General features: G+C 42.7%; 93 protein-coding genes, 1 other RNA gene and 1 other annotated feature (1 of these 95 running past the window's edge). Of the genes, 83 read left to right on the top strand and 11 right to left on the bottom strand.

What is annotated here, in order from left to right; all coding sequences use genetic code 11:
* A protein-coding gene (locus tag G586_RS0108030) for a nucleoside kinase (RefSeq protein WP_026527347.1) crosses the window boundary here: on the top strand, positions 1-649 show its end. Its footprint begins 1,004 nt before the window's first position; the window shows 649 of its 1,653 coding nt (coding positions 1,005-1,653); the start codon falls outside the window, past its left edge; the stop codon is at positions 647-649.
* On the opposite strand, the gene G586_RS0108025 is transcribed toward G586_RS0108030, so the two are convergent.
* Both G586_RS0108025 and rnpB read right to left on the bottom strand, forming a co-directional pair.
* Positions 605-1,471 (bottom strand): trypsin-like peptidase domain-containing protein, encoded by an 867-nt coding sequence (locus tag G586_RS0108025; protein WP_081674279.1) that lies wholly within the window; start codon positions 1,469-1,471, stop codon positions 605-607. The genes G586_RS0108030 and G586_RS0108025 overlap by 45 nt on opposite strands.
* 33 nt (positions 1,472-1,504) lie before the next feature.
* An RNA gene (gene rnpB / locus G586_RS24810) (RNase P RNA component class A) lies at positions 1,505-1,850 on the bottom strand.
* Positions 1,851-2,017: 167 nt separating this feature from the next.
* On the opposite strand from rnpB, the gene G586_RS24795 reads away from it, so the two are divergent.
* The 11 genes from G586_RS24795 (at position 2,018) to G586_RS0107965 (ending at position 18,170) form a co-directional block, all read left to right on the top strand.
* Entirely contained in the window at positions 2,018-3,106 is a 1,089-nt protein-coding gene (locus G586_RS24795) for a GGDEF domain-containing protein (protein ID WP_051204648.1), read from the top strand.
* Between the two features lie 162 nt (positions 3,107-3,268).
* Positions 3,269-7,126 (top strand): hypothetical protein, encoded by a 3,858-nt coding sequence (locus tag G586_RS26005; RefSeq protein ID WP_155834052.1) that lies wholly within the window; start codon positions 3,269-3,271, stop codon positions 7,124-7,126.
* Positions 7,127-7,265: 139 nt separating this feature from the next.
* Positions 7,266-8,483: a GTP-binding protein gene (locus G586_RS0108005; RefSeq protein WP_026527344.1), complete on the top strand. Its 1,218-nt coding sequence runs from the start codon at positions 7,266-7,268 to the stop codon at positions 8,481-8,483.
* Positions 8,484-8,590: 107 nt separating this feature from the next.
* On the top strand, positions 8,591-9,559 hold the full coding sequence (locus G586_RS0108000; protein ID WP_035772788.1) for a TIGR03943 family putative permease subunit: 969 nt from the start codon (positions 8,591-8,593) through the stop codon (positions 9,557-9,559).
* A 188-nt stretch (positions 9,560-9,747) separates the two neighbouring features.
* Positions 9,748-10,011, top strand: a complete 264-nt coding sequence (gene rpsT, locus G586_RS0107995; protein ID WP_026492600.1) for a 30S ribosomal protein S20 — start codon at positions 9,748-9,750, stop codon at positions 10,009-10,011.
* A gap of 254 nt (positions 10,012-10,265) precedes the next feature.
* Positions 10,266-11,876 (top strand): hypothetical protein, encoded by a 1,611-nt coding sequence (locus tag G586_RS0107990; RefSeq protein WP_026527342.1) that lies wholly within the window; start codon positions 10,266-10,268, stop codon positions 11,874-11,876.
* A gap of 117 nt (positions 11,877-11,993) precedes the next feature.
* Positions 11,994-13,811 carry a translation elongation factor 4 gene (lepA, locus tag G586_RS0107985; protein WP_026527341.1) on the top strand — a complete coding sequence of 606 codons (1,818 nt, stop codon included), beginning with the start codon at positions 11,994-11,996 and terminating at the stop codon, positions 13,809-13,811.
* Between the two features lie 68 nt (positions 13,812-13,879).
* Entirely contained in the window at positions 13,880-15,061 is a 1,182-nt protein-coding gene (gene hemW / locus G586_RS0107980) for a radical SAM family heme chaperone HemW (protein ID WP_026527340.1), read from the top strand.
* A gap of 88 nt (positions 15,062-15,149) precedes the next feature.
* Positions 15,150-15,707: a TetR/AcrR family transcriptional regulator C-terminal domain-containing protein gene (locus G586_RS0107975; protein WP_026527339.1), complete on the top strand. Its 558-nt coding sequence runs from the start codon at positions 15,150-15,152 to the stop codon at positions 15,705-15,707.
* A 217-nt stretch (positions 15,708-15,924) separates the two neighbouring features.
* Positions 15,925-17,073 (top strand): lactaldehyde reductase, encoded by a 1,149-nt coding sequence (fucO, locus tag G586_RS0107970; RefSeq protein WP_026527338.1) that lies wholly within the window; start codon positions 15,925-15,927, stop codon positions 17,071-17,073.
* Positions 17,074-17,273: 200 nt separating this feature from the next.
* Positions 17,274-18,170 (top strand): mechanosensitive ion channel family protein, encoded by an 897-nt coding sequence (locus tag G586_RS0107965; protein WP_026527337.1) that lies wholly within the window; start codon positions 17,274-17,276, stop codon positions 18,168-18,170.
* 205 nt (positions 18,171-18,375) lie between these two features.
* On the opposite strand, the gene dprA is transcribed toward G586_RS0107965, so the two are convergent.
* Both dprA and G586_RS0107955 read right to left on the bottom strand, forming a co-directional pair.
* Positions 18,376-19,509 (bottom strand): DNA-processing protein DprA, encoded by a 1,134-nt coding sequence (gene dprA / locus G586_RS22185; RefSeq protein ID WP_051204647.1) that lies wholly within the window; start codon positions 19,507-19,509, stop codon positions 18,376-18,378.
* Positions 19,506-21,101, bottom strand: coding sequence for a YifB family Mg chelatase-like AAA ATPase (locus G586_RS0107955; protein ID WP_026527336.1), 1,596 nt, complete (start codon positions 21,099-21,101; stop codon positions 19,506-19,508). The genes dprA and G586_RS0107955 overlap by 4 nt, the downstream gene beginning before the upstream one ends.
* 334 nt (positions 21,102-21,435) lie before the next feature.
* On the opposite strand from G586_RS0107955, the gene G586_RS0107950 reads away from it, so the two are divergent.
* The 12 genes from G586_RS0107950 to G586_RS0107895 all read left to right on the top strand — a co-directional run bounded on the left by G586_RS0107950 (position 21,436) and on the right by G586_RS0107895 (position 37,469).
* Positions 21,436-22,497 (top strand): type IV pilus twitching motility protein PilT, encoded by a 1,062-nt coding sequence (locus G586_RS0107950; RefSeq protein ID WP_026527335.1) that lies wholly within the window; start codon positions 21,436-21,438, stop codon positions 22,495-22,497.
* A 401-nt stretch (positions 22,498-22,898) separates the two neighbouring features.
* Complete coding sequence (locus G586_RS0107945; protein WP_026527334.1) at positions 22,899-24,302, top strand: extracellular solute-binding protein; 1,404 nt, start codon at positions 22,899-22,901, stop codon at positions 24,300-24,302.
* Positions 24,303-24,431: 129 nt separating this feature from the next.
* Positions 24,432-25,829, top strand: coding sequence for a carbohydrate ABC transporter permease (locus tag G586_RS0107940; protein ID WP_026527333.1), 1,398 nt, complete (start codon positions 24,432-24,434; stop codon positions 25,827-25,829).
* Positions 25,829-26,689 carry a sugar ABC transporter permease gene (locus G586_RS0107935; protein ID WP_026527332.1) on the top strand — a complete coding sequence of 287 codons (861 nt, stop codon included), beginning with the start codon at positions 25,829-25,831 and terminating at the stop codon, positions 26,687-26,689. Before G586_RS0107940 ends, G586_RS0107935 begins: the two co-directional genes overlap by 1 nt.
* Positions 26,690-26,695: 6 nt before the next feature.
* Positions 26,696-27,691: a LacI family DNA-binding transcriptional regulator gene (locus G586_RS0107930; protein ID WP_026527331.1), complete on the top strand. Its 996-nt coding sequence runs from the start codon at positions 26,696-26,698 to the stop codon at positions 27,689-27,691.
* Between the two features lie 151 nt (positions 27,692-27,842).
* Entirely contained in the window at positions 27,843-30,206 is a 2,364-nt protein-coding gene (locus tag G586_RS0107925; protein ID WP_026527330.1) for a beta-galactosidase, read from the top strand.
* Positions 30,207-30,274: 68 nt separating this feature from the next.
* Complete coding sequence (locus G586_RS0107920) at positions 30,275-31,657, top strand: TldD/PmbA family protein (RefSeq protein ID WP_026527329.1); 1,383 nt, start codon at positions 30,275-30,277, stop codon at positions 31,655-31,657.
* A complete protein-coding gene (locus G586_RS0107915) occupies positions 31,658-32,956 on the top strand; it encodes a TldD/PmbA family protein (protein WP_026527328.1) in 1,299 nt (432 codons plus the stop codon).
* A 118-nt stretch (positions 32,957-33,074) separates the two neighbouring features.
* Positions 33,075-33,773, top strand: a complete 699-nt coding sequence (locus G586_RS0107910; RefSeq protein WP_051204646.1) for a hypothetical protein — start codon at positions 33,075-33,077, stop codon at positions 33,771-33,773.
* Between the two features lie 166 nt (positions 33,774-33,939).
* Positions 33,940-35,313 carry a sodium-dependent transporter gene (locus tag G586_RS0107905; protein ID WP_026527326.1) on the top strand — a complete coding sequence of 458 codons (1,374 nt, stop codon included), beginning with the start codon at positions 33,940-33,942 and terminating at the stop codon, positions 35,311-35,313.
* Positions 35,314-35,437: 124 nt separating this feature from the next.
* The gene (locus G586_RS0107900) at positions 35,438-36,460 is read left to right on the top strand and encodes a DMT family transporter (RefSeq protein ID WP_242831986.1); all 1,023 of its coding nucleotides are present in this window, start codon (positions 35,438-35,440) and stop codon (positions 36,458-36,460) included.
* 199 nt (positions 36,461-36,659) lie between these two features.
* On the top strand, positions 36,660-37,469 hold the full coding sequence (locus tag G586_RS0107895) for a YlmH/Sll1252 family protein (protein ID WP_026527324.1): 810 nt from the start codon (positions 36,660-36,662) through the stop codon (positions 37,467-37,469).
* A gap of 6 nt (positions 37,470-37,475) precedes the next feature.
* Here G586_RS0107895 and G586_RS0107890 read toward each other — a convergent pair whose 3' ends face one another.
* Together G586_RS0107890 and G586_RS0107885 are read right to left on the bottom strand one after the other, a co-directional pair.
* The gene (locus G586_RS0107890) at positions 37,476-38,732 is read right to left on the bottom strand and encodes a DNA polymerase Y family protein (protein ID WP_026527323.1); all 1,257 of its coding nucleotides are present in this window, start codon (positions 38,730-38,732) and stop codon (positions 37,476-37,478) included.
* Positions 38,720-39,367 (bottom strand): YkgJ family cysteine cluster protein, encoded by a 648-nt coding sequence (locus tag G586_RS0107885; protein ID WP_026527322.1) that lies wholly within the window; start codon positions 39,365-39,367, stop codon positions 38,720-38,722. The genes G586_RS0107890 and G586_RS0107885 overlap by 13 nt, the downstream gene beginning before the upstream one ends.
* A gap of 209 nt (positions 39,368-39,576) precedes the next feature.
* On the opposite strand from G586_RS0107885, the gene G586_RS0107880 reads away from it, so the two are divergent.
* Positions 39,577-41,391: a carboxylesterase/lipase family protein gene (locus G586_RS0107880; RefSeq protein WP_242831985.1), complete on the top strand. Its 1,815-nt coding sequence runs from the start codon at positions 39,577-39,579 to the stop codon at positions 41,389-41,391.
* Here G586_RS0107880 and G586_RS22180 read toward each other — a convergent pair whose 3' ends face one another.
* From G586_RS22180 to G586_RS0107865, 3 genes are all read right to left on the bottom strand, one after another.
* Positions 41,392-41,727, bottom strand: a complete 336-nt coding sequence (locus G586_RS22180) for a helix-turn-helix domain-containing protein (RefSeq protein ID WP_051204644.1) — start codon at positions 41,725-41,727, stop codon at positions 41,392-41,394.
* 311 nt (positions 41,728-42,038) lie between these two features.
* Positions 42,039-42,260, bottom strand: a complete 222-nt coding sequence (locus G586_RS0107870; RefSeq protein ID WP_026527320.1) for a hypothetical protein — start codon at positions 42,258-42,260, stop codon at positions 42,039-42,041.
* A 265-nt stretch (positions 42,261-42,525) separates the two neighbouring features.
* Positions 42,526-44,850, bottom strand: a complete 2,325-nt coding sequence (locus G586_RS0107865; protein WP_026527319.1) for a putative bifunctional diguanylate cyclase/phosphodiesterase — start codon at positions 44,848-44,850, stop codon at positions 42,526-42,528.
* A 129-nt stretch (positions 44,851-44,979) separates the two neighbouring features.
* Here G586_RS0107865 and G586_RS0107860 point away from each other — a divergent pair, with 129 nt between their 5' ends.
* From G586_RS0107860 to G586_RS0107660, 40 genes are all read left to right on the top strand, one after another.
* Positions 44,980-46,542 carry a hypothetical protein gene (locus G586_RS0107860; protein ID WP_026527318.1) on the top strand — a complete coding sequence of 521 codons (1,563 nt, stop codon included), beginning with the start codon at positions 44,980-44,982 and terminating at the stop codon, positions 46,540-46,542.
* Positions 46,543-46,671: 129 nt separating this feature from the next.
* Positions 46,672-48,030: a transglutaminase domain-containing protein gene (locus G586_RS0107855; protein ID WP_026527317.1), complete on the top strand. Its 1,359-nt coding sequence runs from the start codon at positions 46,672-46,674 to the stop codon at positions 48,028-48,030.
* Between the two features lie 808 nt (positions 48,031-48,838).
* A complete protein-coding gene (locus G586_RS0107845) occupies positions 48,839-49,474 on the top strand; it encodes an NUDIX hydrolase (protein ID WP_051204643.1) in 636 nt (211 codons plus the stop codon).
* Positions 49,471-50,883: a serpin family protein gene (locus G586_RS0107840; RefSeq protein WP_026527315.1), complete on the top strand. Its 1,413-nt coding sequence runs from the start codon at positions 49,471-49,473 to the stop codon at positions 50,881-50,883. The genes G586_RS0107845 and G586_RS0107840 overlap by 4 nt, the downstream gene beginning before the upstream one ends.
* 194 nt (positions 50,884-51,077) lie before the next feature.
* Positions 51,078-51,314 carry a hypothetical protein gene (locus G586_RS0107835; protein WP_026527314.1) on the top strand — a complete coding sequence of 79 codons (237 nt, stop codon included), beginning with the start codon at positions 51,078-51,080 and terminating at the stop codon, positions 51,312-51,314.
* 396 nt (positions 51,315-51,710) lie between these two features.
* Positions 51,711-52,289: a glycerol-3-phosphate responsive antiterminator gene (locus G586_RS0107830; protein WP_026527313.1), complete on the top strand. Its 579-nt coding sequence runs from the start codon at positions 51,711-51,713 to the stop codon at positions 52,287-52,289.
* Between the two features lie 53 nt (positions 52,290-52,342).
* The gene (gene glpK, locus G586_RS0107825) at positions 52,343-53,842 is read left to right on the top strand and encodes a glycerol kinase GlpK (protein ID WP_026527312.1); all 1,500 of its coding nucleotides are present in this window, start codon (positions 52,343-52,345) and stop codon (positions 53,840-53,842) included.
* Positions 53,843-54,017: 175 nt separating this feature from the next.
* Positions 54,018-54,740 carry an MIP/aquaporin family protein gene (locus G586_RS0107820; RefSeq protein ID WP_026527311.1) on the top strand — a complete coding sequence of 241 codons (723 nt, stop codon included), beginning with the start codon at positions 54,018-54,020 and terminating at the stop codon, positions 54,738-54,740.
* Between the two features lie 408 nt (positions 54,741-55,148).
* A complete protein-coding gene (locus G586_RS22170; RefSeq protein WP_035772808.1) occupies positions 55,149-56,606 on the top strand; it encodes an NAD(P)/FAD-dependent oxidoreductase in 1,458 nt (485 codons plus the stop codon).
* Positions 56,606-57,868, top strand: a complete 1,263-nt coding sequence (locus G586_RS0107810) for an NAD(P)/FAD-dependent oxidoreductase (protein ID WP_026527310.1) — start codon at positions 56,606-56,608, stop codon at positions 57,866-57,868. The genes G586_RS22170 and G586_RS0107810 overlap by 1 nt, the downstream gene beginning before the upstream one ends.
* Positions 57,869-57,994: 126 nt before the next feature.
* Positions 57,995-58,363 carry a DUF1667 domain-containing protein gene (locus G586_RS0107805; protein WP_026527309.1) on the top strand — a complete coding sequence of 123 codons (369 nt, stop codon included), beginning with the start codon at positions 57,995-57,997 and terminating at the stop codon, positions 58,361-58,363.
* 163 nt (positions 58,364-58,526) lie between these two features.
* Positions 58,527-59,642, top strand: a complete 1,116-nt coding sequence (locus G586_RS0107800; RefSeq protein WP_026527308.1) for a phosphate/phosphite/phosphonate ABC transporter substrate-binding protein — start codon at positions 58,527-58,529, stop codon at positions 59,640-59,642.
* An 85-nt stretch (positions 59,643-59,727) separates the two neighbouring features.
* Positions 59,728-60,501: a phosphonate ABC transporter ATP-binding protein gene (phnC, locus tag G586_RS0107795; protein ID WP_026527307.1), complete on the top strand. Its 774-nt coding sequence runs from the start codon at positions 59,728-59,730 to the stop codon at positions 60,499-60,501.
* Positions 60,502-60,506: 5 nt separating this feature from the next.
* Positions 60,507-61,328: a phosphonate ABC transporter, permease protein PhnE gene (gene phnE, locus G586_RS0107790; RefSeq protein ID WP_026527306.1), complete on the top strand. Its 822-nt coding sequence runs from the start codon at positions 60,507-60,509 to the stop codon at positions 61,326-61,328.
* 16 nt (positions 61,329-61,344) lie between these two features.
* Positions 61,345-62,154 (top strand): phosphonate ABC transporter, permease protein PhnE, encoded by an 810-nt coding sequence (gene phnE, locus G586_RS0107785; protein ID WP_026527305.1) that lies wholly within the window; start codon positions 61,345-61,347, stop codon positions 62,152-62,154.
* Positions 62,155-62,544: 390 nt separating this feature from the next.
* Entirely contained in the window at positions 62,545-64,134 is a 1,590-nt protein-coding gene (locus tag G586_RS0107780) for a bifunctional metallophosphatase/5'-nucleotidase (protein WP_051204642.1), read from the top strand.
* A gap of 471 nt (positions 64,135-64,605) precedes the next feature.
* A complete protein-coding gene (gene ltrA, locus G586_RS0107775) occupies positions 64,606-66,012 on the top strand; it encodes a group II intron reverse transcriptase/maturase (RefSeq protein WP_026527303.1) in 1,407 nt (468 codons plus the stop codon).
* A 249-nt stretch (positions 66,013-66,261) separates the two neighbouring features.
* Positions 66,262-67,320, top strand: a complete 1,059-nt coding sequence (locus G586_RS0107770; protein WP_026527302.1) for an FIST signal transduction protein — start codon at positions 66,262-66,264, stop codon at positions 67,318-67,320.
* 13 nt (positions 67,321-67,333) lie between these two features.
* Positions 67,334-68,293: a methyl-accepting chemotaxis protein gene (locus G586_RS0107765; protein WP_051204641.1), complete on the top strand. Its 960-nt coding sequence runs from the start codon at positions 67,334-67,336 to the stop codon at positions 68,291-68,293.
* A 15-nt stretch (positions 68,294-68,308) separates the two neighbouring features.
* A complete protein-coding gene (locus G586_RS22165) occupies positions 68,309-70,876 on the top strand; it encodes a bifunctional diguanylate cyclase/phosphodiesterase (protein ID WP_035772783.1) in 2,568 nt (855 codons plus the stop codon).
* Positions 70,877-71,080: 204 nt separating this feature from the next.
* Entirely contained in the window at positions 71,081-72,010 is a 930-nt protein-coding gene (locus G586_RS0107755; RefSeq protein ID WP_026527300.1) for an ABC transporter permease, read from the top strand.
* Between the two features lie 24 nt (positions 72,011-72,034).
* Entirely contained in the window at positions 72,035-73,093 is a 1,059-nt protein-coding gene (locus tag G586_RS0107750; protein ID WP_026527299.1) for an ABC transporter permease, read from the top strand.
* 16 nt (positions 73,094-73,109) lie between these two features.
* Complete coding sequence (locus tag G586_RS0107745) at positions 73,110-74,105, top strand: ABC transporter ATP-binding protein (RefSeq protein WP_026527298.1); 996 nt, start codon at positions 73,110-73,112, stop codon at positions 74,103-74,105.
* A complete protein-coding gene (locus G586_RS0107740) occupies positions 74,098-75,090 on the top strand; it encodes an ABC transporter ATP-binding protein (RefSeq protein WP_026527297.1) in 993 nt (330 codons plus the stop codon). Before G586_RS0107745 ends, G586_RS0107740 begins: the two co-directional genes overlap by 8 nt.
* A gap of 82 nt (positions 75,091-75,172) precedes the next feature.
* A complete protein-coding gene (locus tag G586_RS0107735) occupies positions 75,173-77,089 on the top strand; it encodes a peptide ABC transporter substrate-binding protein (protein WP_026527296.1) in 1,917 nt (638 codons plus the stop codon).
* A 136-nt stretch (positions 77,090-77,225) separates the two neighbouring features.
* Complete coding sequence (locus G586_RS0107730; protein ID WP_026527295.1) at positions 77,226-79,805, top strand: PEP/pyruvate-binding domain-containing protein; 2,580 nt, start codon at positions 77,226-77,228, stop codon at positions 79,803-79,805.
* A gap of 198 nt (positions 79,806-80,003) precedes the next feature.
* A complete protein-coding gene (locus G586_RS0107725) occupies positions 80,004-80,303 on the top strand; it encodes a hypothetical protein (RefSeq protein ID WP_026527294.1) in 300 nt (99 codons plus the stop codon).
* Between the two features lie 54 nt (positions 80,304-80,357).
* On the top strand, positions 80,358-80,894 hold the full coding sequence (locus G586_RS0107720; protein WP_026527293.1) for a flavodoxin domain-containing protein: 537 nt from the start codon (positions 80,358-80,360) through the stop codon (positions 80,892-80,894).
* A gap of 244 nt (positions 80,895-81,138) precedes the next feature.
* The gene (gene pxpB, locus G586_RS0107715) at positions 81,139-81,891 is read left to right on the top strand and encodes a 5-oxoprolinase subunit PxpB (protein ID WP_051204640.1); all 753 of its coding nucleotides are present in this window, start codon (positions 81,139-81,141) and stop codon (positions 81,889-81,891) included.
* 4 nt (positions 81,892-81,895) lie between these two features.
* Positions 81,896-82,879: a biotin-dependent carboxyltransferase family protein gene (locus G586_RS0107710; RefSeq protein ID WP_026527291.1), complete on the top strand. Its 984-nt coding sequence runs from the start codon at positions 81,896-81,898 to the stop codon at positions 82,877-82,879.
* Between the two features lies 1 nt (position 82,880).
* Positions 82,881-83,684, top strand: a complete 804-nt coding sequence (locus tag G586_RS0107705) for a putative hydro-lyase (RefSeq protein ID WP_051204650.1) — start codon at positions 82,881-82,883, stop codon at positions 83,682-83,684.
* 17 nt (positions 83,685-83,701) lie between these two features.
* Entirely contained in the window at positions 83,702-84,487 is a 786-nt protein-coding gene (locus G586_RS0107700; protein ID WP_035772782.1) for a LamB/YcsF family protein, read from the top strand.
* 24 nt (positions 84,488-84,511) lie between these two features.
* Positions 84,512-85,360, top strand: a complete 849-nt coding sequence (locus tag G586_RS0107695; protein WP_026527288.1) for a DUF4392 domain-containing protein — start codon at positions 84,512-84,514, stop codon at positions 85,358-85,360.
* 37 nt (positions 85,361-85,397) lie between these two features.
* Complete coding sequence (locus G586_RS0107690; protein ID WP_026527287.1) at positions 85,398-86,264, top strand: aminotransferase class IV; 867 nt, start codon at positions 85,398-85,400, stop codon at positions 86,262-86,264.
* A gap of 46 nt (positions 86,265-86,310) precedes the next feature.
* Positions 86,311-86,853 (top strand): FUSC family protein, encoded by a 543-nt coding sequence (locus G586_RS0107685; RefSeq protein ID WP_026527286.1) that lies wholly within the window; start codon positions 86,311-86,313, stop codon positions 86,851-86,853.
* Positions 86,854-86,892: 39 nt separating this feature from the next.
* On the top strand, positions 86,893-88,251 hold the full coding sequence (locus G586_RS0107680; RefSeq protein ID WP_330363251.1) for a circularly permuted type 2 ATP-grasp protein: 1,359 nt from the start codon (positions 86,893-86,895) through the stop codon (positions 88,249-88,251).
* Entirely contained in the window at positions 88,233-88,898 is a 666-nt protein-coding gene (locus G586_RS0107675) for an alpha-E domain-containing protein (protein ID WP_026527284.1), read from the top strand. Before G586_RS0107680 ends, G586_RS0107675 begins: the two co-directional genes overlap by 19 nt.
* A gap of 5 nt (positions 88,899-88,903) precedes the next feature.
* Positions 88,904-89,701, top strand: coding sequence for a transglutaminase-like domain-containing protein (locus G586_RS0107670; RefSeq protein ID WP_026527283.1), 798 nt, complete (start codon positions 88,904-88,906; stop codon positions 89,699-89,701).
* Positions 89,688-90,659 (top strand): M14 family metallopeptidase, encoded by a 972-nt coding sequence (locus tag G586_RS0107665; RefSeq protein ID WP_026527282.1) that lies wholly within the window; start codon positions 89,688-89,690, stop codon positions 90,657-90,659. The genes G586_RS0107670 and G586_RS0107665 overlap by 14 nt, the downstream gene beginning before the upstream one ends.
* A 72-nt stretch (positions 90,660-90,731) precedes the next feature.
* Positions 90,732-91,667, top strand: a complete 936-nt coding sequence (locus tag G586_RS0107660; protein WP_026527281.1) for a M14 family metallopeptidase — start codon at positions 90,732-90,734, stop codon at positions 91,665-91,667.
* 52 nt (positions 91,668-91,719) lie between these two features.
* Here G586_RS0107660 and G586_RS0107655 read toward each other — a convergent pair whose 3' ends face one another.
* A complete protein-coding gene (locus G586_RS0107655; protein WP_081674277.1) occupies positions 91,720-92,520 on the bottom strand; it encodes a 5'-methylthioadenosine/adenosylhomocysteine nucleosidase in 801 nt (266 codons plus the stop codon).
* Between the two features lie 427 nt (positions 92,521-92,947).
* Here G586_RS0107655 and G586_RS0107650 point away from each other — a divergent pair, with 427 nt between their 5' ends.
* The 18 genes from G586_RS0107650 to G586_RS0107565 all read left to right on the top strand — a co-directional run bounded on the left by G586_RS0107650 (position 92,948) and on the right by G586_RS0107565 (position 114,807).
* Positions 92,948-94,285, top strand: a complete 1,338-nt coding sequence (locus G586_RS0107650; RefSeq protein WP_026527279.1) for an MATE family efflux transporter — start codon at positions 92,948-92,950, stop codon at positions 94,283-94,285.
* A 25-nt stretch (positions 94,286-94,310) separates the two neighbouring features.
* Entirely contained in the window at positions 94,311-96,110 is a 1,800-nt protein-coding gene (locus G586_RS0107645) for a sensor histidine kinase (RefSeq protein WP_081674276.1), read from the top strand.
* A 62-nt stretch (positions 96,111-96,172) separates the two neighbouring features.
* A complete protein-coding gene (locus tag G586_RS0107640) occupies positions 96,173-96,895 on the top strand; it encodes a response regulator transcription factor (RefSeq protein WP_035772780.1) in 723 nt (240 codons plus the stop codon).
* Between the two features lie 185 nt (positions 96,896-97,080).
* Complete coding sequence (locus tag G586_RS22160; RefSeq protein ID WP_051204639.1) at positions 97,081-98,412, top strand: ABC transporter substrate-binding protein; 1,332 nt, start codon at positions 97,081-97,083, stop codon at positions 98,410-98,412.
* A gap of 75 nt (positions 98,413-98,487) precedes the next feature.
* On the top strand, positions 98,488-99,381 hold the full coding sequence (locus G586_RS0107630; protein ID WP_026527276.1) for a carbohydrate ABC transporter permease: 894 nt from the start codon (positions 98,488-98,490) through the stop codon (positions 99,379-99,381).
* A gap of 1 nt (position 99,382) precedes the next feature.
* On the top strand, positions 99,383-100,249 hold the full coding sequence (locus G586_RS0107625) for a carbohydrate ABC transporter permease (protein WP_051204638.1): 867 nt from the start codon (positions 99,383-99,385) through the stop codon (positions 100,247-100,249).
* Between the two features lie 19 nt (positions 100,250-100,268).
* On the top strand, positions 100,269-102,263 hold the full coding sequence (locus G586_RS0107620) for a glycoside hydrolase family 31 protein (protein WP_051204637.1): 1,995 nt from the start codon (positions 100,269-100,271) through the stop codon (positions 102,261-102,263).
* A 16-nt stretch (positions 102,264-102,279) separates the two neighbouring features.
* Positions 102,280-104,526 (top strand): alpha-xylosidase, encoded by a 2,247-nt coding sequence (gene yicI / locus G586_RS0107615; protein WP_026527273.1) that lies wholly within the window; start codon positions 102,280-102,282, stop codon positions 104,524-104,526.
* Positions 104,527-105,049: 523 nt separating this feature from the next.
* Positions 105,050-105,991 carry a GNAT family N-acetyltransferase gene (locus G586_RS24790; RefSeq protein WP_026527272.1) on the top strand — a complete coding sequence of 314 codons (942 nt, stop codon included), beginning with the start codon at positions 105,050-105,052 and terminating at the stop codon, positions 105,989-105,991.
* 82 nt (positions 105,992-106,073) lie between these two features.
* Positions 106,074-106,430, top strand: coding sequence for a transglutaminase domain-containing protein (locus G586_RS22155; RefSeq protein ID WP_196811559.1), 357 nt, complete (start codon positions 106,074-106,076; stop codon positions 106,428-106,430).
* 165 nt (positions 106,431-106,595) lie between these two features.
* Positions 106,596-106,849 (top strand) — a binding site (T-box leader).
* A 255-nt stretch (positions 106,850-107,104) separates the two neighbouring features.
* Positions 107,105-108,121, top strand: coding sequence for an anthranilate phosphoribosyltransferase (gene trpD / locus G586_RS0107600; RefSeq protein WP_026527271.1), 1,017 nt, complete (start codon positions 107,105-107,107; stop codon positions 108,119-108,121).
* A gap of 149 nt (positions 108,122-108,270) precedes the next feature.
* Complete coding sequence (gene trpC / locus G586_RS0107595) at positions 108,271-109,047, top strand: indole-3-glycerol phosphate synthase TrpC (RefSeq protein WP_026527270.1); 777 nt, start codon at positions 108,271-108,273, stop codon at positions 109,045-109,047.
* 274 nt (positions 109,048-109,321) lie between these two features.
* Positions 109,322-109,978 carry a phosphoribosylanthranilate isomerase gene (locus tag G586_RS0107590; RefSeq protein ID WP_026527269.1) on the top strand — a complete coding sequence of 219 codons (657 nt, stop codon included), beginning with the start codon at positions 109,322-109,324 and terminating at the stop codon, positions 109,976-109,978.
* A 64-nt stretch (positions 109,979-110,042) separates the two neighbouring features.
* A complete protein-coding gene (trpB, locus tag G586_RS0107585) occupies positions 110,043-111,233 on the top strand; it encodes a tryptophan synthase subunit beta (protein ID WP_026527268.1) in 1,191 nt (396 codons plus the stop codon).
* Positions 111,226-112,002, top strand: coding sequence for a tryptophan synthase subunit alpha (gene trpA / locus G586_RS0107580; RefSeq protein WP_026527267.1), 777 nt, complete (start codon positions 111,226-111,228; stop codon positions 112,000-112,002). Before trpB ends, trpA begins: the two co-directional genes overlap by 8 nt.
* A 266-nt stretch (positions 112,003-112,268) precedes the next feature.
* Positions 112,269-113,741 carry an anthranilate synthase component I gene (gene trpE / locus G586_RS0107575; protein WP_026527266.1) on the top strand — a complete coding sequence of 491 codons (1,473 nt, stop codon included), beginning with the start codon at positions 112,269-112,271 and terminating at the stop codon, positions 113,739-113,741.
* Positions 113,742-113,953: 212 nt separating this feature from the next.
* Positions 113,954-114,520, top strand: coding sequence for an anthranilate synthase component II (locus tag G586_RS0107570; protein ID WP_026527265.1), 567 nt, complete (start codon positions 113,954-113,956; stop codon positions 114,518-114,520).
* Between the two features lie 98 nt (positions 114,521-114,618).
* Complete coding sequence (locus G586_RS0107565; protein WP_196811558.1) at positions 114,619-114,807, top strand: hypothetical protein; 189 nt, start codon at positions 114,619-114,621, stop codon at positions 114,805-114,807.
* Positions 114,808-115,116: 309 nt separating this feature from the next.
* Here the strand turns inward: G586_RS0107565 and G586_RS26545 are convergent, their stop codons facing one another.
* On the bottom strand, positions 115,117-115,278 hold the full coding sequence (locus tag G586_RS26545) for a hypothetical protein (protein WP_196809816.1): 162 nt from the start codon (positions 115,276-115,278) through the stop codon (positions 115,117-115,119).
* Positions 115,279-115,343: the final 65 nt, after the last annotated feature.

The following is a 115,343-nucleotide window of genomic DNA, read 5'->3' as shown; positions in this document are numbered from 1 at the left end:
GGATGGCAGCTATAATTTTGAGTGCCTTGAGGCTCTTGATGTTGAGCGGTTTAACAAGGATATGATGGATCTTCTTGAGGGTAAGAGGATTGAGATGCCTGAGTTCAACTTCGTTACAGGCAAGAGGGAGATGAATGGCAATTTTATTCAGCTAAAACCCGGAGATGTTCTCGTTATCGAGGGAATCCACGGTCTTAATGAGAAGATGAGCTATGCACTTCCCGCAGAGTCCAAGTTCAAGATATACATAAGTGCTCTTACAACACTTAATATTGACGGACACAACAGAATACCTACGACAGACGGCAGACTTCTTAGACGTATTGTCAGAGATGCAAGGACAAGAGGAGCCAGTGCCAAGCATACAATTGCAATGTGGGATTCTGTAAGAAGAGGAGAGCACCTTAATATATTCCCATATCAGGAAGATGCTGACGAGATGTTTAACTCTGCACAGATTTATGAGCTTGCAGTTTTGAAACAGTATGCAGAGCCGCTGCTTTTTGCGATTAAAAAAGACGAGCCGGAATATTTTGAGGCAAAGCGCCTCCTTAAATTCCTGGACTATTTTGTTGCAGTAGATTCACAGACTTTGCCTAAGAATTCACTCTCCAGAGAATTCGTTGGAGGAAGCTGTTTCAAGGTTTGATAACATATGTTGGATATCGGTGAGACGAACTGCAACAGTCTCACCCTTATCTGAACCGCCCACAAGAATTCCGACGTAGTTCCCGAAAATATCGAAGACTCCGCCGCCAGACATTCCGCTGTGGGCATTCATTTTTATATAGATCATTTTGTAGCCGTAATCGGTTACCATAATGTCCGGATTAATAACAGAACCGTAAATATATTTGCCGGCGATTCCGGAGTTAGTTCCGTAGTAGTCATAGCTTTGCAATTCCTTGGCGTTTACTATGTGCTCTGAATCGAGGGCAATTGCGGTCTGTTTTTTTTCTTTTTCAAAAGTATTAAAAGCCTGATAATCTATAGAAATTTCTCTTAAGCTTATAAGATCATACGGATCGATGGAAGAAGTAGCTACACTTATTATAGCTGCGTCAAAATCTGGATCCTTTACTTCAAGTCTGGCATCAAGTGCCACCTTCCCATTAAAGAAAATTACATAATTACTCCCGGTATCATCCCAGTTTTTAACCACATGCTCTGCAGTCAGTATAAGTATTTTGTCACTTTTTATGGAAACAATATTTCCTGCTCCGTACTCTCTGCCAACCTGAATCTGAACGGTGGACGGCCTGACGTTAAATGCAGTGCGGATCACATCATTTTCTGTTTTGGTACCTGTTTCATTTTTGGGAGTTTTAAATGCATCAAGAGAGAGCATGTCTTCCGCAATCTCAGAGGGCATCGGCCCCTGGGCATTACAGCTTAGTGTGCTTAGTGGGGATAATAATGAAAGAAATAAGAAGAGCAGAGCCTTAGCTGCTGTATTCGAACGCTTAATCATATCCAATCTCTGTGCACCAATTAGACTTTTTTACATATGAGCAGGCCTGTAAGCCGGGTTATGTCGAGAATGATCATCTATCTAGGACTGCCGTTACCGACAGCCTCGAGCGACCCACCTGAAAACGGACCGGGCCAGCCCATAGTTTTCTTTTCGGTCTTGCTTCGGATAGGGTTTACATGGCTACAGATGTTACCATCTGCACGGTGGTCTCTTACACCGCCTTTTCACCCTTACTCATAAAGAGCGGTTGTTTTCTGTTGCACTATCCCGGGAGTCACCTCCGCCGGACGTTATCCGGTATCCTGCCCTACGAAGCCCGGACTTTCCTCACCCGCGCCCTTACGGGACTTGCGGCCGCGATCATTTGTCCTGCTCATACATATGCATTTTATCAATCAAAAAAAATATGTCAAGTACAAAAAACTCGCATACTCGAGAGCTACTAAGCCGCGGCTAAGTTCTCTTCCAAATCTTGAAAGTTTAGTATGGTAATGTGTTACATCTTTCATTGTGCGCAGCGATGATTTCTAGTAAAATTATTGTATGATTCAGCGAAAAATACCTAATGATGAACTTAATACTTTTTACCAGTCAAAGTTTGAATATTATAGAAAAGTTGCGGCGCTTGCGGCGATAGCCACAGGACTTTTAGAGGTCTTCTATTTTATCTCGGACTGCATTATCTTTGGAAGGTTTGCTAACGAGACGCTTATACCGCGCATTTCAATCATGGTGCCGATTCTTCTTTTTGTTCTTATTAACCCTAAGGTTAAGGACTATAAGTGCGGAAGCCTTCTGTATTATATGATGCCGCACTGCGCAATGTGGGCGACTATCTGGGCTATCTGGTTTCTTCCAAACAGAGACTTTGCGCGTGAAGGCTTTATTATAATGCACTTTGGATTTTTGTGTGTGGGACTGGCCATGCCTGTAAGGTACCACATAGTAATGCACGCCTTTCTTTTCCTTAATATCATTGTTTCAAACCTATTCATACATTATGAACATTTTGACATGATGATAGCGTTGGCATTTCCACTTTATATTGGCGTTATTCTCATTATGATGATCCTTGAAAATTCGTATGCCGACCATTATCTGATAAAAAAGGAAATTGAAAAGAATTCGGTTACGGACCCTCTGACTGAGGTTTTCAACCGCAATAAGCTTGAGGAGATAGTCTCTGCTGATGGTGAGAAGCTTGAAGTTGGGCATATAAAGGATGCATCGATTTTGATGGTGGATATCGATAAATTCAAAAGAGTTAACGATACCTATGGACATGAGGGCGGCGACAAAATTCTTGTTTTTGTATCTGATCAGATTAAAAAACATATCCGTTCTACCGATCTGATTATCAGATGGGGCGGAGAGGAATTTGTTGTTCTTTTGATGGGAACCGCTTTAGATGTGGGTCTTAACATAGCTGAGCACATCAGAAGTGCAGTGGAAGCTGCGGAAAACGACGTGACCCCTGTCACAATCTCAGTAGGAGTCAGCAAATATGAGGGTGGTAACTACCACGATGCTATAAATAAAGCGGATCAGGCACTTTACTATGCCAAGGAACACGGAAGAAATCTGGTGGTCTGCTATGAAGATATCGAGGATGAAATCTTAAGGAATTCTTAAGGGAGTTTTAAGGCTTTCTTGAATTTGAAAAAACGTCTTGTCATAAAATTTTGGGTGTGATATAGTCTCAACTTGTCGGCAGTCAGCCGGCACAGTTTCCGGAGTTTCTCCGTGACGATTTCCATTTTTTCCTAAAGTTTTATGAAAGGCGGTTTTTTATTTATGAGACCAATTAAACAAAGTAACTCGATGAAAGAGCTGTTAAAGAAGCTCAAGAGACATGACACACTTGTGCTTGCTTCCGGTGTTGTGGCAACATCACTTTTATGCGGTGGATTCGTCTATGTGACGACGCCGGCGATAAGTGCTGATGCTGCTCAGGAGGTAGTTCGAAGAGATTCGCTGGGAGTTCAGAAAAAAGCCAGCGATCAGTTAAATGAGGTAGCTAATTATCTTGAAAAGCTTGATAAGGTAGTGACTGAGAGCCAGGATATTGTGAAGGAGGTTCAGACCGTTCAGAATGAGCAGAAAGAACTTACTGAGCAGACGATTGAAACTCAGAAAACTCTGGAGACTCAGAAAGTTATCGAAAGTGAAAAGACATTAGCTTCTCAAAAAGATATAAATAATAATTCTACGCAGGTAGTTGAAAAAATCAGCGGGCTTGATAAAGAGCTTGATTCTATTCATTCAGAAATCTCTGATACAAATTCCCAGATAAAAAAATTGCAGGAAAGCATGGATAAGGGTGGCGATCTTGATCCTGACAAGGATAAGGCGGATTTTGCCCAGATAACCAATGCACTTAATGATATCAAGAAAAGCTGCGACAAATCAGGAGCCGATGTAACTGAGATTATTGAGCAGATTAAGGATGAAAAGAGCGATAATTCAGGAAATCAGCAGACCGTGATCAGCTCACTTGAGACAATTGTTCACTCTCTCGAGAAGGTTGATACTAAGGAAAGTCTTACCAAGATGGAGAATGATCTTAAGGTAACACAGTCCACATACGTTGCCATGCTTGAGGACGTTGAAAAAAGTGTGAGCAAAACTTCTGATAATATAAAGAAGGTAGGGGATAAGGTCGGTAAGGTAGCTGATAGTGTCAGTGATGTTGAGAAAGAAATCGATGGCATTCGTAGCAGCCAGGAGCATACCGACAATAAGCTCGATACAATCGGCACTGAAGTAGGAACTGTTAAAGGCGGTGTTGAAAGCATAGGAAACACTGTCGGAAATGTACAGGGCCAGGTCGGAGTAGTGCAGGGACAGCTTGAGTCTGTACAGGGACAGGTTGAATCTCTGGATAAGGACATCGAAACTGTCAACGGAAAGGTTGAGTCAGTGCAGGGCCAGGTTGAAATGACAAATGATCGAGTGTCATCTGTAGGTGATAAAGTTGACTCTGTAGAAAACCGGGTGAATTTAGTAGGCGATCAGGTAAATTCAGTAGGCGATCAGGTGGATTCTGTGGAAGGCAAGGTTGCTAACGTAGATGGAAAGGTAGCTACGGTAGATGGCAAGATTGATTCTGTAGACGGCAAGGTCGACTCTGTAACTGGTAAAGTCGATACCGTAGACGGAAAAGTAGACTCCGTAGATGGTAAGGTTGATTCCGTAGATGGAAAAGTAGCTACAGTAGACAGCAAGGTTGACACAGTAGATGGAAAAGTTGACTCTGTAGATGGAAAAGTAGACTCCGTAGATGGAAAGGTTGATTCCGTAGACGGAAAGGTGGCTGCTGTAGATGGAAAGGTTGATTCCGTAGACGGAAAGGTGGCTGCTGTAGATGGAAAGGTTGATTCCGTAGACGGAAAGGTGGCTGCTGTAGATGGAAAGGTTGATTCCGTAGACGGAAAGGTGGCTGCTGTAGATGGAAAGGTTGATACTGTAAACGGAAAGGTGACTGACGTAGACGGCAAAGTAGATTCTGTAGATGGAAAGGTATCCATAGTAAATGGTAAGGTTGAAACAGTAGATGGAAAAGTATCTGCTGTAGATGGCAAGGTAGACTCTGTAGGAGACAGGGTGGAATCCGTAGGTGACCAGGTGGAATCCGTAGGAGATCAGATTGAATCCGTACAGGGGAATGTAGGTACAGTAGATGAGCATGTTGGTTCTGTGAGCGGAAAGGTCGATACTGTAAAAGGTCAGGTTAATTCTGTAAAGGATAAGGTTGATTCGGTAGATGATCATATTGATTCCGTAGAAGATCTGATTGATTCTGTCAAAACTCAGATTGGAACTGTAATCGGACAGATCAAAAATGTTGATGACAAGGTTGGAACAGTCGATAAGAAGGTCGGAAACGTTGATGGAAAGCTGACGAATGTTGATGGAAAAATAGGTACAGTAGACGGTAAGGTCACCGGCGTCGACAAGAAAATCGGAACAGTCGAGGGCAGGATTAGCAACGTTGAAAAGAAAATCGGCACAGTAGACAGCAAGGTTTCTACTGTAGATGGCAAAGTTGCGACAGTAGATAATAAGGTCACAGCCGTAGATGGCAAGGTTGCGACAGTGGATAACAAGGTCACAGCCGTAGATGGCAAGGTTACAACAGTAGACGGCAAAATCGGAACTGTAGATAAAAAGATTGGAACAGTAGACGGCAAAGTCGGTACTGTAGATAAGAAGGTTGGCACAGTAGACAGCAAGGTTGCGACAGTAGATAACAAGGTCGCAACAGTTGATGGTAAGGTTACAACAGTAGATGGCAAGATCGGTAATGTAGACAAAAAAATCGGCACAGTAGATAGCAAGGTTGGAACTGTAGATACCAAGGTTGGCAACGTAGATAAGAAAATCGGAACAGTGGACACTAAGATTGGTAATGTGGACACTAAGATTGGCAGTGTGGACACTAAGATTGGCAGTGTGGATACTAAGATTGGTAGCGTGGACAAGAAGGTTGGAGGCGTGGATACCAGAATCATTTCGGTTGACAAAAAGATCGGAACTGTACAGGGAGAACTTAGCGGAGTCAGAACAAAGCTGAACGAAACGGATGCCAAAATTGATTCAATTTCCGGACAGCTGCAACAGGTTTTTCAATGTTCGGACAGTAATCGTAAAAAGCTGGCATCCATACTGTCCGAACTTTGCGGCTATAAAGCCGATAAGGATGCAACATTTGATGAACTTATTGAGGCTGTAAAGCTTATTCCTGCTCATGTAATTAATTCAGGAAATGTGGTTTACGAACATCATTATCATAAAGATGTAAATGGAAAACAGGTAAAGGATAAGTCAACTCAAAAAGGCGGCTGCTTTACAGAGCCTATCTATCATCAGCATACTAATTCCTGCTATTCACAAAAGGCAATATATACTTATGTACCGGAATTTAGAGAAAGTGTTCATTATTCAAGAACCGGTGAGCAAACTTTTTATTACTTATGTATGGTATGTAAAGAAGGCTTTACTGATAAAAATCATACTCATGAAACAACGGACATAAATGTTGCGGCGGCGAGTAAAAGCTATGTGACAAGAACAGAGCCATATCTTAGCTGTGTAAAAACAGATAAGACCGTAGATGCCTGGGCTCCCGGATGTGGATATTCAGAAGGGGATATTATGACAGCAACAATAACCTATCCAAAGGTGTTCACAAAAAGTAATAAAACCAAGCTGAACTCACTTAATACATCAATGATGTCAAAATCTAAGGGCGTTACAGTTAATGAGGAGCTGTTCAGTTTTGATGTATTCCAGGATGAAACTTATAATGAAGATGACTGGGGTGAAGAGGATTATTATGATGCTGCAGAGGAAAACCAGCCGCAGGAATCTCAGCCTGTAGAAGGTGAGCAGGAAAACGCCGGTCAGGAAACGCCTGCTCCTGCCGCTGAGGAGACGAGCCAGGATCAACCTGAAGAGAATACGCAGGAGAATAACAATACTGAGCAGAGTCAGGAAGATGTGAACCAGACTGAAGAAAAAACACCTGATGTTGATCAGACTGATGCACAATCTAATGATGATCAGAATGCAGAGGAACAGGTACAGGAGGACCAGCCTTTGCAGGAGCAGGTGCCGGAGGATTCTTCTAATGATGTAAATAGCGAAGGCTGATACTGATTAAACCTTACGATGCTCATAGTAACCGGATGCTAACAGTAAAAAGCCCATGCAGCGCTGATTTCTTGACATTCTTTTATGGCTGGCGGTAAAATACGATGTACATATTTATATAGAATGGAGTGTGATTAATATGACAAAAATTGATATTATTTCAGGCTTCCTTGGAGCTGGGAAGACGACACTTATAAAGAAACTCCTTAAGGAGGCGCTTGCTGGCACTAAGACAGTGCTTATTGAAAATGAATTTGGAGAGATCGGTATTGATGGCGGATTCTTAAAGGAATCCGGCATTGATATCAGAGAGATGAATTCAGGATGCATTTGCTGCTCACTGGTAGGAGACTTCGGAACTTCACTCAAGGAAGTTATGGACACATATGCACCTGAGAGAATTCTTATTGAGCCTTCAGGTGTAGGTAAGCTTTCAGATGTTATGAGAGCTATTCAGAACGTGGCTGATGAGAGCTCTGACCTTACAATGAACAGCGCTGTTACAGTAGTTGATGTAAGTAAGGCTAAGGTTTATATCAAGAATTTCGGCGAGTTTTTCACAAATCAGATTGAAAATGCCGGCACTATTCTTCTTACAAGAACAGATAAGGCTGATGCTGCCAAGATTGAGACAGCTGTAGAGCTTATCCGTCAGCACAATCCTAAGGCTACTATCATCACAACACCCCTTGACCAGCTTAGCGGTCAGGAAGTGCTTGATACATTTGAAGGTAATCATGACCTTGAGGCAGAGCTTCTTAAGGAAGTGCTTGCACAGAAGGCTGAGGAGCATCATCATCACCATGACCATGGCTCAGAGAAGTTCACAGATGAGGAAGGTGTAACTGTTTACAGAGCTCACAAGCATGATCACGACCATGATGAGCATGACCACGATCACGACGAGCATGAGCATCATCATCACGACCACGATGAACACGATCATGATCATGAACATGAGCACCATCATGACCACGATGAACACGATCATGATCACGAACATGAGCACCATCATGACCACGATGAGCATGATCACGAGCATGAGCATCATCATGACCATCATCACCATGATGCTGACGATATCTTTGTAAGCTGGGGAATGGAGACTCCTGCTAAGTACAACAAGTCTGAGATTGAGGCTATGCTCGGAAGACTTGAGGAAGAGGAGACCTTCGGTATTGTTCTTCGTGCTAAGGGTATGGTTCCCGATGAGAACGGCGGATGGATCGAGTTCGATTATGTTCCCGGAGAGCCTACAATAAGAGATGGTGCCGCTGATGTTACAGGTAAGTTCTGCGTTATCGGTGCTGAGCTCAATCAGGATAATCTTGAGAAGCTTTTCCGCAGAAAGCTTTGATTTTTAGTAAACGGCAAATACTTTTGACGCCTACTTAAATTATCATCAATTCCCCGCTTTAAGGCTTTTACCTTGGCGGGGTAATTGCGTATGGAGTTACTTTATTTATGTTTGGAAGGAAAAGAGAAAAGAAAATGAAACCGGTTTATGTAATAAATGGATTCCTTGACAGTGGAAAGACAGATTTCTTCAAGTATACGCTTGCACAGCCATACTTTAAGACCAAGGGAGAGACTCTTCTTATTGTTTGCGAAGAGGGCGAGAATGAGTATGACGAAAAACTCTTAAAGGCAACAAATACAATACTTGAGACCATAGAGGATGAGGAGGATTTCACACCTGCAACTCTGATGGCACTTGAGGCTAAGTATGATCCTGAAAGAGTTCTTATCGAGTATAACGGAATGTGGAATTTTAAGAATTTCCGTCTTCCCAAGGCATGGAGACTCGAGCAGCAGATCACTATCATTGATGCTTCAAGCTTCGAGCTTTATTTCACCAACATGAAATCACTTTTATCCGAGCAGCTCAGAAACTCAGAGCTTATTCTGTTCAACAGATGTGACGGAATAGAGGACCTCGCTACTTACAAGAGAAATGTTAAAGCCATCAACCAGAAGGCGGACATCATCTTCGAGGATATGAACGGAGAGGTAGATGTGACTCTTGATGAGGACCTGCCCTTTGACCTTAACCAGGATCCCATTGAGCTCAATAACTTTGGCTATGGAATGTTCTATCTTGATGCTCTCGAGCACGTAGACAGATATGATGGAAAAAAGGTAAGATTTACAGCTATGGTGGCTAAGCCCTTCGATATGGCGGACAATGCATTTGTTCCCGGCAGAATGGCAATGACCTGCTGCGCTGAGGATATGCAGTTCCTTGGATTTAAATGTGAATATGACAAGGCTTCTGAGCTCAAGGAAAAGGATTGGATCAAGGTTACCGCTGAGGTAAGAAAAGCACTTGTTCCCGAGTATCAGGGCGTTGGACCTCTTCTTAATGTTGTGGAGATAGAGCACGTTAAGGAGCCTGAAAATCCTGTTATAGATTTTTCTAATCCGGAGGTTTGATTTAGATTAAGGTTATAGAACTTTGTTTGATGTATGATGGCTGTGATTGAGAAAAGGCTTGACATTGGAATAGGAAATAGCTAAAATATTTGGGTGTATGTGGCATTGACTGTCCGTGTCCGGTTTCAGAGCCATATTACCTATGATAACGTATCAAATTTCAATTAAGTAACAATATGGAGGAAATTATGGCTAATATCAAATCTGCCAAGAAGAGAATTCTTACAAATCAGAAAAAGGCTGCTAGAAATCAGGCTATCAAGTCTGCTGTAAAGACAGAGATCAAGAAGGTTAGAACAGCTATCGAGGCTGGAAACAAGGACGAGGCTGCTAAGGCACTCCTTGCTGCTACATCAGCAATCGACAAGGCTGAGTCTAAGGGCGTATTCAAGAAGAACACAGCTTCTAGAAAAGTTTCTCGTCTTGCTCAGGCTGTTAACAAGATTCAGTAATTTATATATTAAGACTTTTAAAAGAGGTTCAGTTATCTTCTCACCGATAGCTGAGCTTCTTTTTTTATTGTTTTTGAGTCATGGGGACGGTTACGCATCACTGTGAAAATGAATGTTAGAAAAATGTGAACTTTCTGCGAACTGTATAAATCTTTAAATTTTTTTAAGTTCAATTTAGGTTTCCACTTCATAATGCCCATTAAAATAAAGCAAACGGATGCGCTTTAACGGGCATCAAACAAGGAGATTATGAAATGAAAAGAAATGAATTAAAGAGAATTTTACCTATAACAATAATGACAATGATGTGCATAGCAGTAACAGCATGCAGTCAGCCTACTACAGGAACCTCAAATAGTGAAGCTACAACAATTACAGAGGAGGCTGCCCCTGAGGATAGCGAGGCTCCTGCCGAAGAAACAGAAAGTGACGCTTCTACAGACAAGCCTGAGGGAGAACCTACTGATGGAGAGACACCTCCGGAGAAGCCGGACGGCGAAGCGCCTGATGGTGCTCCGGGTGAGAAGCCTGAAGGTGAGGCACCTGATGGTGCACCCGGAGAGAAGCCTGATGGTGCTCCTGGTGAAAAGCCTGATGGAGAGGCTCCTGGGAATCCTCCTGAGGGAGGCGGTGGATTTGGCGGTGGAAGCAGCAGTGCTGATATAGAGTACAAGGGAGCTACAGAGATCACAAGTGCTGATTCTCAGAGCGGAGAAACCTACGAAAGTAGCACAGCAGATGAGAGTGCACTTATTATAAGCACATCAGATGATGTAAACATAACTGATGCCACAGTTACTAAGACCGGTGATTCTGACGGCGGAGACAACTGTAATTTTTACGGCCTTAATGCAGCTGTTTTGGTAAAGGACGGATCCACCACAACGATTACAGGTGGAACAATTACTTCAGATGCAGATGGAGCTAACGGAGTTTTCTCATACGGCGGAAACGGTGGTAAGAACGGTGCAGAGGGTGATGGAACAAAGGTGATCATATCTGATACTACTATAACCACTACAGGCGATGGTTCCGGCGGAATCATGACAACCGGAGGCGGTATTACAGAAGCTTCAAATCTGACTGTTGAGACCAGCGGAAGATCCTCGGCTGCAATCAGAACAGACCGAGGAGGCGGTACAGTAACGGTTGATGGCGGCAGCTATACTACAAATGGACTTGGTTCACCTGCAATTTATTCTACTGCTGACATTACTGTATCCAATGCGACTCTTACATCAAATCTTTCAGAAGGCGTGTGCATTGAGGGAATTAACTCAATTACCTTAAATGACTGCGATATGACCGCCAATAATACTGATACCAACGGCAATGCAACTTTTTATGACACAATTATGATCTATCAGTCCATGTCAGGAGATGCAGACAGTGGTACGTCAGTCTTCACTATGAATGGCGGAGCACTTACCAGCAAAAACGGGCATGTATTCCATGTAACAAATACCAGGGCTATTATCAATTTGAATGGTGTAAGCATAGTCAATAAGGATTCTGACAATATTTTGCTTTCAGTTTGTGCTGATGGTTGGAATGGAGATGTAAACAATGCTACGTTAAATGCCAGTGCCCAGATACTTGAAGGTACAATTCTTGTAGGAAGCGATTCTGAGCTTACTCTTAATCTGACAGATGGCTCAGAGTTTACAGGAACAATTGACGGAAACATTACTAATGCCAAGGGCGAAACAGTTTCTACAGAGGTTGGAACCGTGTCAGTATCTATAGATAAAAGCAGTACATGGACTCTTACAGCTGATACTTATATCACATCCTTTGACGGCGACGCATCAAGTATAAACACTAATGGCTATACACTTTATGTAAATGGTGTGGCACTTTCATAAATAAATTATTTATATACTACGCAGCTGCGGCGAAAGGTTTTCGCCGCAGCTGATTTATGTTATCATTACTTGTTAGACTTTTTAGAGCAAATTATTATTTATAGAATTTGGAGTAATATGGCAGAATTTGATCAGAGTAAAATTAGAAATTTTTGCATAGTTGCGCACATAGATCACGGTAAGTCCACACTGGCTGACCGTATGATCGAGACCACCGGTGTTCTCACAAGTCGTGAGATGCAGAATCAGGTCCTTGATAATATGGACATAGAGCGTGAGAGAGGAATCACCATCAAATCTCAGGCTGTTCGTATGGTCTATAAGGCTAAGGACGGTGAGGAGTACGTTTTCAACATGATAGATACTCCCGGTCACGTGGATTTCGGCTATGAGGTCTCAAGAAGCCTTGCAGCCTGTGACGGAGCAATCCTTGTAGTTGACGCTACTCAGGGCGTTGAGGCTCAGACTCTTGCTAATGTATATCTGGCTCTTGACCATGACCTTGACGTTTTCCCTGTAATAAACAAGATTGACCTTCCCAGTGCAAGACCTGATGAGGTCAAGGAAGAAATTGAGGATGTAATCGGAATTGAAGCGCATGATGCACCTCTTGTTTCAGCTAAGCTTGGAACCGGTATAGAGGATGTCCTTGAGTCCGTTGTGAAAAAGATTCCGGCACCTACAGGTGATCCTACGGCGCCGCTTCAGGCTCTTATTTTTGATTCAGTATATGACTCATACCGCGGAGTTATCGTGTTTGTCCGCGTAAGAGAAGGTGTTTTGAAAAAGGGCATGCTTGCTAAGTGCATGGCATCAGGAGCATCATGGGAAGTTGTTGAAGTAGGATATTTTGGCCCGGGACAGTTTATTCCCTGCGATGAGCTTTCAGCCGGAAGCGTTGGATACTTTACAGCATCAATTAAGAATATTCAGGATGCACGTGTCGGTGATACAGTTACTGATGCGCAGAATCCCTGTACTGAGGCACTTCCGGGCTACAAGAAGGTAATGCCCATGGTTTACTGCGGACTTTACCCTGCAGATACCGCCAGATATCCGGAACTTCGTGATGCACTTGAAAAATTGCAGCTTAATGATGCCTCTCTTTTCTATGAACCCGAGACATCACAGGCTCTTGGATTCGGATTCAGAGCCGGCTTCCTTGGACTTTTGCACCTTGAGGTAATCCAGGAGAGACTTGAGAGAGAGTATAATCTTGACCTTGTAAGTACCGCGCCCGGTGTTGTCTATAAGGTTCATAAAACTGACGGAACAGTATTTGAGCTGACCAATCCGTCAAACCTTCCGGATCCTTCAGAGATTGAATACATGGAGGAGCCCATTGTAAACGGTGAGATCATGGTTACCACAGACTATGTTGGCTCAATCATGCAGCTTTGCCAGGAGAGACGTGGAACCTACATAAGTACTGAGTACATTGAGGCTACAAGAGCGGTTCTTAAGTATGAGCTTCCGCTTAATGAGATCATTTACGACTTCTTTGATGCACTTAAATCAAGATCTAGAGGCTATGCATCCTTTGACTATGAGATAAAGGGATATGAGCGCTCTGAGCTTGTTAAGCTTGATATCCTTATCAATCGTGAGCAGGTTGATGCGCTTTCATTCATCGTTCACAAGGACGGTGCATACGAGCGCGGCCGCAAGATGTGCGAGAAGCTTAAGGGTGAGATTCCGAGACACCTTTTTGAGATTCCGATTCAGGCAGCTGTGGGCGGCAAGATCATTGCCCGTGAGACAGTTAAGGCTATGCGTAAGGACGTCCTTGCCAAGTGCTACGGTGGTGATATCAGCCGTAAGAGAAAGCTTCTTGAGAAACAGAAGGAAGGTAAAAAGAAGATGCGCCAGATTGGTAGCGTAGAGATTCCTCAGCAGGCCTTCCTGAGCGTATTGAAGCTTGACGAAGGTAATTAAGCATATTCATAAAGCCTTCTCCCTTCCAGGGAGAAGGTGTCAGCGAAGCTGACGGATGAGGGTAATAGATGAATTCAATAGGAATTTATATCCACATACCATTTTGTAAACAGAAGTGCCTATACTGCGACTTCCTCTCCTTTCCGGAGGGGATGGAGCAGCAGGCACTTTATTTTGATGCTCTGAAAAAAGAGATTGAGATAAGTGCAGGAGAATGTGAGGATTATGAAGTGACCTCGGTTTTCATAGGAGGCGGCACGCCAACATCTGTGGAACCTTCTTATATTGCTGATATTATGGGCGTTTTAAAGGGGCAGTACAATCTTGCGGAGAATGCTGAGATCACAATCGAGTGTAATCCCGGTACGGCTGATTATAAGGCACTAAGGCTCTATAGAGATGCAGGAATTAACAGAATAAGCATTGGCCTCCAGTCAGCGAAAGACAATGAACTTCTGATACTGGGGCGAATCCACAATAGAAAACAGTTTGAGGAGTGCTATAAAAATGCAAGGCTTGCCGGTTTCGACAATGTAAATGTGGATCTCATGAGTGCTCTTCCGGGGCAGACCCTGCGCGATTGGGAGAGTAATCTTGAGTACGTCTGCTCTCTTGAACCATCACCTGAGCATATTTCAGCTTACAGCCTCATAATTGAGGAGGGGACACCTTTTTATGAGATGTATGGGGAGAATTCTGGAATTAGGAGAGAGCATCTCCTCCCACTCCCTGACGAGGATACAGAGCGGGAGATGTACCATAGAACTAAAGAGATACTGGAAAAGAACGGCTATTACCGCTATGAGATTTCCAATTATTCAAAGTCTGACCGTGAAAGCAGACATAATGTCAGGTACTGGAATGGTGGAGATTATATTGGCTTTGGAATTGGCGCAGCATCTCTTATGAAGGGCATTCGCTACAGGAATATCTCAGAGCTTTCAAACTATGTGGAAGCTATTAATAAGTTAGATATTTTTGATATTTTGAAAGCTATACGCACCGAAGTTCAGCCACTTAGCAAGAATGAGCAAATGGAGGAGTTTATGTTTCTGGGGCTTCGCATGGTTCGTGGTGTTTCCTGTGCGGAGTTTGAGAGGCGCTTTTCTTGTGAAATGGCTGAGGTCTTCGGCGAAGTGATCGCAGAGCTAAGAGGTGAAGAGCTTCTGGAAGTAACTGAGGACGGAATTCATCTAACAGACTATGGTCTGGACCTCAGTAATTACTGCATGGCAAAGTTTTTACTATAGGAGCAAAAATGTTCTGCTGGTATTACTCTCTAAAATAGTACCAATGAATGAAAAAGGCGTTCACAGTAAAAAAAGTTAAGGGCATGTTATGAATAAGCAAAACGACAGTAAATACAAGCTTGCAGAGGCAATAAAAACATGTATGAAGACGACCTCTGTGGAGAATATAACAGTAAAGCAGATAGTGGAAGTGTGCGGCGTATCACGTCAGACCTTCTACCGCAATTTCATAGATAAGTATGACCTCATAAACTGGTATTTTGACAGGCTTCTTGAACAATCCTTTAAGGAACTTGGCAGTACGGAGAGTTTGAGAGAAGGGCTTATCAAGAAATTCAGATACATTAAGGCGGAGAGAGTTTTCTTTGCGGCTGCGTTTAAAGTGGATGAGCAGAATAATCTGAAGGATCACGACTTTTATATGATATTTGAGTTTTATTGCAGGCTCATCAGAGAAAAGACGGGAGAATTGCCTGAAAAGAAAATAAGGAAGCTTCTTGAGATGTATTGTCAGGCTTCGATTTATATGACTGTGCAATGGGTACTTAAGGGTATGAAGGAATCTGAGGAAGAACTGGCAGATATAATGATTGATGCCATGCCACCAAGGCTAAATGAAATATTCACTGAGTTAAAGATACTTTGAGGCCAATGCGATATACCTCTATTTGATCCTTATAGCCAAAACAGAAAAGAGTAGCAAGAATATTCCGGTACCCAAAAACAAAAGAGTGATAAACAAATTTTGGTACAAAAACGGTAAAGTGTAACTTATGTTAAAAGCTGATAAATGCTATCATTATTACTGGTTAAAACAACCTGTGTAACACAGGGGAGAAAAAAAGTTTGGAGGGTATAGCATTATGGCAAACAGAATTTCACTTAACGGTACATCCTATCATGGAGCAGGTGCAGTAAAAGAGGTTGTTGGCGAGATTAACAGCCGCGGTTTTAAGAAAGCATTCGTTGCATCTGATCCTGACCTTATTAAATTTGGTGTAACAGCAAAGGTTACAGATCTTCTTGATGAAGCAAAGATCCCTTATGAAATCTATTCAGATATTAAGCCCAATCCCACAATTGAAAATGTTAAAAATGGTGTTGAAGCTTTCAAAAAGTCCGGTGCTGACTGCATCGTAGCAGTTGGTGGTGGATCTTCAATGGATACTTCCAAGGCTATCGGTATCATCATCACAAATCCTGAGTTTGCTGATGTCCGTTCTCTTGAGGGAGTTGCTCCCACAAAGAATCCTTGTGTTCCGATCATTGCAGTAGCAACTACAGCTGGAACAGCTGCAGAGGTTACAATCAATTACGTTATTACAGACGTTGAAAAAGAGAGAAAGTTCGTTTGTGTAGATACTCATGATATGCCTATCGTGGCTATCGTTGATCCCGAGATGATGTCATCTATGCCTAAGGGACTTACAGCTTCTACAGGTATGGACGCACTTACACACGCTATCGAGGGCTATACAACAAGAGCAGCATGGGAGATGACAGATATGTTCCATCTCGAGGCTATCAAGCTCATTTCCAAGCATCTTCGCGGTGCGGTTGAGAATACCAAGGAAGGTCGTGAAGGAATGGCACTTGGCCAGTACATCGCAGGAATGGGATTCTCAAACGTTGGTCTTGGTATCGACCACGCTATGGCACATACACTTTCTGCTCACTATGACACTCCTCATGGTGTTGCATGCGCTATGTTCCTTCCCATCTCCATGGAGTTCAACCGCGAGTACACAGGCGAGAGACTTCGTGAAGTTGCAAGAGCAATGGGTGTAGAAGGCGTTGATAACATGTCACAGGAAGAGTACAGAGATGCAGCTATTAACGCTGTTAAGAAGCTTTCAGAGGATGTTGGAATTCCGAAGACACTTGATAAGATCAAGGAAGAGGATCTCGATGTACTTGCAACTGATGCTCTTAATGATGCGTGCTATCCCGGCAATCCCAGAGAAGCAACCAAGGAACAGGTTATTGAAATGTTCAGAATGCTGATGGCATAAGTCTTATAACAAAATATTAAAAATACAGAAGCCCCTGACAACGACTCAAAGCCGGTTTGTCAGGGGCTTTTTATATATTTTTAATTAAGTTTTGAAAAGTTTCACACAATCAGAAGCACTTCACGGCTAAAATTGAATTATAAACGATTTATTGATAAGGATTATCTATATTGAGTTTTGTTGAATGTAAGGAGGAAATAATGCTTCTTAACTTTTTTATCGAGCTTTTGCCGGATACCATGGAGACTCAATTTATAGGATTGGATGCGCCACAAAAAGTAGTCGTGTTTTGCGTTATAGTGTTTCTTTTTATTGTTTTTTTGACTTTGTATGTTGGAATTAGCATCATGATCATGAAGATCGTTAACAGGATCTTCAGGCATTTGAAAAAAAGAAAAGGTAACAGTATCACAATCCAGTTTTTACAAAAAACAATAACTCTTGTAGTTATTGTAGTATTTGTAGTACTTCCTTTGGGAGGGCAGAAGCTTGCAGCATCTCTGCTTGGTTCCACTGCTGTGGTCGCGGCTGTCGTTGGTCTTGCGGCAAATGACGTAATAAAGGATATGTTCGCAGGACTTGAAATTAGTATTTATAAGCCATTTGATTTGGGATCAAGAATAATGCTTGAGGATGGAAGATCGGGAATTGTTGAGGATTTGAACCTGCGGCACGTGGTGCTAATGCTCGTTGATACAACCAGACTTGTAGTTCCAAACAGTAAAGCCAATTCTATGCTGATCACGAATTATAGCTATGCAGATGAGGTACCGAGATCCTTTGATGTTAAGTATGCAGTGAGCTACAAGGCGGATATAGAAAAGACGAAGGAACTGATAAGAAAAACCATCTGTGATTGTGAACTTACGCTGAATGAGGATAAATACGATGCTGAAAATCCCTTGAGCAGATCGGTTTACCTGATTGAGATCACAGATTCAGCTCTTGTTATGATGGCTACTGTATATTATGCCCACGGCATAAGAACTGAAGTGGTGAAGGATGAAGTTAATACTAAGGTCTTTGAAGCACTTACTGAAAATGGCATAGAGATGACCTATGACTGTATGAATGTCATCATGAGAGAAGATCTTTGATTTTGTATCGGTATAATTAGTGATATCAGCAAAAAGTGTAGTGCTATAGATTAGCAGGCTTATAAGAGTCATTGAAGCTAAGGGATTCCGCTTGCGAAATCCCTTTATTTATTACACAAGGGCCTGTGATTTACAGCTATTTTTTCATACAAGCGCCTGTGATTTACAGATATCGTTTTCTAATAGCTGTTGCTGTTTTTGACACCTATCCTCTTTTATAAAATCCGGTTCCGTTCTGTGCGGCGATACCCTTTATACACAACTCAACAAGTGAATTCATTACTTCTGCAACGCTCATTTCGATTCCCTTTGTAATAAGCTTATCGAAGATCGCAGTGGTGGTTTGCGGATAGAAATCAAGTAATTCAAAAATGCACTGTTGGGATTTGCTAATTCCAAAGGCACTATAATCCAAAATGGTCCCTGCGCTTTTACTACCCATATCTGACTTTTCAGAAATTTTCTTCCCCAGATTTATTCTAAGATAATCCACGATATCCTCAGGGCATGAGGCAATGTTTGCACCTTGCTTTATCAGGGAATTGCAGCCGTAGCTAAGGCTGTCACAGATTCTTCCCGGAAGTGCAAATACTTCACGCCCCTGTTCTAAGGCCATGTCAACCGTGATCAGTGTGCCGCTTTTTTCTCTTGCCTCAATAACAAGTACAGCATCTGATAATCCGCTTATTATCCTGTTCCGCGGAGGAAAATACTGCGGTTTTGGTTTTGTTCCCGGTAAGTATTCCGACAGGATTCCTCCTGATGTAATGAGCTGATTGTAAAGAGCACTGTTTTCCTCGGGATAGCAAACATCAACTCCGCTTCCAAGAACGGCTATGGACCTGCCACCTGCGTAAACTGCAGCTTGTTGGGAGATGCCGTCAACTCCGCGAGCCATTCCGCTGATTATCTGTATACCCATGGATGAGAGTTTTTCACCAAAGAGCTTGGCGGCATATTTTCCATACTCAGAGCTGTTTCTGGCTCCGATGATGGAGACCGAAGGTAAATTCTCATCAGGAAGACTCCCTATGCAATAGAGCGCAAATGGAGGATCGGGAATATCTCTTAATCTTCTGGGATATGAATCAAGGGAATAAGGATAAAAGTCAATTCCACGGTGGTACAGGTATTCAAATTCACTCTCAAGATTCCACTTTCTCTTGCTAGCGACAAATGACTTGAACTGCTTAACGTTTAAAAGCTTCTTCAGAGAGTCCTCATCAGCTTCGTATATTGTTTTGCAGCTACCGAATTCTTCAAGTAGCTTAAACAGCGTTTTGTTGCCGAAGCCCGGTACGTTATGCAGCATGTACGCATAGGAGGATTCAGTGATCATGATGTCCTCCTTTCTGCTGCGGCTCCTGACTTGCTAAAGTACTTTGAATCCATCATTCTATAGCAGGCAGCTTCCGTAAGATGCCTGGATTCAATATTATCGCTCTGCTCCAGATCGGCTATGGTACGGGCTAACCTAAGAACTTTGTGATAAGCTCTGGCGGATAGGTCCATAGTGCTAAAAATCTGTTCCATCAGACGCTGCTCCTTTATTCCAAGCTTACAGTATTTTTGAATCTGTCTTGGAGACATTTCGGAATTGAAACGGATTCCTTCATGAGCAAATCTCTTATTCTGTATTTCAACCGTTCGCATAACGCGCTTCCTGATCTCGGCACTGGTCTCGTTGCACTGCGCACCGTGATTCAGTTCGCTGACATCTATTTTTGCAGCCTCTATGCAGATATCTATTCTGTCAAGAATCGGTCCGGAAATCCGCCCCAGATATTTTGTTATTTCGGACTCAGAACACTTGCATTTATTGAGATCGGGATAGTAACCGCAGGGGCAGGGATTCATGGCTCCGACCAGCAGAAGATCTGCAGGATATGAAAAGTTGCCACCGCTTCTTGCGATATGAACCTCCCTGTCCTCTAAGGGCTGCCTTAGGAGATTCAAGGTATTTCGCTTAAACTCTGCCATCTCATCCAAAAACATGACACCTCTGTGAGACAGAGAAATAACACCGGGGTGCGGGATGTTTCCGCCGCCTGCAAGAGCGGCTTCGGTAATGGAATGATGCGGACTCATAAAGGGGCGTCTGGTCATAAGAGTTTCGCCCTTTTTTAGCATTCCCGCCACGCTGTAAATGGATGAAACCTCGAGGGCTTCATCACGGGATAAAGGCGGCATGATGGATGGGATACGCTTTGCCACCATGCTTTTTCCTGATCCCGGAGGCCCAATCAGAAGAATATGATGATAACCCGCAGCGGCGATTTCAACAGCTCTTTTAACGGCAGATTGTCCGTTGATTTCTGAAAAATCCATGCCCTTAAGATAACCCTCATGATATTCCGCATTTTTGAAAAGTGAATCAATATCGACTGTAGTGGGACGAATTAGCATATTTTGTTCTGCTTTATCTGTCTTTAGATAGGCCACGACTTCTGAAAGAGAATTCACACCGATTATCTTCATACCCTGGACAACGGCGCCTTCTCTGGCATTGTCTGATGGAAGGATACAGGTTTTATATCCCTTTGCGTAGGCGTGCGTGACCATGGGCAGTATTCCGCTTACTGCTTTGACTTCTCCATCCAGTCCAAGCTCGCCTATGACAATGGTATCCTTTAGTGCATCCGGCGAAATCTCACCTGTAGCTGTGAGTATTCCGACCGCAACCGGGAGATCCACGGCTATCCCTGATTTTCTGATATCTGCGGGAGATAGGTTTACGGTTATTCTCATGGGAGGGAGTGCAAAGCCTGCATTTTTCAAAGCTACTCTGACCCTCTCTGAGGCTTCCCTGACCTCACCGCTCATAAAGCCCACCATATTGAACATGGGGAGTCCGTCTGAGGTATCAACCTCGACCTGCATCAGATACGGCATGATGCCTTTTACCGCACCTGAGACTACTGTGCTGAACATACAAATAACTCCTTTCAAACGCATTAAAAAATGCGAAACAAAGGATTGCCCGGGTAACCAAATTAAGGAAAATACGGAGATACTCCGCGTGAAAATAAACAAGCGCTTTTAAGCGCAAGAACAATTATAATCAATAAAAGTTATTTTGCAAGGGAAAAATACAAGCATCAAAATTTCACCCAAATTTTAGCTTTATTTCATTCTCAGTTCGTTGACTTTTGACTTCGGTATCTACAAGATAAAGATAGGAAAAAATGCGAATATTAAGCGTTTTTGATCTAATTACAGCACATTGATTGATCATTTTTAAACACATAAAAATCAGGAGAATACAATGTCACGAATTGATGAGATTCTAAGAATTGCGAAGGAACAGGGAGCATCCGACGTTCATATCACTGTAGGTATTCCGCCTAAGATGCGTGTGAACGGTAAGCTTATTGCGCTTGAAGGATACCAGAAGATGCTTCCGGCTGATACGGAAGAGGTTGCGGATGCGATCATGAGCCTTAAGCAAAAGGAATTACTTGAAACAAAGGGACAACATGATATGTCATTTTCCATCAAAGGACTTGGCCGCTTCAGGCTTAATGTGTTTAAACAAAGAGGTTCGATAGCTATGGCAATCCGTCTTGTTGAGACGGAGATTCCTGATGCCGAGACACTCGGAATACCGCCTTCTGTCGTGAATCTATATCAGAGACAGAGAGGATTGGTGCTTGTAACAGGCCCTACCGGTTCCGGTAAGTCAACTACACTTGCATCCATAATTGACAAGATAAACAACAACAGAGAAGCTCATATAATCACTCTGGAGGACCCCATTGAGTTTTTGTATCAGCACAATAAATCAATCGTTAACCAGAGAGAAGTGGGCCTTGATAGTGATAACTATGCCAATGCTTTAAGAGCTGCTCTTAGAGAAGATCCTGATGTTATCCTTGTGGGAGAGATGAGAGACCTTGAAACTATAAGCACGGCTATTACTGCAGCAGAGACAGGACATCTGGTGCTATCAACACTTCATACCATAGGTGCCGCAAGCACAGTGGACAGAATAATCGATGTATTTCCGCCGCATCAACAGCAGCAGATAAGAATACAGCTTGCAAATGTTCTGGAGGCGGTTATTTCCCAGCAGCTTATTCCTACAATTGATGAGGAGGCCAGAGTGGCAGCCTTTGAAGTAATGCATGTTAATTCTGCGGTTAGAAATATGATTCGTGAGGGAAAAACGCATCAGCTTATAACTATCATGCAGACCAACAGGAAACTCGGAATGGTTACCATGGATGAGGCGATCATTGATCTATGCAAGAGCGGAAAGATATCAAGGGATAAGGCTATTCAGTATGCCCAGGATCCTGATGTGATGCAGAATAAAATATTAAGATAGCTGTGGTATGTGAAAAGGCATTTGCTCATTATTATAAAAAATAGTTTCTGAAAATACGTCAAAATATATAAACACGGATAAAGAACAAGAAAACGGTTTCTTTATCCGTGCTTTTTTGTGTATCGGTTTATTGAATTGTCAGTTAATTATTTAACCGATTAACACCCGTTAACCACGCATGGTTTAGCGGTTGCGCATGAAAATTGGCTATTTATCGGTAACTAAGTTAAAATTGTGCATTTTGTATAAGGAAAACGTTTTTCATTTGTGAAACAATAACGATTGACTACAAAAGTACCCGGTATTAGAATTACCATCAGAACAACGAATTGCGCAAATGTGTTGCGCATTAGTCAACAAAAAAACAAAGTAATGGCACAAAAAAACGGAGGAAAATTGAAATGAAAAAGAAATTGGTATCAGTTTTACTGACATCAGCAATGGCAGCATCACTGCTTGCTGGTTGTGGTAACAACGCTGCAGATACAGCGGGAGATGTTGCAGATGCTGTAGAAGAGACTGCAAATGATGCTGCAGAGGCAGTTCAGGATGCGGCTGAAGATGTAGCTGAGGATGCAGCAGAGGTTGTTGAGGAGACTGCAGAAGAAGCAACAGAGGAAGCAACAGAGGAAGCTACTGATGCTGGAGACGTTGATTATGGCACAGGCGAGATCAAGGTTTGGGTTGCTGACAACGTAGTTGATTTCACAAATGAGCAGATTACAAAGTTCCAGGGTGATCACCCGGAATTCGCAGGATACACAGTTACTGTAGAGCCCGTAGGTGAAGGCGATGCAGCAGGCAACATGATCACAGACGTTGAGGCAGGTGCTGATATTTATGCATTTGCTCAGGATCAGATTGCAAGACTTGTTACAGCAGGTGCACTTGAAGTTGTTGAGGATTCAAATGCAGAGGCTGTAAAGGCTGAGAACGATGCCGGTGCTGTTTCCGCTGCAACAGTTGGTGGCACACTTTACGCGTATCCTATTACATCTGACAACGGATATTTCCTTTACTATGACAAGAGCGTTGTAAGTGATCCTTCTACACTTGAAGGCATCGTTGCTGATTGCGAAGCAGCAGGCAAGAACTTCTACTTCGAGATCAACTCCGGTTGGTATCAGACAGCATTCTTCTTCGGCGCTGGTGCTGAGCTTACATACGATACAGATGATGAAGGTAACTTCACAAAGTGCAACTCAACATATGCAAGTGATGCAGGTGTTGTAGCTCTTAAGAAGATTGCAGAGCTTGCTTCTTCTAAATCATTCCAGAACGGATCATCAGTTGGTGAGGCTACAAACGTTGGTGCAATCGTTGATGGCACATGGGATGCTCAGGCTGCTAAGGATCTCTTTGGCGACAACTATGCATGCGCTAAGCTTCCTACATTCGAAGGTTCTGATGGCAAGACATATCAGATGAGTGGTTTTGGTGGATTCAAGCTTCTTGGAGTTAAGCCTCAGGAAGATGACAACAAGCTTGCAGTTTGCGATGCACTTGCAGCATTCCTTTCAAGCGAAGAAGTTCAGCTTGCTAGATACGATGCAGTAGGTTGGGGCCCTTCAAACATTGCAGCTCAGCAGTCAGATGCAGTTAAGGCTGACGAAGCTCTTTCAGCTCTTGCAGAGCAGCTTCAGTACACAATTCCTCAGGGACAGTATCCCGGAGATTACTGGTCACTCGCAACATCACTTGGTGATTCTGTAATTTCAAAGGAACTCACAGTAGATTCTTCCGATGATGATTTCAAGAAGGCTCTTGAGGATTTCCAGGCTACATGTGAAGGATACGCACAGTAATTTTTTACAGTTGCAAATTATAGTTATTAACTAACTTCAGGCTCGGATTCATTCTTGTTTCCGGGCCTGTTCTTAAGTAAGGAACTGTTGCCAAATAGATTTACAGTTCTGTAGAGAGGAGTCCGGAATATGGCTAGGGGCGTAGATAAGAAGAAAAAGAATGCGGCGCCTTCATTTTTTGAGGCCATCGGAGATGGCTTTAAAACAATAGGGGTGACTTTTGCAGAGGGCGATATTAAGACAAAGCTCTCATATTTAATCATGGGACTCGGTCCGATTCTTAGAGGACAGATTCTGATAGGAGCTGCGCTTCTTGCATGTGAGGCGTTGTTCTTCTGGTTTATGTTTGGATTTGGATGGAAATATCTGTCCAAGATAACAACTCTTGGAACAGTTGCTACCCAGAAGATTAAGAGAAAAACAGTATATGGAGATAACAGCTTCCTGATACTTCTTTTTGGTGTGCTTGCAGTTTTCGCGCTGATCGCACTGATTGCTCTGTGGTACATCAATATCAAGGAGAATCGCAAGGAAGAGCTGATACTTAAGGAAGGGAAAAAGCTTCCCACAAATAAGGAATCTTTCCTTTCACTTTTGGATAAAAACTTTGATAAGACACTTCTTGCACTTCCTGTAACAGGTGTGTTTATTTTCACAGTGCTGCCGATTGTTTTCATGATACTGGTAGCATTTACGAATTATGATAAAAATCATCAGGCTCCGACGAATCTGTTTACATGGGTCGGACTCGAGAACTTTAAGAACCTGGTTTCATTCTCAAATGGTGGACTTGGTCCCACATTTGTACAGGTTCTTCTTTGGACCCTCGCATGGGCCTTTATTGCGACATTCGTTGACTATTTCCTTGGACTTGCAGTAGCAATTCTTATTAACAAAAAGGGAATCAAATTCAAGAGACTTTGGAGAACAATCCTGGTTGTTACCATTGCGGTACCCCAGTTCGTATCTCTCCTTTATGTCATGAAGATGTTTGCAAATGACGGACTTATAAACGGATACCTGCTCAAGTGGGGAATTATTAAGAACTACATTCCGTTCTGGACGAATCCCTGGCTTGCCCGCTTCACGATCATTGTTGTTAATATCTGGATCGGCATTCCTTACATGATGCTTATTGCAACAGGTCTTTTGATGAACATTCCCGAGGATCTGTATGAGAGTGCTAAGATTGACGGAGCCAACGGATGGCAGATGTTCAGAAGCATCACACTTCCGTACATGCTGTTTGTAACAGGTCCGTTCCTTCTTACACAGTACACAGGAAACCTCAATAACTTTAATGTCATCTACCTTCTTACTCAGGGAAAACCGCAGTCTATGAGTCTTGCTGAGAGAGCAGGTAACACAGATCTTCTGGTTACATGGCTTTATAAGATGACGGTGACTGACACCAACTATAAGATGGCAGCAGTACTTGGAATTGTTGTATTCATTGTAACGGCTATTATTTCGCTTGGAGTTTACAACATGCTTCCGTCTGTAAGAGATGAGGAGGGCTTCCAGTAATGAAATCATATAAGAAAAAAAGAGCGATAGGTAATTTTATAGGACATATAGTGCTTGTACTTATCAGTATAATCTGGCTGTTCCCTTTTGTGGGACTTGTACTTCAAAGCTTCAGATCATATTCAAATGAATATGGCGGAATGGTTGATTACCTGATTCCTAAAAGATTTTCACTAGATAACTACAGATTCCTGTTTTCAGGTGAGACCAACTATGTCAGATGGTACTGTAATACACTGATAATCGCATTCAGTGTTGCTCTGCTTCAGACAATAATCGTTCTCTGTGTCAGCTATGCACTTTCAAGAATGCGTTTCAAGGGCAGAACCTTCCTGATGCGTTTCTGGCTGATACTTGGAATGTTCCCGGGATTCCTTACCATGATCTGTCTGTACTTCCTTTTGAAGCAGTTTGGTCTTACTCAGGCAGGTGCGGTACCTGGACTTATACTGGTCGGAGTCGCGAGCTCAGGTATGGGCTATTACGTATGTAAAGGATATTTTGACACGATTCCCAAGGCTCTTGATGAGGCTGCAAGAATTGACGGTGCTACAAGAGCAAGAATATTCTTCACAATGATCATTCCGATGTCCAAGCCTATCATAATCTACACTGCGCTGGTTGCCTTCATGGGACCCTGGTGTGATTACGTATTTGCATCATATGTTGCCTTTGGACATGATAAGAGCTACAACGTAGCGGTTGCCATGACCAGATGGGTATGGACCAACGATTATCAGGGATACTTTACAAGATTCTGCGCAGGCGGAGTACTCATTGCTATTCCTGTAACATTACTATTTATGTTCCTTCAGAAATATTATGTTGAGGGCGTAACCGGTGGAGCTGTAAAAGGATAATAAACTATGTCTAATCCAATAACCATCGAGGACATAGCGGCGGCCCTTGGGGTCTCAAAAACTACCGTTTCAAGAGCTATATCCGGAAAGGGCAGAATTGGCGAGGCCACAAGAACACGTGTCCTTGAGTACATTGAAAAAAATAATTACAGACCCAATGTTGTCGCAAAAGGACTTGCCCAGAGACGGACCTACAATATTGCTGTTGTATGGCCCGGAGATTACATCATCGAAGATCTTCCGTTTTTTCAGAAATGCCTTGTGGGTATGAGTGAAGTTACCAGTGGGTATGGCTATGACATAATCGTATCCGTAGTGGCGGGAGACGACATTTCAAGCCTTAAACGTATTATTGAGAACCGCAAGGTCGATGGTGTTATTCTTACCAGAACCCTTGTGGATGACAAGCCGGCTGATTACCTGCTAGAGAGCGGAGTGCCGTTTGTGGCGATAGGCGATTCGTTAAATGAGCAGATAATTACGGTTGATAATGACATTTTTGATGCATGCAGGGAGCTGACCTCCATTATTATCGGTAAAGGTCACACGAAGCTAGCGCTCATAGGCGGATCATCAAATCACATGGTAACTCGAAACAGATATGGTGGTTTTGTGGCGGCATTCGAGAAGGCTGGAAAAAAGGTGGATGAATCACTTATTTTCCTAGATCAAGGCAATGAGCAGAAGCTTATCGAAATTGTAAAGCATCTGGTAGCTGAAAAGGTCGACGGTGTGATCTGCATGGATGATAAACTTGCAGGCCATGTCATAGGTATATGCAGGTACAGTAATATAAAGATTCCGAGAGATATTAAGCTTGCGTCTTTCTGTAACAGCAATACTTTGGAAAATGCAGCGGTATCAGTGACATCACTGAATTTTGACGACAGGAATCTTGGCGCTGTTGCCACAAGAATGCTTATGGAACTTATAGATGGAGAATCTGTTAAGAGCAGGAAGCTCAAGAATTACGAAGTAATAATGAAGGAGAGCACGAAATAAACGTGCTCTCTTTCTTATAAGTCAGGGGGACCAGACAGGGGGACGGTTCTTTTGACTGAACGTCCCCCTGTCTGGTCCCCCTGACTTCCCTTAACTTATGATAGAATATAAGGAACTGAAAACAGATTTTTGTAAAAATATAGGAGTATTTATGTTATCAAGCACAAGCAAACTATCATATACACCACAGTCTTTAACACTGGACGAAAAGGGCTTTTACCCTGTTATGGGCGAGATGCATTTTTCAAGATATAGGAACAGATACTGGGAAGAGGAGCTCTGCAAGATGAAAAGCGGCGGAGTTTCAATCGTTTCGCTTTATACTATATGGATTCACCATGAGGAAATACGCGGTGAATTTGATTTTAGCGGCGACAGGAATCTTAGAAAATTCCTTCAGATCGTAAAAAGAGTGGGACTTAACTGTATTTTGAGAATTGGTCCCTGGGCTCACGGCGAGGCAAGAAACGGCGGTTTTCCTGACTGGCTTTTAGAGGATGCTAAGGAAAAGGGCTATGAAGTAAGAAGTAATGCACCTGAATACCTGGCTCATGCAAGGAGCTTTTATGAGCATATCTATGAGCAGGCTAAGGGACTTTTCTTAAAGGATGGCGGCCCGATAATTGGAGTTCAGATTGAGAACGAGTACGGACATTGTGGCGGATTTGGCGGCGAAGAAGGTGAGCAGCACATGAGGACCCTTCATGATATGGCTGTGGAGATTGGCTATGATGTTCCGATTTATACTGCAACCGGATGGGGCGGTGCTGTGACCGGCGGGATGCTTCCTGTTATGGGCGGCTACTGCGAGGCACCCTGGGATCCCAGGACAACCGAGATAGAGCCCAGTGGTAATTATATTTTTACCAGAGAGAGGAACGATCATAACATAGGATCTGACCATGGTCTTGGCATGGGGATCACTTTTGATATGGACAAATTCCCTTACCTTACAGCTGAGCTTGGCGGCGGTCTTCAGGTGACACACCACAGAAGATGCATCGCATCGGGAAAAGACACCGAGGCCATGAGCATGGTTAAGATGGGTAGCGGTGCAAATCTTCTCGGGTATTACATGTATCACGGCGGAACCAATCCCGAGGGGAAACTTACAACCCTTCAGGAGAGCACTGCTACAGGCTATCCTAACGATCTTCCTGTTTTATCCTATGACTTTAATGCTCCTCTTAAGGAGTATGGGCAGATGTCTGAAACCTACAGAAGAGTCAGAAGACTTGCCATGTTCACTAAGGATTTTGGCGTGGCGCTCTGTGAGATGCCTTACATAGAGCAGCCGGGTAACCCCGATAAGCCTGATAATTCCTCGGCTCTCAGAACTGCTGTCAGAGCTGTTAAAAAAGATGTAAATGGCACTGAGCTTATAAGCGGTTTCCTTTTTGTAAACAATTATCAGAGAAGATACGAACTCTCTGACCATGATGAATTTACTCTTAAAGCTTTTGATGAAAACGGTGATGTGATCACAGAGTTTGAGGAGAGGGATATTAAAAACGGAGATTATTTCTTCTATCCCTTCAATATGCCAATCGGTTTTGATGCTGTTCTTAAGAGAGCTAATATGATTCCTCTGTGCATACTTCATGATGAGAGAGGAAGAGAGTCGGCATATGTTTTTTATACGGATGACAGAGATTCGGCAGCAGCAGAGATCGAGGGTGATCTTGGATTTATAAAAATCGTGACATTAAGCAGCTATGAAGCTGAGCATGCAGTGAAGATAACCGATGACAGAGGCGCTGAGCATCTTGTCATCTGCGAATATGATGTTGTGGACAGAATCATCGGAACTAATCAGAAGAGAAGCGGAGTGCTTGAAAATGGCAATCCCAATGGATATGAGATTTATGCTGAGATCCCTTCTGATGGAAAAGAGCATGAAGTATCCTTCAGGGTATGGCCTGACCTTGATGAGACACCCGTTGGCTTTATTCACGCGGATGCTGAAAATGTAAGTGATACTTATATGGTAGACAGCATGGATTTTGCGGATTACAGATATGTTGACCCTCTGATGAATACGGTTAAGACAGAGTGTGCAGAGGATAAAGGAGAGCTTGTTTTAGCAGAAGCGGAGAAGAACTTTGGCGGTTTCACTGGCGAATACGATAAATACGCAAATGGCTACAGGATAAAAGTTTCCGGAATCGACGAAGAGATAGATGAGGTTTATCTACATGTGAAATATGCTGGCGACAGGGCTGAGCTCTTTTCACTGGAAAACAGGGATATTCCCGGCGCAGCTGAGATGATTGCGGATTCCTTCTATACCGGACAAGATTGGGAGATAGGCCTTAAGCGCTTCATTGGCTCCGACGGCAAGACTGAACTTGAAGAGGAATTCGAGATGCTCGCATATATTTATCCGCTTGTTGAAGGTCAGAAGATTTACCTCCAAAAGTGGCCTGAGCTCACAGAGGATGCTGATGGCACAAAATGCGCTTGCAGAATCGAAGGAATCGAGAGTATTGCACAGTACAGAATTAAGCTGTGGTAATACCCAGAAAGATAATGAGCTATTATCGCAGTAAATAATGACTATAAAAAAGTATTGGAGGAGAAGGAATGCCGGAAGATATTTTAACAGGACAAAAGAGCCTCTTTGAGACAGGGGTACAAACTGTTCTAAGGGGACAGGAAAACAGAATCAGAAAGATCTCGATCCAGAACGGCAATCTTGTTACTAATGCAAGATCCGAGGGGAGCGGAATCTGCGCCAGAGTGTATTTAAAAGGAGCCTATGGCTTTGCTTCAACAGCAGAGTATTCTGCAGAGGCTGCGGCAAAGACTATTAAGGCAGCAACAGAGAATGCAAAGTATCTTGATAAGTTCAATTCGGAAAAGAAAAATGCATATCCCATGATAGCAAACTCATATGTGACATCACCCAGAATGATAATTGATTATGAGCAGAAAAAGCTTGTTGATATCTGCAAAGAGGTTGATGCGTACATAGAGAAGAACTACACGGACCTTCTTAGCCGCGCGGTTTCTTATGATGAGGTCACAATGGAGAAAATCATTGTTACTTCAGATGCGGCAGATGGCCATGTTGCATATCCCAGATGCAGAATCATTGTTGATCTTGGTATGAAATCAAGGGACGGACAGCCGGTTGAGCTTTTTAAAATGTTCTTTGGCTGCGGCCATGCCGGTGAGTATTTTGCTGATCTTAATCCCATCTATGAGGGAATAGACGAGCTTTATAAAAATCTGAAGGATAAGGCTAACGGTGTTTACGCTGAGGCGGGTCTTAAGACAGTTATTCTTCATCCCGATGTTGCAGGAATGATCGCCCACGAGGCGGTTGGACATACTGTTGAGGCAGACCTTGTTCAGGGCGGATCAGTTGCGGGAGCCAATCTTGGAAAACAGGTTGCATCTGAGCTTGTCAGCATCGTGGACTTTGCTCATACAGCTCTTGGAAAAGATGCACCATTCCCGGTTTATCTTGATGATGAGGGTGTTGTTGCCAAGGATGCGGTTCTTGTTGAAAACGGTATCCTTAAGGGCTTTATGCATGACAGAGAAAGCGCTCTTTTCTATGGTGCAGAGCCCTGCGGTAATGCAAGAGGATATGAATTCTCAGATGAGCCTCTTATCCGCATGAGAAATACTGCGGTGCTTCCCGGAAAGGATAAGCTTGAGGACATGATAGCTTCTGTCGATGACGGATATTATCTCCTTGGAACAGGCAACGGACAGGCTGATCTTACCGGTGAGTTCATGTTTGGAATTACTTGCGGGTATGAAATCAAGAACGGAAAAATCGGAAGAGCGATCCTTGATACAACAGTTTCCGGCATCGCTTTTGATATGCTTAAAACAGTTGATATGGTATCTGACTCCATGATCTGGTGGGCAGGAATGTGTGGTAAAAAGCAGATGATGCCTGTTTCAACAGGTGGCCCGGCCATCAAGTGCAAAATAACGATCGGAGGTAGATAAATGGCAGACTTACAGAAGGTATCGGAAATCATTTTCGATTATATAAAGACTAAAGGCGATATAAAGGCAGATTTCTCCATCAATGAGACAGAGACCAACGAGATCACTATGAAGGATGGAAAGTTCACACTTTTCAGAACTCTGTTTGATAATGATATTGCGATTAAGGTTATCAAGGATAATAAGAAGGCAGCCACCAGTATAAATAAATTTGATAAGGAGACAATTGAGAAGGCAATTGATGAGGTTATCGCTTCTGCTGAAGCGGGAAGCCCCGATGAGTGCTTTGATATTGCACCCGGACTTGAGCCTAAGGAGTTTTTTGGTAAAGCCCTTACTCCTGATATTGAAAAGCTGATGAATAGAACTCTTGAGCTTTCAGAGGATATTGCTGCAAGACATAAGAAGATACTCCTTATTGAGATGTTTGCTAAATATGTAAGGGGACGTTCAATTTTCATCAATACAAACGGCACAAGAGACGATTCAGAGTATGGCTACTATGAGGTTGCTGTCGAATTTGCGGGAAATGACGGAACAGCTTCAACGGGAATAGCGGGTTCTTTTCTTAGATTCGATAACCTCGATGAGAGGCTCATTGATCTTGGAAGCATTGAGAGGGACCTTCAGGATGCAGAGAACTCCCTGAATCCTATAAAAATCAGCGACAAGTTCGAAGGTGATGTTATACTTACTCCTTCCTGTGCTGCACAGATGATCGGAGGCACACTTATGAATTCTGTCTCTGATTATGTTCTGATAAGTAAGACCAGCCTATGGCTTGATAAGCTTGGAGAGCAGGTTGCTTCGCCCCTTCTTACGGTTCGCAACAAACCCTGGGATGAGAGGATCGTTGTGCATGAGGTTCATACCGCAGACGGCTTCAGGGCAGAGGATTATGATCTGATTGAAAAGGGTGTGCTTAAGAGCTTTGCTGCCAGCCTCTATGCTGCAAATAAGTGCAAGGTTAAGCCCGCTCCCTGCTCAGGATTTTATCTTGTTGTTGATGCAGGTGAAACTCCCTATGATGACATGGTAAAGAGTGTGAAAAGAGGCCTCATAGTTGGCTCTGTTTCAGCAGGAGCACCCGGTGCAAACGGGGAAATCTCCGGTGTTGCCAAGAATGCTTTCTATGTTGAAAATGGTGAGATAAAAGGCGCTGTCATTGAGACTATGATAAGTGGTAATCTTTTCGACATGCTGAAGAATATTAAGGCAATATCCAAGGAACAGACCTGTGATGGCATGATGGTAATGCCAAGTCTCCTTGTTGGAGATGTTACAATTCAGGGTAACTGATGCATAAAAGCCTTCTACCATTAGGGTGGTACAAAAAATATAAGCCTTCCCCCTTTTGGGGGCGCAAATCGTCCGGGGGACGATTGCTCTGCGCCGACCGGAGCGGAGCGAAGACAAGGTGTCAGCGAAGCTGACGGATGAGGGTAATTTGAAGTACAACAACAGATCCATGGATTTTCTTGAGATGATCAAGAACAATCCTGACAAGAAAACTGAAAACGCGAAAAAGCTTACACGGACCATTTCAAAGCGTAAGAGCGAGGGAGTCTTCGCTGTAATAGATACAGAGACCAACTGGTACAACGAGGTGATGTCCATAGGAATCGCCCTGGGAGATGCTGCGACGTTTAAATGCGTTGGGGCAAAGTACTATATAATCGATCCCGAGTACAGGAAAGGCGGTATGTATTCTGAGGTTATGCATGTTGTAAAGAGCATTCCCAGTGAAGTTATGTCCAGGGAGGATGCACTTTTAAGTATGTCCAAGTGGCTTGTTGAAAATGGCGTTTCGCAGCTCTATGCCTACAATGCCAAATTCGATAAAGGCCATCTTGAAGAGCTTAGTGATTTTGAATGGTTTGATATCATGCGACTAGCTGCTTACAAACAGTACAACAAGTGCATTCCTGAGAGTGCTGAGTGCTGCAAGACCGGAAGACTTAAGAGAGGATATGCTGTCGAGGATATTTTGAAAATGCTAAGCGGTGACTATTCTTATAGTGAAGTACACAATGCCGTGATGGATGCGATAGATGAACTTAAAATAATGGAGCTTCTCGGACATTCCCTTGATGTCTATGATTGCGGGAAACTTTGATTAATTTACATCAATTTTTTGAGCATAATGATGTTTTTTGTATTGAAAAAATGGCTTATACAGTGCAGAATAAATAAGTTATGTAATTAAATGATGACATGAGAAAGTAAAAAATTATTTATCCTTTCGATATAAAAAATAATGTGTTGTCATCATAATTTAAAAACTGGAGGTTATTTTGAAAAAAAGAAGTTCATTTTCGGGTAAGTTGGGGTTTGTTCTGTCCGCAGCAGGCGCATCTGTAGGACTTGGTAATATCTGGAGATTTCCTTATCTTTGTGCGCAGTACGGCGGAGGTATTTTCCTTCTTGTATATATCATTCTTGCGATTACCTTTGGTTACACCATGATCATCGCAGAGACAGCGATTGGAAGAGCAACAAAGAAAAGCCCTGTAGGTGCTTTTGAAGCTCTTGGTCACAATAAGATCATGGATCTTGGAGGCTGGATAAATGCTATTATTCCTATCCTCATCGTTCCTTATTATTCTGTTATCGGTGGTTGGGTATGTAAGTACCTTTTTGAATATATCGTGAGCTCACCTGAGAAGATTGCAGGCGATGATTTCTTCGTAGGATTTATCTCAAACGGTGTTGCCGCTGAGATTTGGTTTATGGTTTTTGCAGTGCTTGTTCTTGGCATCATCTTCATGGGTGTTAGAAACGGAATAGAGCGCGTATCCAAATTTATGATGCCTATACTTGTTGTACTTGCGATTATCATCTGTGTATATTCAGTTACAAGACCCGGTGCGATTGAAGGTGTTAAGTATCTGTTTATTCCGAATTTTAAGCACTTTTCAATTATGACTGTAGTTACAGCAATGGGTCAGATGTTCTATTCACTGTCCATAGCAATGGGTATTCTTATCACCTTTGGCTCTTATGTGAAAAAGGATGTCAGCATCGATTCATCAACAAGACAGGTTGAGTTTTTTGACACAGCTATTGCGATACTTGCAAGCCTTATGATCATTCCTGCAGTGTTCGCATTCTCAGGCGGAGACCCGGAGAACCTCAAGGCAGGTCCTTCACTTATGTTCATTACCATGCCTAAGATTTTTGCAAGCATGGGATTTGGACGCGTGATCGGAATTCTCTTCTTTGCACTGGTACTTTTTGCAGCCCTTACAAGTGCTATTGCTCTTACTGAGAGCGCTGTTTCAACTTTCTCGGATGAGTTTAGATGGAGCCGCAGAAGAGGCACAGTCATCATGGGTGTGATTATGCTAATCCTTGGAAGCTTGTCATCACTTGGTAACGGACCTCTTGCAAATGTGAAGATAATCGGAATGGATTTTCTTTCCTTCTTCGATTTCATCACCAACAATATCATGATGCCTGTTGCAGCTTTTGCAACCTGCTTCCTTATTACTAAGTTCGCAGGTATCGATCGCATTGCCAACGAGGTTGAGCAGGACGGACATCCCTTCAGAAGGAAGAAGACTTTCACCTTCATGATTCAGTTCCTGTGTCCTGTTTTTGTAATGATCATTCTTGTAAGTGCTATCCTGAACGCATTCGGAATTATCAGTATGTAATAAACTAAGGAACAGATTGAAATACCACATAAAGGTATGTAAAATGAATATTTGAAAATGTAAACATGAGGTAAGACGCGTGGATATTACATGCGTCTTTCTTGTTATATATCAGGAGGATAAATTGCAGTCACTTAATAAAACTAATAATAACTTCAAATCGAAAATAATAAGCGCTTTCCTTCTCCTTCTGGCTTCAGTGGTTTGGGGAGCGGCTTTTGTTGCGCAGTCTGTAGCAGGCGAGAGTGTCGGAACCTTCTCGTTTAATGGGATTCGCTTTCTTATAGGTGGATTGTGTATGCTGCCCCTTTTACCAAGGAAGAGCAGGCTCTCTGACGAAGACTCCATGAGCTCAGAGAACGTGATCGGAGCTACAAAGAATTCTGGATTTAAGATGGGCCAGATTAAGGGCGGAATACTATGCGGACTTGCCCTTTTCTTTGCATCAACCTGTCAGCAGGCCGGAATAGCAGCAGGAGCAAGCGCAGGTGAAGCCGGTTTTATCACGGCATTTTATATTATTCTTGTTCCTGTACTGGGACTATTCCTTGGGAAAAAGTGCTCGAAGCTTGTAGCACTGGCAGTTGCCATTGCGATTACAGGACTTTACTTTCTGTGTTTTGACAGCTTTGGTGAACTCGTATCATCAGGAATCAAAGTCCTGTCATTTGCTGATATCATGCTTCTTGGATGCGCTTTTCTGTTCTCAATCCAGATACTTGGAGTGGACCATTATGCGCCTAAGATGAACCCTGTTGTATTGTCATGCGCTCAGTTTTTTACTACCGGAATCATTTCTCTTATTTGTGGAATCTTTTTTGAACTGATACCGGATCCTGTCGGCTGGTTCGCTGCACTGTCTTCATTCAAGGCATGGATACCTATTCTTTATACAGGAATTTTTTCAAGCGCCGTAGGTTACACCCTGCAGGTTGTGGGGCAGAGAAACTTAAACCCTGCGGTAGCATCTCTTATAATGAGTATGGAGTCGGTATTCTCCACGATTTTCGGCTGGCTTATCCTAAAGCAGATGATGTCCGGAAGGAAGCTTCTTGGATGTGGTCTTGTGTTTGCCGCAATTTTGCTTGCACAGTTCCCCACTAGGTCCAGAGTAGCAGCCATAAAGAAGAATAAGCAACAAAAGTGAAGATTGTAGTCGAACTTGTGGCAGATTTTTCTACTGGGAGCAATAATATTAAAGAACATAACCATAATTGTGGAAACGACGCTGATAATATACAACAGTATCAGGTAGTAAGATGAGATTTGTTGTTTTCTGACTATAATGGCATGTAAGATTTAGAAGATATAAGATATATAAGATATAGAAGGTTTGAAAAGAATATATGGAAGAAAAATCAAGAGATTACCTGGCAGGCCGTCTTAGGGACCTTGCGGGCAAAGCATATCAGAATAGCTTTTTAACACACACGGATTTTCTGTCGATTTCAGAGCTCTCGTGTGTTTTTCAGATATTTGCCTCCGAAGGAATACCCTCAAATGTGCACGAATACTGCGGATCAAGGTATGTTATTTACGGCGGTTTCGAGGATGCAGAGAGAGCAATGGTCTGCTTCCTTCCTGATTACCTTGATGAAGAGAGCTTTCTTGCTGCTGAAAATGCAGAGCCTTCAGTTTTAAAATGTATTCATGTTACCCCTGTTAATAACAAGTTCTCTGATGACCTTAATCACAGAGATTACCTCGGTGCACTAATGAATCTCGGAATTGAGAGAGATCAGATAGGAGATATTCTGACAGGAGAAAAGGAAGCATATATCTTTGCTACTCCTGAGATAGGAGAGCTTATCTGTAAGGAGCTTATCCGAATCAGACACACATCAGTTAAGTGCACATTCGTCAATCCATCTGAATGTGACATCAGTCCTGCTTTTAAGGAGATTGATGGCAGCGTGGCATCGGAGAGAACAGATGCCATCATCGCTTTCGTGTATCATCTGTCACGCTCAGAGGCTCAGAAGCTCATAGAGAGCGAATCAGTTTTCATAGATGGGCGCACAGCTTATAGCGGTGGCTATGACCTAAAGCCCGGAGCCAGAGTATCCGTAAGAGGCCATGGCAAGTTCATATATCTAGGCCAGAGCGGTACCACAAGAAAAGGCAGGTGCTATGTTAAGGTTAAGCTGTTTGTATAGCTGATTTTATAATCCTTTATGGATAAGTCCATCCCCGAATTTGTCGCGGATGGATTTTTCCATTTGCGAGAGTTTATCTTCCTTTTCCTGCTTTTCTTTTTCGGCGCGAAGTTCTTCCTTTCCAGTGGTCATCCAGTCAAAGAGATTGCCCTGTCTGAACTCGCCGTTATCGAGATGGTCTACGCCGACTCCAACAAGTCTTATTCCGATATTGTCTTCAAAGAGCCCATCATCTCCGGTGAGGAGCTCGCCCAATAGCTTCATGGCATTATCATAGATCACATCGGCATCGTTTGTTGATACCGGGAGCTTTAGCTGTCTTGAAAAACGTTTGAATTCTTCGGTTTTTACCTGAACACTTATAGTTCCGCCAAAGACATTGTCCTTTTTAAGGCGACCTGAGACTTTGTCGGAAAGTCTCCTGACTATGGGCGGCATATCTGTATCAAAATTGGCGGAGGTTATATCGTTCTTTGTGGTTGTCTCATTAGAATAGCTCTTGGGATCATCGCGCTCAGGATGAACAACATCGGACCCGATTCCCCGCGCACTCCTGTGTATGTACTCTCCGGATTTTTCTCCAAGCTGCGATATGAGAAGCTCTTCGGAATAGTTAGCGGCATCACCAATGGTTCTGATACCTATGGAACGGAGTCTTGCCGCGGTTTTCTTGCCGCAACCATAGAGATCCCCAATATCAAGAGGCCACATTTTTTCTTGGACCTCTGAGGGGAAAAGAGTATGAGTCTTGTCGGGCTTTGTAAAATCGCTGGCCATTTTTGCAAGGAGTTTATTGCTTGAAACTCCGACGTTAACAGTAAATCCAAGGTTTTCCCTGATCTCATCGCGAATCATTTTTGCGACGTTAAGAGGGAAGTCCTCGGCGGGATATACGTACTTCAAAGTTGTGACATCAAGGTAGGCTTCATCAATAGATACCTGCTCCAAAAGCTCAGAATAGGAGCGCAGTATAGCTATAAAAGCATTCGAATATTCTCTGTATGTCTGAAAATCTGATGGTACCACCACAAGCTTTGGACACTTTTGAAGCGCACTGTTTATGGGCTCAGCTGTCTGAATGCCATATTTTTTTGCGGGAATCGATTTGGCTGTCACTATGCCGTGTCTTGTTTTTACATCACCGCCGACAACGGAGGGAATCGTTCGAAGATCAACAGCGTTCGGATCTTCTTTAAGTCTTTTAACCGCTGTCCAGGACAGGAAGGCAGAGTTGACATCCACATGAAAAATTATGCGGTCCATACAGCCATCCTTTCCTCAAATTGTGTGTAGAAATCCTGAGTGGTATCGTAATCAGCTATATAAAATCTCTGAAGCAGCATCATATTAACCTGCTTTAACTGTTCCTGTGGCATTTCCTTGGCACAGTCAGTAATGTTCTTTAGTGAATAATGCCATTTATCTATATAGGATTCGTATCTTGCAAAGTCAGGAGTGTCAATCCACTTCTTTATCTTGATCTTTGTCTGGCGCTCCTTGTGGCATTCATGTATCTGAAGAAAATATTTGTGAGTATCATTTTCATAGATTCTTCCGAGAGGGAAAAGTCTGCAGATGCCAGGTCTGTGAGGATGAATGCTGCATCTACCTTCATCATTAAGAAAAGTGCAGGCGTCACCGGCTCCCATTTTAAGACAGGGCAGGATAACACCATCTGCAACTCTCAGCTCGAGATTTTCAGTAAGAAGCTCCTCGAAGGTTTTCCCAAGTCCTTTTTCTAATCTGTAAACATCGTAGGGATCTAAGGTGATGGAGTCACCCATACCGGTGCAGCAGGCGTGGCAGCCGCTACAGTCATCGACTCCCAGCTTTGCCATGTCGTTTGCGTCATATCTTTTTCCATCAGAAATTTGGTCTATATCAACGTTTCTATTCATAATAATTCACCATTCGTTTTATAATAATATAGATAGCCTGTAAACGTACTGCATTGTAGTAACATTTACGACACTATTCATATTATATCGTAATTGACAAAACTATGAAAAATGATTACATTATAAAAATACATTAAACACAATTTAATTAAATAAAATACAAGTAATGATTTTTACGAAGAAAGGTTAAGAAAATGTTGTACGGTGTTTTGATTGTATTACTGACAGCTGTTTATATATTTATTCTCGAACTCTCAAAGAACACTTTTTTAGGGTGGGGAATAGGAATTGCATTAGCGATAGTTTTGCTGTTTGTAAGACATTATTTAAAGAAAAAGGATCTGTGGAATATTAAAATGGCAGCAGGCTTTTTACTGATTCTGCTTGCTTTGTTTGCAATTAATTATGAGTTCACAGCACCGCCTGTTAAGAGGGTTCCGGCAGTGACATATAAAAATCCTATAGTCACAAAGAAAATACATGTGGCACAGGGTGATATTACCGGTGTATATGATGAGGGTAAAGAGGTTGAGATTTTTGCAGGAATCCCCTATGCCAAGGCACCTGTCGGCGATCTTAGATGGGAAGAACCGCTAGAGCCCGATAGCTGGGCAGGTACAAGGGCCTGCGATACATACGGACCGATGTCGATGCAACCGTCATCATCTGTATTGTACTCATCTCTTTCTCAGATTCTTGGTACCCATGATTATCGCTTTTCACTTACTGATCAATATAAAGAGGAGATGAGTGAAGACAGCTTGTATCTGAATGTATACAGACCGGCTGATTACGATGGAGAGCCGCTTCCGGTTGTGTTCTTTATTCATGGAGGTTCACTTACTACAGGGCAGTCATACTACACTGAATATCGAGGCGAGAGCTTTGCGAAAAAAGGAGTTATCTTTGTTAACTTCGCATATCGTCTTGGAATTTTCGGATATATGGCAAATAAAGAGCTTGCTGACGAATGCACAAACGGAACGACAGGTAACTATGGACTTCTTGACCAGATAATGGCACTAAAATGGGTTCATGAAAACATCGGAGCCTTCGGAGGGAATCCTGATAATATCACAATAGCCGGTGAGTCTGCGGGATCATCGTCTGTTAATGCACTCTGTGTATCGCCTCTTACCAAGGGACTTTTTGTCAGAGCTATTGCGGAGAGCAGCGGAATAGGAATGAAAAAGCCATATCACACCTTCAGGGATATGGATGAGGCACTTGCTACCGGTGAAGAGATACTAAAGGAATTCAATGTTAAAAATGTAAGCGAGCTTAGGAAGATAAGTGCGGACAAGCTTGTAAAGACCGCAACTCAAAACAGCAGCATGTGTGTGGATGGATATGCAATAATTGAACAGCCATATCTTACATATGAAAAGGGAGAAAACCACGAGCAGGCACTACTTAACGGATCAAACCTCAAGGAGGCTGATGCATTTTTACTTAGCACAAAGGCTACTTCCGATAACTATGAGGAGATTCTTCAGGAGGTCCTTGGAGATAACGCGAAAAAGGCAGCAGAGCTTATTCCTCCCGGAGCCGTGGAAAGAGATAGCTATTTCATAATCGATCCTAAGGGGGATGCGAAGGGCAGCCTTAACTTTGTTTATAGCGATGCATGGTTTTCCTATAGCCACAATGTGTGGAGTAAATACATGGAAGAGCAGGGAAAGCCTGTGTATCAATACTTTTTCACAAAGACCAATCCGTACCTTAGTAATAACCATGCGGGCGAAATGCCCTATGCGTACGGAAATCTTTCATATCATCCGGGAATGTATGATGACAGCGATTATGCGCTCTCAGAGATCATGCTGACATATTGGACCAATTTTGCCAAGACCGGAGATCCCAATAAGGGAAGCGAAGATTCTGATGTAGAGCTTCCAAAATGGCCACAGTGGAATTACGAAGAAGATAAGTTGTTAGAGTTTAATGATGAGGTCAGACTTATAGACAATCCTTATCATGAATTGAATAAGCTTATAGACGAATATCAGAATAAGGAGGAGTGATCATTTGCCTTTAAGCTTCAGGATATTTTTAATAATCTCGTAGATATTCTTTTGATCATGCATGGGTTCCTGCTCGATGAGAAGATATGTTTTCATCGCATAGGAATCCTCTGCATTATCTACTGTTTCAATGTTTTTGAGAAAATCTGACATGGTGATATCGAGACTCTTGGTGATCTTGTAAATCGTATCAATAGAAGGCGTCTTGACACCACGTTCAAGCTGTCCGATATATGAAGGGTGGAGCTCACTTTGAAGGGCAAGCTCTTCCTGACTGATTTTTCTCTCTTTTCTGTGAAAACGAATGCGATTTCCGATTTCTGTAGTGATATCCATGAAGGTCTCCCTTTGAAAAATGAATTGTTGCAGAGGTTTTGTGCACTTTCGTTCAATGTTTCAATAAATTAAATACTAAAGATTGCGTGGATTATCTCAATTTACGATGGTATACATTTTGCAAATATAGATACTATAGAATCAATAAAATGCAATCAATTAATATTAGCAAAATTTAATAGAGTACAATACTTATATTTTTGATTTGTATTTATTATTTTTTGCTGATAATGAAAATGCATTATCGAGGCTTTTCCTAAAACAATGGGGCACCTGAATTGTTCGTTCAGGTGCCCCATTAAGATATAAGGTTATATATCTTTGTTGTCCAGATATGCTTCAAACATATCCAGGTTTTCTAAAAATCTGTAGACATTTAAAAGCTCGTCTCTTAGAAGATTCCTTGAGCGTTCATAGTAGGCCAGCTCATCCTTAATAAACTTATAGGTGTTGGTGCAGTGCATGGCATAAATCAGGGCTTCTCCCTGCGTGCCGCTTTTGAATAAAACATCCTTTATCGTATTGTAGTTCATTGGTCTGTACCTCCTTTCAACAAAAAGAGTATCGTGTGAAAAAGGTTATAAATGAATAATACATAGGTGAATTTGTAAAGTATAGATTCAATAAAAATGATAAGAAGAAAAGACGTACAATGGTCATGAATTATGGGGAAGATTGAACTGTTAATTCTTTTTTTAAGAAATATTGCGTAATTTTTATTAAATTTATGCAGATAGTTGAGGATTAATAGATTAAAGGGACCGCCGCGATGATAATAATTTTTCCGGCAAGGTCCCTTTAGTTTTTAAGAAAATTCTCTTTGAATTCTGAAGCTGAGCAGGGCTTTCCGTAGAAGTAGCCCTGTGCTATGGTTATTCCGATTTCCTTTAGTTTTATGGCCTGGTCTTCATTTTCGATACCAACAGCGCAGGTTTTTATCTGCAGTGAGTCGGCCAGGGCGTGAATGGAACTTATCAGCTGAAGTGCCTTCTTATCCCTTCCGGCACGGTCCACCAGTGAAGGAGAGAGCTTTATCATAGTGAAGGTGCAATCAAGGAAATTGGATAGTCGCAGTTCGCCGCCACCAAAGTCGTTAAGACAAAGCGGGAAGCCATAACTACCAAGATCCAGCAGGGCCTCCTTTGAGGTTTCCTCAGCACTTAGCATTACATTGGTGCTGATATCAAGTCCCAGTTTGCTTGACGGAAAATCTTTATCCTGGGTAATTTTCTTTAAGTGACCTATGAAAGCTGAATCAAGTAGCTGCAGAGCAGACATATTTATTGATAAGTTAAGCTCTCTGCCGCTTTCGTCGTTCCATTTCTTTATCTGATTAACTGATTCCGTCGAAATCCATTTTCCAAGCTCACCCATAAGACCACATTCTTCAGCGATAGGAATCAGTTCACCGGTGGAGTATTCAAAGTCGATTTTACGCTTGAGCCTTGGGAAGACCTCAGCACCTATCAGCTTTCCGGTTTCGATTTCTACGATAGGCTGATAATTCAGGGTGAAATCAAGGTCAGGATCTGCTTTTTTAAGTATGTTTTCAAGTATCTTGTGGTGCTCAACGGATTCTACAAGAGCTTTGTCAAAGAACTTGTAGTCGTCTCTGATTGAGCTCTTTTTTACAGAGTACATTGCTGCATCGGCATAAGAGACGATGAGGCTGGAATCCGAGGAGTCCTCAGGGTATAAGGAAATGCCGATACTGCCTGACAGATTAAAGCTATAGGTGTCTAGAACAACGGGTGTATCAAACAGCTTTTGAAGCTTTTCTGCAGCTTCAAGTACATCCTTCCTGTTTATAACGTCCTCCATGACGATCATGAATTCATCACCGCCGGTTCTGAATGGGATGAGATTTTTAGGAAGCCTAAGCATTCGCTGTCCAAATTCCGCAAGAACACGGTCACCCATATCATGACCGTAGGCATCATTGATAGGCTTGAAGTGATTTAGGTCTATAGCAAATACAGCATAGCTCTGACCGCTATGTGAATATTCATTTGTCAGGTTGCGAAGGTACATGGCATTGTATCTTCTGTTATAAATGCCAGTGAGAATATCCGTGGATGAAAGCTTTTGTAAATTCTCATATGCAAACTGCAGATCCTTGGTCTTTTCCTCAACCTGCTTTTCAAGAAGCTGGTTTTGTTCTTTCTGCTGTTTTAAGAGGGCTTGATCCATCAGCGTGTTATCGTGGGTGGCTGACATGATCCAATATCCCATGATCGCGATGAGAATGAAGAAAAATTCATTCTCCGAGAGGAAATGGATAAAGTAAAAGAAAATGTCTATAGCTACAAGTACAGCCACGAGAATTTTCAGGAACTTAGAATTACTTTTGGTTCGTTCATAGTTAGTGACATCAAATGTGTGACCATACTCTGATTGTGAAAAGGTTCCATGGGCGATCATAATGATAAAGAGCATGTACAACAGATTCATGTACACATTCTCCGGATCACGGCCCAGGGCTTCTTTATAGGTATAGTCAAAGTCAATAAGAATGTAGAAGAAAATTCCAAGAGGAATAAAGCATGTGCCCTTTCTTAATGTGAGCCCCTTTACCATAGTGATAAAGAAGAATAGGATCATCATAATAAAGAAATTAATGAATATATATAAAAGAGCACGTGCGTACTGTATAGGATCAGGCTGATGACCATTTAGAAGAACATCGAGGAATTTTCTCAGAAGTACAAAACCGATTATTGTAATGGCAAAGGAACTGAAGGCTATTCTGTTAAGTGAGTCTTTGTTGAGCTTTCTGAACAGATAAAGTACAAGCGCAAGACCAAAGAAATAGTTAGGCAACAAAAACAGAACAGAACTGATATTATCAAGAATATCAACTTCGCCAAGCAAAACCGATGAGTTGTAAATAACATCACCGATGGTCCAGGAGAGGACTCCGAGACCGAGCAGTGTCATGTGCTTTTTATATGGCTCGCAAATGGATGCGCTTATATAAATTACAGAAGCTGCAAGAGACGCCGTAAGAGGAGAAAAAGTGCGCATTAAAACTGAGACACCGGAAATGGTGCTCAGAACAAAGAAAAGGTATGAAATCATTAGTGCAACAAGAATTGTCTTATGTAGACGCTTTAATTTTTCCATACTCTGTCTCGTGCTTTGTTGGTTGATATTACGTTTAAATTATACTTCACATAAGCCTTCTATTTATAAATATAAAATGAAAAGATTATTTAAATTATGCTAAAATTGTCGTGACAGGAGCTAATAAAGATGACGACTAAGAAAAGAGATACACTTATTTATATATACCTTGGAATTTCCGTGCTTTGCTGCCTTGTGCTTGCTACAAGGTCTTCATTTCTTTACCCGTTAAACAACTGGGATGATGCGAACAGCTATTTTTCTATGGGTAAGGCACTTTTCAACGGGAAAATGCTCTACAGAGACGTGTTCGACCAAAAGGGCATGTATCTGTATTTTTTATATGGGCTTTCCTATCTTGTCTCACATACCACCTTTACAGGAGTGTTCATCCTGGAGGCAGTTTTGGGTTTTGTAGATATAGCATTTTTCTACCGGATAATCACTATGTTTACCGGGAGTAATACGCATATGAGGAAAATGCTTGCGGGGATTTTAGCTACCTTCACCTTTGCTGCTATCGTATGCTCCAGGAGCTTTTGGTGGGGAGGAGCAGCTGAGGAAATCTGCCTTCCGTTTTATGTGATAGGGCTTTATCTTACTTTGGATTATTTTAAGAATGGCTATCCAAATGGTGTCATGCCCTTTAAGACAGTTTTACTTGGCGGCATAATGGCCGGGTTTATCGCGAACATCAAATTTACAGGACTTGGCTTTTTCTTTGCGTGGATGATGATGGTGTTCTTTTCATATCTTGCACATAAAGAAGTTGCTTTGGGTATAAAGGCATGCTTTGTTTTTCTTTTTGGTATGTTTCTTCCGTTTGTTCCGTGGATCATCTACTTTGGAATTCAGGGCGGACTTTATGAGTGGTACTGGGGATATGTGTATGTGAATGTGTTCGTGTACACGAAGGTCGAGAGTGAAAATCCCGGACTTTTAGGAAAGCTTAAGGACCTGGCCAAGATACTCTACTGGCTTATAAGAGATGACTGGCAGTACTTTGCACCTGTTATAGTCGGAATGTTTGGAAGTGTTTTGGGACTAAAGAAAAAACTGCTTGCAAGACTAAACGTCCCTGTATTGTTTGCGTTTATGTTCCTTGGATTTTTCGGAGGAGGAAGAGAACTTCCATATTATTCACTGCCTCTTTCTGTTTTCGCTGTGCTTGGTTTTTCATACCTTGGATATGTGATAACAACGCTTGCTTTTTCTGAAGAGAATGGTCAAGAGATAAGAGACAAAGCCGGAAATAATAGTGTTTTTGAGGGCATTGCAGCTGCTGTTTGTCTTGCGCTTTCCACGGTATTTATTTTCCTTAATTCCATGAACATACCGTTTATGAAGGTAACAAGAGATAGTTATTTCATGTACAGATTTCGTGATGAGGTGCTCGAAACTGAGAATTCCACGCTTCTTAATGTGGGATGCCTTGACGCAGGACTTTATACCTTGTGCGATATTGTGCCAAGCTGCAGATGGTTTCAGACACAGACGCTAAATATTGATGAGCCGGAGAATAGCCCTTATCTTGAACAGGAGCGATACGTGAGAGAGGGACTTATAGATTATGTGCTTGTCAGAGATCACCTTCCTGATTCGATAAATGATCATTACGATCTTATCGACAAAGAAATATATGGCTGGGATGGTAACGAATTTACGTATTATCTTTATAGAAAAGCGCACTAATTATTTGCATATTTTTTATAATAATTTAATGTTAAAACTAAATAGGATTACATATAATGAAAATGAAAGGGGGCTTATTGCTCCCTTTTTATGTTAACGGATTAACAGTAATTGCACAGGGACGTGACTATGAGAAAAATATTAGAAAACATTGCCTATGGAGTACTGGGCATCATATTCGCCTGTATGGCGTTCATTATAGCGTGCGCAATTAATCCCGACATCGGGGTTTGGGTTGGTGCGCTTCTTCAACCTGCAGATGAGGAAGAGGTCAAGGTAGATACTTCAAACAAGTACTACGTCGAGGTTCCGGATTGGGACTATATCTACGGAAGAACCGAAAAAGAAGAAACTCCGGAAGAGGAAGATGGGTCAAGTCTCGGTGACATGATAACAAATGCTGTCACCGGTATTTCTGATGCCATAGCAGAGCTTGAAGCGACCGAAGTAAGTAATCCTGCTGATAATGACATTACAGTTGAGGATGTGGCAGATGCTGCGGATGCAGTTGTGGATGTTCTTACTGGAAAAGGAATCCAGGTTGTCGTGGAGTCGGATGAAAATATGGCCAAGTCTACAGGCGACAGCTCGGGTACAGTGAGTAAGGAGGATGAAGAAATATCTGAATATGCCCCCGGGGTACCTGTAGGAAAGAACGGCTACGAAGCTTTTGATCCGGAGATAATTGAACTGGAAGATCCGGGACTTGCAAGACAGGCTATCAACAGCGTGGATTATGGTGAACTTGGCGACGGCCTTACTTTTGATTCTGAGTTTTATCCTTATTACAACATGCTGAGCGAAGAGGGAAAAGAACTCTACAGGCAGATATACGCAAACACTATTGCGCTAAATCCTGCCTTCAGACCTATTCAGCAGGTGTCAATGGATACGATGCAGATGATAATAATGAGCGTTGTATTTGATCACCCCGAGCTCTTCTGGCTGGATACCACCTTCTATCAGGAATACGATTATCAGGGTGTGGCTATTAAGCTTCGTCTTCGTTACTATGACAAGATCACGGATATACGTGCCGCCAACACGAAGTTCAAAGCGGCAGCAGATGCCATTTTAGCAGGAGCGAGCGGACTATCCGATAATTATGAAAAAGAGCTGTATATACACAATGTTCTTGCAGACAAGATAACCTACAAGCACAATCCACTTGATCAGAGTGCATACAGTGCAATAGTAGGTGATAACACAGTCTGTGCCGGATATACCAAGGCGTTCCAGTATCTTATGCAAAGACTTGGAGTTCCCACATATTTCTGCGCCGGATATGCCGGTGAGATGCATGCATGGAACATTATTAAGCTCGGTGATAACTATTACAACGTAGATGTGACCTGGGATGATCAGGATCCTACAGTCTATGATTTTTATAATCTCTCTGACAGAGATAACTATAAACACAAGAGAATGTACAATTCAGTTTATCTGCCATCATGCGATGAGGGAACCTTTATCGCTGTGGTGGATTGAGGAATCATCTTGGGCAAGCCCCTGCTGTGAAGCGATTCATGGCAGGGGTATTTCTTGAAGCTCTTTTCTTTTTTCTGCGGCCGCACATACAGTTTTCAGGCAACTGCGGCCGCGTTTTTGGCTTGCTTCATAGTATTCCCAAAAGCTTTTCTGCCCATAACCGCGGCCGCACATACAGTTTTCAGGCAACTGCGGCCGCGTTTTTGGCTTGCTTCATAGTATTCCCAAAAGCTTTTCTGCTTATATCCGCAGCCGCACATACAGTTTTCAGGCAACTGCGGCCGCGCTTTTGGCTTGCTTCATAGTATTTCCAGAAGCTTTTCTGCCCATAACCGCGGCCGCATATACAGTTTTTAGACAGCTGCGGCCGCGCTTTTGGCTTGCTTCATAGTATTTCCAGAAGTTTTCTGCCCATAACCGCGGCCGCACATACAGTCTTCAGGCAACTGCGGCCGCGTTTTTGGCTTGCTTCATAGTATTCCCAGAAGCTTTTCTGCTCCATCCTGCGGCCGCATATACCACATTTGACCTACTGTAGCTGCATTTTACTACCCTGTCTTCTTATCTTCAGAGAAAAATATGACTCAAATGCACATTTTTCACTGATTAAGGCATAAATATTAGTAATTACAGGTTTCTGTATTTCTTACCATGCTCATATAACCAGAAGCAATTATAGATTTCATCTATTTTGACGAGTTGTTAGAAGCTTGCTATCATTTAGAAATACGAAATAAAGAAGATTCTGATGTTTTCACACAATGGAAACAAACGGTATATAAGATAAGGACTAAGGAGATAAACATATATGGCTTCAAAGGATATTGCCTTCCCGTTTGATAAGGAAGATGATAAGAAACTTGAGTGGGAAGTGATAAGATCAAAGCACATAATTCAGGATGAATGGATGGACCTTAGGGAGATGGCATTCAGGTTTCCAGATGGTTCGGAATTTGAGCCCTTTTACAACTACAGCAGAAGAGATTATGTTGTGGTTGTCCCTTTTGATGAGGAAGGAAATCTCATCTGCGTAAGGCAGTATAGACATGGAATCAGACAGGTCACAACAGAATTTCCCGCAGGTGGAATAGAGAGAAGTGACGGCAAAGAGTATAGATCTACTGCAAATAATAGCGACAGTGAGGAGGCAGTAGAAGCGGCAAAGAGGGAGCTTTTAGAGGAGACCGGATATGAAGCCGGTGAACTAAAGCACCTCATAACCATTCCGTCCCATGCGACTCTTGCCGACAATTATGCTTATGTTTATGTCGCAAGAAATTGTAAGAGGGTATCAGGGCAGCAGCTTGATGATACGGAATTTTTAAATGTTTACAGACTAAGCCCCGAGCAGATTGAAGAGTTAATTAGGCGCGGAGAGTTTCAGCAGAGCGTTCATGTGATGGCATGGCTAATGGCAAACAGGGATAACGAGGTGGAAAAATGAATAATGCTTTAAAAGGTCTTATAGTAGTGGTCGCATGTGTTCTCTTTTTCTTTGCGTGCCTGTCTGCTGTAAAAGAAATTGGTAGTAATCGGAAAGCACTTATCGGAGACACTGCTGTAGCCACAATTGAAGATAGGGACGATTCAGTAGAAAAAATAGATGAGGAAACCAGTACTGAAGATATGACCGATCTGGTAGAAGAATTAGATGAGGACAACAGTACTGAAGATATGACCAATACGGTGGAAAAAACAGAAAGCGCTGAGATTAAGGAAAATGAGGATCTTAGCGCTGAAGAAACAAAGGATGAAGATACTTTCCAGGGAGAAAATAACGATATGAAAGAAGTTTCAGGTGATTTTGATGAAGCACTTATAAGCTTTCTTGAGAATTCAGGATTTAAGGATAAGAACTATATGGTGTCACCTGCTTCGTTACGAGCAGTCCTTACACTTGCAGTAGCCGGTGCGGACTCTGACACAAAATCATCTCTTCTTGCAGCCATGGGCTTTAGCGATGAAGAGGAAATGAATACATGGTATGAAAAGGTTGCCGGCATTTCTGAGACTCCGGTTGGGGATATGAACTATAAGCTTCTTAATTCTGTGTGGCATAACACTGATATGCCGGGCAGCATCTCCGAAAACTACAAGGCAATAATAGGAAAGAACTATAATGCAGAGGCTAATGATGTAGCCGGAGACAAGATTACAAGTGCGGTAAACAAGTGGGTTGACGAAGGTACGGAAGGACTTATCCCTAAAATGAGTGATGATCTCTCACAGGTTGATCTTGTGCTTGTAAATACAATGTATCTTAAATGCTCATGGTTTAAAGAATTTGATGAGGAAGCAACTACAGAGGGTGACTTTACTACCTTTGATGGAAGTAAGGTTAAGAAGGATTTCATGGAGAAAACCCAGAACTGCAGTTACTATGAAGAGGACGGCGGAAAGCTTGTCATTTTGCCTATGATGGGTAGCGTCAGAGCTGTATTTACCATTGGTAATATTGATGATGTATGCGAAAAGGTAAACAATGCAGTTGATGGAAGAGTGCATATTAAGCTCCCTAAGTTTGAGACTGATAGTTCCTTTTCAAACAATGAAATGTCTGAGTTTATAAAAAGAAGAGGTGCTGAAATAGCATTTACCCCTGAGGCGGATTTTTCAGTTATGAGTAGTGACAGGGAGCTGTTTATATCGGACATTATCCAGCAAACCAAGATAAAGGTTGACGAAAATGGAATTGAAGCGGCAGCAGCTACCATGATTGCTGTACTTGGCGCTGCGTTCCCCGGTAATATTGAGGAACCGTGGGAATTTATTGCAGATGAGCCGTTCAGATTCTACATAATTACTGAGACTGAAAAACCTGAGATTCTCTTCTGCGGACAGATAGTGGAATGATGGATGCTGTATATACAGCTCGCCGCATAGGCTGCGCCTACCCTGGAATGGCAGATACCTAAAAGGTTAGAAAATGTTATCAATATATTATCGATATTTAATAGATTTTTCAAAATAATTGGATTATAGTTATCATATCAACATGATTTCTTATTACGATAGGTGATTCCTATTAAGAAAGGGGTATCAGTATTATGAGCAGAGTATCTGAAGTAACCGGATTACAGCAACAGAGAATCAGAGAATATGATCAGCTTTTGAAAAAAGGTGATGATGCGCAAATTACAAGAGCTGCATTGGAGAATATGATGATGTCACTCAATGATATTTCACAGACACTCGCAATGATCGCGGACAGAGATTCCGGCAATATGCGTGATACCTATGACTCTATTGCCCGCAGTCTCGCAATGATGGCTGACTCCAAATAATAACATTAAACTGAAATACCATAGTTTATGGAATTTTAATGCCGGCAATACTTGTCAGAATCTGCATCTGACGAGGTGTTGTCGGCATTTTTACGAATATAGCTGCATTTAATGACTGATGGTCATGCAAAACGTAGACAAAAGGCACAAAGAAAATTCTATTTAAAGCACTAAAGTGTAAAAAATACACATAAAAAATAAAATATTTATAAAATATATGTTGAAAATTCCATAAAAGGGCGTTATCATAGATTCATAAGTTAATGAACGCCGGTGAGATAAGAGAATGTGGCTTTTACAATGTACAGGAACGAATCCTGTTTGTTAGACATGTTCTTTTTTTGCGCTCATTTTTAGAAAAAAACACTAGATTTTTTAGATAAGGCTGATTACTTAATGCATAGAGATTTTATAGATAAGATAGAGGAAAATCCGGTAATTGCTGCAGTTAAGGATGACAAAGGATTAGCGGCTGCACTGGGAACGGATGTTGGAATAATTTTTATTCTTTACGGAGATATATGTACCATTGGTGAAATTGTACAAAAGATAAAGAATGCCGGACGCATTGCTATGGTTCATGTGGATCTGATTACAGGTCTTAACAACAGTAAGGATGTGAGTCTTGATTTTATCAAGACAAATACAAAGGCAGATGGCATCATAACCACAAAGAGCAATCTGATCCAGCATGCCAGAGAGCTTGGACTTTATTCAGTCCTTAGATATTTCGTGATCGACAGTATGGCTCTTGTGAATATTGAAAAACAGGCCCAGTACGGATCCTGTCAGCCGGATGTAATAGAAATTCTTCCGGGAGTTGTGGTTTCAAAGATTATCAAACGTGTCAACGGAATCAGCAGAGTACCTGTTATAGCAGGCGGACTGATTTCAGACAGAGATGACGTTATGAATGCTCTATCAAGTGGAGCGATGGCGGTTTCCACCACCAATAAGGATGTGTGGACTATGTAAGTGCCGAAAGCCGCAGAGGCTATAAAGATATAACCAAAAAGGAGGATTGAAAAATGGCAAAATATGTAATGGCTCTGGATGCAGGAACAACAAGTAACAGATGTATCCTTTTTAACGAAAAAGGTGAGATGTGTTCTGTAGCTCAGAAGGAGTTCACACAGTATTTCCCGCAGCCCGGCTGGGTTGAGCATGACGCTAACGAAATCTGGCAGACACAGCTTTCAGTAGCTCGTCAGGCTATGCAGAAAGTTGGGGCAACGGCTGAAGATATCGCTGCAATCGGTATTACTAACCAGCGTGAGACAGTTATCGTTTGGGACAGAGCAACAGGACAGCCTGTATATCATGCAATCGTATGGCAGTGCCGCCGTACTGCAGATTATGCAGAGCAGATGAAGGGCAAGATCCCCGGAATCGTTGAAAAATTCCAGCAGAAGACAGGTCTTAAGTTTGACCCTTACTTCTCAGGAACAAAGATCCGTTGGATCCTTGAGAATGTTGAAGGCGCTCGAGCAAGAGCAGAGAAGGGTGAGCTTTGCTTCGGTACTGTAGATACATGGCTTATCTACAAGCTTACAAAGGGTAAGGTTCATGTAACTGATTACTCAAACGCTTCCAGAACTCTTCTTTATAACATCAACACACTTGAGTGGGATGATGAGCTTTGCCAGATTCTTGAAGTTCCGAAGAGCATGCTTCCTGAAGTTAAGCCTTCAAGCTGCATCTACGGCGAGTCTGATCCTGAGTTCTTTGGTGGCCCTATCCGCATCGCAGGTGCTGCAGGTGACCAGCAGGCAGCTCTGTTCGGACAGACATGCTTCCAGGAAGGCGAAGCAAAGAATACCTATGGTACAGGTTCATTCATTCTTATGAACACAGGCGACAAGCCGATCTTCTCTAAGAATGATCTTCTTACAACAATTGCATGGGGCCTTGACGGAAAGGTTACCTACGCACTTGAGGGTTCTGTATTCGTAGCAGGTGCTGCTATCCAGTGGCTCCGCGATGAGCTGAAGATCGTTGATTCTTCACCGGATTCAGAATACTTCGCAACAAGAGTTAAAGATACAAATGGATGTTATGTAGTTCCCGCATTTACAGGACTCGGCGCTCCCTATTGGGATCCTTACGCTCGTGGAGTTATCACAGGACTTACCCGTGGCGTAAACAAGTATCATGTAATTCGTGCAACTCTTGAATCACTTGCATATCAGAGTTATGACGTGCTTCACTGCATGGAACTTGATTCCGGCAAGCACCTCACCTCCCTTAAGGTTGACGGTGGCGCTTCCATGAACAACTTCCTTATGCAGTTCCAGTCAGACATTATCAACACCAACGTTCTTCGTCCTTGCTGTGTAGAGACAACCGCTATGGGTGCTGCTTATCTTGCAGGTCTTGCAGTTGGATATTGGACAAGCAAAGAAGACGTTATCAAGAACTGGGCAGTTGATAGGGAATTCAAGCCCGAGATGGAAGATGCAGCACGCACAAAGGCTCTTAAGGGCTGGTCACAGGCTGTTGCAGCTACAAGAGGATGGGCTAAAGAGTGAGGCTGAAAATCTTTGATTTTTCTGCCGAACCTTGTTCTGGATTACACGAAGTGTGAGAGCAGAAATTCCTTATGAAAGCTGGGATGATTCAACAGAACCCAGTATGAAAAAAGTGAATATTAATCGGTCCGCCATAGTGGCGGACCGCAATTAAAAGAAATGGGGGTAACCGAATATGTCAGTTTATATTGGCGAATTTATTGGTACTTTACTACTTGTTTTACTTGGTGATGGTGTTTGCTGTAACGTATCACTTGAGAAGTCAGGCTTCAAGGGTGGCGGAGCAGTTCACATCCTTATCGGATGGGGAATGGCAGTTATGGTTCCTGCATTTGCAATGAGCAATTTTACAGGATGCCCTTCAGCATTTAACCCTGCAGTTACAATCGGACTTGCAATCAGAACAGGTGACTGGAGCACAGTAGCAGGACAGATCATTGCTCAGATGCTCGGCGGTTTCTGCGGCGCAGCTATCCTGATCTTCCTCTATGGCGATCACATCAGAGCTACAGCTGATGATGCTACTGTTCGCGGATGCTTCTGCACAGGACCTTCAATTCCGAATCAGTTATTGAACTTCTGCTCAGAGTTCGTTGCTACATTCGTTCTTGTATTCACACTTGCACTTATCCCTGCGGGCTCAGACCGCACAGTATGGGTTCTCGTTTACGGCGTAATCGTTGCTTGTGGTGCTTCCTTCGGAGGACTTACAGGATACGCTATGAACGCAGCAAGAGATACAGCTCCTCGTCTTGCTTATCTTGCACTTGCTCCTAGCTTTGGCAAGAAGGACGGCAACTGGAGTTATGGTTGGATTCCCGCTGTAGCACCTATCTGCGGTGGTATTGTAGCATCTCTTCTTTACAATGCACTTGCTGCAGCTCAGATGTTTGGTTGAGCTGTGAGGACTTAACGAGGTTTTCCGAGTTTAGTCCGAACGTGTTCTGTCGAGCGCTTAGCGCGAGAGCAGAACTTCCTTGTGAAAAAGCTATCGGTATCAAAACCGAAATTTGTTCTTTGGTGCATATTGCATGAGGACATAAATACATCTTATAATAGGATGTAGAAAAACAAAATTTAAGTACACTGAGGGATGGAGTCGGTATGTATACGTATGATGAGATACGTTTATTACTCGACTCCATTTTTTCATAAGAAGGACTGCCAGTACTCCTTGACCAGATACTGAACCGTCCCTTCTTGAAAACTATTAGGGTTACTAAGATCGAAATTCCAGCTCCATCAAACAGAGAAGCTTGAATTTCGACAAAGAAAAATTAAAAGAGGTAGGAGAAGGAAAATTATGTTGTACGATGTCATAATCATAGGCGCAGGTGTTTCCGGTAGCGCAATTGCAAGAGAACTCTCTCGCTATGAGGCTAATGTCTGCGTTCTGGAAAAATGTGAAGATGTTTGTGAGGGAACGTCAAAGGCAAATTCTGCAATAGTTCATGCAGGCTTTGATGCTGCGGCAGGTTCCCTTATGGCAAAACTGAATGTACGTGGAAATGAGATGATGGACGACCTTTGCCGCGATTTGGACATACCATTTAAGAGAAACGGTTCCATGGTCGTTTGCATCCACAAGGAAGCCCTTCCGGGACTTCAGGATCTCTATGACAGAGGAATCAAGAACGGCGTAAAGGGAATGAAAATCCTTAGCCGCGAGGAGGCTCTTGAGATGGAGCCCAACCTCTCAGACAATGTTGAAGGTGCTCTCTATGCACCTACAGGTGGAATCATCTGCCCCTTCAAGCTTTGCATAGCTATGGCTGAGAATGCAAACGAGAACGGCGTTGATTTCAGATTCAACACCAAAGTTGAAGATATTAAAAAGCATGAAGATGGATTATGGCACATTCGAACCAATAATGGCGAGTATGTTTCTAGATATGTTGTAAACGCTGCAGGCGTTCACTCAGGCGTGATCCACAACATGGTGAGCCAGGATGATGACAAGATTGAAATCATCCCTCGCCGCGGTGATTACTGCCTGCTCGATAAGGAAGTTGGCGGCCACGTAAGCCACACAATCTTCCCTCAGCCCACCAATCTTGGTAAGGGCGTACTTGTTTCACCTACTGTTCACGGTAACCTCATTGTTGGTCCTACCGCGATCGATATTGAAGACAAGGAAGGAACAAACACAACTGCAGAGGGAATCAATGATCTTATAGCAAAAGCTAATGATCACGTAAAGAACCTTCCTATGAGAAAGGTTATCACTTCCTTCGCAGGACTTCGTGCTCATGAGGCTCGTCATGAGTTCATAATAGGCGAAGTAAAGGGAGCTGAGCACTTCATTGATGTAGCTGCTATTGAGTCACCCGGACTTACTTCCAGTCCCGCTATCGGTGAGATGGTAGGTAACATGCTCAAGGATATGATGAAGCTTACAGCTAAGTCAGAGTGGAAGAGCACAAGAAAAGACATTATGAATCCCGCAGACCTCTCACTTGAAGAGAGAAATGAACTGATCAAAAAGCAGCCCGCATACGGCAACATCATCTGCCGCTGCGAGTCTATTTCAGAGGGTGAGATCCTCGATGCGATCCACAGACCCTTAGGAGCAAGATCACTTGACGGTGTTAAGAGAAGAACAAGAGCCGGCATGGGAAGATGTCAGGCAGGCTTCTGCTCACCTCGTACAATGGAAATCCTCCATCGTGAGCTTGGTCTTTCATATGAAGAAATCACCAAGAGCGGCGGAACTTCCAATATCGTAATGGAACGCACCAAACACCAGAAGGGAGGAGAGCAGTAATGACTTCTTATGATATCGTAATCGTAGGTGGCGGCCCTGCAGGCCTTGCTGCCGCTATCTCTGCCAGAAAAGCAGGCGTAGAGAAAATTCTTATATTAGAGCGTGACAGAGAACTTGGAGGAATCCTTAACCAGTGTATCCACAACGGATTCGGACTTCACACCTTCAAGGAGGAGCTTACAGGTCCCGAATACGCTCAGCGCTTTATCGATCAGGTTCTTGATGAAAAGATCGAGTACAAACTTCATACGATGGTAATGGATATTTCCGCTGACCGCGTTGTTACAGCAATGAGCCGTGAAGATGGAATGTATCAGATACAGGCCGGTGCAGTTATTCTTGCAATGGGCTGCAGAGAGCGTCCCAGAGGAGCCCTCAACATTCCGGGATACCGTCCTGCAGGTATATTCTCAGCAGGTACAGCTCAGAGACTTGTCAATATGGAAGGCTATATGCCCGGTCGTGAAGTAGTTATCCTTGGTTCAGGTGATATCGGACTTATCATGGCAAGACGTATGACTCTTGAAGGCGCCAAGGTTAAGGTTGTGGCAGAGCTCATGCCTTACTCCGGCGGACTTAAGAGAAATATTGTTCAGTGTCTTGACGACTTCGGAATTCCGCTTAAGCTGTCTCACACTGTTGTTGATATCGAAGGAAAAGAGCATCTTACAGCAGTTACAATCGCTGAGGTTGATAAGAACATGAAGCCTATTCCGGGAACGGAAGAACGCTATACATGTGATACACTTCTTCTTTCCTGCGGACTTATTCCTGAGAATGAGCTCTCAAGAAATGCAGGCGTTGAGATGAATCCCGTCACATCAGGACCTGTTGTAAATGAGTCTCTTGAGACCAATATCCCCGGCGTATTTGCCTGTGGTAATGTTCTTCACGTTCACGATCTTGTTGACTATGTATCGGAAGAAGCAACAAGAGCCGGTGCAAATGCAGCCAAGTTTGTGAAGAACGGAAAGACAGAGTCAGGAAAAGTTGTAGAGCTTACAGCAACAGACGGCGCTCGCTATACAGTACCTTCAACCATAAACATCGATCGCATGGATGACCTCCTTACAGTAAGATTCCGTGTCGGCGCTGTTTATAAGGATTCTTATGTAAGTGTTTATTTCGATGATGAGCGTGTAATGCATAATAAAAAGCGCATTATGGCTCCCGGTGAGATGGAGCAGGTTATTCTTCAAAAGACAAAGCTTCAGGAGGCAGCTCCCTCTAAGATAACAATTAAAATTGAGCCGGAAGAGTAATAACAAATAAGTCTAAAGAAAATTACTTATTGGTTAAAGTAGATGATTACGCCCTGCCTTCCCCCAGGGGGGAAGGTGTCAGCGAAGCTGACGGATGAGGGGTAATATCAAGGAAGGAAACATGACATGGAAAAAAGAGAACTTACGTGTATCGGCTGCCCCATGGGCTGCCAGATCACAGTAGAATTAGAAGATGGTGAAGTGATGGCCGTAAAGGGTAATACCTGTGCAATTGGCGATAAATATGCCAGAAATGAGGTTACCCATCCTGAGCGTACCGTAACAAGTACTGCAGTTATCGTTGGCGGAGACAAGCCCCGCGTATCTGTTAAGACGGCCTCCAACATTCCGAAGGACAAGATATTCCAGTGCATGAAGGAAATTGATGATGCATGTGTGGAAGCACCCGTTCATATCGGAGACGTAGTTGTAAAAAATGTTGCAGGAACAGGAGTTGACGTCGTTGCCACAAGAGAGGTCAACAAAGCTGTTTGACGGAAACTTAAGAAAATCTTAAATTACGTGCTAATTTATTTCATTGACAAAGATTTTTGGGTCACATATAATTTATTTTTGGAGTAGTAAGGAGCTCATGTGGGGAAATCCATATGGGCTCTTTTTACGGAAAAACAATTTTATATTTATTGCAGGAGGATTTATGAAGAGATTATTTGCAATGATGATCGCAGGCGTTAGTACTATATCAATGCTTGCAGGATGTGGTGCTAAGACAACAGAGACCACAACAGAGACACCCGCTACAGAGGCTACTGAGGTTGCAGAGACAACTGAGGATGCTACAAGTGCCGAGGCAGCTGAGGCTCCCGCTGAGACAGTTAAGATTGACAAGCTTACAATTGGTTTCGTACCTTCACGTGAGCCCGATGAGATCGTAACAGCAACTGAGCCCCTTAAGCAGCTCCTTACAGACGAGCTTGCAGGTCTTGGTTATGAGGTTGGTACTGTTGATATCACTGTTGGTACCAGCTACGAGGCAGTAGGCGAGGGACTTTCAGCTGGTACTATCGATGTAGGTCTTATCCCTGGCGGTACATTCGTACTTTACGAGGATGGTTGCGATGTTCTCCTTACAGCTACAAGAGACGGTCTTTCTATTGAGAGCCCTAATGCAAAGGATTGGAACGACAACAAGCCCACAGAGCCCACAGAGGATCAGGTAACATTCTATCGTGGACTTATCATCGCAGGCCCTTCAGAAGCTGGTCAGGCTGTTGCTGAGAAGGTTAACAACGGTGAGGAACTCACATGGGAAGACCTTGATGGCCTTAACTGGAGCGTAATGAACTCTTCATCTTCTGCTGGATATATTTATCCTTCACTTTGGCTCCAGGCTAACTATGAGAAGCATGTAACAGATCTTTCACACGCTGTACAGGCTGATTCTTATGGTAATGCTTTTGCAAGACTTGCTTCAGGTCAGATCGACGTTGTTTGCTGCTATGCAGATGCAAGACGTGACAACGAAGAGAAGTGGACAACAGAGTTTGGCAGAGAGTCAAGCATCTGGGATGAGACAAACGTAATTGGTGTAACAGATGGTATCTACAATGATACAATCAGCGTAAGCAAGACTTCACCTGTTATGGATGATAACTTTAAGACTGCTCTTAAGAATGCTTTCATCAACATTGGCAACACAGACGCAGGTAAGGAAGTTATCTCTATCTACAACCACAATGGTTATGTAGAGGCTAACTCTGAGGACTATGATTCAGAGAGAGCTGCACAGGAACTTATTAAGTCAATGAACTAATCACACCGTTATTAGACACAATATTTATTTAACAAAAAGGGAAGGTGTTTACTTTTAATGCCTTCCCTATTTTTAGGAGAAAGAAATGATCAGGTTTGAAGATGTAGGAAAAAGATATCCCAACGGTTTCGAGGGATTAAAGCATGTTAATCTCACCATCGAACAGGGAGAATTTGTAGCGATAATCGGACTTTCAGGTGCAGGTAAATCCACACTCATTCGTACCATCAACAGGATGCACGATGTTACGAGCGGAAAACTCACCGTGGATGATGTTGATGTGATGAGTCTGTCCGGAAAACAGCTCAGAAGATTCCGTAGGAAGATCGGAATGATATTCCAGTCATTCAATCTGATCACAAGAACTACTGTTATAAAAAATGTACTTACTGCTTTTGTACCGGATATGCCCTGGTATAGATCAACCTTTGGTATTTACACAAAAGAGGAGAAAATGACAGCTCTTGAGTGTCTCGATAAGGTTGGAATTCTTGACAAGGCTTTCGTACGTGCTGATCAGCTTTCGGGTGGACAGCAGCAGAGAGTTGCTCTTGCAAGAACTCTTGCTCAGAATCCCCAGATCATTCTTGCTGATGAGCCTGTTGCAGCACTTGATCCTGTTACCGCAGGTCAGGTTATGGACGACTTTAAGAGAATAAATGAGGATATGAATATCTCTATCCTTATCAATATCCACCATGTAGATCTTGCTCTTAAATACGCTACAAGAGTAGTTGGAATCAGAGAGGGTGAAATCGTATATGACGGACCTGCTTCAGATGTAAATAAGGAGGTTCTCAGACTTATTTACAAGGGCAATGTTGACGCTAACGGCAATGTTCAAGATGAAGAGGGGTGAGAGAATTGAGCGTATACGATAAGATTTTTAAACCCAAAGTATATACATTACCAAATGGTAAGTCAGTAGAAAAGAAGGCTTCAAGAGCACCGATTTATCTGATCATTGTTTTGCTTATGTGCGCTCTTTCCGTTAAGATTACAGGCTTTGACTTTAAGATACTCTCACAGCGTATCGGTCAGTTCTTTGTAATTTTAGGACAGATGTTCCCGCCGAAGCTTTCTTACATGGAGAAGGTATGGAGTCCTCTTTTTGACACCATCAAGATGTCACTTTTAGGTTCTGCAGCCGGTGCACTTTTGTCAGTGCCCTTTGCAATGCTTGCAAGTACTAATGTGTGTCCTAATAAGGTAGTTGTTTCTATTGTGAGAGTTATGTTTTCACTTATCAGAACTCTTCCTACACTGGTAACAGCCCTTGTTGCTACACTTGTTTTCGGACTTGGTACTCTTGCAGGTACTTTCGCGATAGCAGTATTCTCTTTCGCCTATATCGGAAAGCTTACCTACGAGGAGATTGAGACCGTTGATATGGGTGCCTTCGAAGCTATGGAGGCTATGGGTGCTACCAAAACAAGAGCATTCATCTCAGCTATTGTTCCTCAGGTACTGCCTTTCTATCTGTCAAACTGCCTGTTCAATTTTGAGGGTAATGTTAGATATGCTGCGGTTCTTGGATACGTTGGAGCCGGTGGTATCGGACTTGTACTTAACGAGAAGATATCCTGGAGAGAGTATGACAGCGTTGGAATGATGCTTGTAGCTCTCTTTGTTGCTGTGTTTGTTATTGAGTCCACAAGCAGAATGCTTCGTAAGAAGCTCGTATAATCAGGAGGCGTGAATAATGAATAAGAGAATTGAAGAAGCTTATGAAAAGCGCCCCAAAAGCTGGATGTATCATCTTGCAATTGCCATAATTTTTGTGGGCCTTATGGTCTGGAGCGGCAGTGCCGTTGAGACCGCAGGAACAACGATGGACGGCGGACTTATTGCCTTAAATATCCTTAAGGGAATTTTCCAGCCTGATCTGTCATTCCTTTTTGATTTTACAACTCAGGGCGTACCTTATCTTATGCTTGAGACAATATGTATAGCATTCCTTGGAACAATCGTAGGTGCTATCCTTTCAGTGCCTCTTGCATTTATATCAGCGTCCAATCTTACTCCCAAGCCTATCGCATTTGCGGGAAGAATAATCATCATGGCTGTTCGTACAATACCTGCATTTGTTTATGGTCTTATGTTCATCAGAGTTACCGGCCCCGGAGCCTTCGCAGGTCTTCTTACAATGGGTGTGTGCTCTGTCGGAATGATCAGTAAGATGTATATTGAAGCTATAGAGGATCTTGATGTACATGTAGTTGAATCACTCGATGCTGCAGGCTGCAATACCTGGCAGAAGATACGTTACGGAATACTTCCGCAGCTCCTTCCCAACTTTGCATCTACTGCGATCTACAGATTCGATATTAACATGAGAGATGCAACCATCCTTGGTATGGTTGGTGCCGGTGGTTTTGGTGCTCCTCTTATCTTCGCAATGAATGCTTATAAGTGGAACGAAGCAGGAGCTATCCTTGCCGGACTTATCATTCTGATTTTGATCATTGAGTACATTTCAACTAGAATAAGAGTTAAGCTTACAAGAGGTTAAATCGTACAAAATAAAGATTTCTCCCAGAGAGATAGGTTGAAAAATTTAAAGCCTTCTCCCAGAGAGATAGGTTGATAAAATTTAAAGCCTTCTCCCAGAGAGATAGGTTGATAAAATTTAAAGCCTTCTCCCAGAGAGGGAGGTTGAAAAATTTAAAGTCTTCTCCCAGAGAGATAGGTTGAAAAATTTAAAGTCTTCTCCCAGAGAGATAGGTTGAAAAATTTAAAGCCTTCTCCCAGAGAGATAGGTTGATAAAATTTAAAGCCTTTTCCCAGAGAGGGAGGTTGATAAAATTTAAAGCCTTCTCCCAGAGAGGGAGGTTGATAAAATTTAAAGCCTTCCCCCTCTTAAGGGGGAAGGTGTCAGCGAAGCTGACGGATGAGGGTTCTTATGCGAATAATTTTCACTTCAGACACACACGGACACGTATTCCCAATAAACTACGCCACAGGAGCTCACGAGACCTCCGGTCTTTTCAGTGTGGCTGCTCAGCTTAAGGGAGAAAAGGAAATAGACGGTAACACCCTTGTTATTGATGGCGGCGACAGTTTGCAGGGTACACCTCTTTTATCCTACTACCTTAGTCATATGGATGAATATGAGCTTCATCCTATGGCAGAGGGTTTCAATGCCATGGGACTTGATTACTACACACTTGGAAACCATGATTTCAACTTTGGATATGAGGCTATTAGTGACTTTGCAAAGGCAATGAAGGCAACTCTGGTCTGCGCGAATGTTACCGACAAACGTGGTGAGCTTGGAATAAAGAAGCACGTGATCCATACTCTCGAGGATGGAACCAGGGTTGGAATTACCGGTGCTGTAACAGGTTTTGTTAATGTCTGGGAACAGAAGAAGAACCTGGTAGACTTTGAAATAGCCGATCCGCTTCCGGTTTTGGCAAAAGAGCTCGAGGAGCTTAAGGGTAAATGCGATGTTACCGTATGTATTTATCATGGCGGCTTTGAGGAGGATTTAAATACCGGTGATAAACTCTCTGAGTCAGAGGAAAATCAGGCCTGCAAGATAGGTAGAGAGCTTGATTTTGATATTATTCTTACAGGGCATCAGCATATGTCCATAGAGGGTATTTTCATGGATGGCACATTTGGTATACAGCCTCCTGACAAGGCTATGAGATATTGCCTTGTGGATGCTGAGTACGTGGGGCCCGATGAAAAAAGAGATGTAAAGGGAAGAACCCTTACTACCAGTGGATGGAGTATCATGTCTTTCCTTATGCCTGTTGAAAAACAGTATGCCGATTTTGATAAGATTCAGGCAGTAAATCCGGGCCTTAAGGAGATGAATGAGAAGCTCCAGACCTGGCTTGATGAACCTATCGGATGTCTTGAGGAGGAAATTCTTCCGGAACAGAAGCTGGATGTGGCGCTTTATGGCAGCAGAGTTGCATCAATATTTAATCAGGTACAGCTTGAGCTGACAGGTGCTGATTTTTCATGCACAAGCCTGTCCAATGAGCCGCTTGGTCTTCATAAAGAGATAACAGTAAGGGATGTTCTCGGAATTTATCAGTTTGCCAACACTGAGGAAGTTAAAGAGATGACCAAGGCTGACCTTAAGGCAGCTTTAGAGAGATGTGCCGAGTACTTTGATTACGATGAAAAAACAGGAAAGGTTGGGATATCCGATGCTTTCCTTCAGCCGAAGATAGAGCATTATAATTATGATCTCTACGCGGGAATGTGGTATGAATTTGATATAAGAAGACCGGTTGGAGACAGAGTTGTTGTTATGAGAAAGCTGGATGGAACAGAGCTTTCTGACGACGAGACATATACTCTTGTTACCAGCAATTATCGCGCAACCGGCACAGGCGGATATGACACTATCGGAAAAGCGAAGAGTATAAGAACCTATCCCGATGAAATGCCGGATCTGGTAATCGACTTTGTGAGACGTCATAGTCCTGTCGGAAATATAGTAAATAGTAGATTTAAATGTATTACTGAATAATGAGTATGAGCCTATAGGAAACAGCTTCCTATAGGCTTTTTCTTGTGCGCCCGACGGCGCACGTTTCTAATGGGTGAAAGTCCCTAGCCCGCCCGACAGTGGGAAGAGCACAGCCGAACACCAAGGGTGTCCTATCGTGGCAATGACCACGTTAACGCGAGGGGAATCTGAAGGAAGGTGTAGGCAAATCTCCGACCTTACGGACAGAAACTATATATGAGGCTATGTTGCTTCGGGGGTAAGACTGCAAGACAAGCCAAAGCCCAATAACTGTACGGAACCGCGCATAGTAAATATGGTTGGTGCATGGAGTGAAAGAAACGTGTGGTACTCGGGGAGGTCTCGTCAGCGGGTGGAAACAGAGTATGAAGCCCGTGAGTAACAACGAATGATGAGAAGTCAGCAGAGGTCGTAGTACCAGGGCGACTATAGGCGCCGTGGGAAGGACTGAACTTTTAGGAGACACAAGCAATGAATGTAACCGAAAGTGGGTTTGAGAACAGACAACTTCATATTGAAGACTACCTGCAAATGGCTACTGCGGAACAGGAAGAGTATGCAGGAGGGTTCGACTACGCTAGGATTACTGAAAAGAGCGGTGTCATCACAGATTTTTGGACGGACAATCTACTGGACTTGATTTTGCGTAAAGACAACATGAATAAGGCTTATAAGAAAGTAAAATCAAATGGCGGCGCAGGTGGAATTGATGGAATGCAGGTGGATGAACTTCTGCCCTACCTAAAAGAACACAGTAACGAGCTAATCCAAAAGATAAAGGATGGGAAATATAAGCCCAACCCTGTCCGCAGGGTAGAGATACCCAAAGAAACAAAGGGCGAGTATAGAAAGTTGGGAGTTCCGACAGTTGTAGACAGAGTCATACAGCAGGCAATAACGCAGGAACTCGTGCCCATCTTTGAGCCACAGTTCTCAGAGAGCAGTTTTGGCTTTCGACCCAAAAGAGGACAGCATGATGCCCTCAGACAATGCCAGAAATACGTCAATGATGGATATGTGTATGTGGTGGATATGGACTTGGAAAAGTTCTTTGATACCGTCGGTCATAGCAAGTTGATAGAGGTATTGTCACGTACCATAAAGGATGGCAGAGTTATATCTCTCGTTCATAAATATCTGAATGCAGGAGCTATGGCAAACGGACTGTTCGAGAAAACAGAAATCGGTATGCCTCAGGGTGGACCTCTCAGTCCATTACTTAGTAATGTCATGCTTAACGAGTTGGACAAGGAGCTGGAGCGCAGGGGCCTGCGGTTCGTAAGATTCGCGGATGACTGCATGATTTTTTGCAGGAGCAAGAGAAGCGCTCAGAGAGCCATGGTCAACATAGTTGCATATATTGAAGGGAAACTCTTCCTTAAAGTAAACAGGGCGAAAACAGTAGTTGCGCATATCAGAGATGTTAAATACCTCGGATACGGGTTCTACATCTACAAGCATGTATGCCGTTTCAGAGTACACCCAAAGTCAGTTACGAAGATGAGAAAGAAAATCAGAGAACTAACTGATAGAAATAAAGGCATAAGCAATGCTGAACGTGAAAAGAGATATCGTGAGTATGTGGAAGGATGGATTGTATATTTCCGCCTTGCTGACATGAAGAATCTTCTCAAGGAAACAGACTCATGGGCTAGACATAGAATTAGAGCCGTCTATTGGAAGCAATGGAAGAAAGTCAGAACGAGATTTAAGATGCTGAGAGCACTGAAAATCGAGGAGTGGCAGGTGAATATGCTTGCCAATACAAGAAAAGGCACTTGGAGAGCGGCACAGATGCTTTCCGTAGCCCTTACAAATAAAATAATAGTCAAGCTCGGATACACGTCCATGCTTGACTATTATCTGAAAGTCTGTTGAAAACTAAAGGAACCGCCTTGGTACCGGACGGTATGCCGGGTGGTGTGAGAGGTCGGCTACTCACCTGATGGGTAGCCTCCTACTCGATTGTTATTAAGAAATATCCTATGGCATTTCCACCTTGTTTATTAAATTTTAATAGATTTTTTAATGAAATATAGTTTTTGAGACATTGTTTCATAGTGTTATCAAATGATATCATAATTTATGCAGGGTACTGTTGATTTCTTATGTAGGAGATTAAGCCTTATGAAAATGTTTAATGGAAAAAGCTCATCAGGAAGTGTAGCAGATGCAACCAGAGGACTAAGTAGTCCTAAACTCATTATTTTTACAGGTGAAGCAAATAAGTTTGATTCAATTGTTGCAGAGATTGAAGCAAAGTATCCGGGTGTTCCCAGCATAGGATGTGTAGGAATGGGATATGATTCGGCGATTCAGGAGACAGGTATAACCATTACTGCCTTTACAGAAGGCGTAAAGGTAAAGACCGGTGTTCTTGAGAGCGTATCAAAGATGCCTGCACGCCATATTCAAAGGCTTGAAAAGGATATTGAGGAAGTAAGACCCGGCAAGGAAAATACTGCGATAATTGATTTTTGTGCAGGGAACGATGCAGCTGTTCTTACAACCCTTAGAGAGCTTATCGAAAAGTTCAATCTTCAGGTTATGGGAGCTACCGGTGATGCCGGAAAAGTCTCCGTAGATGGCAAAGTCTATGAGGATGCCATGACCTACGCGGTTGTCAAAAATGAAGGCGGAAGAGTAAAGACCTACAAAGAGAATATTTATGCGCCTAAGGATAACAGACAGCTCATTGCATCAAAGACAGATAAGGCAAAGTATTACTTGGGAGAGCTTAATGGGCGCTCTGCTAAACAGGTTTATATGGATCTGACGGGCACATCTACTGACAAAGACATTATCAATCAGACCTTCCAGAATCCTCTCGGAAAAATGATCGGAAACGATGTCTGCATCTGCTCTATCAAGGATGTATCAGGCAGCGGACTTATCATGTACAGACAGATAAATGACTCTGATATCCTGACACTTCTTGAGATGAAGGATCCCATGGAGGTTGCGCAGAATACAGTTGACAGGATAAAGAGTGATTTTACAAAGATATCAGGCATATATTCAGTTAACTGCATCTTCAGATATCTGGTTCTTAAGGAAAGGGGAGAGCTCAATACTTATCTTAACAAGATTGCTTCTCTTGGACCTTCCTGCGGACTTATCGGATTCGGAGAGCATTACAATACACAGTTTGTAAATCAGACAATGACATGTGTTGTATTTGAATAAGGGAGATAAGAATATGCTTACAGATATTTTTAAAAAGAAAACCGAAGATGTTGTCAGCACAGTAGCACCTCCAAAAAAAGAGGACGATCCTGAGAAGAGAGAATCACTGATCTATATTGCCAATTCTGTGAAGAAATTCCAGAAGGAGCTTGTTCATAATGAGGTTAGCTCGCTTACAGAGATTCATGATATGGGCGAAGCTATTGAAGATGTAATTAAAAGTAATACTGATCTGCGTGATCAGATGGATGCTTTTAATGAAATGTTTGCGGCTGTTAATGACAGCGCAGGCAAATTCGAAGATGTTAAGGTCAATATTCTAAACAGTGTTCAGAATGCGCAGAATAAGGTTTCAGAGCTCAAAGACAGTTCAAACGAAGTAAGAGCTACTTTCGATGAAATGCAGCTGAGTTTTGAAAATTTCAAGAGCTCAGTTGACCAGATTTCAGACTATATGAAACAGATTGTCGGAATCGCGACTCAGACAAATCTTCTTGCGCTCAACGCTTCCATCGAGGCAGCCAGAGCCGGAGCAGCAGGAAAAGGTTTCGCAGTTGTAGCAACAGAGGTAAGAGAACTCGCAGATGAGATAAAGGTTCTTATCAGTCAGGTTAATGCTTCTATTGATGCTACGAATGAAGAAAGTGAGAAGCTTTCTGCCAATATTCAGAATTCCATTGCTGCTATGGATAAGAGTATCCAGGAAGTTGATGAGACCAACGAGACCTTTGATGAGATCATCGAAAGCGCAAACGGTGCAAATGCAGTTCAGGAAGAAATTTCAGATACCGCTGATACTGCATCTGATGAGCTTCAGAGAATCGGAAACAGTTTTACGGATATTAACAGGAAGTACGATACCCTGGTAAGTCAGCTTGATAGAGTAAATGCTCTCGGCACGACAAAGAGTAGCGTTTTTGAACATATTGATAATCTTATTTCTCAGATTGAACCTATAGTGAAGGATAAATAAAAACCGCTTGCAAAAATGAATACTACTAAAACCGTTGATCGACTAAACGAATACATTATTGCAAATTTTGATAAGGCAATTAGCGAAGGCTGGATAGAGACATACTTCCAGCCTATTGTTCGTGCGTCAAACTGCAAGGTATGCGAAGAGGAAGCTCTCGCACGTTGGGATGATCCGGGATTTGGTGTTCTTAATCCTGATACGTTTATTCCGATACTGGAGGTATCAGGCCTTATCGAGCGGCTTGACCTGTATGTCCTTGGAGAAGTTCTTGAAAAAATGCGACAGCAGGCTAAGATAGGGCTTCCGATTGTTACGACCTCAGTCAATTTTTCACAGGTGGATTTTCAATCCGGAGATTTAGTTGAAAAGATTGATGATATCGTAAGTGCATCAGGGATTTCAAAGGACAAAATTGCTATTGAGATTTCAGATAGTTCAGTCATTACGGATAGGAGCCGCACCATAGCGCAGCTTGAGCTTTTACAAAAGCTTGGTTATAAGATCTGGCTGGATAATTATGGTTGCGGAAATCTATCATTTATTCTGTCTCCTCGTGTGGATTTTGATGTGGTCAAGCTTGATATGTCTATGACAAGGCAGTCTATGACCAGCGGGAAGGCAAGGATAGTTATCACAGAGCTGATCAAAACATCTGTTGGTCTTGGAATTGAGGCTATAGTAAAAGGTGTTGAAAATAAACAGCAACTCGATTTTCTTAAAGAAATCGGATGCGGAAAGCTTCAGGGCTTTTATTTCTGTAAGCCGCTTCCTATATCGTCAATATTTGACCGTTATCAAAACGGTTTACAAATTGGTTTTGAGAATCCAAAGGAAGCAGATTATTATGCAGCTGTTGATAAGATCAGTCTTCATGATATTCCCTTTATGAAGATGAATCCAGGGCTGATGGGGGACTTTTTTGATACACTTCCTATGGCTATTCTTGAAATAGATGAGGAAGAGTTAAGGGTAATGCGAATCAACAAGGTTTTTGAAAGATTCCTTGCTGATGATTTTCCGGAACAAAAGGACATTCAAAGAATCTCATTAAAGGCTAGTGAGAATAAAGTGGGATCATATACATTAAGTTCAATTAAAAGGAGTCTTACTACTGATAAGCAGATTATCATTGATGACAGAACACCTACCGGGAAAACCGTTCATATGATGATTCAGAAGATAGCACAGAATCCGGTAACTAAAAAGTATGCTGTTTTATTCGCTATAATCTCCATATCTGACGCGGGTAAGGCCATTGATTCACTTTCATACAATTATATCGCCAGAGCTCTTTCTGAAGATTATGTGGCAATGTACTTCGTTGATATGGATTCCAATAACTATGTGGTATATCATTCTGATGGTATCAACCGTGATATAAGTATTAGCGATCATGGTGACGATTACTTTTATGATGCTCACAATAATGTTGATAAAAGAATTTATAAAGAAGATGAGGAGATGTTCAACGAGCTTGTCACAAAAGAGAATATCATGAAAAGTATTGAAGAGAACGGATCATTTTCCGTGACCTTTAGAGCTGATGATGAGATTGGTATTCATTATGTGAACATGAAGGCTGTAAGGGCCAGAGCTGACAAAAGACATATCATCATCGGTATAAGTGATGTTGACAATCAGATGAAGCAGCAGGAGTTGTTCAAGCTTATTCAGGAAGAGAGAATCATTTACTCAAGAATGGCTGCTCTTGAAGGTGATTTCCTCGCTGTTTATAGTGTTGATTTATCCGATGACAGCTATGTTGTTTATAAGACACCTCAGGGGGTTAATTTCATAGGAACCAAAGAAAAGGGAAATGACTTTTTTGGCGAAACACTTGATAGAATCAAGGAAGTAATCCATAAAGATGATTACGAAGGATTTGTTAAGAATGTCACCAAAAAGCATATTTTTGATGCAATAAACAGGAGTGGATCATTTAGCTATAAATACAGATTTTTAAATAATAAGGTTATAACATACGTTAACCTTAAGGCAGTTACTGTTGAGGAAAATGGTGAACAAAAGCTTATTGTCGGACTCATCAACATAGATGCGCAGGTGAAGAAGGAAGCGGAATATGCCGAGAATTTATCTGCTGCTGAGGATATGGCACTTAAGGATGCGCTTACCGGAGTAAAGAATAAGCATGCTTACGCAATAGCTGAAAAAGAATTGAATGATAAGGTTCTTGAGGGAACCGTGTCCGACTATGCGATAGTTGTTTTTGACCTGAATGGACTTAAATTTGTTAATGACACTTTCGGACATCAGAAGGGTGACGATTTTATTAAACGTGGCTGCAAGATGATATGTGATACCTTTGCACATAGTCCTGTATTTCGCATAGGTGGTGACGAGTTTGCTGTTATAGCACAGGGAAAGGACTACGACAATCTTGATTCAATAATGAATTCGTTTGATGCATCTAATTACACCAATAAGATCAGAGGCGAAGTGACTATAGCTGCAGGTGCCGCGAGAAGCACATCGAAGATGTTCGTTAAGGAAGTATTTGAGAAGGCTGATGCAAATATGTATGAGAAAAAGAATAATATGAAAAAAACATTGTTACTTTGATCAAAATTATGATATTATGTCATGGTTGAAGGCAATGGCGCCGATTAATTTCGCACCATTGTCTTTTTTTTATTTAAAAGAAATCCTATTATAAATAAAAAAGTGTCCGCGGCACGTGTACAATCGTGCGTGTGTGGTTGACATAATATGCTGACTTGTTATAATATGTCAGATGATATGAAATAGAAGGTAGGGATTTAAAAAATGAATACGAAAACTCTTATGTACATCGTTAAACGTGTTTTGCTTGCGATTGTTACAGTATGGATCGTTATTACGGTTACATTCTTTGTTATGCATGCGGTACCGGGGGGACCCTTCGTAGGAGAGAAGGCTGTAAGTGAATCGGTTCAAAAGGCCATGGAAGCAAAATACGGTCTTGATAAGCCGCTCGGCATTCAGTACATCACTTATTTGAGGGATATAGTTACAAAGTTTGATTTCGGACCATCCTTGAAGCAGAGAGGAAGAAATGTAAACGACATCATTTTTGATGGAATGAAAACATCTGCAAAGCTCGGTGTTATTGCAGCATTTATTGCACTTATCATGGGCATTATATTTGGTGCGGTTGCGGCACTTCGCAGAAACAAACTGATCGATCGCATAATCATGATAATTACTACAGCTTTTGTGTCTATGCCATCATTTATCATGGGTTCACTGCTGCTCATTATTTTTGCCATCAATCTTAAATGGTTCCCGGCAAACGGAGCTTCAAAGAATGGACTTACACTTCCTGTTTTGACGCTTTCACTGTATCCCATGGCATACATCACAAGACTTACAAGGTCTTCAATGCTTGAGGTTCTTGGACAGGACTATATCAGAACCGCCAAGGCTAAAGGTGTGTCAGGCATGAAAATCGTGTTTGGACATGCCCTTAAGAATTCTCTTATTCCTGTTATTACGTACTTTGGTCCCATGCTGGCAGGTATTGTTACGGGATCACTGGTTGTTGAGCAGATTTTTGCAGTTCCGGGAATTGGCAGAGCTTTTGTTAACAGCATAACCGGACGAGACTATCCGCTTGTAATGGGAACAACAATTGTACTGGCCACACTTATTGTAATCATGAATCTTGTTGGAGATATTATGTACAAAGTTGTCGATCCCAGAATCACACTTGAATAATACGGATTTGGAGAGAATTTACTGATGGAAAATAAAATGTTTAGTGCGCAGGTTGATCTTGATGATTTTATGCCTGCTTCTGATAAAGAAAAAGAATACATGGTGCAGATGCGCCCTTCTACTACATTCTTTAAGGATGGAGTAAAGAGACTTTTAAAGAACAAGGTTGCAACAGTCTGCTTTTTTATAATTGTGATTATTACACTTGCAGCAATAATCATACCGATAGTATGGCCTTACTCATATGACCAGATGCTCGGCATGACACCCGGAAAACCGGTGGATAATTCATTCAACAATCTTGCACCATTCAAGTACGGAAGATCCGAGATGAGAAGAATAGCAAACGGAGAGACAGTTATTCCTCATATTTTCGGAACTGACGCGCAGGGAAGAGATTACTTTATCCGTGTGGTTTATGGTACAAGAATTTCACTTGCTGTAGGATTTTTTGCCAGCATCATCGTGCTTATCATCGGTATGACTGTTGGCTCAGTTGCAGGATACTGCGGAGGTGCAGTTGACCTTGTCATAATGAGAATAGTGGATATTATTTATTCACTGCCGGATATGCTGATGGTTATTCTGCTTTCATCCGTTCTTAAGGTCGTGATGGAAGGTGCACTGGACGGTACTGTCCTTGCAAAAATCGGTTCAAATATCATAAGTCTGTTCATAGTATTTGGTGTACTTTACTGGGTATCCATGGCAAGACTTATAAGAGGTCAGATACTTTCCTTAAGAGAGCAGGAGTATGTCCTCGCGGCAAGAGCAGCAGGTGCTCCGGGAAAATGGATCATTTTAAAGCATCTTATTCCTAACTGCTTTTCAGTGATCATTATCTCAACAGCGCTTCAGATTCCCAGTGCGATTTTTACAGAGAGTTATCTGTCTTTCCTTGGACTTGGTGTTAATGCGCCTATGCCTTCACTTGGCTCCCTTGCGTCGGATGCCTTAAACGGTATCACGTCTTATCCTTACAGACTGATCATTCCGGCAATAGTTATTTCGCTTATTGTATTGTCACTGAACCTTTTCGGTGATGGATTAAGGGATGCGTTTGATCCCAAACTTAATGCGTAATGGAGGGAGTTTTGAGATGAAATTATTAGAGGTAAATGACCTGCATACTTCCTTTTTTACGGATGCGGGTGAAGTTAAAGCAGTAAACGGAGTTTCATTCTATCTGGACAGAGGAAAAGTCCTCGGAATAGTCGGAGAGTCTGGCTCCGGTAAATCGGTAACAGCATATTCGATCATGCAGATTCTTGCAGGCACAGGAAAAATCGTATCAGGTTCCATCAAGCTTGACGGACAGGAACTTGTAGGTGCCGGTGAGAAGGTTATGAAAAATGTAAGGGGTAATAAAATATCCATTATTTTCCAGGATCCCATGACATCCCTTAATCCTACATATACTATTGGACATCAGCTTATGGAGGCAATTCTCCTCCACACAGACAGAAATAAAGAGCAGGCAGAAGCTCGTGCTATCGAGATGCTTAGACTTGTTAATGTCAACGAGCCTGAGAAGCGTATGAAGCAGTATCCCCATGAGTTTTCAGGTGGTATGAGACAGCGTGTAATGATAGCAATGGCTCTTGCATGTGAGCCGGATATCCTTATTGCGGACGAGCCTACGACAGCACTTGACGTTACGATTCAGGCACAGATCCTTGATCTTATGAAAACACTTCAGGAAGAGCTTGGAATGGCTATCATCATGATCACTCACGACCTTGGTGTTGTTGCTCAGATGTGTGACGAGGTCATCGTAATGTATGCAGGATCAATCTGTGAGCAGGGTACCGCGGATGAGATTTTCTACAATCCCTGTCATGAGTACACTAAGGGACTTTTGAGATCTATTCCCACAGAAGGAAAAGAGGGCAAAAAGCTTGAGCCTATTACAGGAACACCTATCGATCTGCTCAATATGCCCAAGGGCTGTCCCTTTGCACCGAGATGTGATAATGCTATGAAAATCTGCTTAAGAGAAAGAGCAGAGAGAATTCAGATAAATGATTGGCATGCTGCCGGTTGCTGGATGAATGTTAAGAATAAGGTAGTAGGAGGCAGCGAGAATCATGAGTGATGTAAGAAATGAGAACAATCTCGTTGACATAAAAAACTTAAAACAGTACTTCAACGTTAATGTTGGATTTTTCAAATCAAAGCCGCTTAAGGCAGTGGATGATGTTTCTTTTTCCATAAAAAGAGGAGAAACACTGGGACTTGTAGGTGAGTCAGGCTGTGGTAAGACAACAGTAGGACGCACAATTCTTAATCTGTACAAGCCTACATCCGGAGAGATTTGGTACGATGGCAAGCTTATAAAGTCACCTGAGAGTATAAAGGAATTCAGAAAGAAAGCGACTATGGTTTTCCAGGATCCCTATTCATCACTGAATCCCAGAATGACTGTCAGCGATATCATAGCTGAGCCTCTCGATATCCATAATATGTATAAGACAAAAGAGGAGCGCAGAGACAGAGTACTTCAGCTTATGGAGTACGTAGGACTTAACAGTGAGCATGCTTCAAGATATGCGCATGAGTTCTCAGGCGGACAGAGACAGCGTATCGGTATTGCGAGATCACTTGCGGTAAATCCTGAGTTTATCGTCTGCGATGAGCCTGTTTCAGCTCTGGACGTTTCAATTCAGGCTCAGGTTATCAACATGTTTGATGAGCTTCAGGAAAAGCTTGGACTTACTTATCTTTTCATAGCGCATGATCTTTTGGTTGTGCGTCACATAAGTGACCGAATCGCTGTTATGTATCTTGGAAAAATGGTTGAGCTTGCGGATGCTGAGACTATTTATAACAGACCGCTTCATCCATACAGTATTTCACTTCTGTCAGCGGTTCCGGTTCCTGACCCTAAGATCGCAAGAGCAAATAAGAGAGTGGTTCTCAAAGGAGATATTCCCAGTCCCTTAAATGCACCTTCAGGATGTCCTTTCAGAACAAGATGTCCTTATGCAAAAGAGGATTGCGCGCTCAGCATGCCGCAGTTTAAAGAGGTTGAAAAAGGTCACTTCGTTGCATGTCATCACATTGAGGATGTTAATGCATAAACTATTTAGGTTCCAATTTATATGCTCAGTTGAGGATATGATTTGAATAAAAAAAGTATAAATATACTAAGGAGGTTGTTTTATGAAAAAGAAGCTATTATCAATGATTCTTGCATCAACAATGGTATTTGGCCTTGTTGGCTGTGGCGGATCAGGAGCTGCAGAGACTGCAGGAGGAGATGCCGGTGATGCAACACAGGCTGAGAGCACAGATGATGCAGAAAGCACAAATGCTACTAATGTAGTTGAGGAAGCACCGGAAGGCGCTCTTGCAGATTCAATCAATGTCTGCCTCGCATCAGAGCCTGCTACTCTCGATCCTGCACTTAACTCTTCAGTAGATGGTGGTACAGTTTGTTCTCACCTTTTCTCAGGTCTTGCTAAGTGGGCACCTGCAGCTGACGGAACAATGGAACTTGTTCCAGATGCAGTAGAGGAGCTCGTAGATGGCGTTGAGAATTCTGACGGTACAGTAACATATACATATAAGCTTCGTGATGGCCTTAAGTGGTCTGACGGAAAGGATGTTACTGCAGGAGATTTCGTATTTGCATGGAACCGTGCAGCAGGTACAGAGCTTGCAGCAGACTATGGCTACATGTTCGAGGTAGTTGATGGTTATGCTGATGTATGGGATGCAGACGATGAAGGTAACTTCACAAATCCCGATGCAAAGCTTAACGTAAATGCAGTAGATGATAAGACACTGGAGGTTACTCTTGTAAATGCAGTTCCTTACTGGAACGAGCTTCTTGCTTTCCCGGCATACTTCCCTGTACGTGAAGATGTTGTAAGCAATGAGAGCTGGGCTACAGATCCTTCCACATATGTAAACAATGGCCCTTACACAATGACAGGTTGGGATCACAACAGTGTAATTACACTTACAAAGAACGACAACTATGTTGATGCTGACAGCGTTGTAATGAAGGAGATCAACTTCTACCTTTCAGACGATGCCAACAACATGCTTGCTAACTTTGAGAACGGCGATTGGCAGTTCATCGATGATGTTCCTACAAACGAGATCGCATCTCTTAAGACATCATATCCCGATGAGTTTGTAACAACCGGTCAGCTTGGTACATACTATGTATGCTGGAATATCAACGAGAACATCCTTCCTGCTTCCAGCACACTTACAGGAAAAGAGAAGGCTGATGCTGAGGCTGAGATCAGAAGCGCACTTGCACTTCTTATCGACCGTAACTACATCGTAAACGACATCGCACAGGGTGGACAGGTTCCTGCTTCTTCCTTCGTTGCTATGGGTCTTACAGATGCTGACGGTTCTCAGTTCTATGAGAATGCAGGTTCGGATTCTTCATACGTAGGTTACTATGATGTAACAGAAGCAGCATATGACCAGAACTATGCTGATGCTATCGAGACACTTAAGAAGTATTACACATATGATGAAGCTGAGTACAAGTTCACAGACTTCCCTTCACTCACATATCTCTACAACACAAGTGAGAGCCACAAGGCAATCGGTGAGGCTATTCAGGCAACTATGGGAGCTGTAGGTATCGATCTTAAGCTTGAGAACCAGGAGTGGGCAACATTCCTTGATACACGTAAAGCAGGTGATTATTCAATCGCTCGTAACGGTTGGCTTGGTGACTACAATGATCCTATTTCATTCCTTGATATGTGGACCACAGCATCAGGTAACAATGATGTTCAGTTCGGTAAGGGTGACAACGCTTCTGTAGCAGCATATGACCTTGACCTTACAAGCCTTGGCTATGAGGAGAATATTACTGACGGAACATGGGCTGAGACCTATGATGTTCTTATCAGCAAGATCAAGACATGCACAGATAACGAGAAGAGATATGCAATGATGCACATGGCTGAGAACCTTCTCATGAGCACAGGCTGCATCTGCCCTATCTACTACTACACAGATCTTTACATGATCAAGAACAATGTTAAGGGATTCTATACAAGCCCTCTTGGATTCAAGTACTTTGAGAAGTGCTTCTATGCAGAGTAAAAATGATGTATAATTAATCCGTAAGATTTACGGACAAAGGAGTCTGTTTCAGATTCCTTTGTCCGTTTTTTCATTAATTTTTAAAAGTAATCATGTTCTATTTTCAGGCTGATTTTTTCTACCAAGGAGGCATGCTATGGCAGCATTTGACAGAGTTCTTTCGGGAATACCGCAGATGGACGAGGCTTTTCATAATATCAGACTTGGCGACAATGTTGTCTGGCGTGTCGATAACCTTGAAGAGTTCAAGCTTTTTGTGAAGCCCTATGTTAAGCAGGCTATTGAGGATAAGAGAAATCTTATCTATTTCAGATTTGCAACCCACGAACCTCTTTTAGAGGAGCAGGAGGGGCTAAAAGTCATAAATGTGGAGCTAAACCACAGGTTTGAGAATTTCACCGTTGAGATTCACAAGCATATAGAAAGAGAAGGACGTGACGGCTTCTATGTCTTTGATTGCCTCTCAGAGCTGCAGACTGCCTGGGCTACTGACCTTATGATGGGCAACTTTTTCAGAGTTACATGTCCCTATCTTTTTATTCTTGATACAGTTGCATTCTTCCCGCTTATAAGAGGTAAGCATTCTTTTGCGGCTATCGCCAAGATAAGGGATACCACGCAGCTTTTTCTTGAAGTTTTTTCCGATTCGAAAAATGTATATGTGCGTCCTGATAAGGTGTGGAACCGCTACTCTGAGACAATGTTTCTTCCGCATCTCTACAACCCTGAAAGCGGAGATTTTAAGCCTATTCTGGATGGTGTTATCGCAAGTCATTTTTATCAGGTACTTGGGAAAAGCGGGTCTATGCTGGACAGCGACAACATGGACAGCTGGGATAGATTTTTCAATCTGACAAGGACTATGTATGAGGGCGGCTTTGATGTCACAGAGAACTGTAATCGAATGTGCAACATCATGATGAGCCGTGATGAGCGGCTCCGTGAGATGATAAAGGAACACTTTACTCCGGCTGATTATCTGGAGGTTAAGGACAGGATGATCGGAACCGGAATGATCGGTGGTAAGGCCTGCGGAATGCTGCTTGCAAGAAAGATCATTGAGAACAAGTGTCCTGATGTCTTTGAAAATCTGGAGCCTCATGATTCCTTCTACATAGGCTCGGATGTGTTCTATTCCTTCATTGTTGATAATGAATTCTGGGATCTGAGGATAAGACAGCGTAGCAAAGAGGAGTTCTTTTCTGTGGCTGAGGAGTTTGCTGAGCACCTGCGCACAGGAAAATTCTCGAGGAACATGGAGGAGCAGTTCGTTAAGCTCCTTGAGTACTACGGTCAGGACCCTATAATCGTGAGATCCAGTTCGATTCTTGAGGACGGCTTTGGCAACGCTTTTGCAGGAAAATATGAATCTGTCTTCTGCTCAAATTCCGGAAGTATGGAGCAGAGAGTTGAGGAGCTTGAGAATGCTATCAGGGAAGTTTATGCAAGTACAATGAGCAGATCAGCGCTGGATTACCGCAGCAGACGCGGACTTCAGGAGAGAGATGAGCAGATGGCACTTCTGGTCCAGAGAGTTTCGGGATCTTATTATGGCGAGTATTATATGCCATGTGCTGCCGGTGTTGGCTATTCCTACAGCCCATATAAGTTCATGGAATCATTTGACCAGGCAGCAGGTATGCTAAGACTTGTTATGGGACTTGGAACCTCGGCCGTTGACAGGACGGAAGGGTCCTATCCGAGACTTGTAAGCCTTGATAAACCCACCGCTACAACTGCCCGTAATTCTATTGAGAGGCATCAGTATTCTCAGAGAAAGCTTGAGCTTATGAACCGTACTGCAAGGGAACTTCAGAGAGTATCCCTTGATGATATAGAGCCCTTTATGCCGTTTTTCCTGAAGCGGTTACTTTTAGAGCACGATACTGACACAGAGAGAATGTTCAGAGACAGAGGAGAGGACAGAAATATTGAGTTCATCTCATGCCTGGGCCTGGTGAAAAAAGAGCAACTTATGGAGCAGATGAAGGCGATCCTAAAGACACTTCAGAATGAGTATCAGCACCCTGTGGACATAGAGTTTACCATCAATTTCTCAGAGAGCGGTGACTATGTGATAAACATTCTGCAGTGCAGACCGTTGCAGGTTTACCAGGATGTAAAGGAGCTTGAAATTCCGGAGAATATCGATCCTTCTAATGTGCTCTTTGAGTGCAGACGTTCTGCCATGGGACTGTCCCGGTCAGAGAAGCTTGATATGATCGTCTATGTCGATCCCGTTAAATACTACAGCATGCCCTATGCGGATAAGCACAAGATTGCAGGCGCCATCGGCCACATCAACTGGAAGATGCGTGGTCAGGGTAAACACATGCTTCTTATGGTGCCCGGAAGAGTCGGAACTTCTTCTCCTGAGCTTGGCGTTCCCACAACCTTCTCGGATATCAGTGAGTTTGACGCCGTCTGCGAGATCGCCAATTCAAAGGTGGGCTACAACCCTGAGCTTTCCTATGGAAGCCACTTCTTCCAGGACCTTGTGGAGTCCGGAATATTGTACAATGCAATTTTCGAGAATGAGAAGACGGTGAGATTTAATCCAGATATTCTTTTGGATTCAAGAAATCTCTTTGCAGATCCCGAGTCGGAGTATCATGCATTAAAGGATATCATTGCTGCCTATGCTGTTTCTTCCGATAACATCTATATCTATCATGACATGAATCAGGAGAGAACCCTGTGTGCAAGGGTTGAGTAGATTGTTGTATTTAGTGGTTTTATCTCGGTAAGTCAGAGTAATACCAATGAAAAAAGCAGCATTGAACTAATATAAATAGACAAAACAGTGTAAAACAGACTGAATCGAGTGTAACGGTCAGTCTGTTTTTTATTTTTGGATATTCTATAGTTCAGGAAATTCTCTATGTGTCGTGCATATTATGAGGAGGAAACAACAATGAAAGAACTGATAATAGACACTACTGCTATCGAGCTACCTGCAAGAGATGTGACAGCTGAGACATCGACAACAAAATACACAAAAATGAATAAGCGAGCAGAAGCTACATCAATAATTGAAAGAAATAAATCCGAGGCTCCCAAGAATTGGCTCAAAAACAATATATTTAGTATTTCGATGTTAGTACTTTGGAGCATAACTTTCGGAACGGCACTCCACAGCCTGACAGGAGTGATACTTGGATTATGTTTTGGAATGATCTTCATACAGACAAAAGATCAAAAGGATGAGAAATAGTTATATGGAAAAAGTCAAATATATTGAAGATAAAGTAAAGGGGCTAAGTAAGTTATGAAGACATTAGTTATTTACACATCACAGACAGGATTCACAAAAAGGTATGCCAAGTGGATTGCAGAGAGGATGGACGCAGATCTTTTTGATGTTAATGACGTTCAGAGTGAAAACGGCAGCTTTTTTACCAGATATGATGCAATTGTATATGCGGGCTGGTGCGTGTGCGGGAAGGTCGCAAAGGCGAAATGGTTTTTTGAGAAAGCAGAGAACTGGAAGGATAAGCGCCTTGTGATAGTTTCAGTAGGCGCAGCTCTCAATGGGTCTAAGGAAGCGGAAATGGCATTAAACAAAATTCTTACGGATGAGCAGAAGACATATATTGAAGCATTCTACTGCCAGGGCGGAATCAACTATGAAAAGATGAATCTGGCATCAAAGCTTACTATGAAGGCATACGCAGGTAGCCTTAAGAAGAGCAAGGAAGAGAGGCTAAGAGATATGGGTGCCATGATCGACCACTCGTATGATGCTTCTGATGTCAGATATATTGAGCCTATTGTCGAATATCTTAGTGAGGCAATGAGTGCATAAAAATAAAAAATGGTGTTGCACTTTTTGAAGTCAAGGTGTAATATTTGTACAAGCAAAGGGGCTATGCATTGGATGCATGGCCCTGTTTTTGTTTATATGAATCTTTCGGATTTCTTATAAACAAAAAACTAAATTAAATATCGAAAAAGCGAGGCGAGGACGTTTCATAATTCATGGAACTCTTCGCCTGTTTTTATATAAAAAGGCGAGGATGTCACAAGAGGACAACCTCGCCTTTTGTGTCATGGAAGAAGGTGATTGTATGGATGTCAGATATTTACCTGCGGGCGATGAAGCATTGGTCATCGAGTTTGGAAAAACAATAGATGAGGAAATTAATAATAGTGTTATTTCCATGGCTGCATCAATAAGAAATAGGAAAATAAAGGGCGTTCGTGAAATCCTTCCGACATACAGAAGCCTGATGGTTTTTTATAATCCGAAAAAAATATCCTATGTCAGATTGGTAAGCACTGTGAAGTCTTTGGGATATAAGGATAAAGACGAAGCGGAGTCAAAGAGAACACTGATTGTTCCCTGCTGCTATGATGACAGCTTTGGACCTGACCTCTCGGATATGTCAACGGAATTGGGACTTAGCAGGGAGGAGATAGTTAAAATCCATTCGGCTGAAAAATACAAAATTTACATGATGGGATTTCTTCCGGGCTTTGTATATCTCGGCGGACTTGATAAGAGGATAAATATTCCGAGACTGAAAACTCCAAGAACAAAAATACCTGCAAGGTCAGTCGGAATAGGAGGAGCACAGACCGGAGTTTATCCTGTAGATTCTCCCGGAGGATGGAGACTCATAGGGAGCACACCACTTGATTTTTATGACATAAAAAGAGAGCATCCAATTCTTTGTGAAGCGGGAGAATATATAAGATTTAAGCCGATTTTCAGGGATGAATACGATGACATCAGAAGAGAGATTGAACTTGGGAACTATAAAAACGAATACGAAGAGGCGGTTTCGATGACGGGGAGATAAAGGTATGAGCATAAGAATAGTAAATCCCGGAGCGATGACAACTGTACAGGATGAGGGGAGATTCGGATACATGGATTCCGGAATAAGCGAATCCGGAGCCATGGATAAATATTCATACAGGAAAGCAAATTATCTGGTTGGAAATAAAAAGGATGAAGCTGCTCTGGAGATTACCCTGATGGGACCGGAGCTGATTTTCCTAAGTGATAATGTGTTTGGCTACATGGGTGCTGAGATGGAGGCAACGCTTGATGGGGAGGATGTACTAAGAGGAAGAACCTATCTGGCAAGGGAAGGACAGACACTGAAATTCGGATTTGCCAAAAACGGAATCAGAGCTTATCTGGCCTTTGCCGGTGGGGTTGATGTTCCGGTTGTTCTCGGTAGCAGATCAACAAACATAAAGTGCTCAATCGGAGGCTTCGAAGGAAGAAAACTACAGGCAGGAGACGTGCTTGAAATAGGGCCTTCGAGATATTTGAATCACGGAGTAAACAGGCTCCTTAAAAGAAGAGCTGAACAAAAGATATACCAATCCGAGATACAGGTGAGAGTGATTCTCGGACCGCAGGATGATTACTTTACAGAGAACGGGTTATTAGATTTTCTGAATGGCTCCTATAAAGTATCCACTGATATAGACAGAATGGGAATTAGGCTTGAAGGAAAAACTATAGAAGCAAAGGCACCTACTGACATCGTATCAGATGGAATAACCTTTGGATCAATTCAGATCACATCATCCGGGATGCCAATAATCCTTATGGCTGATCATCAGACAACCGGTGGATACGCGAAGATAGCTACAGTGGTCAGTGAAGATCTTCAGTATCTGGCACAGGCGAGACCCGGTGATGTAATACGGTTCCAAAAAGTAGATATCACAGATGTTCAGAAATGGAACTATTTTGATTTTTTGACAAGTATATATGAATCAAATCCAGGTTTGGAAATGATCTATTATCCGGAGGCAGTTCATGCAAGATGATATGAGTAAGACAGAAAAAAATATATATGCTAAAGAGACTCCCATGGCAGTAAGAGAACTCATCAGGGAGGAAAAGATAACAGGTCAGACCAGTGGAATGTGCGAAGGATATGCTCAGGCAAATCTTATCTCTCTCCCTAAAAAATATGCATACGACTTTTTGCTATTTGCCATGAGAAATCCCAAAGCATGTCCCATACTTGAGGTCCTTGAGGAGGGAGAAGTGCTTATTAAGGAGGTTGCAAGAGGAGCAGATATCAGAAGAGATATTCCAAAGTACAGAGTATTTGAAAATGGAGAACTAAAGGGTGAATACGAGAATGTAAACGCATTCTGGAGAGATGATCTTGTAAGCTTTCTTATAGGCTGCAGCTTTTCATTTGAAGATGAGCTTATGAAAGCAGGTATCCCCATAAGACACATCGAACAGGGCTGTAACGTTCCCATGTATATAACAAACATTGCCTGTAAAAAGGCAGGAGTGTTCAGTGGAAATATGGTGGTGAGCATGAGACCTATACCCTATGAACTGGTTCCGAAGGCGGTACTTGTGACAGGCGAGATGCCAAAGGTTCACGGAGCACCGGTACATGTTGGTGATCCAAAGGCAATAGGAATAAGTGACATAAACAAACCTGATTTTGGGGATTCTGTTGAAATCAGAGATGGTGAGGTTCCGGTGTTCTGGCCATGCGGAGTTACACCTCAGGCTGTGGTGATGAACTCTAAACCGGATTTTTGTATCACTCATTCGCCGGGGCATATGTTTATAACTGATGTAAAAAATGTCAGTTTGAAATATTGATTCTTTGGAGGTTTTGTATGAAGGTTGATCTTAATGCCGATCTGGGCGAGAGCTTTGGAAATTATAAATGCGGAATGGATGAAGACGTGATCAAATATATATCCTCAGCAAACGTTGCCTGCGGTTTTCATGCATCCGATCCGCTTGTTATGGACAAGACAGTTGCCATGGCAAAGGAATATAAGGTGAGTATTGGCGCACATCCGGGCTTCCCTGATCTTGTTGGATTTGGCAGAAGAAGGATGGCTGTATCAGCCAAGGAGCTGAAGGCCATGGTGCAATACCAGATTGGTGCACTGAATGCATTTTGCAGATCCCATGATGTGGAACTATCACATGTGAAGCCCCATGGAGCTATGTATAACATGGCAGCCAAGGATAAAAAGCTGGCAGTAGCTATTGCTGAAGGAATATACGAGGTTGATAAGGATTTAATACTGCTTGGATTATCAGGAAGTCTGATGGTTGAAGCAGCAAGGGAAACGGGCCTTTTAGTCGCAAGTGAAGTCTTTGCTGACAGAGCTTATAACGACGATGGAACTCTTGTAGATAGGAGCCTTGCCGGAGCAGTTATTACTGATGAAGAACTGGCTATAAGCAGAGTCATAGAGATGATAAAAACAGGTACAGTCAAGACAATTTCAGGTGGCAGAGTGAGAGTTGAAGCCGATTCAATTTGTCTTCATGGCGATGGAATCAAGGCAGTGGAGTTTGCAAAGAAAATACACGAAGCTCTTGTTCGTGAAAATGTTGAGATTACTTCGATCAGAGATGTGATTGAGGAACATCGTATCGCAGTATAAAAAATCTTTTTTTGGAGTGTGGATATGAAGAAAGCTAATGAAAACGAATCAATTGAAGATATCATTCTGAGGCACTCTAACAGGGGAATGTCAGACATAAGATTTTACCTGTCAGAGGATTACTGCACAAAAGCAGCAAGAGAGATTTTTTCCTGGGAAAAAGGTTATGTATTTTTGACAACCGGCTTTTATGTTGCAGGATATGCCGAAACTGATGGGCCCGTTGGAACTGTTGCTCTTGCCCATGCGCTCTCAAAGCTTGGATATAAACCGGTGATCATAACCGATGAGTATTGCAGAGGATTTTTTGACAATGAAAATGTAGAGATCATCTACATCGGAATAAGTGATTCGGAAGACAGAATCGATGAGATTGTTAATGAATACGATCCAAAGGGAATGATATCAGTTGAAAGATGTGGCCGGAATAAATTTGGATACTACGCCAATATGCGAGGGGAAGATATCAGTGAACACACGGCTCCCATAGATGAAATGTTTATCAGATATCAGGGAATCATTCCATCCATAGGCGTTGGTGATGGCGGAAATGAAATAGGAATGGGAAAGATTGCGGGAGTGATTTCCAGAAAGCTGTCACTTGAACCCTGCATCATACCTGCTGACATTTCTGTTATTGCATCGGTTTCCAACTGGGGGGCTTACGGAATAATCACTGCCCTTGCAAGACTTAGTAAAACAGAGCTGGTACCCAAATATGAGTGGGTAAGATCATTTATAAAAAAGACGGTATCGATCGGAAGCGTTGATGGTGTTACAAAGGATAGAAGCATCAGCGTGGATGGAAAAAATATGAGCATTGAATATGAGATTTTAGATGCACTGCATACTGAGGAATCTGTTCCGGTTTAGGAACTTTTCCTTAACTATAAAGAGGAGGCGATGAAAGATGAAAACACTAGGATATTACAACGGAAAGTATGACGAACTGGATAAGATGACTATTCCGTTCAACGACAGGGTCTGCTTTTTTGGAGATGGGGTGTATGATGCAGGCCCGTCAAGAAATTATAAGCTTTTTGCAATTGATGAGCATATAGACAGATTATTTAATTCGGCAGCTTTACTGGACATAGAGATTCCCTGCTCAAAGAGCGAGCTTAAAGAGCTTCTTCAGTCACTTGTACTTAAGATGGATACAGGTGGAAACTTTGTATATTTTGCCTGCACAAGAGGAACCGGAATCCGTAACCATACTTATGAAAAGGGCCCCGGAAATCTGTGGGTAATGATAAAGCCTGAAACACTTAACGATTGTCAAAAGCCCATCAAATGTGTGACAGCGGAAGATAAGAGATTCTACTATTGCAACTGCAAGACACTTAATCTCTTGCCATCAGTTTTATATGCGGAGAAGGCCTACAAGGCGGGAAAGGATGAGACTATTCTTTACAGAAAGGATGGACGGATTACCGAGTGTGCGCACTGCAACTGTCACATCATCAAGGACGGAATCGTTTATACCGCGCCTACAGATGAACTGATCCTTCCCGGTATTGCGAGAGCTCATCTTGTAAGAATGTGCAAGAAGCTGGGCATCGGAGTCAGTGAGACCCCCTATTACTTAAAGGACCTTTGGGAGGCTGATGAGATCATCGTAACTTCATCCTCAAATGTATGCATGTATGTGGATGAGCTTGATGGAAAGCCTGTTGGCGGTAAGGACAGAGAGACCTTGTTCAGACTAAGAGATGCGCTGTATCAGGAAATCATTGAAGCAACTGATATCGAAAATGATATCAGAAAGTGCGGATGACAAGGGTTGATGATTTTTACAGCTGACAAAACATGATTGAGGTTAGATGAAGATATTTAGAACACGGAAACTTCCGCATATCGGAATGCGAATAATCAAGTCTGCGCTTGGAGTTCTGATATGCTTTGCAATTTATTTTCTAAGGGGGAAACAGGGAACACCATTTTACTCAGCGCTTGCGGTTTTATGGTGTATACAAAAGCAGACAGAAAACACAATTGGCAATGCAGTCCAACGAATTATCGGTACTTTCATAGGTGCTGTATATGGACTTCTCTATATTTTGATAAAACTAAAAATCGTAGACATAGGAGATGACTTTTTAAACTACTGCATTATTTCATTGGCACTTATACCGGTTATCTACACTACTGTACTTATTGATCAGAAAAAAGCTTCATATTTTTCATGCGTCGTGTTCTTAAGTATAGTTGTCAACCACCTCATGGATGAAAATCCATATCTGTTTGTTCTGAACAGATCGCTGGATACGCTGATCGGTATTTTTGTAGGAGTTCTGCTAAACATGGAACTCATCATAAAAGATTTAAAGGAAAGACGCTTCCAAAAACAGCATGAGGGGATTTAGTAACAATTATAAAGGGGCACAGAAGAGGAGGAAGCGAGTATGACATCTTATACGGATATTTTCAGCAAAAAAGAACGTATCGAAGATATGGAAATCTACGCAGGTGCTGCAGATGTCAATGAGCAGCTTGCAAGATACGGGGTTAAATTCGGTATCTACAAGAACAACGAGTTTAGGGAGCAGCTTTTCCCGTTTGACATGATTCCAAGAGTCATTGACAAGAAGGAATTTGCTTATCTTGAAAAGGGATTAAAGCAGAGAGTTAAGGCTCTGAATCTTTTCATAGAAGACATCTACGGTGATAAGAAAATTGTTAAGGATAACGTGGTACCTGAGGAATTTATCTATGCCGGAAGCGGGTATCTTCCGCAGTGCGAGGGGATAAAACCGCCCAAGGGTATATATTCCCACATCTCAGGAATTGACCTGGTTCAGGCAAAGGACGGAGAGTGGTATATCCTTGAGGATAACCTTAGAATTCCATCGGGGGCATCATATCCCATGATGGCAAGAAGGCTTTCAAGACGCAGTGCACCTGATCTTTTTGCGGGAAAGCACATTGAGGATAACAGAAATTATGCAGATCTACTCCGCCGCACAATGGACTATGTAAACACGGGCGGGCACACAGTTATCCTGACCCCGGGAAGATACAATGCGGCCTATTTTGAACATTCCTACTTGGCAGAAGAAACTGGAGCACATCTTGTTTCGGGGAGTGAACTTATAGTTGAAAACGACCATCTTTATTTCATTGATTATTCCGGACGAAAAGAGAGGGTTGGTGCAGTTTACAGAAGAATCTCCGATGAATATCTTGATCCAATGAACTTTAACAAGGAGTCAGTCATTGGCATTCCTCATATTTTTGATATCTACAGAAAAGGAAATGTTGCTCTTATTAATGCTCCCGGAAACGGAGTTGCCGATGATAAGGGAATCTACTATTTCGTTCCAAAGATGATCAGGTATTATCTGGATGAAGAACCGATTCTTAATAACGCACCCACATATCTTCCTTACTATGAAGAGGACATGAAATATGTCATGGACAATTTCGACAAGCTGGTGCTTAAGGATGTGGCTGAGGCAGGCGGATATGGAGTTGTTTTCGGAAGTAAAATGACAGAGGATCAGAAGAAGACATTTAAGGAGACACTTCGCAGAGAACCCAGGAGATTCATAGCTCAGGAGGTTATAGATTTTCTTGATATAGATATCATGGAGAAGGGTGAGCTTCTTCCGAGAAAAGCGGATCTTCGTGCATTTGTCCTTATGGCAGATGAACCTATGGTATGGAAGAGCGGACTTACAAGATTTTCACGGAACCCTGATTCATTTATCGTTAATTCTTCACAGGGAGGAGGTTTTAAAGACACATGGGTATTATCTCAGTAGAAAATACAGACAGATTGTACTGGCTTGGAAGATACACCGAGCGGGTATATTCGACAATAAAGATTTTTGAATCCAGATTCGATTCAATGATTGATGTGACAGAGCAGGAATACCTTGAGTTTTGTAAGAGCCAGGATATCCCCAATATTTACAGATCAAGAGATGATTTTGCCAGAAAATATTGTTTTTCACTAAATGATGAGAATTCAATATTTTCAAATCTGATGAGGGCGTATGACAACGCCATCGTCTTAAGAGAAGAAATCGGAAGCGATACACTTTCATATATACAGCTTGCGGTTTATGCCATGAACCAGGCAGCCCTTTCGAAGGCTCCTCTAATTGGACTGCAGAAGGTCACCGACAATCTGGTGGCCTTTTGGGGAATGGCTGATGATGACATCGATGAATCCCAGATAAGAAATATGATCTATGTTGGGAAACTGGTTGAAAGAATCGATTTATACGCACGACTGAAAGAAAAACCCGAGAAGCTTAGAAGAGCAACAAGAAGGCTTGTCAATCGAATTGACAAGAGCACCATGCGGTACAATCCCAAAACGCTGGCACACGTGAATTATCTGGTGCAGCTTGAGGAACCTCCTTACGACACTCTCATAGAGTCAATTGAGGAGCTTGTAGGTTAAGAAAAGTGAAAAGACTTAAGTTCGGGTACCACATGAAGCTGACCTTCAGTGATGCGGTTAGAGACCACAGGTTTTCACTAAAATGCATTCCACACTTCACGGATATGCAGCGGATTAAGGATGTATCGATATCAGTCTATCCTGATCACATAACAAGTGAGGATACTGATTCACATGGAAATATCACACTTTTCGGGTATACAAATGAATACCATAATTTTTTCGGGTTTGAAGTAAACGGCCTTGCGGTAACCGGACTCTCTGATTCAGAGAAGGCGGGAGAACTGCATAAAGTCGGCATGTACAGATACCAGACCGGCATAACAAGGCCGGGTGAGGGGATAATAAATTTTTATAGAGACATTGATATGACTGGGTTTAGCAATGAATCCAAGGCACAGATCATAATGGAAAAGCTGTCTGCGTCATTCAAATATGAGCAGGGGGTAACCGGTATGAGCACCACGGCAGAACAGGCATTTGAAGGGGGAGCCGGTGTTTGCCAGGACTATGCTCATATAATGCTTGCACTATGCAGAATGGAGAAAATTCCCTGCAGATATGTTGCGGGAATGATGATGGGAGAGGGCAGCTCCCATGCATGGGTTGAAATCTGGGATAAAAACAGATGGCTCCCGTTTGATCCAACTAACAATAAAATCGTTGGAGATGAATATATAAAAATATCCTGCGGAAGAGACGCCGGTGACTGCCTGGTAAATCAGGGGATTTTCATCGGGAACGTAACCCAGACCCAGGAGATAAATGTGATCGTAGAAGAGGTTTTTAATGAATCATATTGATGAAAGTATTGATGATATTATAAGTATTCCGCTTCCTGTTGATGAGAGGCTGGTCATAAAAAGACACAGATTGCGCAGAGAGGGGACAGGCAGTAAGCGAATATGCGTTGTAACCGGCATTCACGGCGATGAGCTTGAAGGACAGTATGTTTGCTTTGAGCTTGCAAGGCGCATAAGGGAGAATCAGGATAACCTGCAGGGAATAGTAGATATTTATCCTGCCATGAATCCCTTTGGAATAGATTCGATCACAAGAGGAATTCCGGCCTTTGACCTTGATATGAACAGGATTTTTCCCGGGAATTCTGAGGGAGATATGAATGAATATCTGGCTTCTAAAATTGTAGAAGAGCTTCAGGGAGCTGACCTTGTAATCGATATTCACGCGAGCAATATCTTTCTTACTGAGATGCCTCAGATAAGAATAAATGAGTTAAATGCAGATGTTCTTGTGCCTATTGCGAAAAAGTCCAACATGGATTTTATATGGGTTCACGGAGCAAGCACCGTACTTGAATCAACTTTGGCATACGCGCTAAACAGCAGAGGCACTAACACACTTGTCGTTGAGATGGGCGTTGGAATGAGAATTACACCTGAATATGGTGAGCAGCTGACAGACGGCATCTTTTCACTTATGAGCAATCTTGACATATGGAATGGTGAAGTTAAAAAAGTTCGCGATCCTATAGTTGCCTACGATGCCGGCGGAGACGATGTGTGCTACTTAAATGCACCCTGCTCGGGAGTTTATATGAAGGAAAAATGCCATGGGAATCTCGTTAAGGAAAACGAGGAAATAGGCAGAATTATAAACCCTCTGACGGGAGAGATTTTGTCCGGAATAAAGGCACCGGAAGCGGGGCTTCTTTTTACTGTGAGAGAATACCCGATTGTTGAGGAGGGGTCCCTTATGGGAAGGATACTGAAGAAGAAAGTTTTTGAAGAGAATGCTTAAAATATGTTTTAAGTACAGTACTGTTATGAAATTAAAGAAAATAAGCAGGAAGATAATTTTGGTGGAGAAGTAATGAAAGAGATAGAATTGTACTCGTTCAAGGGCTTGTACTGTGACGATTTCAGAATAATGGGCTATGAATTTGGATATGGTGAAAAGACAGTATGCATCATGGGAAGTCTTCGCGGAAACGAGTATCAGCAGATGTACGCCTGCAGCCGTCTCATAGCTAAGCTAAAGGAGATTGAGGAAGAGGGGCAGATAAAAACCGGGAAATCCATCATGGTCATCCCTTGCGGAAATCCATATTCGGTCAATACCAAAAAGAGATTCTGGGGCATAGACAACACTGATATAAACCGCATGTTTCCCGGTTATGACAAGGGTGAGACCACCCAGAGAATTGCTGATGGAATTTTTAAAAAAATAAATGATTACAAATACGGAATCCAGTTCGCATCCTTCTACATGCCGGGATATTTTGTGCCCCAGGTCAGGATGATGAAAACCGGAAATGAAAACATAGAGCTCGCAAAAAAGTTTGGGCTCCCTTTTGTAGTCCTTCACAAGCCAAGACCCTTTGACACAGCGACTCTTAATTACAATTGGCAGATCTGGGAGACGGATGCGTTTTCAATCTATACATCAAGCACTGAAAAGATAGATAAAAAGAGTGCCAAGCAGGGCGTGAACGCGGTTCTTGGATTTTTATCAAAGGAAGGAATAATCGATTTTCGTGAGCTCGCCTGCTATGATGCAAGGGTTATCGAGAGTGAAAAACTAGTAAGCCTTCGTGCAGCCCGCGCAGGTTTTTTGGAATCTCTGGTAAATGCCGGAGACAGCGTTGAAAAGGGTCAGATTCTGGCATACATAACGGATCCCTACACCTCCGAAGTTTTGCAGGAGGTCATTGCTCCCGAGGATGGCATCATCGCCTTTGAGTATGACAGCCCTCTGGCTTATCAGAATACGGCATTGTTCAAGCTAATTTTGGATCATAATTGTTAAAACTAAAGGCTCCGGCATTTTTGCCGGAGCCTTTGGTTTTTATCGATAAGTCTTACATATTTTTAACCATGTATTCAACAACTTTGGCGCAATTAGCGGCGGCTGCTTCCTTAAAGGTATTGTAGTCCACGGCTTCTGAATTATCTGCCTTATCTGATATAGCACGTATGATTACAAAAGGCGTTTTGTTAAGATAGCAGACCTGAGCTATGGCGCCGCCTTCCATCTCACAGCAATATCCGCCAAAATCAGACAGTATTTTATCCTTTTGCTCTTGGCTGGAAATGAACTGATCACCACTGCAAACTCTGCCTTCAAAAACATGAATATCCGGAGCTGCATTTTTAACCGCTTCTACAGCCTCTTTCCGCATTGCTTCATCAGCAGGGAAAGCATAAATACCTGTATACGGAATCTCACCTTTTGCAAAGCCGACAGCTTCGCATGTGAAATCATGCTGAACAGCATCTACGGAAACAACTATGTCACCAATATCGATCTGATTGTCCAATGAGCCGGCAACACCGGTATTGATGACCTTTTTACATCCAAAGTCGTTGATCAGCGTGTTAGCGCAGATTCCTGCATTAACCTTTCCAACTCCGCATTGAACTATGACCACCTTTTTCCCGTCCATAGTACCTTCGCAGAATTCCATACCGGCAACTTCAGTAACTTTCTTTCCTTCAATTTGTTCCTTGAGGTAGCCGACTTCCTCTTCCATTGCACCTATGATGCCTATTTTTCCTTTATCAGGAGCAGCAGCTTTACTGGTGCTGGTACCACAGCCAGTGGTAAAAAGAGCCACAGTCGTCATTGCCATCATGATAAAAACAGCTAAATTCTTTTTCATATGATATGAACCCCCTTCATAAGATATAAAACGCTTCCGGTACAAAAAAGTGAACACCGGACTGATTATTGTATTATTTTAGGACATTTTTGTGAATAAACCTTGAACTTAAAAGTATGTATTTAACTACGCGCTAATGGCACTTGTGCTGGGCATTGCTCGGTACTATTTTTACTTAATTGCGGACTACCAGCCCGCAGCTTGGGCCTGATTGGGGATGTTTTATAAAAAATCTACTTGTCGAAGATCATAAAAATGAGAAAAGTCTAGTAGTCATAACAAAAACGGATTCAGTTAGAAATCAACTACAGAAAGATGTTAGTATAATGGTTGAAAAGTATCTATGAGGAATTGTTATGAAAAAAAGACTTACAGTAACGACTGCCTAAGAGATAGAATTGAATTATCAGGTGTTAAGGAGTAGTTGATGAGTAACGAATTATTTGAAAAAGCACCAATAAGGGAGGCGTATTTAAAGCTTGCTATTCCTGTAGTACTAAGTATGGTGGTCCAGCTGGTTTACAGCATGGTGGACACATACTTTATTGCACTTACGGGGAATACTTCACTTATTGCTGGTGTTTCAATATGTACGCCACTTTTCACTTTGTTCCTTGCATTTGGTGATATGTTTGCATTGGGCGGAAGCTCTTATATTTCAAGACTTCTTGGCGCAGGTAGGGGAGAGGATGGAAAGAGACTCAGCGTATTTTGCATGTATGCTGCGATAGCCTTCGGTTTGTTTGTGATGGTGATTCTTCTTGTTTTCAAGACACCTATCCTTAAATTTCTTGGTGCGGATGACAGCACTATGTATTATGCGTCCCAGTATTATCAGTTCTTGGTGCTTGGCAGTACCTTCATTATTTACGCGTTGGTTCCTTCGAACCTTATGAGAACGGTTGGACATCCCAATGCCTCGATGATCACTTCAATAATCGGCGCTGTAGTTAATATTATTCTTGATCCGGTTTTCATCTTCGGGTTTGGCATGGGGGCAGCAGGTGCAGCCATTGCTACAGTTATCGGGTATATCACTTCTGATGCGTTTGCAATCTGGTACACAGCTAGCAAGTGTGAAGGTCTGTCCGTTAAGCTTAGTGAATTTGGACTTAAGCCGGGAGAGGTTGGGAAAATCTTTGCTGTAGGACTTCCTGCTTCAGTTACCAATTTTACTCAGACCATCGGTATGACTCTCACAAACCGCGCACTTCAGGGTTATGGCAGTGATTCAATCGCGGTTATGGGTATCGTACTTAAGATAGTAAACATTGTAATGCTTGTGATAGTAGGACTTGCCTTTGGCGGACAGCCTCTTACAGGCTATGTGTATGGATCAGGCAATAAAAAGCGTCTTCGCAAGGTCCTTTCCTTTGCATACAGAATTGTTGGAGGTACAGCGGCATTAATGGCAGCTGTCGTCGGTATTTTTGCGCCGCTGTTCATTGGAGCATTCTTAAAGGACGAGGCACTTATAGATAAGGGGGTTCTAATGCTTCGTCTCCAGATGCCCGGCATGATTCTTATGGGACTTGGTCTTGTGACTATCTGTACCTTTCAGTCTATGGGTAAGGGACTTCCTGCGCTGATTCTTTCGCTTTGCAGACAGGGCGTTGTATATGCCGCAGTTATCACGGCTTTCCAGATGCTTTTTGGTTACATGGGAGTTATCTCATCCCAGCTTGGCTCTGACGTTATATCAGTGCTGATTGCAGCCGGATTGTTCTTTGCTGTGATAAGGCCTGAACTGATTGATAACGCATAATACATAATTCAGAGGGGTATGAAAAATGTATTTGGGGAAAATAAGGGACTACTATAAATCTCATATATGGTGCCATTTTATGCTCCTTTACATGATTTCTGTAATAGGAATGGCATTTATCTTCCAACACTATCTGAGGAGTTATTACTACAATAATCTCATCAGGACTCAGAGTAGTATGGAGGAGTCGATTCTAAGCAGTGCTCAGGATATGATTGCTCTTCAGCTCGAAGAGTATATAAGTGCCGGAGCTATTATGGCGACTTCATCCGAGATAACTTCTGCAATCGAGAGGTATGTGGAGGACGATACCTATGCAAATAAAATGCGCCTCCAGACACTTCTGGGCTCCTATGCGAGGAATTCGAAAAAGCTCTATGCTATGGCCGTACTTGATAAGGACGGAGTTGTTTTCCAAAATACAACCTATAATATCTCAAGCTTCCCGCTGTGGGAAGAAGATAATAATGAGTATCTTAGGTCTGAATATCAGCATGTTCTTGAAAAAGCAGCCAATAACGAAATTCCCAGATTCGTTGTAAGTAAAGATGAAACAGCATCCGGATCTGATATTTCCCAAAATGTATTCCAGATTTTTTTTCCTATGATGGTTACGGGACACGGACTTAATGCCATAGATTATGTGCTGTGTCTCAGCTTTAGTGCGGATATTTTTCAAAAATATATTGACTACATCTATTCAAGTCAGATCTCTTATCTCATCGGTTTCATCAGCGGCGAGGATGGAACCATAATATGTCATTCAAACGACGAATTCCTTGGATTTGATGAAAAAAACTATATAGAAACAAATAATCTTATAGCAAAGACTGCCGGCATACCTTCAGCGGGATGGAAGCTCAGTATTGCCTATGACGGCGCCGCCATGATGGAGCATATAGATTCGATTTTCAGAAAAGCTATGCCACTTTACGCGGCACTGATTTTGATACTGTGTTTTGTTATATTTGTGGATATCAGAAATATCATGAGGCCTATCCGGAAAATCAAGAAAACCATGTACTACATAGCTCATAACGGAAAGCACATTCCGATTGAAATTCAGGGCTCCAATGAGGTGTGGAAGCTGGCTTCTGCCTACAACGAGATGCTTGTTGCGTTAGAGCAGAAAGAAAAAGAGGTTGAGATAAATCACAGACAGGCTGTGGAATCAATTGAGAGGCAGCACGAAGCTGAGAGAAACGCACTTGAAACTCAGATAAATGCACATTTTATCTGCAATACGCTAAACACCATTAACTACGAAGCAATAGCAGAGGGTAATCATAACGTATCAGTGCTTATTAAAAAGCTCTCAAATATCCTCAGGTATTCCTTTGATCAAAAGAGCCAGCATGTTTTCTTCTATCAGGAATTTGCATGGATAGAGCAGTATCTGTTCCTTATGAAGGCAAGGCTTGAGGATACCTTTGATTACAAGATTGATGTTGATGACAATGTTATGGAATGGCCCTGCTGCAAACTGATGCTTCAGCCCTTCGTTGAAAATGCCATAATACATGGCTTCAAGGGGTGGGAGTCCGGTGGAAAGCTCGATATAACAGCGAGGAGAGGCGATGACTGCATTGAAGTTTCCATAAAGGATAACGGAAAAGGGATGCCGGCGGAGATTGCAGGTAAGATAGAAAAGATCCTCGAAGGCAATGATGTGGACACTGAAGGACTGGGAATCGGTATCCAAAATGCTTACTCAAGAATAAAGCTTTTTTACGGAGAAAGTGTTAAAGTATTATTAAGAACTAATGAGGGTAATGGGGCAGAGTTTCTTTTTAAGCTCCCAATACCTGAGGGAGAGCTGCACTAGAATCAGTCTTAAGGCATATGACGGTATGATTTTAGCGCGTAAGTTTTATGGGGGGGATTTTTATGAGAATAATAATTGTTGAGGATGAGCAGAGAGCACGTAGGGGACTTAAGAGTCTTATCCAGACAGTATCCGATGACTGCGAGGTTGTTGCAGATGCTGCCGATGGACAGAAGGCCTTAGAGCTTATCAGAAAGTGTAAGCCGGAGGTTGTTTTCACTGACATCAAGATGCCTTACATGAACGGACTTGATCTCATAAGAGAGGTAAGAAAAGAGAACCAGAATGTTAAGTTTGTAATTGTAAGTGCCTACGAGGAGTTTGAGTTTGCAAGACAGGCCATTTCGCTAGGCGTAACTGACTATCTGGTGAAGCCGCTCATTATGGATGATGTGGAACAGGTCATTTCAAATATCACAAAAAAAGAGGAGGAGGCTTCAAGAGACGAGCAGAAGGAAAACTGCCACCCTCTTATACGGAAAAGCCTTAAGATAATTGAAAGAGAATATGCTTCACAGCTCTCACAAAAAGAGCTGGCTTCAAGGCTTGGCATCACAGCAGAATATTTCTGCAACCTTTTTGCTAAGGAGATGAATGAGAGCTTTGTGAAGTATTTAAAGAGATACCGCGTGGACGTTGCAAAGACGCTCCTTATTCAATCGGGCGAGTCAAGAGATGACATAGCCTATAAGGTTGGATACACGGACACCAAATATTTTGCAAAGGTCTTTCGCGATGTCACGGGCAAAACCATTACGGAATATGTGCTGGAAAATATGGTCTGATACATATGCGGGACAGATTTAAGATTAATCTTAAATCTGTCTCTTTATTTCTTGCACTAAGTTTAATAATGCATTCCAAAAAATGAAATTTTTCTTAAAAACATCAGTTTATGCAAAAATCTTCTTTTTATATATTTTTAACAGAAGCACTGATAACTATTGTTTATGTGTGGAAGGAGAGAAAAATGAAAAAGAAATTGGTATCTTTAATGGTTATTACTACTATGATGGCTACAATGTTAGCAGGCTGCGGATCCTCTGCAGGAACCGGTGAGACCTCAGAGCCTGAGGCTGTGGTAAACGTTGAGGACGAGGCTACTGCTGAATCTGCAAAGCCGTCTGACGGAATTCCTGAAGTAACAGTATGGCACTATTTTGAGCATGAAGCTGACGCTCTTAACAAGGTTGCAGATGAATACAATGCTTCTCAGGATAAAATCAAGGTTACATGTACCTTCGTTTCAAGAGAAGAGCTTATGAACCAGTACACAATAGGTGCTGTTTCAGGAGAGCTTCCTGATATCGGAATGGTTGATTCACCTGATATGTCTTCCTACATCGCACTTGGCGTTTTCGAGGATATCACTGATGAGCTTAATGCCTGGGGCGAGCTCGACAATTTCTATGAAGGACCTCTTAGCAGCTGTAAGGATGCTGACGGAAGAATATACGGACTTCCCAATAACTCCAACTGTCTCGCACTTCTTTGCAACATGGATATCTTAAGCGCACACGGATATGATGCTCCGCCTACGACATGGGATGAGTTTTACGAAATAGCAAAGGCTTGCACTGACAGTGCTGACAGTGTATACGGTTTTGCAATGAGTGCCATCAGTAATGAAGAGGGTACATTCCAGCTTATTCCCTGGATCTATTCAGCAGGAGCAAGTGTTGCAGATCTTGGCTCAGCAGAAGCTGTTCACGCAGTAGATTTCCTTGGAAAGCTCGTTGATGAGGGTATCATGAGTAAGGAAGTTATCAACTGGGGACAGGGAGATGCCCTCAATGCATTCGCAGCAGGCAAGGCAGCAATGCTTGAGTCAGGTACATGGCAGATTTCTCAGATCGACAGCGGTGATGTTACTCTTAGCACAGACAATTATAAATTCGCACTTCTTCCCAAGGATAAGAAGAACGCTTCCGTTATCGGCGGTGAGAACTTCGGAGTATGCTCCGGAACACAGTACAGAGATGAGTGCATCGATTTCCTTAAGTACATGATGACAGCACAGCATAATGCTGACTGGTGTGAGATTGCAGGAAAACTGGCAGTAAGATCTGATGCTGCAACCCTTAAGGATTTCTGGACAGCTGATGAGAGATACGCAGTATTTAATGACTCCATGAATTATGCAGTTGCAAGAGGACCTCATCCTGAGTGGCCCACAATTTCAGAAGCTCTTTATACAGCTGAGCAGTCAGTTCTCATTGGTGAGAGCGATGCAGCTACAGCTATGAAAGCAGCAGCTGAAAAAGTTGCTCCTATCCTGGAGGCAAATCCTATAGCTCAGTAATCAGGACCAGATAGTAATGTAAATGTGACAGCCAGGCGGTTTCGTCTGGCTGTTTCTGAAAAAGGAGCCACATGCATGAAAAACAAAAGACAAAGACAACAGGCACTTGAGGGCTATGCCTTCATATTGCCCGGTGTCATATATATACTGGTGATCCTTGGCTATCCGCTTGTCTACAACGTAATTCTCAGCCTTAAAAATACAAATGTAAAAAACTTTGCAAAGGGTACCTCTGCATTTATCGGAATGCAGAACTACTCCAATCTGTTTAAGGATCCCACATTTTTACTGGTTTTTAAAAACACCTTTATCTTCACAATAGCATGCCTCATTGTGCAGTTTTCCCTGGGCTTTTTATTTGCAATTCTCTTTTCAAAGGACTTCAGGATTGCAGGCCCTATAAGAGGCCTTGTGCTTGTTGGATACATGATGCCCATGTCCGTTACTGCTATGCTTGGAAAGAACATGTTCGGCGTATCCGAAGGTGTTATAAACGACCTTCTTTTGAAAATAGGTCTTGTATCATCTCCCGTAGAATGGCTTGTAAGCTCGAAAACTGCTCTGGGAGCGGTCATTGCGGTTAACTGCTGGGTTGGAATACCCTTTAACATGCTGCTTCTTACGGCAGGTCTTACAAACATTTCTCAGGACATTTTGGACAGTGCTTCGGTTGATGGCGCAAGGCCATTCCAGAGGTTTTGGTACATCACACTACCTCTTATGAAATCATCGATCCTTGCGGTTTTGATGCTTGGATTTATCTACACCTTCAAGGCTTTCGACCTCATGTTTATCATGACAAGCGGAGGACCCTTAAACAGCACGGATGTGCTTGGAACCTATGCCTACAATCTGTCCTTTACAAAATATGAATTTTCGCAGGGTTCGGCGGCGGCGCTTGTTCTGTTCGTGTGCCTGTTTGTAGTCGGATTGTTTTACCTGAAGCTTATCACAAGGGAGGATGATTAGGATGAATAAAAAGAGTAACCCTTTTATTGAATATCTGAAGACTCCCACCGGAAAGAAGAATATAGTGTACAGCATACTGGCAATAATTATTGCCGTAGTGTTTTTGTTCCCGCTGTACTGGCTTATAACCATGTCATTAAAATCGGATTCAGAGATCTTTGGAAAGACGCTTACCTACTATCCCCACAATTTTTCATTGCAGCCCTGGATAGTAAATTTTTCTGACAGAGACTTCCTGCAGTCCCTTAGAAACAGTACCCTGATTGCGCTGCTTTCAATGCTTCTGTCAATGCTCTTCGGAATTCCGACAGCCTATGGAATCGGCAGATACAAAGTAAAGGGAGGAAAGGTTTTCCTTCTGATATTCCTTGTAACACAGATGCTTCCGGCATCGCTGATGCTGACACCTATGTATCTGACCTTCAGCAGGCTCCATCTTCTGGGCACATATTTTGCTCCGGCTCTTGCTATTTCATCTGCTTCTGTGCCGTTTATTGTGGTGACTCTTCGCCCGTATTTTAAGGCTGTACCGGTATCTCTTGATGAGGCTGCCAGAATTGATGGCTGCGGCGTAATAAAATCATTTTTCTACATAATGATTCCTGCAATACGCACAGGAATCGTAACGGTTACGGTAATCTCTTTCCTTAACGGATGGAATGATCTGGCATATTCCATGACCTTCAACGTTAAGCCCGAGATGAGACCGCTGACTGCAAACATCTATAAATTCATAAGCAAATACGGAACGAAATGGAATTGTATCATGGCCTATGGTGCGATTTTGGTTCTGCCAGTTGTTCTTGTATTCGTATTTCTGCAAAAGCAGATAGTTGGAGGACTTACGGCAGGTGCAGTAAAGGAATGACCTTTTGGAGGATGACATAATGATAAGAGAAAAGGATGGAATGCTACTTCGGAGAAGTGACGGGGAGTATCTGCAAATTGAAGCCTGGGGAGAGAATGCCCTAAGAGTAAGAGCGACCTGTAGAGCAGGCTTTTTGAAAGAAGACTATGCGGCTCTTGATGATAATAGGGGCGCAAAGGGAATAGTAAAAATAAGTGAAGACAGCGGTACTATCACAAACGGTAAGATCACCTGTGAAATTTTGCCTACCGGGAAGCTCAAGTTTTTCAATGATAAAGGCGAGCTGCTTTTAGAGGAGTATGACAGGAACAGATTCCGCGAAAATATCGTTGGTGAGTTTAACAGTGCCTTGGAAATAGACCCAAGAATGTACGAGCCCGTTATGGGCACAAGTAACTTCAAAACAACACTAAGATTTGAGGCTTCGCAGGGCGAAAAGATATATGGAATGGGACAATATCAGCAACCGTATCTTGACCTGAAGGGCTGCATAATAGAGCTTGCTCACAGGAATTCACAGGCAAGCGTTCCTTTTTATATATCTAATAAAAATTACGGATTTCTATGGAATAATCCTGCCATAGGAAGCGTAACCTTCGGAAAAAATGTAACTGAATGGACAGCAGAATCAGCAGCTCAGATTGATTACTGGATAACTGCCGGGGACACACCCGCGGAGATTGAGGAGTCCTATGCAAATGTTGTGGGCAAGGTTCCCATGATGCCTGAGTATGGCATGGGCTTTTGGCAGTGTAAATTGCGATACCAGACTCAGGATGAGATTCTGGAGGTAGCAAGAAAATATCATGAGATGGGCATTCATGTGGATGTCATTGTAGTCGATTATTTTCACTGGCCTAATCAGGGCGATTGGAAATTCGATAACGAGTACTGGCCTGATCCCGAAGCAATGGTGAAAGAGCTCTCCTCCTATGGCATGAAGCTTATGGTATCCATATGGCCCACAGTTGAAGAGAGTAGCGAAAACTACAAAGAGATGGAGGAGCTTGGACTACTTGTAAGATCAGAATATGGCAAGCGCATAGGACAGCTTGGCAACGCTTGTTTTATCGATGTGACAAATCCCGATACCAGAGCATTTGTGTGGGATAAAATGAAGAAGAATTATTATGAAAAGGGCATAAACATTTTCTGGCTCGATGAGGCTGAGCCTGAATATACGGGCTACAGATTTTTCAATTTCAGATACCATCTCGGAGCAGATATGGAAATCGGTAATATTTATCCGAGAGAGTACGCAAAAATGGCTTACGAGGGAATGACCGCTGAGGGTCAGGAGAATATTGTAAATCTTCTTAGATGTGCCTGGGCAGGCTCACAAAAATATGGTGCACTTGTATGGTCAGGAGATATCGATTCATCCTTCAGAGCACTTCGTAACCAGCTTGCTGCAGGTCTTAACATGGGCATAGCGGGAATACCCTGGTGGACAACTGACATCGGTGGATTCCACGGCGGAAATATTAACGATGAAGCCTTTAAGGAATGCTTTGCAAGATGGTTTGCCTTTGGAGCCTTCTGTCCTGTATTCAGACTTCACGGTTACAGAGAACCCTTCAAGGAACCTCTTAGTGATCACGGCGGCGGAAAGTGCATCAGCGGCGCTGAGAATGAGATATGGTCATATGGTAAGAAAATCGAGGAAATCTGCAAGAAATATATTGGCATAAGAGAAAAGATGAGACCCTATATCAGAAGCCTTATGAAGGACGCCCATGAGAAAGGGACACCTGTTATGAGGCCCCTGTTCTACGATTTTCCTGAGGATGAAAAGGCATGGGAAATAGAGGATGAGTACATGTTCGGACCTGACGTGCTTGTATGCCCGGTTCTCTATGAGCATACGGAGAGTAGAAAGGTCTATCTGCCGGAGGGTCCCTGGAGATGCCTTGAAACCGGAGAAATCCTTGATGGAAATACAACCTTTGACTGTAAGACAACACTTTCGGACATCCCTGTATTTATAAAGGCAGGCAGAGATGTAGGCGTATAAAGACGCAGGAGGACTTATGAAATTTACTAACGGATACTGGCTTATGAGAGACGAGATCACCCCTATGTATGCGGTGGAATATCACAGCCACAGAATAATCGATAAAACTCTGGAGATATATGCGCCAAGCACACATATTTTTGGCAGAGGTGCTGCTCTGAACATCGGAGTTCTCACCGTGAGATTATCAAGTCCCATGGATGATGTCATCAAGGTGGAACTCGTTCATTTTGACGGCGAGGTGGATAAAGGACCATACATTCATGTAAATGAAGGCGAGAGAAATATTGATATCACAGAGAACGAGGATGAGCTTATTTACAAAGCGGGTAATCTCAAGGCTGTAATCTCAAAGCATGAGTGGAATATCAGCTTTTTCCATGGTGATAAAAAACTCACAGACACAGGCTATAGGAACATGGCTCATATGGCAAACAGAGATACAGGTAAGTGCTATATGGTGGAGCAGCTTGCTCTTGATATCGATGAATACATCTATGGTCTTGGCGAGCGCTTTACACCCTTTGTGAAGAACGGTCAGGGTGTAGATATGTGGAATGAGGACGGCGGAACAGCCAGCGAGATCACATATAAAAACATTCCATTTTACTTATCCAATAAGGGCTACGGCGTGCTCGTTGATAATGAAGGTGATGTCTCCTTTGAAATTGCCAGTGAGAAGGTCGAGAGAGTGCAGTTTTCATGTGAAGGTGAGAGGCTGGGATATTATGTTATCTCAGGCGCTGATCCAATGAAGGCTGTGGAGAGATACACCGATCTTACAGGAAAGCCTGCCCTTCCTCCGGCGTGGTCCTTTGGACTTTGGCTTACCACATCCTTTACAACGAATTATGATGAAGAGACCACAAGCCACTTTATTGATGGGATGGCGCAGAGGAATATTCCCCTTCATGTTTTCCATTTTGATTGCTACTGGATGGATATGTTCAAGTGGTGCAATTTCGAATGGGATAAAAAGACCTTTGCAGATCCAAGGGGGATGATCGAGCGATATCACAAGAAGGGACTGAAAATCTGTGTATGGATAAATCCTTATATTTCGCAGCTTTCAGAGCTCTTTGCGGAGGCGAAGGAGGAAGGCTATCTCATTACAAAAATTGATGGAAGTGTGTGGCAGACAGATCTCTGGCAGCCCGGAATGGGCATTGTAGATTTCACAAATCCCGATGCCTGCAAGTGGTATAGGAGTAAGCTGGAAGTCCTTCTTGATATGGGAGTTGACTGCTTCAAGACAGACTTTGGCGAGAGAATTCCTGTGAAAGATATTATGTATTTTGATGGCTCAGACCCTGTGAAAATGCATAACTATTACACTTTCCTTTACAACAGGTGCGTGTTTGAGCTTCTTAAGGAAAAGCGCGGAGAGGGTGAGGCTGTCCTTTTTGCAAGATCAGCAACAGCAGGTGGACAGCAGTTCCCCGCTCATTGGGGTGGCGACTGCTCAGCAACTTATCCTTCAATGGCAGAGACACTTAGGGGCGGCCTGTCACTTTCATGCTGCGGCTTTGGCTTCTGGAGTCATGATATAAGCGGCTTTGAGCAGACTGCGCCGGCAGACATTTATAAGAGGTGGTGTGCCTTCGGACTACTTAGCACGCACAGCAGACTTCACGGTTCATCATCATATCGTGTACCATGGCTCTTCGATGATGAGGCCTGCGATGTGGTGGCTCATTTTACAAAATTAAAATGCAAGCTCATGCCTTACCTATACGCTCAGGCTGTGCGCTCACATGAGGAGGGAAGACCTGTACTTCGTCCAATGGTATTGGGATTCCCGGGAGATAAGGGTGCCGAGACCTGTGACAGACAGTATATGCTTGGCGATAGCCTCCTCGTTGCACCGATTTTCAAGGAGAGCGGAGAGGTTGATTACTATCTGCCAAAGGGAAAATGGATAAATCTTATAAGCAGGGAAGTGGTGGATGGAAACAGATGGATTCACCAGAAGTTTGACTACTTCGGACTTCCGCTTATGGTTCGCCCTGCTTCAATTCTCGCTATGGGTAGCTGCGATGAAAAGCCGGATTATGATTACCTTGAGGGCACAACGCTTTATCTTTCTCATTTCGAGGATGGGGATAGTGCAGAGACCTTTATTCCTGATATCACAGGCAAGAAAAAGGTAAGGGTAAGTGCTGTGCGACAAGGCGGCGAGATAACAGTTACTATGAATGGAGATATTCAGGTGGAGTGTGAGCTGCTTGATCCGGAGCAGGATGTGAAAGTAATCATGGGATAAGTAGAAGAAGTGAACTGTATTTTATACTTACCTAATCTGTGCAGAGCCAGGTGAAATCAGTGAAATTTACCTGGCTCTGTTTTTATTGAGGTATATTACTGGACAAAGGGCAGAAGAAGGGGGAAAATCTAGTAGACTTTATAGAACCTAATGTGTAAAATTACTTGTCAAAGATCAAAATATGGGGAAAAGGCAAGTGATATAGACTTAATTTGATGATGAACTGATAAGAAAATCTACTTGTCATAGATCTAAAAAAAGCGAAAAGTCTAGTAGTCGTTGCCAAATCGGAAGAGAATGAGGATGATATTGAATATGCCAGAGAAAAACAATATGACGAGGCAGTATTTATAGAAGAGCCAAATACAGTTATTATTCACGAGATGAAATCGGGATATACGAATAGATGTCCTATCTCGGATGTGTATTATCAATAATTTTTTTTGAACCGGTATGCCGTAAGCTTGTTTGATCGACAATTTTCGTAGTACAGGAATAACAGAAATTGAGGAGATATGAAAAAATGAGCGAAACAAGGACAGATAACCATATAACTACAAAGCAGTTTCAGGTTCTGACAGATATAAATCTTGTCTGGAAGCTGATGACAGATGTATATAACCACGAGAGGACAAATGGAAATGCTGCACCTTTTTTTGAGTATGCTGTGACTTCTCCATGGACAGATTGGGATTATTTGAGATTAAACCGAATCTGGCTTGATGGTGATACGCCAGTGGCATTTGTTTACTATGAAGATTCGGTTACAGGTATTAACTATGTACTAAGACCTGGATACGAAGCTTTGGCAGGAGATATGATTGAGTATGCAAGGAGCGCATTTCCGAAGTTTTCTGAGTCTCAGGAAATGCTGTTACTCTCTGGACAAAAGGCTCTTATAGAAGAAGTTTTAAAGCGCGGGTATAAGCCAGTTTATGAAGAAGTCACATGTGTTTTTGACTTTAGTAAGGGTAAGCTTAGCTTTTCGCTACCAGAGGGCTATCACTTTGTTGATCCTGTAAAGGCTGATCCACTTAAGGTTGCAAGGTGCCTGTGGGAGGGCTTTAACAGTAAGGAACTTGGACCATTTGTGGATTGGGAGAAGCCTACGAAAAATGGTGGAGCTAGTCCGCACGAGCTTTACCAGAACGTGCTTGGAGCTACCATAGCTCCATCACCGCATTCAACATATGAATATAACGTTATTATTGCTGATGAAAATGAGGAGTACGTCTGCTTCTCAGGTATGTGGTGGGTTCCTGAAAATCATCTTGCATATATGGAGCCACTTTGCACGGTACCCGGGCACCAGCGCAAAGGGTTAGCTGCCGCAGCGCTATCAAGGCATGATGAGCTACTTCGTCCCCTCGGTGCACAGCAAATGACAGGTGGTGGAAGTGAATTCTATAAGAGAATTGGTTATCAGGGTATACAAACGCTTATTCATTATCAGAAAGATGAATAGAGGGCATTCCGTATTTCTGGGATATTCAATTAACTATAGTTTCTCAGAAGGCTAGTGAAGAGTTGGAGTATAAAACAGGCATTTGTTGGAAAAATCATGCCTTTTAGTTGCACTATTAAGAGCAAACGGAATACTAGCGGGAATAAGCTATCAGTTGTTGAAAGGTGTAGACAATGATGATAGTGAAGGATATATTATCCATGCATTAAATTTTGTATTCATTAAAAATAAGTGGATAAGGCTTGATGCAAGTTTGAATAAAGAAAATGTACATGCGGAATTATGCATTGAGGAAGAACGACTTGCTTTCCCTGTCAGATGTGAATTTGGGGAGGTTGACTATAGAGATAACAATCCGGATTTGAATGAAAGGCTCGTGACTATATTGAACAATAGTGAAAATATATTAGAAGTTACAACAGATTTTACAATCAATTGAGATAGAAATATACTAATGAGGCATCATACAAAACAGAAGAAGCAATTGGCAAGCATTTTGACAAAGCGTATCTTGATGAATAACCTGTCATAGAAAATCCTGATTTTTATAAAAAGTTGTTGACAATCTTTTAGGCACACAGTAAACTTTATAACAAGTTAATACTTTAAACCGTTGAAGCGGAGATAAAGGTAATGATGCCTTCACAGAGAGTCCGGGGTGGTGAGAGCCGGATGAGAAACAAGTTATCAAATGGACCGCTGAGGGTGCAGTGAAAAGTGCGATAGAAAATCGACTTAGTATTCTGCAACGTAAGGCATACGTTAGTTGCCAGGGGTATGTTAGTATCCTGATAAGCGCGTAGCACATAGCTATGAATTCAAGGTGGCACCGCGGATAGTAGATTATTCGTCCTTGACAGAAATGTTATTTCTGTCAGGGACTTTTTTATTTAATTTACTTGGCAAAAACCTTGTATTACCAGGAAACTGAATAAGCATGTCAGCTAAAAACTTGTATTATCATGAACCTGAGTTTTCAAAATTTACATTGTTGAATAGCCCAGGTATCAGATGAATATAAGTGAATTTCGAGCGATTTTGCGTAAGCAACCAGAGCGAGAAATTTATTTATATTTATCTGATACCGGACTAAGGAAAAAGGAGGAAAAAGGAATGATTAAAGAAGCGATTGTGAAAATTGTAAGCAAAGAGGATCTCACATATGATGAGGCATACTCAGTAATGAACGAGATTATGGGCGGCGAGACAACACCCACCCAGAACGCTGCATTTTTGTCAGCACTCTCAACTAAGAGCGCAAGAGCAGAGACAACAGAGGAAATCGCAGGCTGCGCAGCAGCAATGAGAGATCATGCAACTAAGGTTGATACAGGAATGGACATCTTCGAGATCGTTGGAACAGGCGGAGACAACGCGCACAGCTTCAACATCTCAACAACATCTGCACTGGTTGCGGCAGCAGGCGGCATGAAGGTTGCAAAGCACGGAAACAGAGCAGCATCTTCAAAGTGCGGAACAGCAGACTGCCTTGAGGCACTTGGTGTAAACATCCAGCAGGATCCTGAAAAGTGCATAGAGCTTCTTAAGGAAGTTGGCATGTGCTTCTTCTTCGCTCAGAAGTATCACTCCTCAATGAAGTATGTCGGAGCCATCAGAAAAGAGCTTGGATTCAGAACAGTTTTCAATATCCTTGGACCTCTCACAAATCCCGGATCGCCCAAGATTCAGCTTCTTGGTGTATATGATGAATATCTTGTTGAGCCCCTTGCACAGGTTCTTGTAAGTCTCGGCGTTGAAAGAGGAATGGTTGTTTACGGAATGGATAAGCTCGATGAGATTTCTCTTAGCGCACCTACCAAGGTTTGCGAGATCAAGGACGGATGGTTCAAGACCTACATGATCAAGCCTGAGGACTTCGGCCTTACAACCTGCAAAAAGGAAGACCTTGTGGGCGGCACACCCGAAGAGAACGCTCAGATCACAAGAGATATCTTAAACGGTGCTAAGGGGCCCAAGAGAGATGCAGTTCTTATGAACGCCGGTGCATCACTCTATATCGGAGGAAAAGCTGACAGCTTTGCAGCAGGAATCGAACTTGCAAAGGAACTTATCGATTCAGGAAAAGCTACCGAGACACTTGAGAAGTTTATTGAAGTAAGTAATCGTTAATTCAAGTGAATGAAAAAAGTAGCAATAAGCTAAGAAAAATAAAGCCTTCTCCCTGGTAGGGGCGCAAATCGTCCGGTGGACGATTGCTTTGCGCGGACCGAAGCGGAGCGAAGACAAGGTGTCAGCGAAGCTGACGGATGAGGGTAACAATGACAATACTAGACGAACTTGCAGCTTATGCAAAAATCAGAGTAGAGGAAGCAAAAAAGAAGACTCCATTCAATGAAGTAAGAAGCATGGCAGAGAGTCTTCCAAAGGGTGATTTCTCTTTTGAAAATGCATTAAAAAAAGACGGAATATCTTTTATATGTGAGTGCAAAAAGGCATCACCGTCCAAGGGACTTATCGCTGAGAATTTCCCATATCTGGACATCGCTCTTGACTATGAAAAAGCCGGTGCAGATGCCATATCGGTTCTCACAGAACCCAAGTGGTTTTTGGGAAGTGATAAGTACCTTAAAGAGATCACAGAAGCAGTGAAGATACCCTGTATCAGAAAGGACTTCACAGTAGATGAGTACATGATCTTTGAAGCAAAGAACCTTGGAGCATCAGCAGTTTTGCTTATCTGCTCTATCCTGGAAAAGGAGCGTATCAGAGAGTACATAAACATCTGCGACGACCTTGGATTATCTGCTCTTGTGGAAGCCCACGATGAAAAAGAAATCGAGATGGGAATTGAAGTAGGTGCAAGGATAATCGGAGTTAACAACAGAAACCTTAAGGACTTCACCGTTGATACTTCCAACAGCATGAGACTTAGAAGCCTTATCCCTGAAAACGTAATCTATGTTTCAGAGAGCGGAATAAAAACGGCTGAGGATGTAAGAACTCTTAGGGAAAACGGGGTGGACGCAGTTCTTGTTGGTGAGACACTTATGAGAGCTGCCGACAAGAAGGCAATGCTTGCAGAATTGAAGAGCTAAAATTAAGAATTAAAGCCTTCTCCAAGACGGAGAGGACAAAAAAGTTAAAGCCTTCTCCAAGACGGAGAGGACAAAAAAGTTAAAGCCTTCTCCAAGACGGAGAGGACAAAAAAGTTAAAGCCTTCTCCAAGATGAAGAGGATAAAAAGTTAAAGCCTTCTCCAGGAAGGAGAGGATAAAAAAAGTTAAAGCCTTCTCCAGGAAGGAGAGGATAAAAAAATAAAGCCTTCTCCCTTTTAGGGAGAAGGTGGCACGAAGTGCCGGATGAGGGTCCCATGATAAAAACAAAATTCTGCGGTCTGAAAAGACCCGAAGACATCGACATAGTAAACAGACTTCACCCCGACTACATCGGTTTCATCTTTTGGCAAAAGAGCAAACGAAATGTGGACCCGGAAGCAGCAAAACAGCTTAAGGAAAAACTTGATCCTGCAATCAAAGCCGTCGGAGTTTTCGTTGATGAAAAGCCTGAGTTCATAGCAGAACTTGCAAATAACAAGGTAATCGACATAATACAGCTTCACGGAAATGAAGATGAGAAATATATTGGACAGCTAAGAAAGCTCACAGGTGCAAAAATCATCAAAGCTTTTCAGATAAAAAGCACAGCTGATAATGTAGATTCATCAAACGGGGAAGTTAAAACGACAGAGGAGAGAATAGCAGCTCAGCTTACAGCTATCAATGAATCCTCTGCCGACATGGTTCTCGTTGATTCCGGCCAGGGAACAGGAACAGCCTTCAATTGGAAGATACTTGAAAAGATTGATAGACCATATTTCCTTGCAGGTGGAATAAACACAGGAAATATTGAGGAAGCAGTAAATGTAGTAAAGCCTTATGCCATCGATGTCAGCTCGGGAATTGAGACTGACGGCATTAAGGATGAGGAGAAGATGAAGAAAATTATTGAGGCAGTAAGGCACTCTTAAAGCCTTCCCCCTTTGGGGGAAGGTGGCACGAAGTGCCGGATGAGGGCACAAAAGGAGAAACAACATGACTAACAAAAACGGAAGATTCGGAGTTCACGGCGGACAGTACATCCCCGAAACTCTTATGAATGCAGTAATTGAACTGGAAAAAGCCTACAACCATTACAAAAACGATCCCGAGTTCAATAGAGAGCTTAAGGAGCTTTTTGATGAATATGCAGGCAGACCTTCAAGGCTCTACTACGCCGAGAAGATGACCAAGGATCTTGGCGGAGCAAAAATCTATCTGAAGAGAGAAGACCTTAACCACACAGGTTCTCACAAGATAAACAATGTTCTTGGACAGGCACTTCTTGCAAAGAAGATGGGAAAGACAAGACTTATTGCCGAGACAGGAGCAGGTCAGCACGGCGTTGCAACCGCAACAGCAGCGGCTCTCATGGGAATGGAATGCGTTGTTTTCATGGGTGAAGAGGATACCAAGAGACAGGCTCTTAACGTATACAGAATGAGACTTCTTGGAGCTGAGGTTATTCCCGTAACATCCGGAACAGCAACACTTAAGGATGCGGTATCCGAGGCTATGAGAGAGTGGACTTCCAGAATTGATGACACACATTACTGCCTTGGTTCGGTAATGGGACCTCATCCTTTTCCTACTATAGTGAGAGACTTCCAGTCTGTTATCTCCAAGGAGATCAAGGAGCAGATCCTTGCAAAAGAGGGAAGACTTCCTGATGTTGTCATGGCTTGTGTAGGTGGCGGCTCCAATGCAATCGGTACCTTCTATAACTTCATTGAAGATAAGGATGTAAAGCTCATCGGCTGTGAGGCAGCGGGAAGAGGCATAGATACCTTCGAGACAGCTGCCACCATCAATACCGGAAAGCTTGGAATTTTCCACGGCATGAAGTCCTACTTCTGTCAGGATGAATACGGACAGATCGCTCCCGTTTATTCAATCTCCGCCGGACTTGATTATCCTGGAATCGGACCTGAGCATGCTAATCTTCACGATACTGGAAGAGCACAGTACGTGCCGGTTACAGATGATGAAGCAGTTAACGCCTTTGAATACCTGTCAAAGACAGAGGGCATAATACCTGCAATCGAGTCTGCACACGCAGTTGCTCACGCAATGAAAATTGCGCCCACTATGAGCAAGGATGAAATTATCGTAATAACAATTTCCGGAAGAGGCGACAAGGACTGCGCCGCAATCGCAAGATACAGAGGGGAGGATATCCATGAGTAAAATAGCAGAAGCATTCAATAATAAAAAGGCCTTCATACCTTTTGTAACCTGTGGTGACCCTGACCTTGAGACCACGAAGAAAATCCTTTCAGAGCTTCAGAAAAACGGCGCTGATCTCATAGAGCTTGGCATTCCTTTTTCAGATCCCACAGCTGAGGGACCGGTAATTCAGGGCGCTAACATCAGAGCACTTAAGAACGGGATTACAACCGATGACATCTTCAAGATGGTTGAGGAGGTTCGCGGTGAGATAACCGTACCCATGGTTTTCATGACCTATGCCAACGTGATCTTTTCATATGGTATGGACAGATTCTTTGAAAAATGTCAGAAGATCGGTATGGATGGAGTGATACTTCCCGACGTCCCTTTTGAGGAAAAAGAAGAGTTCGATGAAGTGGCAGCAAAGTATGGAATTGACTTTATTTCAATGGTAGCTCCCACATCAGATGACAGAATTGCTACAATCGCAGCTCAGGCGAAGGGCTTTATTTACATCGTATCAAGCCTTGGTGTTACTGGAACAAGAAGCACTATAAGCACCAATGTAAAGGAACTTGTGGAAAAGATAAGAAAGGTCACCGACGTTCCCTGTGCAGTGGGCTTTGGAATCTCAACTCCCGAGCAGGCATCCCGGATGGCAGAGATATCAGACGGTGCAATTGTCGGCTCAGCCATTGTCCGCATCATCGCAGAGAACGGAAAGGATGCACCTTCCCATGTGGGAGAATTTGTAAAGAACATGAAGAGCGCATACAAGGCTTCCTGATAAGACAAGGGGACGGTTCTATTGTCTCATAAGGCAAGGATAAGACAAGGGGACGGTTCTTTTGTCTCATAAGGCAAGGATAAGACAAGGGGACGGTTCTTTTGCCTCATAAGGCAAGGATAAGACAAGGGGACGGTTCTTTTGTCCCATAAGGCAAGGATAAGACAAGGGGACGGTTCTTTTGTCTCATAAAACAAGAAATAAAGAGCATATAAGCCTTCTCCCCACGGGAGAAGGTGGCGCGAAGCGCCGGATGAGGGCAAACTATGAAAACACTACCTGAATTACAAGAAATACAAAAAATAGCAAGTACCGGAAAATATGACGTGGCTCCCGTAAGCTGTGAAATCCTTTCGGATTTTACAACTCCCATAGAGACCGTGAGAATCCTTAAAAAGGCATCAAAGCACTGCTACATGCTTGAGTCCGCCAAGGCTGATGAAAACTGGGGAAGATACACTTTTCTCGGCTTTGAGCCCAAGATGGAAATCACATGTATCGATGGCAAAATCAGAGTAACTGATGATAAGGGCAAGAAGAAATTCGTGGAAGGAAATCCTTCCGAGTATCTTCGCGGAATCCTTGCAGAGTACAAAAGTCCCAGAATTTCTTACCTTCCTACATTTACGGGAGGGATGGTTGGATATTTTGCCTATGATTTTCTTGGCTATAGCGAGCCTACAGTAAAGATGAACGTTGAAGATACAGAGTCCTTTATGGACATGGATCTCATGCTTTTTGATAAGGTAATCGCTTTTGACAACACGAAGCAGAAAATCATCCTTATAGTAAACATCAAATTAGACAACCCCGAGGAAAACTATAAGAAGGCAGTTGAGGATTTAAAGAGCCTATCCAATCTTTTGAAAAACGGAGAGAAGCTGATAGAGCCTGCAGGAAAACTCCTTGGACCTGTGACACCTCTTTTCGAGAAGGAAGAGTTCTGCGAGATGGTTGAAAAGGCCAAGCACCACATTTTCGAGGGAGACATTTTTCAGATCGTTCTTTCAAACAGATTGTCGGCACCTTATGAGGGCAGCCTTTTTGATACCTACAGAGTGCTGCGCACTATAAATCCTTCGCCTTATATGTTCTATTTCTCAGGCACGGATGTTGAGGTTGCCGGTGCTTCTCCTGAGACTCTGGTAAAGCTTCAGGACGGAATACTCCATACCTTCCCGCTTGCTGGTACAAGGCCAAGAGGAGCGACAGAGGAAGAGGATAAGCGCCTTGAGGAAGAACTTCTTGCGGATGATAAAGAGCTTGCAGAGCACAACATGCTTGTGGATCTTGGACGAAATGATCTTGGAAAAATCAGCAAATTCGGCACGGTTGAAGTGGAGAAGCTTCATTCAATAGAGCGATATTCACACGTTATGCATATCGGTTCAACGGTACGTGGAGAAATCAGGGATGATAAGGATGCACTTTCCGCAATCGAATCAGTGCTCCCTGCTGGTACACTTTCCGGCGCACCCAAGATCAGGGCTTGCCAGATAATCGGAGAACTTGAAAACAACAAGCGCGGCATTTATGGTGGCGCCATAGGCTATATCGATTTTTCAGGAAACATGGACACCTGTATTGCCATCAGAATTGTTTACAAGAAAAATGGCAAAGTCTTCGTTAGGAGTGGTGCAGGAATCGTTGCGGATTCAGTGCCGGAGAAGGAATATCAGGAGTGCCTCAACAAAGCCAAGGCGGCTCTTAAGGCTCTTGAATCTGAAGATATCGACTAACACCCTCATCCGCCCTTCGGGCACCTTCCCCCAAAGGGGGAAGGCAAAAGAAAAGTATACCCCATAGGGGGAAAGCAAAAGAAAAGTATACCCCGGAGGGGGAAAGCAAAAGAAAAGTATACCCCAGAGGGGGAAAGCAAAAAGAAATGCCTTCCCCCTCTGGGGGAAGGTGTCAGCGTAGCTGACGGATGAGGGTCAAGAAAGGATAACATATGCTCTTACTTATAGATAATTATGACAGTTTTTCATACAATCTCTATCAGCTCATCGGCGAGATAGAGCCTGACATAAAGGTTATCAGGAACGACGAGATGACCGTGGAAGAAATACGAAAGCTTTCTCCCGACAGAATCATCCTCTCACCGGGGCCGGGAAGACCTGAGGATGCAGGTATTATTGTTGAAGTCGCAAAGACTATTGCAAAGGAGATACCTACTCTTGGAGTATGCCTTGGACACCAGGCCATATGCATGGCCTACGGCGCGACAGTAACCTATGCCAAGGAGCTGATGCATGGAAAACAGTCAGAGGTAAAATTTGACTTAAGCTGTTCTTTGTTCAAGGGCTGTCCTGAAACAGCTCCTGTTGCAAGATATCATTCCCTTGCAGCAGCGGGAGACACAATTCCTGATGAGCTTGTGGTGACTGCCAGAACCGTAGACGGCGAGGTTATGGCTGTTAAGCATAAAGATTATCCTATTTACGGAGTTCAGTTCCATCCTGAATCAATAATGACTCCCGATGGAAAACAGATGCTTAAGAATTTTGTTAAAGGATAAAAGTAAGAAATTTCTCTTTTTTACACGGAAAAATATCTATTTGCGGTATAATAATATAGACATTTATCAGACTAAAAATCTGTGTGGGAGAGATGGCAGTGAAAGCAATATGCGTTGATGATGAGGATATGATCCTTGATCTTACGGTTTCTTTTATGGAAGAGTCCGGTTTTTTCGATGAGGTCAGAGGATTTCTCTTAGGCAGTGATGCAATAGACTATATGGAAGATAATGATGTAGACGTGGCACTTCTTGACATGGTTGTATATACTATGTCTAAAGCGTAACGAAAGTACATTGGGTTTCATTGAGGGGGAGATAGAAGTTTGAACGGCGCTGATGTACTTATCGTTACTATTTTTTTGTGTTTAGGGAAATTTTTCATTCCATGAGTGAGACGATTATTGAATTATTAAAAAATGTCGAGGGTTCGAATCCCCCTCTCGCTACTAAATGGTAAATACGGGAAATGGTTTAAATAAGCCGCTTCCCGTATTTTTTGTTTAATAGGAAATTGCGCCTTGGCGGCGCAACCTTGAATTAAAAGGCCCGGCAAGACCGGGCCACGCAAAGCGGAGGTATGCTGATTGTTATTATCAGTCTACCTCATCAAAGAATTCATCATCTTCGTGCATAAAGTAATCCATATCGAGAAGGTCTTCATCGTCCATCTCACGGATTTCATCCGCCGACATGCCTTCCGGCGGGCATTGCATGTATTTCTCTCTAAGCTTTGCTATTAGTGCCTTATCAACCATGATCTATCCTCCTGTCATGCCTCATTTTAGCATGCCAGGGAATTGGTTTGAACAGGAGCACGACA

Source organism: Butyrivibrio sp. VCD2006 (genome assembly GCF_000423925.1).
Taxonomy (GTDB): Bacteria; Bacillota; Clostridia; order Lachnospirales; family Lachnospiraceae; genus Butyrivibrio.
This window is presented reverse-complemented; position numbering and strand designations above follow the sequence as displayed.

Coding starts and splice junctions, on each gene's coding strand:
- G586_RS0108025 (WP_081674279.1), bottom strand. CDS start 1,471: ATGATTAAGCGTTCGAATACAGCAGCTAAGGCTCTGCTCTTCTTATTT.
- G586_RS24795 (WP_051204648.1), top strand. CDS start 2,018: ATGATTCAGCGAAAAATACCTAATGATGAACTTAATACTTTTTACCAG.
- G586_RS26005 (WP_155834052.1), top strand. CDS start 3,269: ATGAGACCAATTAAACAAAGTAACTCGATGAAAGAGCTGTTAAAGAAG.
- G586_RS0108005 (WP_026527344.1), top strand. CDS start 7,266: ATGACAAAAATTGATATTATTTCAGGCTTCCTTGGAGCTGGGAAGACG.
- G586_RS0108000 (WP_035772788.1), top strand. CDS start 8,591: ATGTTTGGAAGGAAAAGAGAAAAGAAAATGAAACCGGTTTATGTAATA.
- rpsT (WP_026492600.1), top strand. CDS start 9,748: ATGGCTAATATCAAATCTGCCAAGAAGAGAATTCTTACAAATCAGAAA.
- G586_RS0107990 (WP_026527342.1), top strand. CDS start 10,266: ATGAAAAGAAATGAATTAAAGAGAATTTTACCTATAACAATAATGACA.
- lepA (WP_026527341.1), top strand. CDS start 11,994: ATGGCAGAATTTGATCAGAGTAAAATTAGAAATTTTTGCATAGTTGCG.
- hemW (WP_026527340.1), top strand. CDS start 13,880: ATGAATTCAATAGGAATTTATATCCACATACCATTTTGTAAACAGAAG.
- G586_RS0107975 (WP_026527339.1), top strand. CDS start 15,150: ATGAATAAGCAAAACGACAGTAAATACAAGCTTGCAGAGGCAATAAAA.
- fucO (WP_026527338.1), top strand. CDS start 15,925: ATGGCAAACAGAATTTCACTTAACGGTACATCCTATCATGGAGCAGGT.
- G586_RS0107965 (WP_026527337.1), top strand. CDS start 17,274: ATGCTTCTTAACTTTTTTATCGAGCTTTTGCCGGATACCATGGAGACT.
- dprA (WP_051204647.1), bottom strand. CDS start 19,509: ATGATCACTGAATCCTCCTATGCGTACATGCTGCATAACGTACCGGGC.
- G586_RS0107955 (WP_026527336.1), bottom strand. CDS start 21,101: ATGTTCAGCACAGTAGTCTCAGGTGCGGTAAAAGGCATCATGCCGTAT.
- G586_RS0107950 (WP_026527335.1), top strand. CDS start 21,436: ATGTCACGAATTGATGAGATTCTAAGAATTGCGAAGGAACAGGGAGCA.
- G586_RS0107945 (WP_026527334.1), top strand. CDS start 22,899: ATGAAAAAGAAATTGGTATCAGTTTTACTGACATCAGCAATGGCAGCA.
- G586_RS0107940 (WP_026527333.1), top strand. CDS start 24,432: ATGGCTAGGGGCGTAGATAAGAAGAAAAAGAATGCGGCGCCTTCATTT.
- G586_RS0107935 (WP_026527332.1), top strand. CDS start 25,829: ATGAAATCATATAAGAAAAAAAGAGCGATAGGTAATTTTATAGGACAT.
- G586_RS0107930 (WP_026527331.1), top strand. CDS start 26,696: ATGTCTAATCCAATAACCATCGAGGACATAGCGGCGGCCCTTGGGGTC.
- G586_RS0107925 (WP_026527330.1), top strand. CDS start 27,843: ATGTTATCAAGCACAAGCAAACTATCATATACACCACAGTCTTTAACA.
- G586_RS0107920 (WP_026527329.1), top strand. CDS start 30,275: ATGCCGGAAGATATTTTAACAGGACAAAAGAGCCTCTTTGAGACAGGG.
- G586_RS0107915 (WP_026527328.1), top strand. CDS start 31,658: ATGGCAGACTTACAGAAGGTATCGGAAATCATTTTCGATTATATAAAG.
- G586_RS0107895 (WP_026527324.1), top strand. CDS start 36,660: ATGGAAGAAAAATCAAGAGATTACCTGGCAGGCCGTCTTAGGGACCTT.
- G586_RS0107890 (WP_026527323.1), bottom strand. CDS start 38,732: ATGGACCGCATAATTTTTCATGTGGATGTCAACTCTGCCTTCCTGTCC.
- G586_RS0107885 (WP_026527322.1), bottom strand. CDS start 39,367: ATGAATAGAAACGTTGATATAGACCAAATTTCTGATGGAAAAAGATAT.
- G586_RS22180 (WP_051204644.1), bottom strand. CDS start 41,727: ATGGATATCACTACAGAAATCGGAAATCGCATTCGTTTTCACAGAAAA.
- G586_RS0107870 (WP_026527320.1), bottom strand. CDS start 42,260: ATGAACTACAATACGATAAAGGATGTTTTATTCAAAAGCGGCACGCAG.
- G586_RS0107865 (WP_026527319.1), bottom strand. CDS start 44,850: ATGGAAAAATTAAAGCGTCTACATAAGACAATTCTTGTTGCACTAATG.
- G586_RS0107860 (WP_026527318.1), top strand. CDS start 44,980: ATGACGACTAAGAAAAGAGATACACTTATTTATATATACCTTGGAATT.
- G586_RS0107855 (WP_026527317.1), top strand. CDS start 46,672: ATGAGAAAAATATTAGAAAACATTGCCTATGGAGTACTGGGCATCATA.
- G586_RS0107845 (WP_051204643.1), top strand. CDS start 48,839: ATGGCTTCAAAGGATATTGCCTTCCCGTTTGATAAGGAAGATGATAAG.
- G586_RS0107840 (WP_026527315.1), top strand. CDS start 49,471: ATGAATAATGCTTTAAAAGGTCTTATAGTAGTGGTCGCATGTGTTCTC.
- G586_RS0107835 (WP_026527314.1), top strand. CDS start 51,078: ATGAGCAGAGTATCTGAAGTAACCGGATTACAGCAACAGAGAATCAGA.
- G586_RS0107830 (WP_026527313.1), top strand. CDS start 51,711: ATGCATAGAGATTTTATAGATAAGATAGAGGAAAATCCGGTAATTGCT.
- glpK (WP_026527312.1), top strand. CDS start 52,343: ATGGCAAAATATGTAATGGCTCTGGATGCAGGAACAACAAGTAACAGA.
- G586_RS0107820 (WP_026527311.1), top strand. CDS start 54,018: ATGTCAGTTTATATTGGCGAATTTATTGGTACTTTACTACTTGTTTTA.
- G586_RS0107810 (WP_026527310.1), top strand. CDS start 56,606: ATGACTTCTTATGATATCGTAATCGTAGGTGGCGGCCCTGCAGGCCTT.
- G586_RS0107805 (WP_026527309.1), top strand. CDS start 57,995: ATGGAAAAAAGAGAACTTACGTGTATCGGCTGCCCCATGGGCTGCCAG.
- G586_RS0107800 (WP_026527308.1), top strand. CDS start 58,527: ATGAAGAGATTATTTGCAATGATGATCGCAGGCGTTAGTACTATATCA.
- phnC (WP_026527307.1), top strand. CDS start 59,728: ATGATCAGGTTTGAAGATGTAGGAAAAAGATATCCCAACGGTTTCGAG.
- phnE (WP_026527305.1), top strand. CDS start 61,345: ATGAATAAGAGAATTGAAGAAGCTTATGAAAAGCGCCCCAAAAGCTGG.
- G586_RS0107780 (WP_051204642.1), top strand. CDS start 62,545: ATGCGAATAATTTTCACTTCAGACACACACGGACACGTATTCCCAATA.
- ltrA (WP_026527303.1), top strand. CDS start 64,606: ATGAATGTAACCGAAAGTGGGTTTGAGAACAGACAACTTCATATTGAA.
- G586_RS0107770 (WP_026527302.1), top strand. CDS start 66,262: ATGAAAATGTTTAATGGAAAAAGCTCATCAGGAAGTGTAGCAGATGCA.
- G586_RS0107765 (WP_051204641.1), top strand. CDS start 67,334: ATGCTTACAGATATTTTTAAAAAGAAAACCGAAGATGTTGTCAGCACA.
- G586_RS22165 (WP_035772783.1), top strand. CDS start 68,309: ATGAATACTACTAAAACCGTTGATCGACTAAACGAATACATTATTGCA.
- G586_RS0107755 (WP_026527300.1), top strand. CDS start 71,081: ATGAATACGAAAACTCTTATGTACATCGTTAAACGTGTTTTGCTTGCG.
- G586_RS0107750 (WP_026527299.1), top strand. CDS start 72,035: ATGGAAAATAAAATGTTTAGTGCGCAGGTTGATCTTGATGATTTTATG.
- G586_RS0107745 (WP_026527298.1), top strand. CDS start 73,110: ATGAAATTATTAGAGGTAAATGACCTGCATACTTCCTTTTTTACGGAT.
- G586_RS0107740 (WP_026527297.1), top strand. CDS start 74,098: ATGAGTGATGTAAGAAATGAGAACAATCTCGTTGACATAAAAAACTTA.
- G586_RS0107735 (WP_026527296.1), top strand. CDS start 75,173: ATGAAAAAGAAGCTATTATCAATGATTCTTGCATCAACAATGGTATTT.
- G586_RS0107730 (WP_026527295.1), top strand. CDS start 77,226: ATGGCAGCATTTGACAGAGTTCTTTCGGGAATACCGCAGATGGACGAG.
- G586_RS0107725 (WP_026527294.1), top strand. CDS start 80,004: ATGAAAGAACTGATAATAGACACTACTGCTATCGAGCTACCTGCAAGA.
- G586_RS0107720 (WP_026527293.1), top strand. CDS start 80,358: ATGAAGACATTAGTTATTTACACATCACAGACAGGATTCACAAAAAGG.
- pxpB (WP_051204640.1), top strand. CDS start 81,139: ATGGAAGAAGGTGATTGTATGGATGTCAGATATTTACCTGCGGGCGAT.
- G586_RS0107710 (WP_026527291.1), top strand. CDS start 81,896: ATGAGCATAAGAATAGTAAATCCCGGAGCGATGACAACTGTACAGGAT.
- G586_RS0107705 (WP_051204650.1), top strand. CDS start 82,881: ATGAGTAAGACAGAAAAAAATATATATGCTAAAGAGACTCCCATGGCA.
- G586_RS0107700 (WP_035772782.1), top strand. CDS start 83,702: ATGAAGGTTGATCTTAATGCCGATCTGGGCGAGAGCTTTGGAAATTAT.
- G586_RS0107695 (WP_026527288.1), top strand. CDS start 84,512: ATGAAGAAAGCTAATGAAAACGAATCAATTGAAGATATCATTCTGAGG.
- G586_RS0107690 (WP_026527287.1), top strand. CDS start 85,398: ATGAAAACACTAGGATATTACAACGGAAAGTATGACGAACTGGATAAG.
- G586_RS0107685 (WP_026527286.1), top strand. CDS start 86,311: ATGAAGATATTTAGAACACGGAAACTTCCGCATATCGGAATGCGAATA.
- G586_RS0107680 (WP_330363251.1), top strand. CDS start 86,893: ATGACATCTTATACGGATATTTTCAGCAAAAAAGAACGTATCGAAGAT.
- G586_RS0107675 (WP_026527284.1), top strand. CDS start 88,233: ATGGGTATTATCTCAGTAGAAAATACAGACAGATTGTACTGGCTTGGA.
- G586_RS0107665 (WP_026527282.1), top strand. CDS start 89,688: ATGAATCATATTGATGAAAGTATTGATGATATTATAAGTATTCCGCTT.
- G586_RS0107660 (WP_026527281.1), top strand. CDS start 90,732: ATGAAAGAGATAGAATTGTACTCGTTCAAGGGCTTGTACTGTGACGAT.
- G586_RS0107655 (WP_081674277.1), bottom strand. CDS start 92,520: ATGAAAAAGAATTTAGCTGTTTTTATCATGATGGCAATGACGACTGTG.
- G586_RS0107650 (WP_026527279.1), top strand. CDS start 92,948: ATGAGTAACGAATTATTTGAAAAAGCACCAATAAGGGAGGCGTATTTA.
- G586_RS0107645 (WP_081674276.1), top strand. CDS start 94,311: ATGTATTTGGGGAAAATAAGGGACTACTATAAATCTCATATATGGTGC.
- G586_RS0107640 (WP_035772780.1), top strand. CDS start 96,173: ATGAGAATAATAATTGTTGAGGATGAGCAGAGAGCACGTAGGGGACTT.
- G586_RS22160 (WP_051204639.1), top strand. CDS start 97,081: ATGAAAAAGAAATTGGTATCTTTAATGGTTATTACTACTATGATGGCT.
- G586_RS0107630 (WP_026527276.1), top strand. CDS start 98,488: ATGAAAAACAAAAGACAAAGACAACAGGCACTTGAGGGCTATGCCTTC.
- G586_RS0107625 (WP_051204638.1), top strand. CDS start 99,383: ATGAATAAAAAGAGTAACCCTTTTATTGAATATCTGAAGACTCCCACC.
- G586_RS0107620 (WP_051204637.1), top strand. CDS start 100,269: ATGATAAGAGAAAAGGATGGAATGCTACTTCGGAGAAGTGACGGGGAG.
- yicI (WP_026527273.1), top strand. CDS start 102,280: ATGAAATTTACTAACGGATACTGGCTTATGAGAGACGAGATCACCCCT.
- G586_RS24790 (WP_026527272.1), top strand. CDS start 105,050: ATGAGCGAAACAAGGACAGATAACCATATAACTACAAAGCAGTTTCAG.
- trpD (WP_026527271.1), top strand. CDS start 107,105: ATGATTAAAGAAGCGATTGTGAAAATTGTAAGCAAAGAGGATCTCACA.
- trpC (WP_026527270.1), top strand. CDS start 108,271: ATGACAATACTAGACGAACTTGCAGCTTATGCAAAAATCAGAGTAGAG.
- G586_RS0107590 (WP_026527269.1), top strand. CDS start 109,322: ATGATAAAAACAAAATTCTGCGGTCTGAAAAGACCCGAAGACATCGAC.
- trpB (WP_026527268.1), top strand. CDS start 110,043: ATGACTAACAAAAACGGAAGATTCGGAGTTCACGGCGGACAGTACATC.
- trpA (WP_026527267.1), top strand. CDS start 111,226: ATGAGTAAAATAGCAGAAGCATTCAATAATAAAAAGGCCTTCATACCT.
- trpE (WP_026527266.1), top strand. CDS start 112,269: ATGAAAACACTACCTGAATTACAAGAAATACAAAAAATAGCAAGTACC.
- G586_RS0107570 (WP_026527265.1), top strand. CDS start 113,954: ATGCTCTTACTTATAGATAATTATGACAGTTTTTCATACAATCTCTAT.
- G586_RS26545 (WP_196809816.1), bottom strand. CDS start 115,278: ATGGTTGATAAGGCACTAATAGCAAAGCTTAGAGAGAAATACATGCAA.